Annotated in this window: 122 protein-coding genes and 3 tRNA genes (2 of these 125 only partly in view); 109 read left to right on the top strand and 16 right to left on the bottom strand. The window is 53.8% G+C overall.

Annotated features, from left to right (window positions below; translation table 11 throughout):
• The 39 genes from rpmC to TPH_RS12590 form a co-directional block, all read left to right on the top strand.
• A protein-coding gene (gene rpmC / locus TPH_RS12780) for a 50S ribosomal protein L29 (protein WP_015051612.1) crosses the window boundary here: on the top strand, positions 1–121 show its 3' portion. The gene continues 113 nt to the left of window position 1, outside the view; only the last 121 of its 234 coding nucleotides appear in the window; its start codon lies off the left edge, out of view; it ends in the stop codon at positions 119–121.
• Positions 122–132: 11 nt separating this feature from the next.
• Complete coding sequence (gene rpsQ, locus TPH_RS12775) at positions 133–459, top strand: 30S ribosomal protein S17 (protein ID WP_015051611.1); 327 nt, start codon at positions 133–135, stop codon at positions 457–459.
• Complete coding sequence (gene rplN, locus TPH_RS12770; RefSeq protein ID WP_015051610.1) at positions 422–790, top strand: 50S ribosomal protein L14; 369 nt, start codon at positions 422–424, stop codon at positions 788–790. Before rpsQ ends, rplN begins: the two co-directional genes overlap by 38 nt.
• 16 nt (positions 791–806) lie before the next feature.
• A complete protein-coding gene (gene rplX / locus TPH_RS12765) occupies positions 807–1,133 on the top strand; it encodes a 50S ribosomal protein L24 (protein ID WP_015051609.1) in 327 nt (108 codons plus the stop codon).
• Between the two features lie 27 nt (positions 1,134–1,160).
• The gene (gene rplE, locus TPH_RS12760) at positions 1,161–1,697 is read left to right on the top strand and encodes a 50S ribosomal protein L5 (RefSeq protein ID WP_015051608.1); all 537 of its coding nucleotides are present in this window, start codon (positions 1,161–1,163) and stop codon (positions 1,695–1,697) included.
• A gap of 26 nt (positions 1,698–1,723) precedes the next feature.
• Positions 1,724–1,909, top strand: coding sequence for a type Z 30S ribosomal protein S14 (locus TPH_RS12755; RefSeq protein WP_015051607.1), 186 nt, complete (start codon positions 1,724–1,726; stop codon positions 1,907–1,909).
• A gap of 25 nt (positions 1,910–1,934) precedes the next feature.
• The gene (gene rpsH / locus TPH_RS12750) at positions 1,935–2,330 is read left to right on the top strand and encodes a 30S ribosomal protein S8 (RefSeq protein ID WP_015051606.1); all 396 of its coding nucleotides are present in this window, start codon (positions 1,935–1,937) and stop codon (positions 2,328–2,330) included.
• Between the two features lie 13 nt (positions 2,331–2,343).
• Positions 2,344–2,889: a 50S ribosomal protein L6 gene (gene rplF / locus TPH_RS12745; protein ID WP_015051605.1), complete on the top strand. Its 546-nt coding sequence runs from the start codon at positions 2,344–2,346 to the stop codon at positions 2,887–2,889.
• Between the two features lie 19 nt (positions 2,890–2,908).
• A complete protein-coding gene (rplR, locus tag TPH_RS12740; RefSeq protein ID WP_015051604.1) occupies positions 2,909–3,274 on the top strand; it encodes a 50S ribosomal protein L18 in 366 nt (121 codons plus the stop codon).
• 24 nt (positions 3,275–3,298) lie between these two features.
• Positions 3,299–3,796, top strand: coding sequence for a 30S ribosomal protein S5 (gene rpsE / locus TPH_RS12735; protein ID WP_015051603.1), 498 nt, complete (start codon positions 3,299–3,301; stop codon positions 3,794–3,796).
• Between the two features lie 60 nt (positions 3,797–3,856).
• Positions 3,857–4,297 carry a 50S ribosomal protein L15 gene (gene rplO / locus TPH_RS12730; RefSeq protein WP_015051602.1) on the top strand — a complete coding sequence of 147 codons (441 nt, stop codon included), beginning with the start codon at positions 3,857–3,859 and terminating at the stop codon, positions 4,295–4,297.
• The gene (gene secY / locus TPH_RS12725) at positions 4,298–5,572 is read left to right on the top strand and encodes a preprotein translocase subunit SecY (RefSeq protein WP_015051601.1); all 1,275 of its coding nucleotides are present in this window, start codon (positions 4,298–4,300) and stop codon (positions 5,570–5,572) included.
• Between the two features lie 19 nt (positions 5,573–5,591).
• On the top strand, positions 5,592–6,242 hold the full coding sequence (locus TPH_RS12720; protein ID WP_015051600.1) for an adenylate kinase: 651 nt from the start codon (positions 5,592–5,594) through the stop codon (positions 6,240–6,242).
• Positions 6,242–6,988: a type I methionyl aminopeptidase gene (gene map, locus TPH_RS12715; RefSeq protein WP_015051599.1), complete on the top strand. Its 747-nt coding sequence runs from the start codon at positions 6,242–6,244 to the stop codon at positions 6,986–6,988. The genes TPH_RS12720 and map overlap by 1 nt, the downstream gene beginning before the upstream one ends.
• Before the next feature lie 19 nt (positions 6,989–7,007).
• Positions 7,008–7,310 carry a KOW domain-containing RNA-binding protein gene (locus TPH_RS12710; RefSeq protein WP_015051598.1) on the top strand — a complete coding sequence of 101 codons (303 nt, stop codon included), beginning with the start codon at positions 7,008–7,010 and terminating at the stop codon, positions 7,308–7,310.
• Between the two features lie 9 nt (positions 7,311–7,319).
• Positions 7,320–7,544 (top strand): translation initiation factor IF-1, encoded by a 225-nt coding sequence (gene infA, locus TPH_RS12705; RefSeq protein ID WP_015051597.1) that lies wholly within the window; start codon positions 7,320–7,322, stop codon positions 7,542–7,544.
• Positions 7,545–7,604: 60 nt separating this feature from the next.
• The gene (gene rpmJ / locus TPH_RS12700) at positions 7,605–7,718 is read left to right on the top strand and encodes a 50S ribosomal protein L36 (RefSeq protein WP_015051596.1); all 114 of its coding nucleotides are present in this window, start codon (positions 7,605–7,607) and stop codon (positions 7,716–7,718) included.
• 19 nt (positions 7,719–7,737) lie between these two features.
• Positions 7,738–8,109 (top strand): 30S ribosomal protein S13, encoded by a 372-nt coding sequence (gene rpsM, locus TPH_RS12695; protein ID WP_015051595.1) that lies wholly within the window; start codon positions 7,738–7,740, stop codon positions 8,107–8,109.
• Positions 8,110–8,127: 18 nt separating this feature from the next.
• Positions 8,128–8,517: a 30S ribosomal protein S11 gene (gene rpsK, locus TPH_RS12690; protein WP_015051594.1), complete on the top strand. Its 390-nt coding sequence runs from the start codon at positions 8,128–8,130 to the stop codon at positions 8,515–8,517.
• A 34-nt stretch (positions 8,518–8,551) separates the two neighbouring features.
• Positions 8,552–9,178, top strand: coding sequence for a 30S ribosomal protein S4 (gene rpsD / locus TPH_RS12685; protein WP_015051593.1), 627 nt, complete (start codon positions 8,552–8,554; stop codon positions 9,176–9,178).
• Between the two features lie 35 nt (positions 9,179–9,213).
• Positions 9,214–10,164: a DNA-directed RNA polymerase subunit alpha gene (locus TPH_RS12680; RefSeq protein ID WP_015051592.1), complete on the top strand. Its 951-nt coding sequence runs from the start codon at positions 9,214–9,216 to the stop codon at positions 10,162–10,164.
• Between the two features lie 17 nt (positions 10,165–10,181).
• Positions 10,182–10,517: a 50S ribosomal protein L17 gene (gene rplQ / locus TPH_RS12675; RefSeq protein ID WP_015051591.1), complete on the top strand. Its 336-nt coding sequence runs from the start codon at positions 10,182–10,184 to the stop codon at positions 10,515–10,517.
• A gap of 12 nt (positions 10,518–10,529) precedes the next feature.
• Entirely contained in the window at positions 10,530–11,318 is a 789-nt protein-coding gene (truA, locus tag TPH_RS12670) for a tRNA pseudouridine(38-40) synthase TruA (protein WP_015051590.1), read from the top strand.
• Positions 11,319–11,362: 44 nt separating this feature from the next.
• Entirely contained in the window at positions 11,363–11,797 is a 435-nt protein-coding gene (rplM, locus tag TPH_RS12665) for a 50S ribosomal protein L13 (RefSeq protein ID WP_015051589.1), read from the top strand.
• A 16-nt stretch (positions 11,798–11,813) separates the two neighbouring features.
• Positions 11,814–12,206, top strand: a complete 393-nt coding sequence (gene rpsI, locus TPH_RS12660; RefSeq protein WP_015051588.1) for a 30S ribosomal protein S9 — start codon at positions 11,814–11,816, stop codon at positions 12,204–12,206.
• 128 nt (positions 12,207–12,334) lie between these two features.
• Positions 12,335–13,096, top strand: a complete 762-nt coding sequence (locus tag TPH_RS12655; protein ID WP_015051587.1) for an N-acetylmuramoyl-L-alanine amidase — start codon at positions 12,335–12,337, stop codon at positions 13,094–13,096.
• 193 nt (positions 13,097–13,289) lie between these two features.
• Complete coding sequence (locus TPH_RS12650) at positions 13,290–14,648, top strand: phenylacetate--CoA ligase family protein (protein WP_201764456.1); 1,359 nt, start codon at positions 13,290–13,292, stop codon at positions 14,646–14,648.
• Positions 14,649–14,769: 121 nt separating this feature from the next.
• The gene (amrA, locus tag TPH_RS12645) at positions 14,770–16,164 is read left to right on the top strand and encodes an AmmeMemoRadiSam system protein A (protein WP_028991297.1); all 1,395 of its coding nucleotides are present in this window, start codon (positions 14,770–14,772) and stop codon (positions 16,162–16,164) included.
• A gap of 12 nt (positions 16,165–16,176) precedes the next feature.
• Entirely contained in the window at positions 16,177–17,178 is a 1,002-nt protein-coding gene (gene amrS, locus TPH_RS12640) for an AmmeMemoRadiSam system radical SAM enzyme (protein ID WP_015051584.1), read from the top strand.
• 534 nt (positions 17,179–17,712) lie between these two features.
• Positions 17,713–18,756 carry an N-acetyl-gamma-glutamyl-phosphate reductase gene (gene argC, locus TPH_RS12635; protein WP_015051583.1) on the top strand — a complete coding sequence of 348 codons (1,044 nt, stop codon included), beginning with the start codon at positions 17,713–17,715 and terminating at the stop codon, positions 18,754–18,756.
• Between the two features lie 201 nt (positions 18,757–18,957).
• On the top strand, positions 18,958–20,160 hold the full coding sequence (gene argJ / locus TPH_RS12630; protein WP_037999769.1) for a bifunctional glutamate N-acetyltransferase/amino-acid acetyltransferase ArgJ: 1,203 nt from the start codon (positions 18,958–18,960) through the stop codon (positions 20,158–20,160).
• Between the two features lie 15 nt (positions 20,161–20,175).
• Positions 20,176–21,060 (top strand): acetylglutamate kinase, encoded by an 885-nt coding sequence (gene argB, locus TPH_RS12625; RefSeq protein ID WP_015051581.1) that lies wholly within the window; start codon positions 20,176–20,178, stop codon positions 21,058–21,060.
• Between the two features lie 45 nt (positions 21,061–21,105).
• Positions 21,106–22,284, top strand: a complete 1,179-nt coding sequence (locus TPH_RS12620; RefSeq protein ID WP_015051580.1) for an acetylornithine transaminase — start codon at positions 21,106–21,108, stop codon at positions 22,282–22,284.
• Between the two features lie 79 nt (positions 22,285–22,363).
• Positions 22,364–23,311, top strand: coding sequence for an ornithine carbamoyltransferase (argF, locus tag TPH_RS12615; RefSeq protein WP_015051579.1), 948 nt, complete (start codon positions 22,364–22,366; stop codon positions 23,309–23,311).
• A gap of 335 nt (positions 23,312–23,646) precedes the next feature.
• The gene (locus TPH_RS12610; protein ID WP_282705259.1) at positions 23,647–24,852 is read left to right on the top strand and encodes an argininosuccinate synthase; all 1,206 of its coding nucleotides are present in this window, start codon (positions 23,647–23,649) and stop codon (positions 24,850–24,852) included.
• Between the two features lie 26 nt (positions 24,853–24,878).
• A complete protein-coding gene (argH, locus tag TPH_RS12605; RefSeq protein ID WP_015051577.1) occupies positions 24,879–26,525 on the top strand; it encodes an argininosuccinate lyase in 1,647 nt (548 codons plus the stop codon).
• Positions 26,526–27,038: 513 nt separating this feature from the next.
• On the top strand, positions 27,039–28,763 hold the full coding sequence (locus TPH_RS12600; protein WP_148275917.1) for a protein kinase domain-containing protein: 1,725 nt from the start codon (positions 27,039–27,041) through the stop codon (positions 28,761–28,763).
• Between the two features lie 187 nt (positions 28,764–28,950).
• Positions 28,951–30,093: a metallophosphoesterase family protein gene (locus TPH_RS12595; protein WP_015051575.1), complete on the top strand. Its 1,143-nt coding sequence runs from the start codon at positions 28,951–28,953 to the stop codon at positions 30,091–30,093.
• 2 nt (positions 30,094–30,095) lie between these two features.
• Positions 30,096–32,498 carry an ATP-binding protein gene (locus tag TPH_RS12590; protein WP_028991298.1) on the top strand — a complete coding sequence of 801 codons (2,403 nt, stop codon included), beginning with the start codon at positions 30,096–30,098 and terminating at the stop codon, positions 32,496–32,498.
• Positions 32,499–32,502: 4 nt separating this feature from the next.
• On the opposite strand, the gene TPH_RS12585 is transcribed toward TPH_RS12590, so the two are convergent.
• Entirely contained in the window at positions 32,503–33,048 is a 546-nt protein-coding gene (locus TPH_RS12585) for a putative signal transducing protein (RefSeq protein ID WP_148275916.1), read from the bottom strand.
• Positions 33,049–33,321: 273 nt separating this feature from the next.
• Between TPH_RS12585 and TPH_RS12580 the strand changes: the two genes are divergently transcribed.
• From TPH_RS12580 to TPH_RS12535, 9 genes are all read left to right on the top strand, one after another.
• Positions 33,322–35,238, top strand: coding sequence for an ATP-dependent DNA helicase (locus TPH_RS12580; protein WP_015051572.1), 1,917 nt, complete (start codon positions 33,322–33,324; stop codon positions 35,236–35,238).
• A complete protein-coding gene (locus TPH_RS16085) occupies positions 35,235–35,426 on the top strand; it encodes a hypothetical protein (RefSeq protein ID WP_015051571.1) in 192 nt (63 codons plus the stop codon). Before TPH_RS12580 ends, TPH_RS16085 begins: the two co-directional genes overlap by 4 nt.
• A 162-nt stretch (positions 35,427–35,588) precedes the next feature.
• Positions 35,589–35,984: a pyridoxamine 5'-phosphate oxidase family protein gene (locus tag TPH_RS12570; RefSeq protein ID WP_015051570.1), complete on the top strand. Its 396-nt coding sequence runs from the start codon at positions 35,589–35,591 to the stop codon at positions 35,982–35,984.
• A gap of 480 nt (positions 35,985–36,464) precedes the next feature.
• A complete protein-coding gene (gene nikB / locus TPH_RS12560) occupies positions 36,465–37,403 on the top strand; it encodes a nickel ABC transporter permease (protein ID WP_015051569.1) in 939 nt (312 codons plus the stop codon).
• Position 37,404: 1 nt separating this feature from the next.
• Complete coding sequence (locus tag TPH_RS12555; RefSeq protein ID WP_049886132.1) at positions 37,405–38,061, top strand: ABC transporter permease; 657 nt, start codon at positions 37,405–37,407, stop codon at positions 38,059–38,061.
• A gap of 78 nt (positions 38,062–38,139) precedes the next feature.
• On the top strand, positions 38,140–39,840 hold the full coding sequence (locus TPH_RS12550; RefSeq protein ID WP_015050280.1) for an IS1634 family transposase: 1,701 nt from the start codon (positions 38,140–38,142) through the stop codon (positions 39,838–39,840).
• A gap of 64 nt (positions 39,841–39,904) precedes the next feature.
• Positions 39,905–40,240: an ABC transporter permease gene (locus TPH_RS12545; RefSeq protein WP_015051567.1), complete on the top strand. Its 336-nt coding sequence runs from the start codon at positions 39,905–39,907 to the stop codon at positions 40,238–40,240.
• 54 nt (positions 40,241–40,294) lie between these two features.
• Positions 40,295–41,293 (top strand): ABC transporter ATP-binding protein, encoded by a 999-nt coding sequence (locus TPH_RS12540; protein ID WP_015051566.1) that lies wholly within the window; start codon positions 40,295–40,297, stop codon positions 41,291–41,293.
• Complete coding sequence (locus TPH_RS12535; protein ID WP_015051565.1) at positions 41,290–42,258, top strand: ABC transporter ATP-binding protein; 969 nt, start codon at positions 41,290–41,292, stop codon at positions 42,256–42,258. Before TPH_RS12540 ends, TPH_RS12535 begins: the two co-directional genes overlap by 4 nt.
• Before the next feature lie 97 nt (positions 42,259–42,355).
• On the opposite strand, the gene TPH_RS12530 is transcribed toward TPH_RS12535, so the two are convergent.
• Positions 42,356–42,910 carry a Uma2 family endonuclease gene (locus TPH_RS12530; RefSeq protein ID WP_015051564.1) on the bottom strand — a complete coding sequence of 185 codons (555 nt, stop codon included), beginning with the start codon at positions 42,908–42,910 and terminating at the stop codon, positions 42,356–42,358.
• Between the two features lie 912 nt (positions 42,911–43,822).
• On the opposite strand from TPH_RS12530, the gene TPH_RS12525 reads away from it, so the two are divergent.
• The 10 genes from TPH_RS12525 (at position 43,823) to TPH_RS12480 (ending at position 53,918) form a co-directional block, all read left to right on the top strand.
• Positions 43,823–45,412 carry an ABC transporter substrate-binding protein gene (locus TPH_RS12525; RefSeq protein WP_015051563.1) on the top strand — a complete coding sequence of 530 codons (1,590 nt, stop codon included), beginning with the start codon at positions 43,823–43,825 and terminating at the stop codon, positions 45,410–45,412.
• Positions 45,413–45,667: 255 nt separating this feature from the next.
• Entirely contained in the window at positions 45,668–46,690 is a 1,023-nt protein-coding gene (locus TPH_RS12520) for a radical SAM/SPASM domain-containing protein (protein ID WP_015051562.1), read from the top strand.
• Complete coding sequence (locus TPH_RS12515) at positions 46,690–46,914, top strand: PqqD family protein (RefSeq protein ID WP_028991302.1); 225 nt, start codon at positions 46,690–46,692, stop codon at positions 46,912–46,914. Before TPH_RS12520 ends, TPH_RS12515 begins: the two co-directional genes overlap by 1 nt.
• Positions 46,915–46,942: 28 nt before the next feature.
• On the top strand, positions 46,943–47,893 hold the full coding sequence (locus tag TPH_RS12510; RefSeq protein ID WP_015051560.1) for a radical SAM/SPASM domain-containing protein: 951 nt from the start codon (positions 46,943–46,945) through the stop codon (positions 47,891–47,893).
• A 90-nt stretch (positions 47,894–47,983) separates the two neighbouring features.
• Entirely contained in the window at positions 47,984–48,805 is an 822-nt protein-coding gene (locus TPH_RS12505; protein ID WP_158502685.1) for an SPASM domain-containing protein, read from the top strand.
• The gene (locus tag TPH_RS12500) at positions 48,802–49,731 is read left to right on the top strand and encodes an ABC transporter ATP-binding protein (RefSeq protein WP_015051558.1); all 930 of its coding nucleotides are present in this window, start codon (positions 48,802–48,804) and stop codon (positions 49,729–49,731) included. Before TPH_RS12505 ends, TPH_RS12500 begins: the two co-directional genes overlap by 4 nt.
• A gap of 3 nt (positions 49,732–49,734) precedes the next feature.
• On the top strand, positions 49,735–50,478 hold the full coding sequence (locus TPH_RS12495; RefSeq protein ID WP_015051557.1) for an ABC transporter permease: 744 nt from the start codon (positions 49,735–49,737) through the stop codon (positions 50,476–50,478).
• A 422-nt stretch (positions 50,479–50,900) separates the two neighbouring features.
• Positions 50,901–51,272 carry an oligopeptide/dipeptide ABC transporter ATP-binding protein gene (locus TPH_RS12490; protein ID WP_015051556.1) on the top strand — a complete coding sequence of 124 codons (372 nt, stop codon included), beginning with the start codon at positions 50,901–50,903 and terminating at the stop codon, positions 51,270–51,272.
• A gap of 117 nt (positions 51,273–51,389) precedes the next feature.
• Entirely contained in the window at positions 51,390–52,958 is a 1,569-nt protein-coding gene (locus tag TPH_RS12485; protein WP_015051555.1) for an ABC transporter substrate-binding protein, read from the top strand.
• Between the two features lie 21 nt (positions 52,959–52,979).
• Positions 52,980–53,918 (top strand): methyltransferase domain-containing protein, encoded by a 939-nt coding sequence (locus TPH_RS12480; RefSeq protein ID WP_015051554.1) that lies wholly within the window; start codon positions 52,980–52,982, stop codon positions 53,916–53,918.
• Between the two features lie 187 nt (positions 53,919–54,105).
• Here the strand turns inward: TPH_RS12480 and TPH_RS12475 are convergent, their stop codons facing one another.
• Complete coding sequence (locus TPH_RS12475) at positions 54,106–54,624, bottom strand: ribonuclease toxin HepT-like protein (RefSeq protein ID WP_015051553.1); 519 nt, start codon at positions 54,622–54,624, stop codon at positions 54,106–54,108.
• Positions 54,605–54,997 (bottom strand): nucleotidyltransferase domain-containing protein, encoded by a 393-nt coding sequence (locus TPH_RS12470; protein ID WP_015051552.1) that lies wholly within the window; start codon positions 54,995–54,997, stop codon positions 54,605–54,607. The genes TPH_RS12475 and TPH_RS12470 overlap by 20 nt, the downstream gene beginning before the upstream one ends.
• A gap of 588 nt (positions 54,998–55,585) precedes the next feature.
• Here TPH_RS12470 and TPH_RS12465 point away from each other — a divergent pair.
• The 10 genes from TPH_RS12465 to TPH_RS15485 all read left to right on the top strand — a co-directional run bounded on the left by TPH_RS12465 (position 55,586) and on the right by TPH_RS15485 (position 65,244).
• Positions 55,586–56,524: an ABC transporter ATP-binding protein gene (locus TPH_RS12465; protein WP_201764455.1), complete on the top strand. Its 939-nt coding sequence runs from the start codon at positions 55,586–55,588 to the stop codon at positions 56,522–56,524.
• Complete coding sequence (locus TPH_RS12460; RefSeq protein ID WP_015051550.1) at positions 56,514–57,233, top strand: ABC transporter ATP-binding protein; 720 nt, start codon at positions 56,514–56,516, stop codon at positions 57,231–57,233. The genes TPH_RS12465 and TPH_RS12460 overlap by 11 nt, the downstream gene beginning before the upstream one ends.
• Before the next feature lie 18 nt (positions 57,234–57,251).
• The gene (locus TPH_RS12455; RefSeq protein ID WP_015051549.1) at positions 57,252–58,664 is read left to right on the top strand and encodes a cobaltochelatase subunit CobN; all 1,413 of its coding nucleotides are present in this window, start codon (positions 57,252–57,254) and stop codon (positions 58,662–58,664) included.
• Positions 58,665–58,677: 13 nt separating this feature from the next.
• On the top strand, positions 58,678–59,352 hold the full coding sequence (locus TPH_RS12450; protein WP_015051548.1) for a MotA/TolQ/ExbB proton channel family protein: 675 nt from the start codon (positions 58,678–58,680) through the stop codon (positions 59,350–59,352).
• The gene (locus TPH_RS12445; protein ID WP_015051547.1) at positions 59,309–59,635 is read left to right on the top strand and encodes a DUF2149 domain-containing protein; all 327 of its coding nucleotides are present in this window, start codon (positions 59,309–59,311) and stop codon (positions 59,633–59,635) included. The genes TPH_RS12450 and TPH_RS12445 overlap by 44 nt, the downstream gene beginning before the upstream one ends.
• Positions 59,636–59,644: 9 nt before the next feature.
• Positions 59,645–61,621: an ABC transporter substrate-binding protein gene (locus TPH_RS12440; RefSeq protein ID WP_015051546.1), complete on the top strand. Its 1,977-nt coding sequence runs from the start codon at positions 59,645–59,647 to the stop codon at positions 61,619–61,621.
• A gap of 32 nt (positions 61,622–61,653) precedes the next feature.
• Positions 61,654–62,472: a class I SAM-dependent methyltransferase gene (locus TPH_RS12435; RefSeq protein WP_015051545.1), complete on the top strand. Its 819-nt coding sequence runs from the start codon at positions 61,654–61,656 to the stop codon at positions 62,470–62,472.
• A 249-nt stretch (positions 62,473–62,721) separates the two neighbouring features.
• Positions 62,722–63,795, top strand: coding sequence for a radical SAM/SPASM domain-containing protein (locus TPH_RS12430; protein WP_015051544.1), 1,074 nt, complete (start codon positions 62,722–62,724; stop codon positions 63,793–63,795).
• Positions 63,796–65,049: an MFS transporter gene (locus TPH_RS12425; RefSeq protein ID WP_330216596.1), complete on the top strand. Its 1,254-nt coding sequence runs from the start codon at positions 63,796–63,798 to the stop codon at positions 65,047–65,049. It abuts the gene before it with no gap.
• Between the two features lie 48 nt (positions 65,050–65,097).
• Complete coding sequence (locus TPH_RS15485) at positions 65,098–65,244, top strand: hypothetical protein (protein ID WP_015051542.1); 147 nt, start codon at positions 65,098–65,100, stop codon at positions 65,242–65,244.
• Between the two features lie 10 nt (positions 65,245–65,254).
• On the opposite strand, the gene TPH_RS12420 is transcribed toward TPH_RS15485, so the two are convergent.
• Entirely contained in the window at positions 65,255–65,671 is a 417-nt protein-coding gene (locus TPH_RS12420; protein WP_015051541.1) for a PIN domain-containing protein, read from the bottom strand.
• Complete coding sequence (locus tag TPH_RS12415) at positions 65,671–65,937, bottom strand: AbrB/MazE/SpoVT family DNA-binding domain-containing protein (protein WP_015051540.1); 267 nt, start codon at positions 65,935–65,937, stop codon at positions 65,671–65,673. The genes TPH_RS12420 and TPH_RS12415 overlap by 1 nt, the downstream gene beginning before the upstream one ends.
• Before the next feature lie 325 nt (positions 65,938–66,262).
• Between TPH_RS12415 and TPH_RS12410 the strand changes: the two genes are divergently transcribed.
• From TPH_RS12410 to TPH_RS12355, 13 genes are all read left to right on the top strand, one after another.
• Positions 66,263–67,234, top strand: coding sequence for an ABC transporter permease (locus TPH_RS12410; protein WP_201764454.1), 972 nt, complete (start codon positions 66,263–66,265; stop codon positions 67,232–67,234).
• Complete coding sequence (locus TPH_RS12405; protein WP_015051538.1) at positions 67,227–68,117, top strand: ABC transporter permease; 891 nt, start codon at positions 67,227–67,229, stop codon at positions 68,115–68,117. The genes TPH_RS12410 and TPH_RS12405 overlap by 8 nt, the downstream gene beginning before the upstream one ends.
• 54 nt (positions 68,118–68,171) lie before the next feature.
• A complete protein-coding gene (locus TPH_RS15480; protein ID WP_015051537.1) occupies positions 68,172–68,339 on the top strand; it encodes a hypothetical protein in 168 nt (55 codons plus the stop codon).
• Between the two features lie 79 nt (positions 68,340–68,418).
• Positions 68,419–69,774: an ABC transporter substrate-binding protein gene (locus tag TPH_RS12400; RefSeq protein WP_015051536.1), complete on the top strand. Its 1,356-nt coding sequence runs from the start codon at positions 68,419–68,421 to the stop codon at positions 69,772–69,774.
• Between the two features lie 21 nt (positions 69,775–69,795).
• Complete coding sequence (locus TPH_RS12395) at positions 69,796–70,776, top strand: ABC transporter permease (protein WP_015051535.1); 981 nt, start codon at positions 69,796–69,798, stop codon at positions 70,774–70,776.
• Positions 70,777–71,592 carry an ABC transporter permease gene (locus tag TPH_RS12390; protein ID WP_015051534.1) on the top strand — a complete coding sequence of 272 codons (816 nt, stop codon included), beginning with the start codon at positions 70,777–70,779 and terminating at the stop codon, positions 71,590–71,592.
• The gene (locus tag TPH_RS12385; protein WP_015051533.1) at positions 71,585–72,718 is read left to right on the top strand and encodes an MFS transporter; all 1,134 of its coding nucleotides are present in this window, start codon (positions 71,585–71,587) and stop codon (positions 72,716–72,718) included. Before TPH_RS12390 ends, TPH_RS12385 begins: the two co-directional genes overlap by 8 nt.
• A gap of 166 nt (positions 72,719–72,884) precedes the next feature.
• Entirely contained in the window at positions 72,885–73,502 is a 618-nt protein-coding gene (locus tag TPH_RS12380; RefSeq protein WP_015051532.1) for a flavin reductase family protein, read from the top strand.
• A gap of 564 nt (positions 73,503–74,066) precedes the next feature.
• Entirely contained in the window at positions 74,067–75,617 is a 1,551-nt protein-coding gene (locus tag TPH_RS12375; protein ID WP_015051531.1) for an ABC transporter substrate-binding protein, read from the top strand.
• A gap of 67 nt (positions 75,618–75,684) precedes the next feature.
• Positions 75,685–76,428 carry a DUF4198 domain-containing protein gene (locus TPH_RS12370; RefSeq protein ID WP_015051530.1) on the top strand — a complete coding sequence of 248 codons (744 nt, stop codon included), beginning with the start codon at positions 75,685–75,687 and terminating at the stop codon, positions 76,426–76,428.
• 360 nt (positions 76,429–76,788) lie between these two features.
• The gene (locus TPH_RS12365) at positions 76,789–77,745 is read left to right on the top strand and encodes a nucleoside recognition domain-containing protein (RefSeq protein ID WP_015051529.1); all 957 of its coding nucleotides are present in this window, start codon (positions 76,789–76,791) and stop codon (positions 77,743–77,745) included.
• 236 nt (positions 77,746–77,981) lie between these two features.
• A complete protein-coding gene (locus tag TPH_RS12360) occupies positions 77,982–78,353 on the top strand; it encodes an ABC transporter substrate-binding protein (protein WP_148275915.1) in 372 nt (123 codons plus the stop codon).
• A 369-nt stretch (positions 78,354–78,722) separates the two neighbouring features.
• A complete protein-coding gene (locus tag TPH_RS12355) occupies positions 78,723–79,961 on the top strand; it encodes an IS110 family RNA-guided transposase (RefSeq protein WP_015051527.1) in 1,239 nt (412 codons plus the stop codon).
• Positions 79,962–80,446: 485 nt separating this feature from the next.
• Here the strand turns inward: TPH_RS12355 and TPH_RS12350 are convergent, their stop codons facing one another.
• Positions 80,447–80,719, bottom strand: coding sequence for an HD-GYP domain-containing protein (locus TPH_RS12350; RefSeq protein ID WP_028991307.1), 273 nt, complete (start codon positions 80,717–80,719; stop codon positions 80,447–80,449).
• 162 nt (positions 80,720–80,881) lie between these two features.
• On the opposite strand from TPH_RS12350, the gene TPH_RS12345 reads away from it, so the two are divergent.
• The gene (locus tag TPH_RS12345; protein WP_148275914.1) at positions 80,882–81,157 is read left to right on the top strand and encodes a hypothetical protein; all 276 of its coding nucleotides are present in this window, start codon (positions 80,882–80,884) and stop codon (positions 81,155–81,157) included.
• Positions 81,158–81,368: 211 nt separating this feature from the next.
• On the top strand, positions 81,369–82,058 hold the full coding sequence (locus tag TPH_RS12340) for a vitamin B12-dependent methionine synthase (RefSeq protein ID WP_015051524.1): 690 nt from the start codon (positions 81,369–81,371) through the stop codon (positions 82,056–82,058).
• Positions 82,059–82,109: 51 nt separating this feature from the next.
• Here the strand turns inward: TPH_RS12340 and TPH_RS12335 are convergent, their stop codons facing one another.
• Complete coding sequence (locus tag TPH_RS12335; protein WP_015051523.1) at positions 82,110–82,307, bottom strand: cold-shock protein; 198 nt, start codon at positions 82,305–82,307, stop codon at positions 82,110–82,112.
• A gap of 152 nt (positions 82,308–82,459) precedes the next feature.
• On the opposite strand from TPH_RS12335, the gene TPH_RS12330 reads away from it, so the two are divergent.
• Positions 82,460–82,696, top strand: a complete 237-nt coding sequence (locus tag TPH_RS12330; protein WP_015051522.1) for a hypothetical protein — start codon at positions 82,460–82,462, stop codon at positions 82,694–82,696.
• A 357-nt stretch (positions 82,697–83,053) separates the two neighbouring features.
• Here TPH_RS12330 and TPH_RS12325 read toward each other — a convergent pair whose 3' ends face one another.
• On the bottom strand, positions 83,054–83,368 hold the full coding sequence (locus TPH_RS12325) for a carboxymuconolactone decarboxylase family protein (RefSeq protein ID WP_408033283.1): 315 nt from the start codon (positions 83,366–83,368) through the stop codon (positions 83,054–83,056).
• A gap of 74 nt (positions 83,369–83,442) precedes the next feature.
• Positions 83,443–84,369 (bottom strand): serine hydrolase, encoded by a 927-nt coding sequence (locus tag TPH_RS12320; protein WP_015051520.1) that lies wholly within the window; start codon positions 84,367–84,369, stop codon positions 83,443–83,445.
• 365 nt (positions 84,370–84,734) lie between these two features.
• On the opposite strand from TPH_RS12320, the gene TPH_RS12315 reads away from it, so the two are divergent.
• The 14 genes from TPH_RS12315 to TPH_RS12250 all read left to right on the top strand — a co-directional run bounded on the left by TPH_RS12315 (position 84,735) and on the right by TPH_RS12250 (position 96,158).
• Entirely contained in the window at positions 84,735–85,730 is a 996-nt protein-coding gene (locus TPH_RS12315) for an HlyD family secretion protein (protein WP_015051519.1), read from the top strand.
• Positions 85,727–86,641 (top strand): ABC transporter ATP-binding protein, encoded by a 915-nt coding sequence (locus TPH_RS12310; protein ID WP_015051518.1) that lies wholly within the window; start codon positions 85,727–85,729, stop codon positions 86,639–86,641. The genes TPH_RS12315 and TPH_RS12310 overlap by 4 nt, the downstream gene beginning before the upstream one ends.
• Positions 86,638–87,561 carry an ABC transporter ATP-binding protein gene (locus TPH_RS12305; protein ID WP_015051517.1) on the top strand — a complete coding sequence of 308 codons (924 nt, stop codon included), beginning with the start codon at positions 86,638–86,640 and terminating at the stop codon, positions 87,559–87,561. The genes TPH_RS12310 and TPH_RS12305 overlap by 4 nt, the downstream gene beginning before the upstream one ends.
• Positions 87,558–88,670 (top strand): ABC transporter permease, encoded by a 1,113-nt coding sequence (locus TPH_RS12300; protein WP_015051516.1) that lies wholly within the window; start codon positions 87,558–87,560, stop codon positions 88,668–88,670. Before TPH_RS12305 ends, TPH_RS12300 begins: the two co-directional genes overlap by 4 nt.
• 15 nt (positions 88,671–88,685) lie before the next feature.
• Positions 88,686–89,237, top strand: coding sequence for a TetR/AcrR family transcriptional regulator (locus tag TPH_RS12295; protein ID WP_015051515.1), 552 nt, complete (start codon positions 88,686–88,688; stop codon positions 89,235–89,237).
• A 317-nt stretch (positions 89,238–89,554) separates the two neighbouring features.
• Complete coding sequence (locus TPH_RS12290; RefSeq protein WP_015051514.1) at positions 89,555–91,408, top strand: ASKHA domain-containing protein; 1,854 nt, start codon at positions 89,555–89,557, stop codon at positions 91,406–91,408.
• A gap of 18 nt (positions 91,409–91,426) precedes the next feature.
• Positions 91,427–92,098: a DUF1638 domain-containing protein gene (locus tag TPH_RS12285; protein WP_015051513.1), complete on the top strand. Its 672-nt coding sequence runs from the start codon at positions 91,427–91,429 to the stop codon at positions 92,096–92,098.
• 28 nt (positions 92,099–92,126) lie between these two features.
• On the top strand, positions 92,127–93,260 hold the full coding sequence (gene pylC, locus TPH_RS12280; protein WP_015051512.1) for a 3-methylornithine--L-lysine ligase PylC: 1,134 nt from the start codon (positions 92,127–92,129) through the stop codon (positions 93,258–93,260).
• Positions 93,261–93,459: 199 nt separating this feature from the next.
• Positions 93,460–93,786, top strand: a complete 327-nt coding sequence (gene pylSn / locus TPH_RS12275) for a pyrrolysine--tRNA(Pyl) ligase small subunit (protein ID WP_015051511.1) — start codon at positions 93,460–93,462, stop codon at positions 93,784–93,786.
• Positions 93,787–93,940: 154 nt separating this feature from the next.
• Positions 93,941–94,780, top strand: a complete 840-nt coding sequence (pylSc, locus tag TPH_RS12270) for a pyrrolysine--tRNA(Pyl) ligase large subunit (RefSeq protein WP_015051510.1) — start codon at positions 93,941–93,943, stop codon at positions 94,778–94,780.
• Positions 94,781–94,901: 121 nt separating this feature from the next.
• Positions 94,902–95,747 (top strand): 3-methylornithyl-N6-L-lysine dehydrogenase PylD, encoded by an 846-nt coding sequence (gene pylD / locus TPH_RS12265; RefSeq protein WP_015051509.1) that lies wholly within the window; start codon positions 94,902–94,904, stop codon positions 95,745–95,747.
• A gap of 136 nt (positions 95,748–95,883) precedes the next feature.
• Positions 95,884–95,958: transfer RNA gene (locus TPH_RS12260), tRNA-Asn, on the top strand.
• Position 95,959: 1 nt separating this feature from the next.
• Positions 95,960–96,034 (top strand) — tRNA-Ile (locus TPH_RS12255).
• 48 nt (positions 96,035–96,082) lie between these two features.
• A tRNA-Val gene (locus tag TPH_RS12250) sits at positions 96,083–96,158 on the top strand.
• A 229-nt stretch (positions 96,159–96,387) separates the two neighbouring features.
• Here the strand turns inward: TPH_RS12250 and TPH_RS12245 are convergent.
• Complete coding sequence (locus TPH_RS12245; protein WP_015051508.1) at positions 96,388–97,806, bottom strand: NCS2 family permease; 1,419 nt, start codon at positions 97,804–97,806, stop codon at positions 96,388–96,390.
• A gap of 374 nt (positions 97,807–98,180) precedes the next feature.
• A complete protein-coding gene (locus TPH_RS12240) occupies positions 98,181–99,488 on the bottom strand; it encodes an ATP-binding protein (protein WP_037999796.1) in 1,308 nt (435 codons plus the stop codon).
• Between the two features lie 215 nt (positions 99,489–99,703).
• On the opposite strand from TPH_RS12240, the gene TPH_RS15765 reads away from it, so the two are divergent.
• The 5 genes from TPH_RS15765 (at position 99,704) to rnhA (ending at position 103,957) form a co-directional block, all read left to right on the top strand.
• Positions 99,704–100,177 (top strand): hypothetical protein, encoded by a 474-nt coding sequence (locus TPH_RS15765; protein ID WP_015051506.1) that lies wholly within the window; start codon positions 99,704–99,706, stop codon positions 100,175–100,177.
• A 400-nt stretch (positions 100,178–100,577) separates the two neighbouring features.
• Positions 100,578–101,255 carry a YetF domain-containing protein gene (locus tag TPH_RS12230; protein WP_015051505.1) on the top strand — a complete coding sequence of 226 codons (678 nt, stop codon included), beginning with the start codon at positions 100,578–100,580 and terminating at the stop codon, positions 101,253–101,255.
• A complete protein-coding gene (locus tag TPH_RS12225; protein ID WP_015051504.1) occupies positions 101,252–101,653 on the top strand; it encodes a DUF4363 family protein in 402 nt (133 codons plus the stop codon). Before TPH_RS12230 ends, TPH_RS12225 begins: the two co-directional genes overlap by 4 nt.
• Positions 101,654–101,958: 305 nt before the next feature.
• On the top strand, positions 101,959–103,329 hold the full coding sequence (locus tag TPH_RS12215; protein WP_015051503.1) for a stalk domain-containing protein: 1,371 nt from the start codon (positions 101,959–101,961) through the stop codon (positions 103,327–103,329).
• Positions 103,330–103,525: 196 nt separating this feature from the next.
• Positions 103,526–103,957, top strand: coding sequence for a ribonuclease HI (rnhA, locus tag TPH_RS12210; protein ID WP_015051502.1), 432 nt, complete (start codon positions 103,526–103,528; stop codon positions 103,955–103,957).
• A gap of 256 nt (positions 103,958–104,213) precedes the next feature.
• Here rnhA and TPH_RS12205 read toward each other — a convergent pair whose 3' ends face one another.
• The 4 genes from TPH_RS12205 to TPH_RS12190 form a co-directional block, all read right to left on the bottom strand.
• The gene (locus TPH_RS12205) at positions 104,214–104,672 is read right to left on the bottom strand and encodes a RidA family protein (RefSeq protein WP_015051501.1); all 459 of its coding nucleotides are present in this window, start codon (positions 104,670–104,672) and stop codon (positions 104,214–104,216) included.
• 95 nt (positions 104,673–104,767) lie between these two features.
• The gene (locus TPH_RS12200) at positions 104,768–106,216 is read right to left on the bottom strand and encodes a Na+/H+ antiporter NhaC family protein (RefSeq protein WP_015051500.1); all 1,449 of its coding nucleotides are present in this window, start codon (positions 106,214–106,216) and stop codon (positions 104,768–104,770) included.
• Positions 106,217–106,339: 123 nt separating this feature from the next.
• Positions 106,340–107,659 (bottom strand): L-cysteine desulfidase family protein, encoded by a 1,320-nt coding sequence (locus tag TPH_RS12195; protein WP_015051499.1) that lies wholly within the window; start codon positions 107,657–107,659, stop codon positions 106,340–106,342.
• 220 nt (positions 107,660–107,879) lie between these two features.
• Positions 107,880–108,560: a helix-turn-helix transcriptional regulator gene (locus TPH_RS12190; protein ID WP_201764453.1), complete on the bottom strand. Its 681-nt coding sequence runs from the start codon at positions 108,558–108,560 to the stop codon at positions 107,880–107,882.
• A gap of 685 nt (positions 108,561–109,245) precedes the next feature.
• Between TPH_RS12190 and TPH_RS12185 the strand changes: the two genes are divergently transcribed.
• The 6 genes in view from TPH_RS12185 to TPH_RS12160 are tightly spaced (at most 55 nt apart) and all read left to right on the top strand, a layout consistent with a single transcriptional unit that may run on beyond the window.
• Positions 109,246–110,130, top strand: coding sequence for a CRISPR-associated ring nuclease (locus TPH_RS12185; protein ID WP_236608795.1), 885 nt, complete (start codon positions 109,246–109,248; stop codon positions 110,128–110,130).
• A gap of 20 nt (positions 110,131–110,150) precedes the next feature.
• Complete coding sequence (locus TPH_RS12180; protein WP_015051496.1) at positions 110,151–111,044, top strand: PDDEXK family nuclease; 894 nt, start codon at positions 110,151–110,153, stop codon at positions 111,042–111,044.
• Positions 111,045–111,048: 4 nt separating this feature from the next.
• Positions 111,049–111,429: a CRISPR-associated protein Csx15 gene (gene csx15, locus TPH_RS12175; protein WP_015051495.1), complete on the top strand. Its 381-nt coding sequence runs from the start codon at positions 111,049–111,051 to the stop codon at positions 111,427–111,429.
• A 55-nt stretch (positions 111,430–111,484) separates the two neighbouring features.
• Positions 111,485–113,719, top strand: a complete 2,235-nt coding sequence (locus TPH_RS12170) for a Cas10/Cmr2 second palm domain-containing protein (protein ID WP_015051494.1) — start codon at positions 111,485–111,487, stop codon at positions 113,717–113,719.
• A complete protein-coding gene (locus tag TPH_RS12165; protein WP_015051493.1) occupies positions 113,716–114,297 on the top strand; it encodes an RAMP superfamily CRISPR-associated protein in 582 nt (193 codons plus the stop codon). Before TPH_RS12170 ends, TPH_RS12165 begins: the two co-directional genes overlap by 4 nt.
• A gap of 2 nt (positions 114,298–114,299) precedes the next feature.
• Positions 114,300–115,343 carry the 5' portion of a hypothetical protein gene (locus tag TPH_RS12160; protein WP_015051492.1) on the top strand. The gene runs 126 nt beyond the window's last position, so 1,044 of the gene's 1,170 nt are visible here — the first part of the coding sequence; it begins with the start codon at positions 114,300–114,302; the stop codon falls past the right edge of the window.

The following is a 115,343-nucleotide window of genomic DNA, read 5'->3' as shown; positions in this document are numbered from 1 at the left end:
GGAGAACCCTATGCGCATCCGTGAGGTTAAGCGTAATTTTGCCCGGGCGAAGACCATTATCCGGGAAAGGGAGATCATGCGTCAGCGCGGAGAGAATATCGAGTCTGGCCTGGGCAGATAGGGGGTGTCGATTTGGCTGAGCGAGCGAGGCGCAAAACGCGGATCGGAAGAGTAGTCAGCGATAAGATGGATAAAACTGTTGTTGTTGCAGTCGAAACTGCGGTACAGCATCCTCTCTACGGTCGAATTGTCCGGCGCACTAAGAAATTCAAGGCTCATGACGAAAACAATGAGTGCCGGATCGGTGACCAGGTGAAGATCATGGAGACCCGCCCTTTGAGCAAGGAGAAAAGATGGCGGGTGGTAGAGATTCTGCAGCGCGCCGATGAAGTAGGGCCGCCTGGAAAGGAGGATGAAGTAATTGATCCAGCCACAGACAATATTGAAAGCGGGAGATAATACAGGAGCCAAAAAACTCATGTGCATCAGGGTTTTAGGCGGTTCTATGCGCCGCTACGCCTCCGTCGGTGATGTTATTGTAGCCAGCGTCAAGGACGCCACACCGGGGGGTATGGTTAAGAAAGGGGATATCGTCAAAGCTGTGGTGGTCAGGACGAAGAAGGAGATCCGCAGACCGGACGGTTCCTACATCAAGTTCAGCGAAAACGCCGCAGTGATCTTGAGCGACGAGAAAAACCCCCGCGGGACGAGAATTTTTGGCCCTGTAGCGCGTGAGCTGCGCGAAAAGGATTTTATGAAGATAATTTCCCTGGCGCCAGAGGTCCTCTAGGAGCGGAGGTGAAACCATGTCTCAGGTCAAGCTGCATGTTCGCAAAGGGGATACAGTCTACATCCTGACCGGCAAAGACGCCGGCAAAAGGGGAAAGGTGCTGCAGGCCATCCCTTCCCGGAGAAAGGTTATAGTGGAAGGGGTAAATGTGGTTAAAAAACACACCAGGCCGACAAAGGCCCTCCCTCAGGGAGGTATTGTTGAGAAAGAGGCGCCCATTGACAGCTCCAACGTGATGCTTGTCTGCACCAAGTGCGACAAGCCTACCAGGGTTGCCAAGAAACTGGTCGACGACAGATACTATCGGGCGTGTAAGAGGTGCGGGGAAATTATCGATAAGTAGTGGTTATGGTAAAGGAGGGAGCAGCAGATGGGTCTAAAAGAACGCTACCGCAGCGAAGTCATCCCCCAGCTGATGAAGAAGTTCAACTACCGCAACGTGATGGAAGCTCCCCGTTTGGAGAAGATAGTTATCAATATGGGGGTAGGCGAAGCGATTCAGAACCCCAAGGCCCTGGAGGCTGCGGTGAACGATCTGGCGCAGATCACAGGTCAGCGCCCGATCGTTACGAAGGCCAGAAAATCAATTGCAGCATTCAAGCTGCGGGCGGGGATGAAGATCGGCTGCAAGGTCACCCTGCGCGGTGACCGAATGTATGATTTTATGGAAAAGCTGGTTAACGTGGTGCTGCCGCGTGTCCGGGACTTTCGCGGGGTTTCGGCGAGATCCTTTGACGGCAGGGGGAATTACACCCTTGGCTTGAGGGAGCAGGTGATCTTCCCGGAGATTGAGTACGACAAGATCGATAAAGTGCGCGGCATGGATATAACCATCGTCACAACGGCGAAAACCGATGAAGAAGCTCGGGAGCTGTTGAGGTTCATGGGGATGCCTTTCCGGGAATAAATCGGGATGAAAAAGGAGGGAAATAGGTGGCCAAAAAGTCGCTTATTGCGAAGCAGCGGAGAAAGCCTAAATTCACAGTCAGGGCTTACAACAGGTGCCCTCTTTGTGGCAGGCCACGCGCTTACCTGCGCAAATTTGGAATGTGCCGTATCTGTTTCCGGGAGCTTGCCTCTAGGGGTGAGATCCCCGGGGTTGTCAAAGCCAGCTGGTAAGACGGCACTAAGGAGGTTGAAGAAGATGATGACGGATCCCATTGCAGATTTCCTGACAAGGATTCGCAATGCAAACCAGGTTTATCGGGAACGCGTGGAAGTGCCTGCATCGAATATGAAAAAGTCCCTGGCGGAAATCATGAAGAGAGAGGGATTTATCAAGACCTACGAGGTTGTGGACGACGGCAAGCAGGGAATCTTGCGCCTCTATCTGAAGTACGGGCCGAACCGCCAGAAGGTGATTTCTGGCCTGAAGAGGATCAGCAAACCGGGTCTGCGCGTCTATGTCAAGAAAGATGAGATTCCTAAAGTGCTGGGCGGTCTCGGTGTGGCCGTGATTTCCACGTCCAAGGGCTTGATGACCGATAAGCAGGCCAGGCAGGAGGGCCTCGGTGGCGAAGTAATCTGTTATATATGGTAAGGGAGGTGGCACCATGTCCAGAGTGGGACGCCTTCCGGTGACAATACCGGCAGGAGTTGAAGTAAAGCTCGAGAAGAACCTGGTCGAGGTTAAGGGCCCGAAAGGGAAAATTACCAAGGAAATGCACCCCGATATCGAATTGTCAATCGAGGGCGATAAGCTCTTTGTCAAACGCCCTTCCGATGAGAAACAGCACCGCTCCCTCCATGGTCTGACCAGAACGCTGGTCCAGAATATGGTGGACGGGGTGACCAAAGGGTTCAGTAAGAGTCTCGACCTGGTCGGCGTCGGTTATCGTGCTGCGAAACAGGGGAAAAAGCTGGTGCTGACCATAGGATATTCCCACCAGGTGGAGATCGAGCCTGAGGAGGGCCTGGAAATAGAGGTTCCTGCGGCCAATAAGGTCGTGGTGAAGGGGATCGACAAGGAAAAGGTGGGAGCCCTGGCCGCCCGGATCAGAAGCGTACGCAAACCCGAGCCTTATAAAGGGAAGGGAATCAAGTACGAGGACGAAGTGGTCAGGCGCAAGGTCGGCAAAGCCGGAGTTAAGGGGAAGTAAGTAAGGGGTGTGAGCACGGATGTCCAAGGAATCGCGCGCTGAAGTTCGCAAGCGCAAACACCTCCGTGTGCGCAAGAAGGTTTTCGGCACACCGGAGAGGCCACGGCTTAGCGTTTACAAGAGCCTTAATCATATTTACGCTCAGGTCATCGATGATACTAAAGGCAAAACACTTGCCGCCGCTTCCACCCTCTCCCCGGAGATCAGGGGAGAGGTCAAAGGCAAGAAGAACATTGCCGCCGCTCAGATGGTGGGACGGCTGATCGCCAAAAAGGCTCTGGAAAGAGGAATCAAGAAGGTCGTTTTTGACCGGGGCGGCTATTTATATCATGGCAGGATAGCTGCTCTTGCCGATGCGGCAAGGGAACAAGGGCTGGACTTCTAAAGAGGAAGGGAGGGAGTAATAGTTTTGCGCATTGACCCCGATACGCTTGAATTAACGGAAAAAGTCGTCAGCATCAACCGCGTTGCTAAAGTTGTTAAAGGCGGACGCAGATTCAGCTTCAGCGCCCTGGTTGTTGTAGGTGATGGGCAGGGGCATGTAGGAGCAGGATTGGGCAAGGCCGGCGAGGTGCCGGAGGCGATCCGCAAAGGTGTGGAAGATGCTAAGAAGAACCTGTTGGAGGTACCGATGAGAGGCACCACCATTACTCATGAGGTGATCGGTGAGTTCGGTGCCGGCAAGGTTCTGTTGAAGCCGGCCAGGCCCGGTACCGGAGTGATCGCCGGAGGCCCTGTACGGGCGGTGCTTGAGGCAGCAGGGATCCAGGATATCCTCACGAAATCTCTGGGGTCTTCCAATGCCAACAATATGGTGCGTGCTACTCTAGAAGGTCTGAGGAGCCTGAAACGGGCGGAAGAAGTGGCTCGCCTGCGCGGCAAGACGGTAGAAGAATTGTTTGGCTAATGAAAGGGCTGTGGAACAAGGTCATTTACGCAACAGTGGCCGAGAAAGGGGGGTGAATTTGTGAAACTCCATGAGTTGAGGCCTGCGCCGGGAGCACGGGCAGTGAGGGTGCGCAAGGGGCGCGGCATCGGTTCCGGCCTCGGGAAAACGGCTGGCCGGGGGCATAAAGGCCAAAAGGCGCGTTCCGGCGGCAGCATCAGGCGCGGCTTCGAAGGCGGGCAGATGCCTCTCTACAGGCGTATCCCCAAGCGCGGATTTACCAATGTCTTTCGGGAAGAGGTGGCGGTCGTTAACGTTAAGGATCTGGACCGCTTCCCAGCCGGTGCCGTTGTCACGCCGCAGCTGCTGCGTGATCACGGGTTAGTAAAGAAGCGCGACGTGAAGGTGAAGCTGCTCGGCAAAGGTGAAATCAAGCACCCGTTGACCGTTCAGGTGCACGCAGTCAGCAAAGGCGCTGCTGAAAAGATCGCTGCAGCGGGCGGCAAAGTCGAGGTGATCTAAGTGTTTGAATCCCTGCGGAACGCCTGGAAGGTAGAGGAATTGAGAAGAAAGATCGGTTTTACGCTGCTGATGTTCCTCATCTTCCGGATTGGGGCGCACGTTCCGGTACCCGGTATCAATCCTGAAGTACTGGAAAAGCTTTTTGAAGGCCAGTTGTTCGGGATCTTTGATGTAATCTCCGGTGGTGCTTTCCGGCGCCTGTCTGTTTTCGCCATGAGCATCACCCCTTACATCAATGCCTCTATTATCATGCAACTGCTGACCATCGTTATTCCCCGCTTGGAGCAGTTGTCCAAGGAAGGGGAAGCCGGGAGAAAGGTGATCGTCCAATATACCCGGTACGGCACGGTCTTGCTCGGATTCATTCAGGCCATCGGGATGGCCATTGCCCTTGGACGCCCGATGCAGGGAATGCCTCCGGCGATCAACAATCCCGGGATCGGTACTTATCTTATGATCGCCATTATTCTGACTGCAGGCACCGCATTTTTGATGTGGCTGGGTGAGATGATAACCGAAAAGGGAATCGGGAACGGGATATCTTTGATAATTTTTGCGGGAATCGTTTCCCGCCTCCCTTCAGGAGCGGCGAGCATCCTGCAGCAGTTATCGGCAGGGGTAATACCGATTACCAGCGTCATTATCCTCGTCGTGCTGGGGCTCCTGATTATTGCCGGGGTCGTTGCCGTCAACGAGGGGCAACGCCGCATTCCGGTTCAGTATGCCAAGCGGGTGATGGGGCGTAAGGTCTACGGCGGGCAGAGCACCCATATTCCTCTGCGAGTAAATCAGGCGGGGGTTATTCCCATTATCTTCGCCATGTCGCTGATGCTCTTCCCCGTCCAGATCGCCAGGTGGATCGATCACCCGTGGGCACGGGCGGTGGAATCCGCACTGGGCTTTGGAACCGCTTTGAACTCGGTTCTCTACGCCCTGCTGATCATTTTCTTTACTTATTTTTATACGGCGATCATTTTCAACCCGATGGATGTGGCCGACAATCTCAAAAAGTACGGCGGTTTTGTACCCGGGCTAAGGCCCGGCAGACCGACGGGAGAGTACATCAACCGCGTCCTAACGAGGCTGACCCTGGCAGGTGCCGTTTTCCTGGCTCTGATTGCCATTCTGCCGAATTTTATGATCACCTTTACGAAAATCCCGACTCTCTATTTTGGGGGAACCGCCCTGCTGATCGTCGTTGGTGTCGCTCTAGAAACCATGAAGCAGTTTGAATCCTATCTTCTGATGCGGCACTACCAGGGCTTTATGAAATAAACTGTGGAGTGGAGACAAGATGAGGATTTTGATCATGGGACCGCCGGGTGCCGGTAAGGGAACCCAGGCTGTGAAGATAGCATCATTTTGCGAGATCCCTCATATTTCTACCGGTGATATTTTCCGGGCGGCAATCCGGGAAGGTACCGAGCTGGGCAGGAAACTCAAGGGATACCTGGATGAGGGGAAACTGGTTCCGGATGAGGTTACCGTGGAGGTAATCCGGGAAAGGTTGCAGAAGCCCGACTGCGCGAAGGGCTTTTTGCTCGACGGGTTCCCCCGCACCGTTCCTCAGGCAAAAGCCCTTGACGGTATGCTGAAGGAAATGAATACATCCCTGGATGTCGTTCTGAACATCGAGGTGGCTTCGCAGGTGCTGCTGGAACGGCTGACGGGGCGAAGAGTCTGCCGCCATTGCGGCGCTACCTTCCACGTGGTCTACCAGCCGCCGCGTAGGGAAGGCGTTTGTGACCGGTGCGGAGGAGAGCTCTACCAGAGGAGCGATGACACCGAGAGAGTCGTCTCCGAACGCCTCGAAGTCTACGCCAGGCAAACCGCTCCCCTTCTCGAGTATTATCAGGAGCGCGGCCTGCTCCGAAAGGTCAATGGAGAGCTTTCCATCGACGAGGTCTGGCTGGAAATCGAAAAGATCTTAAGGAGCCTTGTTTGATGATTATTTTAAAATCCAGGCAGGAAATCGCCTATATGCGGCAGGCGGGGCGAATCGTTGCTTTGACATTGCAGGAGCTGGGGAAAAGGGTGCGCCCTGGGGTAACCACAGGTGAACTGAACCAGTTTGCAGATGACTTCATCAGGCGAGCCGGTGGTGTTCCTGCTTTTCTCAATTACCAAGGGTTTCCTGCCAGCATCTGCACCTCGGTTAATAACGAGGTTGTGCACGGGATTCCTGGTTTAAGAAGGTTGGAAAACGGGGATATTATCAGTATTGATGTTGGAGCCTTTTATCAAGGGTATTGTGGGGATTCCTCCTACACCTTTCCGGTGGGAGAAATATCGGAGGAAGCGCGGCGCCTGCTGGAGGTGACCAGAGAGGCGCTGGAGCGCGGGATTGCCCAGGCCGTACCGGGGAACCGGATCGGGGACATCAGCTTTGCGATCCAGAGCTTCGTTGAAGGGCATGGTTATCAGGTTGTCCGGGATTTCGTTGGGCACGGTATCGGAAAGAAGATGCACGAAGAACCCCAGGTGCCGAACTTCGGAAAGCCCGGCCATGGACCGCGGCTGGAACCGGGGATGGCGCTGGCCATTGAACCGATGGTCAATGCCGGAACCTATGAGGTAGCAGTCATGCCCAACCACTGGACTGTGGTGACAAAGGACGGCAGCCTTTCCGCTCACTTTGAGCATACGGTGGTCGTGACCGAGGGACAGCCAGAGGTTCTGACCCGGCTTTGAAAGTGAGGTTGGCGGCGGGATGGAGAGTTCTCTGAAGATCGGCCAGCTGGTCTGCTCTAAGCGAGGCCGCGATCGCGGAAGGTTCTACCTTGTCCTGGAGATAATCAACGAGACCTTTGTTTACCTGGTTGACGGTGAAAAGCGGAGAATGGAAAATCCCAAACCGAAGAATGTCAAACACTTAAAGGCATATCCTATGGTTGCCGAAAACCTGGCTTCCCAGTGGGAGGCAGGTCAGTATTCGGGAAACAGTGAGATACGCAGGGTTATTGCCGAATTTAAGCAAACCCTGCTGAACCAGGAATCCGAAACAAGGGGGTAGAGAAATGATATGCCCAAGTCCAAGCCGAATGTAATCGAAGTGGAAGGTACTGTTATTGAAGCACTGCCTAACGCTATGTTCAAAGTTGAGCTTGCCAACGGGCACAGGCTGCTGGCGCACGTCTCCGGGAAGATGCGGATGAACTTCATCCGGATTCTGGCCGGTGATCGCGTCACCGTGGAGCTTTCACCCTATGACCTGACCCGGGGGCGGATCGTCTATCGTTATAAATAATGTAACCTTCATTTTGATTTTCATGCGTGGCGACGGCAGTCAGGGAGGGAGGTATGGTCCATGAAAGTGCGGGCCTCTGTGAAGCCCATTTGTGAGAAATGCAAAGTGATCAGACGCAAGGGGAAGGTAATGATTATCTGTGAGAACCCCAAGCACAAACAAAAGCAAGGTTAGCTGGTTAGGAGGCTGAAATATGGCAAGAATTGCCGGTGTCGATTTACCGCGTGATAAACGGGTGGATGTGGCCCTTACCTATATTTACGGGATCGGTAGAACCTCCGCGCAGGAAGTCCTACGAAAAACGGGCGTCAAACCGGAAACCAGGGTTAAAGACCTCACCGAAGAAGAGGTCGGCAAGCTGCAGGATGTCATCGATCGCGAATACAAGGTCGAAGGCGACCTGCGCCGCGAGGTGTCCATGAACATCAAGCGCCTGATTGAGATCGGCTGTTACCGCGGGCTGCGCCACCGCAGGGGGTTGCCGACGCGGGGGCAGCGCACGCGCACCAATGCCCGGACGCGCAAAGGCCCTCGCAAAACCGTTGGCGTCCACAGGAAGAAATAGTGAGAAGGGAGGAATAATGTGGCAAGGCCGAAAGCAAGGATTAAGCGGAAAGAGCGCAAGAATATCGAGCACGGGATTGCCCACATCAAGTCGACCTTTAACAATACCATCATTACTATTACAGATACTAACGGCAATGCCATAGCCTGGGCGAGCGCCGGTACTATGGGCTTTAAAGGAACCCGGAAAGGTACCCCTTTTGCCGCCCAAATGGCTGCTGAAGCGGCTGCAAAAGCCGCCATGGAACATGGTATGAAACAGGTTGAGGCTTATGTCAAAGGGCCCGGCGGTGGCAGGGAGGCTGCCATCAGGTCGCTGCAGGCTGCCGGTTTAGAAGTCAACATGATCAAGGATGTAACCCCTATTCCACATAACGGCTGCCGGCCTCCGAAGCGCCGGCGCGTCTGAGCAAATTTTTATGATCAAGGAGGGACAGTAATACATGGCAAGATACACAGGCCCCGTATGCCGTCTTTGCCGCCGGGAAGGGATCAAGCTGTACCTGAAAGGGGATCGCTGCTATTCGGAGAAGTGCGCCATTGATAGGAGAAGCTATCCTCCCGGGCAGAAGGGCTTTGCTCGTAAAAAGATTACCGAATACGGCCTGCAGCTCCGGGAAAAGCAGCGGGCGCGCAGGATCTACGGGGTTTTGGAGCGCCAGTTCCGGCGCTACTTCGAAATGGCGGAGAGGCAAAAAGGGGTCACCGGTGAAAACCTGCTGCGCTTGCTGGAGCGGCGTCTTGATAATGTGGTCTACCGCCTTGGCTTTGCCAGGTCGCGCCCTGAGGCGCGCCAGCTTGTGCGGCATGGGCATTTCACTGTCAACGGGAGAAGGGTGAACATACCGTCCTATCTCGTTCGTGTCGGGGATGAGATTGCAGTTTCTGAGAAGAGCCGGGAGATACCCCTTTTTAAGGAGATTGCAGAAACGATTGCCCAAAAAACACCTCCCCCCTGGCTGGAAGTCGATGCCGAAAGGATGCGGGGGCGGGTGGCCGGAATTCCCGCCCGGGAAGATATCGATGTCCCCATCCAGGAACACCTGATCGTTGAGCTTTATTCCCGTTAATCCGTTCGGGTGGACGGGGAAGGAGGTTGTTGTTGTTGCTCGTCGAGATTGAAAAGCCTCGTATTGAGTGTGTAGAGAAGGACGAGAAGGATACTTACGGTAAATTCGTGGTGGAGCCGCTGGAGCGCGGCTACGGGACGACGCTGGGCAACAGCCTGCGCCGGGTTCTCCTCTCTTCACTGCCAGGAGCGGCCGTAACCTCGGTGCGGATTGAAGGCGTGCTCCACGAGTTCAGTACCATACCGGGTGTGCGCGAGGATACCACCGATATCATCCTGAACTTGAAGGGTCTGGCCCTGAGGATGTACGGAGAGGGGCCTGTGACCATCCGTATTGAGGCCCAGGGGGAGGGAGTGGTTACCGCCGGAGATATCATCACCGGCCCGGATATTGAGGTGGTGAATCCTGAGCTTTATATAGCGACCCTGGAGCCGGACGGCCGCCTCTTTATGGAAATGACCGTAGAGAAGGGGCGCGGGTATGTTCCCGCGGAAAGAAACAAGAAGGCGGAGCATGTAATCGGAGACATTCCGGTTGATTCCATCTTTTCCCCTATTCGCAAGGTCAATTACACTGTGGAGAACACCCGGGTGGGGCAACAGACCGACTACGACCGGCTGATCCTGGAGGTGTGGGGTAATGGCGTCCTGACGCCGGAGGAGGCCGTCAGTCAGGCTGCCGATATTATCATCAAGTACCTCAAGCTGTTCACCGGTTTGACCGAAAATACCGCCGAACAGGATCCGGAACCGGAGGAACAGGTCGATGAGAAGAGCAAGATCCTGGAAATGCCGATTGAGGAGCTTGAGCTATCGGTGCGCTCTTACAATTGTTTGAAGCGCGCCGGAATCAATACCGTTGAGGATCTGACCCAGCGTACCGAGGAAGAGATGATGAAGGTACGCAACCTGGGTAAAAAATCGCTGGAGGAAGTTGACAGAAAACTGGCCGAACTGGGACTTTCTCTGAAGAAGAGCGAGGATTAGAAAGAGGTGAATTGGCAATGTACCGCAAGTTGGGTATGCGGAAAGACCCCCGGCGGGCGGTCCTGCGGAATATGACTACCTCCCTTTTAAGGGAAGAGCGCATCGAGACGACCGAAACCCGCGCCAAAGAAATCCAGCGGCTGGCCGAGAAGATGATTACCCTGGGTAAGCGGGGGGATCTGCACGCCAGGAGGCAGGCACTGGCTTACCTCCTTGATGAAAGCGTTGTCAAAAAACTGTTTGATGAGATAGCTCCCAAATACAAGGAGCGCTCCGGTGGTTACACGCGGATTATGAAGACGGGGTACCGCCGGGGGGATGGAGCACCCCTGGCCTTGATCGAACTGGTCTAACAATTAAAGATCATGCGTCGCGTCAGGTTATGCCTGGAATATGACGGGACGAATTTTGCCGGTTTCCAAAAGCAAACCGGCACCGGGCTGCGCACGGTACAGGGTGTTTTGGAAGAGGCCCTGGCCCGTCTCACCGGAGAAGGAATCAAGATAGTGGGAGCGGGGCGGACGGATAAGGGCGTTCACGCCTTGGGGCAGGTGGTGCATTTTGATACCTGCTCCTCCATCCCTGTGGAGCGTTTTCCGGCGGCTTTAAACGGTCTCTTACCGCCCGATCTGGTTGTGCTGAGTGCGGCCCTGGCCGATACCTCTTTTCATGCCAGGTATGGTGCCGTTGGGAAGAGGTACAGCTATCTGATTCTGAACAGCAGAAGACCCACCGCCCTCTGGCGCAGCCGCTGCTACCAGTACCCCTATTCCCTTGACCTGACTGCCATGCGCTTGGCGGTACAGTTCTTTCACGGAGAGCACGATTTTCAGGGCTTTTCGGCTACCGGCAGCAGTGCTCAAAGCACAGTACGGCGTATTTTTTCTTTTGATATAGATGAGCAAGGGGATTGGATCTGCTTTTCCGTTACCGCCGATGGTTTTCTCTATAAGATGGTGCGTCTGATGGTCGGCACCCTGCTGGAGGTCGGCCGGGGGAAAATGCGGCCGCAACAGGTTAAGGAGATTCTTGACCGGGGTGAGCGGGGAGAAGGAGGCCCTGCGCTTCCCCCGCAGGGGCTCTACCTGGTAAAGGTTTACTATCCGGGCGAGGAGAAAGGAATGTTCCTTGACAGGGTGTGGCCGATTTCCTAGAATAAAAGCTGTTGGAATGGAAATGTCGAAGGAGGTAAACTCTTATGCGTACATATATGGCTAAACCGGGGGAAGTAGAGCGCAAGTGGTATCTCATCGACGCCACTGGCAAGACTCTCGGCAGGCTGGCAAGTGAAGTGGCGCGTATCCTGCGCGGCAAGCATAAGCCGACCTTCACCCCGCATGTGGATACAGGGGATCATGTGATTGTCATCAATGCCGAAAAGGTCAAAGTTACGGGGAAGAAATTTCACAATAAGCTCTATATTCACCATTCCGGCTACCCCGGGGGTTTGAAGGTGACGAACTTCGCGACGCTCTTTCGGAACAGGCCGGAAAGAGTGATTGAGAGGGCCGTCTGGGGAATGATTCCCCACAACCGCCTTGGCAGGCAGGTTATCAAGAAGCTGCGGGTTTACCGTGGGCCGGATCACCCGCATGCTGCCCAGCGGCCGGAAGCCTGGGAAATATCGGGATAGAAAGGGGGTATGACGCTTGGCGCAGGTACTCTATCAAGGAACCGGCAGGCGCAAAACCGCGGTGGCTCGTGTGCGAATTGTGCCCGGGGAGGGAAAGATCGTCGTCAACGGACGCTCTGCCGAGGAATACTTCCCAAAGCGCACACTGCAGGTGCTGATCCGGCAGCCGCTGGAACTCACCCGGACGGAGGGCCGCTTCGATGTCATCGCTTCTGTTAGGGGCGGCGGAATCAGCGGTCAGGCCGGAGCGATCCGTCTGGGACTGGCGCGTGCCCTTTTGAAGGCCGATCCCGACCTCCGCGTTCACCTGAAAAAGGCCGGGTTCCTGACAAGGGACCCCAGGATGAAGGAAAGAAGGAAGTACGGTTTGAAGAAAGCCCGCAAGGCACCGCAATTCTCCAAGCGCTAACCGTTGTCAGTGGCGGATTTACCTTCCGTCACTTTTATTTTTCAAGCCCCTTTTTTGCCGGCTTTAAGTCCGGATAATCCTTCATCTTTCCGCATAACATTTTTAGGGAGGGAAGAGGGGGGAAGGCTTTGCGGGGTTTTATTTTTTTACGGGTGTTCCGCCTGAAGCGGCAGGTTTTTTGGGCTTTGGTGCTCGCTTTGTTGTTTGCGGGGGCGCTGTACCCCTACTATGTTTCCTACCGGGAGCGCCAGGCGATTGAAGCGCTGTCCTGGTCTGTTGCCGGCAAGGTCATCGTCGTCGATCCCGGCCACGGGGGGATCGATCCGGGATGTGTGGGGAAGAGCGGTGTGCAGGAAAAGGATATCAACCTGGAGCTGGCCCGCCGGCTGGCCGTCTTCTTCAACCAGGCCGGGGCAAGGGTGATCTTGACCCGGGAGGGTGATTACGACCTGAGTGATGAAAGATACCGGGCACAGCTCAGGTTGCGCCAAAAGGATGATCTGGAGGCCCGGGTTGAGATAGCCAGGAAATACCAGGCGGATCTTTTTATCAGCATCCACGTTAATGCCATCTCCCTCTCCGACTGCTGGGGCGCCCAGGTCTTCTACCACCCGCAATCGCGGGAGGGCAAACGGCTGGCGAGTTTGATCCAGCAGGAACTGATCAAGACGGTGGGTGAAAGCTACCGCTGGATCAAGCCGGAAGATTTTTTCGTCCTCCGCAGTGTTGGCTGCCCTGCGGTCATCGTGGAGGCGGGGTTTATCTCCCATCCCCGTGAGGAGACCCTTCTTCAAGATCCTGTTTACCAGAACAAACTGGCCTGGTGCGTTTACGCCGGGGTTGTCCGCTATTTCAGCGGGGAACCGGAACCCAGAGAGCCGGATTATTAATTATCAGGAGACGAAGTGAACCTGGAGGTCGTGCGGGGCTGACGGGAAGTAGGCGGCGGGAGGGAAAGCGGACTGTTTAACTAACCGCTTCGGATCGTTGTCAGATATATTTATCAACATTTGTAAACATTATGGATTAAAAATAACAACAATGTTGGTGGTTGAGTTCAAGAGTCACCGGGAGGTTATTGAGTTGCGGAAGTATTTTGTGAAGCGGGTTGTTTTTCCTTTGATGGAAAAGGTCAAAGGGAATAGAATCCGCCATTATCTAAGGGAACTGCAGGATAGCGAGCGGTACGACGCCGATCAGATCCGCTCCCTTCAGATGGAGAAGCTACAGAGGCTGTTGATACACTGCCTCAAGAACGTTCCGGCATATAAGGAACTGGCCGGTTTGTTGACGACTGTGGAAAGGGATCCCCACCGGGCGCTGGAAGGGTTTCCGGTGCTGACCAAGAGTCACTTCGTGCGGCACGCGGACAGGTATTTATCCGACAACAGCGACAAATCCGAGTTGATCGCCAACAGAACCGGTGGTTCAACTGGTGAACCCGTCCATTTTTACCTGGATAGGGTGACGGTGGAGTATTACGAAGCTGCTCGCTGGAGGGGGTTGTCCTGGTGGGGTATCGAGCTGAGCGATCCCTCAGTGATGATCTGGGGGGCACCGCTGGAGCTGTCGAAAAACCAGAGCCTAATCTACAGGCTTAAGGAAAGATTTCTGAAAAACAGGATCATAATCCCGGCATATGGTCTGGACCCCCGGCAGATTTCCCATTACGTTCGCCTGATCGAATCCTTTGCTCCGGAATATCTTTACGGCTATGCCTCTGCTCTCAGCGCCTTCGCATCCCTCCTCGGGGAGCATAACCTCAGGATTAAGAGGCCTTTGAAAGGTGTGGTCTCCACCGCCGAAACGCTTTTTGACGAACAGCGGGCGGTTATTGAAAGGTATCTGGGGGGGCCGGTCATCAATGAATATGGAGCCAGGGACGGGGGGATCATCGCCTTCCAGTGCCCTTCCGGGAGCATGCACATATCTGAAGAGAACCTGATCCTGGAGATAATCGACATGCAAACGGGGAAAAGGGTCGAGGATGGGAGAAGCGGGTTGGTGGCGGTAACAGATCTCAATAACTATTCCATGCCGAGAATTCGCTACTTGTTGGGAGATGTGGCCAGTCTGTCGCCAGAGCGATGCCCGTGCGGCAGATCGCTGCGCACTTTGAAGCGGATCGAGGGGAGAGTCGACGATCTGTTCCTCTCCCTTGATGGTAAAATAGTCCATGGACATTACTGGAACCATATCGCCAGAAATATGAAGGGCATCAGGCAGTTTCAACTGATCCAGCACGACCCGGAGAATGTGACCTTGAAGGTAGTCAAAAGCGAGCTCTTTGATTCATCTGAAGTTAAACAATTTTTGGAGAAGATCGAGGATGTGTTGGGGCCCGTCAGGGTAAACCTGATTTACTGCGATTCTCTCGAACCCTCTCCGTCGGGTAAAATAAGATATGCCAGAAGGGAGTTTCCACTGCCGTCCAGACGCTGAGATTTTTTCATTTCGAGCGCCTTATCCGAAATATTGAAGGCCTTTTTGGGAAAACCTGAGAAGGAATCTTCTTGCCAAAAGGGAATCAGGTAAATAAGGCTGCTCATTATTTTCCAGGAGGATGGTGAGAAAGGTGTTTGTTTTCGCCGGATTATCCCCACACCCTCCGATAATTGTGCCGGAGGTGGGAGGGAATGAACTGGAAAAGGTGAAGGAGACCGTCAATGCCATGCGCAAGTGGGCCGAGGCCGTACGGGAGGCTCGCCCAGATTCCTTTGTTTTTATCAGCCCCCACGGCTGCTTCCTGCGGGATGCGGTAGGCTATCTCGGAACAGAGAAGATAGAAGGGGGCTTCGCCGGGTTTGGCGCTCCTCAGGTCTCCTTTCAGGTTGCCGTAGATCTCTCTCTGGCTGGCGCCGTTGCCAGAGAAGCGGCCGGAGAGGGGGTAGAAGTGGTGAGTGTCGATCCCGCCGACTGGTACTCCTACGATCCCGGAAGCCTCGACCACGGGATCACCGTGCCGCTCTATTACTTGAAGAGGACCGGACTGGACCTTCCCATTACTGCGTTCGGGATCAGCCTGCTTCCCTTGAGGACGCTTTACCGGTTCGGGCAGGCCTTAGGAAGGGTGTTGGAAAAGTCTCCGCAGAGGATTGCTCTCATCGCCAGTGGGGACCTCTCCCACCGCCTCCTGCCGGGAGCGCCGGCGGGGTATAATCCAAGGGGGAGCGAGTTCGACCGCATCATCAAGGAGTCTCTGGAGAGGATGGATGTCGAGCGTATTCTCAACCTTCCTGAGGACCTCATTGAAGATGCGGGTGAGTGCGGGCTGCGCCCGATCGTCATGATGCTCGGCGCCCTCAAAGATTATCGCGTAGAGCCGGAGATCTATTCCTATGAGGGCCCCTTTGGGGTCGGTTACCTGGTGGCAGGCTTCAGGCTGCAGGGGAAGCAGGGGGAAAGCGAAGCCGGTAAAGGGGAGGAGCGCGTTGAGGGGCGGCCGGTAGAGAGGTCCCCCCATGTTCGGCTGGCCCGGGAAAGCCTGGAATACTATCTGCGCACCGGAAAGATAATGCCCGTTCCGGACCCAGTTCCCGAGGGGATGGAGGGTAAGGCCGGGGTGTTCGTCTCTCTGAAGAAGCACGGTCAGCTCCGGGGCTGCATCGGAACCGTCGAGCCCTGCAGGGAGAATATAGCCGCCGAGATCATCCATAACGCCGTGGCTGCCGGCGTGGATGATCCCCGCTTCTGGCCGGTGAAGCTGGAAGAACTCCCCGAGATCGATTTTTCGGTGGATGTCCTGACCCCCTTTGAGCCTGTGAAATCGGAGGCCGAGCTGGACCCGAAGCGCTACGGGGTTATTGTCAAGAGCCGCGGCCGGACCGGGCTCTTGCTTCCGGATCTGGAGGGAGTGGACACCGTCGCCGAGCAGCTCAGCATCGCCCGCCAAAAGGCCGGGATCCCTCCCGGTGAACCGGTGCAGATCTTCCGTTTTGAAGTGGTCCGCTATCGATGAGGAGGATGGCCGGTGCAGGAAGCAAGGTACTATGAAAAGCTGGATGAGGATAGGGTCTGGTGCCACCTCTGCCCCCAAAACTGCAAGATTGCTCCCGGGCGCCGGGGTTTTTGCCGGGGGCGCCAGAACATCGAGGGAGTGCTTTACACCCTGAACTACGGAAAGATCACCTCCTGGGGGGTTGACCCCATCGAGAAAAAGCCGCTCTATCACTATTACCCGGGTGCAAACATCTTCTCCGTGGGCACCTTCGGCTGCAACTTCCGCTGCGGCTTCTGTCAGAACTGGGAGATCGCCCACGGAGACCCCGCCTTTCGCCAGGTAACGCCGGAAGAGCTGGTTGCGATCGCCATGGAGGCGCGGGAGCGCGGCGGGTCCATCGGTATCGCCTATACCTATTCGGAGCCTCTGATCTGGTATGAGTTCGTTTATGATACGGCGGCGAGGGCCCGCGGCAAGGGGCTGAAAAACGTCCTGGTCACCAACGGGTACATCCAGAGGGAGCCGCTGGCTGAGCTTCTCCCCCTGATCGACGCCATGAACATCGATGTCAAGGGCTTTACGGAGGGCTATTACCGGGAAATCTGCTCCGGAAGGCTGGAACCGGTCCTGCGGACGGTAGAAATGGCGAAAGAGTTCTGTCACGTGGAGATCACGAACCTGCTTGTCGAAGGGAAAAATGATGGTGAGGAGGAGATCGCCTCCCTTGTGGATTGGGTTGCCTCTCTGGATACCTCCATTCCTCTTCACTTTTCCCGCTACTTCCCCAACTACAAATTCGACCAGCCCCCTACCTCCCTGGAGGTGCTGCTCAGAGCGCGCGACATCGCCCGCCGCAGGCTGAAGTATGTCTACATCGGGAACGCCTGGGAGCTGGACGCCAACGATACCTTCTGCCCTCAGTGCGGACATCTCCTGATAGAGCGCTCCGGATACGGAGTAGAGATCAAGGGACTTGCTGGCGGAAGGTGCCGGAAGTGCGGGGAAAAGCTAGAGATTATTAATGAGCGCTGACCGCCGTTGCTCCTTCTTGTTGCTGCCTTGTCTGGCCCAGCCGGGCCTTTTTTCCTTCTGGAAACCACCATGCCGCCAGCGGCGGCACCAGCAGAGTATGAAAATACCCGAGGGGTCTACCGGCGAGCGACCTATGGAAGGCCGGTTAACAGAACAGGCGAAGCGAGGATGACTGGTCATTCTTTTTCGCCGAAAGTCTCTGGCCGCTTGTTCCCCGGTAAAGGGCGGGTTAAAATGCCGGTGTCGCCGCCGTACCGGGAGCTGGAATTAAGTTTTAGTTTCCTAAAAAGTTGCTTAAGTTTAATGAGATGTGGTTGTATTTTTATGCAATGGTATGTATAATAATAAGCAATGTTTTGTAGTGGGTCTCCTGTCTTAAAATATAAACCCTCCTAGGACTTCTCTTTCTGAAAAAGCGCTGTTTGGCGTTCTATGCCGGGGCTCCGGTAAAAGGCTTATCCTGCGGTTTAGGAGTGTCGCGGACAGAAGGTCTAACCTTGATTATCAGAGCATAGATAAGGGGAGAATGGGATTATGGGTTTGAAAGCAGGAATCGTGGGAGTAACCGGCTATGTCGGGGAGGAGTTGGTGAGGATCCTCTGCCGGCATCCGGAGATAGAGGAGATCAGGGTGGCCTCGCGGGATTTTGTGGGGGAGGCCCTCGACCGTGTTTTTCCCCATCTGCGCGGACATGTCGATCGGGAGATTTGGGGTATGGAGAAGCTTCCGGATCTCGCAGCGTGGGCAGATGTGGTGTTTCTGGCCCTGCCGCACGGGGTTTCCGCCCCCGTGGCCAGGGAGGTCCTGAAGAGAGGGAAAAGGGTGATCGATCTGGCTGCCGATTTTCGCCTTCCCGATGTGAAGCTGTACGAGGAGTGGTACCGAGTGCCGCACGGCGCCCCGGAACTGTTGAAGGATGCCGTCTACGGCCTGCCGGAACTCTTCCGCTCGTCGATCAGCGCGGCGCAGCTCGTAGCCAATCCGGGCTGCTACCCCACCAGCGCTCTCCTGGCCTTAGCGCCGCTTCTCAAACACGGGCTGGTCGACCGGTCGACGGTGATTGTTGACTCCAAATCGGGGGTTTCGGGGGCGGGAAGGTCGCCGAGCCTGGGATGCCATTTCCCCGAGTGCAACGAAAATATCAGGGCCTACGGGGTGGGAGTGCACCGCCACACGCCGGAGATCTCCTATTATGCCGGCGTCTTATCGGGCGGCCAAGTCGACGTCTTCTTTACCCCTCACCTAATTCCGGTAACACGGGGGATTTTGAGCACCGTTTACGCAAGAATGGAGCGCCCGATGGATGACGCATCCTTAAGGCGGATTTACGAGGAGTTCTACGCCGGTGAGGCCTTTGTGCAGGTTGCGGTCGCCGGGGAATGGCCGGAAACCAAGTGGGTCCTGGGAACGAACAGGTGCTTCCTCGGAGTCACCTCCGGCGCAGAGAGGCAGGCCGTTGTTGTGTCCGCCATCGACAATCTGGTAAAAGGGGCGGCGGGGCAGGCGGTGCAAAACATGAATCTCATGTTCGGCCTTCCGGAGGTGACGGGGCTTACAGGACCGGGGCTGTACCCTTAAAATCAGGCGGATATCCGGCTGCTGATTACTTATGGCCGTGCCAGGCTTTGATTGAAAATCTATCAGGAAAGGGGGTAGCCCGTCTTCCCGGTAGCAGGTCCCAAGGGTCCAATCTCTTTCCCGAGTCGGGGCCGCAATGTAGTAGGATTTAGTGTTGTTGACGGGAAACGGGAGTTGGCTTTGTACGATCAGAAGTGGAAAATGGTTCCTGGTGGTATAACAGCTCCGAAGGGCTTTTTGGCCGCCGGTATGGCGGCAGAGGTGCGTAAAAGGGGAAGGCGCGACCTGGCCCTCCTTTATTCGGAGGCACCCGCTGCGGCCGCTGCGCTCTTTACTCAAAACCAGGTGCAGGCAGCACCGGTGCTGGTGACGCGCGAGCACCTGATGCAGACGGAAGGGCAGGCCCGGGCTGTCGTTGTGAACAGCGGTATTGCCAATGCCTGCACCGGTGAGCGGGGGATTGCCGACGCCCGGCGCATGGCGGAGGTGGCCGGGGAGGCTCTGAAGGTACCTCCGCAGCAGGTTATTGTTGCTTCCACGGGGGTTATCGGTGAGTATCTTCCCATGGAGAAGATTGAGGCAGGCATCAGAAAGGCCGCTCTAGCCCTCTCCGTCGACGGTGGAGGGGCTGCTGCGGAGGCCATTCTTACGACCGATACCACTACCAAGGAGTGTGCAATCCGGCTGCCCCTGGGCGATAAGGAGGTAACCGTCGGGGGGATTGCCAAGGGTTCGGGGATGATCCACCCGAATATGGCGACGATGCTCGCCTTTATTACAACGGATGCGGTGGTAGAAGTGCCTGCGCTGCAGCAGGCCCTGCGCTGGGCGACCGACCGCTCCTTCAATGTCATTACAGTCGACGGTGACACCAGCACCAACGACATGGTGGTGCTCCTGGCCAACGGCAGGGCGGGAAATTCACCCCTCACTGCCGGCGATCCGGAGTTCACCCTCTTCAGGGATGCCCTCCTGGCAGTCTGTGTGGAGCTTTCCAAGATGATTGCCAGCGACGGGGAGGGAGCCTCCAAGCTGCTGGAGGTGCGGGTTAAAGGGGCACCAGGCGAAGCGGAGGCACGCAAGATTGCGCGAGCCGTGGCCGGCTCCAACCTGGTCAAGGCCGCCATCTTCGGCGAGGATGCCAACTGGGGGCGGGTCCTCTCGGCTGCCGGTGCCTGCGGTGTTCCCTTCGACCCGAACCTGGTGGATGTTTTTCTGGGCGATCTTCAGGTGGCGGCCCGGGGGATGGGCCTTGCCTTCGACGAGGAGAAGGCCCGCTCGATCCTGTCGCAGAGAGAGGTGACCATCACCCTGGATCTGCACTCCGGGGGTGGTCGGGGAACGGCCTGGGGCTGTGACCTTTCTTTTGACTACGTGCGCATCAACGCTCACTACCGGACTTAGAGGGAGGGGAAAGGGATGGTCCTGACTCCTTTAGAAAAGGCATCGATACTCGTGGAGGCCTTGCCCTATATCAGGAAATTCTCCGGACAGACGGTGGTCATCAAGTACGGCGGCAGGGCTATGATCAGCGATGAGCTGGAACGGGGGGTGATCACCGACTGTATTCTGCTGAAGCTGGTTGGAATTCATCCGGTTATCGTCCACGGGGGCGGGAAGGCCATCGACGAGATGCTGGAGCGGCTCGGGATGAAGACGGGGTTTGTGCACGGCCAGCGGATCACCGATGAGAAGACCATGGAGGTCGTGGAGATGGTGCTCGCCGGCAAGGTGAATAAGGAGATCGTCACCCTGATCAACCAGCTGGGCGGCAAGGGGATCGGACTCTGCGGGAAGGATGCCGGGCTGATCACCGCCCGCAAAAAGACCATTCCTGCACCCCCGGGGGAAGAGCCGGTCGACCTGGGGTGTGTGGGGGAAGTGGAGAGGATCAATCCGGAGATTATCGAGACGGTCAAGGACGAAGGCTATATACCGGTGATCGCCCCCATCGGTGTGGGGGATGACGGGAGGAGCTACAATATCAATGCCGATTATGTGGCGGGTGCCGTTGCCGCTGCCTTAAAGGCCAACAAACTGGTGCTCTTAACCGATGTGGAGGGGATCTTCGCAGACAGGAATGACCCGGGGAGCCTCCTTTCGGTGATCAGGGTTGATGAGGTGCCCGATTTGATCGCCAGGGGGATTATCGCCGGGGGGATGATTCCCAAGGTGGAGTGCTGTGTCCATGCGCTCGAGAATGGGGTCGGGCGCACCCACATTATCGACGGCAGAATTTTGCACTCCATCCTCCTGGAGGTCTTCACAGATGAGGGTGTCGGTACTATGGTAGTCAAAGAGTGATCGGGAAAGGGGCTGAAGGTTGTGACGGGGGAGCAGGTTATGGAGATGGGAAAGAGGTACCTGATGCAGAATTATGCACAGCTGCCTCTGGTCGTCGCCAGGGGGGAAGGAGCCCGGGTCTGGGATGCCGAAGGTCGTTGCTATCTGGATTTCGTGGGGGGACTCGCCGTCAATTCCGTAGGCCACTGCCATCCCCGGGTTGTGGCGGCCGTCAGGGAGCAGGTGGAGCAGCTGATCCATTGCTCCAACCTTTACTGGTTTGAGTCGCCTGTTGAGCTGGCCCGGGAACTGGCGCTCTTTAGCGGCCTTGACCGCTCCTTCTTTTGTAACAGCGGGGCCGAGGCCAATGAGGCGGCGATCAAACTCGCCCGACGCTACGGGTATGAGCGCGGCAAGGAGAATCCGGAGATCATCACCTTCACGCATTCATTCCACGGCCGGACCCTGGGGACACTCGCCGCTACCGGTCAGGAAAAATTTTCACAAGGGTTCACCCCTCTGCCTGCCGGTTTTCGCCACGTTCCCTTTAATGATGTGGGAGCGCTTTGGGAGGCGGTGACGCCGGATACGGTGGCCGTCCTGGTAGAACCGGTACAGGGGGAGGGGGGAGTCTATCCCGCTACCGGTGAGTTCATGAATGCCCTGGCGGAGCTGCGGGATAAGGATGGCGTTCTGCTGATCTTTGATGAGGTGCAGTGCGGGCTGGGGCGGACGGGGAAGTTTTTTGCCTTCGAGCACTACGGGGTGCGCCCCGACATCCTCACCCTGGCCAAGTCCCTGGGCGGGGGGCTGCCGATCGGCGCTGCGGTGGCGGGGGAAGAGGTCGCCCGGGCATTCCGGCCGGGCACTCACGGCTCCACCTTTGGGGGGAACCCGGTGGCCTGTGCGGCAGCCAGGGCCGTCCTCAAGGTGCTGCAGGAGGAAGGGCTCGTTGAGAGGGCGGCGAAGACCGGGGCTTACTTCAAAAAGCGCCTGGAGTCCCTCCGGAAGAAATTCCCCTGTATCCGGGAGGTGCGCGGTGTCGGCTTGATGCTGGGAATGGAGCTGGACCGGCCCGGCCAGAGCCTCGTGTCCCTCTGCCAGGAGCGGGGACTTCTCGTCAACTGCACGGCGGAGAAAGTGATCCGCTTCCTGCCCCCCTTAGTCATCGGGAAGGAGGATGTGGATCAGGCGTTGGAGATCGTGGAGCAGGCCTTGGAGGTTTTTCTTGCCGATGCCTGCTGAGCCGGGAAGGCACCGATAGTAGAGGAGGCGGGGGCAAGAAGAGATTTTATTCGATTTTAATCAAAGGGGGAAGAGAAGGATGACCGCTGTTTATCTCGACCAAAGTTTGAAAGGGCGGGATTTTCTGACCATATCGGATTTCACGGCGGAAGAGATCAGGTTGATTCTGGATGCTGCTCACTGCCTGAAGAAGGAGCTGAAAGAAGGGGTCCCGCATCCGGTTCTGAAAGGAAAGACCCTGGGGATGATCTTTACCAAACCCTCTACCCGGACGAGGGTTTCCTTTGAGGTGGGGATGGTGCAGTTGGGTGGGTATCCCCTGTTTTTGAGCGCCCAGGACATCCAGCTGCGGCGGGGGGAATCGCTGGCGGATACGGCGCGCACTTTGGAGCGGTACCTGGATGGGATCATGATCAGGACCTTTGCCCAGGATGATGTGGTGGAGCTCGCCCGTTATGCCTCCATCCCGGTCATCAACGGGCTGACGGATCTTGTGCATCCCACCCAGGTGATCGCCGATCTGATGACGGTGGAGGAGCATAAGGGCAGGCTGGCCGGTCTGAAACTGGCCTTCATCGGAGACGGAAACAATGTCGCCCACTCCCTTCTGGAGATCTGCGCCAAAATGGGAGTGCACATGACCGTTGCCTGCCCGCCCGGCTATGAACCGGACTCCGGGATTCTCTCAGAGGCACGCTCCGATGCCGCCGCTACCGGCGTGCAGCTGGAAGTGACGGAGGATCCTGAGGATGCGGTCCGAGATGCGGATGTGATTTACACCGACCTCTGGGCGAGCATGGGCCAGGAAGCAGAGCAGGAACGGAGGTCGAAGGTCTTCCGGCGCTACCAGGTGAACAGCGCTCTTTTGAAAAAGGCGGCTCCTGATGCAATCGTGCTTCACTGCCTGCCCGCCCACCGGGGTGAGGAGATCACCGATGAGGTGATGGATGGGCCGCAGTCCGTTGTCTTCGATGAGGCGGAGAACCGCCTCCACGCTCATAAGGCGATCATGGCTCTCTTGATGTAGCGGCAGGAGAAGGCCTGTCGTTATCCCCTATTGCCTGATGTTATTCCCGGCGTTCCCGGTTACCCGCTTCTTAAAAGTCAAACCTTTCCATCCGGGAGGTGCGGGGAGGAGATTGCTTGTTGGAACCTGGGCCGCTTATTATAGGGCTGATCGTTTGAAGATTTGACTATAACTTTAAGCTGAGACTGAGACCCTAATAGAATCAAAGGAGGTGCGTGCCCGCTTGCCGCGGTGCTTTTCGGGAGTCGTTTTCCCGGGAGCTGTAGGGTGAGGAGAGGTTACTTCTCTGGAGGAAGGCTGCCGGGAGCGCCCCGATTCTGCGGAGGCCGGGCGTCATAATGCAGTTAAAAAAGGTCGTACTGGCGTATTCCGGAGGGCTGGACACCACTGTGGCCATCCCCTGGCTGAAAGAGAACTACGGCTGTGAGGTCATCTGTTTTGCGGCCGATGTGGGTCAGGATGAAGAGCTTGACGGGTTGGAGGAGAGGGCGCTCAAGTGCGGCGCCAGCAAAGTGTATATTCGGGACCTGACCAGGGAGTTTGTGGAGGATTTCATCTTTCCCACCTTGAAGGCCGGTGCCGTTTACGAAGGCTACCTTTTGGGAACCTCCTTCGCCCGCCCGTTGATCGCCAAGCACCTGGTGGAGATCGCCCACCAGGAAGGAGCAGATGCGGTTGCCCACGGCGCGACGGGGAAAGGGAACGATCAGGTGCGCTTCGAGGTGACGGTGCAGGCACTGGACCCCGATCTGAAGGTGATCGCTCCCTGGCGGTTGTGGGATCTCAAGTCCAGGGAGGATGAGATCGCTTACGCCCGCTCCCGTGGGATTGAGGTGCCTGTAGCCGAGAAGAGGCCCTACAGTACGGACCGCAACATCTGGCACCTGAGCCATGAGGGAGCGGATCTGGAGGACCCGGCCAATGCCCCGCCGGAGGACCTCTACCTGCTGCTAACCCCACCGGAGAAGGCGCCGGACAGGGCAGCCTTTGTCGAGATCGGCTTTGAACAGGGGATCCCCCGGAAGCTCGACGGTAAGGAGTACGATGCGGTTTCTCTGGTGCGCACCCTCAACAGGCTGGCCGGGGAGCACGGAGTGGGGATCCTGGACATAGTCGAAAACCGGCTGGTGGGGATGAAGTCGCGGGGCGTTTACGAGACCCCAGGAGGAACGGTGCTCTATGCAGCGCACCGCGCCCTGGAGAGCCTCACCCTGGACCGCAACACCATGCACTTCAAGGAAATCGTCGCCCAGCGCTATGCCGAACTGGTCTATGACGGGCTCTGGTACTCACCATTACGCGAGGCCCTTGCCGCCTTTGTGGATGAAACCCAAAAGACCGTCACCGGAACCGTTAAGATGAAGCTTTACAAGGGGAGCTGCGTCCCCGTGGGGATTACCTCACCCTATTCCCTCTACCACCAGGGGATCGCCTCCTTCGGGTACAGTGAGCTGTACGACCACAGGGACTCCGCAGGCTTCATCAACCTCTTTGCCCTGCCATTAAAGGTGCGGGCTCTCATGAGGAAGGAAGGGAAATGAGGTTGTCGGGCAGCGGAGGAAACCGGATGAAAGGGAGAAATCGTTTCACCAGCGAGGAAATCAACCGCATCAGGGAGCTTCTGGATTTGAGGAGCCGGGCGGGCGCGGCCGGACAGCAAAGGATTACAAAAGAACTGAGAAGATTGGGCTTTTACATCAGTGATTACGATCCTGCCCGGAGGGGGTTCGGGGTTGCCGACCTGGATGACCTTATCGAGCGGGGGGTAATCTCTATTACCGGCGATCCCGCAGAGCGGGAAGAAGGGGAGGAGAAGCCGTTCAAGCTTTGGGGAGGGCGATTTAAGAAGGGTACTGCAGATGAGGCGGCGAAATTCCTCGATTCTCTCCCCTTTGACCTCCGCCTCTACCGGGAGGACATCCGGGGCTCCATCGCCCATGCCCGGATGCTCGGGCGCCAGGGGATTATTTCCCCGTTGGAGGCCGACGCTCTGATCCGCGGCCTTGAGGAGATCTTAAAGGAGATCGAGTCCGGCAGAATCCGGCCGGAGGAGAGCGGATGTGAGGACATCCACTCCTTTATTGAGGAGCGCCTGGTGGAGAAGGTGGGGGAGGCGGGCAAAAAGCTGCACACCGCCAGGAGCCGCAACGACCAGGTGGCAACAGATTTTCGCCTCTATCTGAAAGGGGAGGGCCGGGAGTTGGAGAGCCTGCTTAAGGAGCTGATCTCCACCCTCATCGGGCGTGCCCGGGAAACGAAGGAGGTCATCATGCCCGGATATACCCACCTGCAGCGCGCTCAACCGGTGACCTTCGCCCACCACCTGCTCGCCTACTGCGAGATGCTGCGCCGGGATTGCTGGCGCCTGCAGGACTGCCGTCGCCGGATGGACCTCTGTCCCCTGGGAGCGGGAGCCCTGGCGGGGACGACCTTCCAGGTGGACAGGGAGTATGTTGCCAGGGAACTGGGATTTCAGGGGATCTGCACCAACACCCTGGATGCGGTTTCCGATCGGGATTTCGCCGTGGAGTTCCTCTTTGCGTGCTCCCTCATTATGGTACACCTGAGCCGCTTTGCGGAGGAGCTGATCCTCTGGTCCAGCGGTGAGTTCGGCTTTATCGAAATGGATGACGCCTACACCACCGGGAGCAGCATCATGCCCCAGAAGAAGAACCCCGATGTGGTGGAGCTTGTGCGGGGGAAGACGGGAAGAGTCTTCGGGCACCTGATGGCGCTGCTCACGGTTCTCAAAGGTCTCCCCCTGGCCTACAATAAGGACCTCCAGGAAGACAAAGAGGCGGTTTTCGACACGGTGGATACCCTTAAAGCCTGTGTCCGGGTGATGATACCCCTTGTGGAGACACTCGAAGTAAGGCCGGAGCGGATGCGGGAGGCCGCCGCCGGTGATTTCACCAATGCCACCGACCTGGCCGACTACCTGGTGCTCAAGGGGGTTCCTTTCCGGGAGGCCCACGGCATCGTCGGGCAGGTGGTCTTAAGGTGCATCAAGGAGGGGAAGAACCTGAATGATCTGCCCCTGGATCTTTACCGGGAGTATTCACCCGCTTTCGGCCCCGACCTTTATGAGCATATCGATATTGCAGCGTGCGTGGCGCGGCGCCGTCTCATCGGTGGCCCTGCACCTGAAAGCGTGGAAAAGGCCATTCAAGACTTCGAGCGGTGGCTCGAGGAGAACCGAAAGGAGTGCCGCTGACTAATCTTTCGCCTGCCGGAGATACGACCTGTAGCTGGAGCTGTCAGGGAACGGTCGGTGTTGCCGCATTTTATCTTTCTTGTTAAGATATAAAAAGCTGGTGGCGGCAAATACAAAGCCGGTTCCGGGAATGAATGCGGCCTGAAATGCCTTTTCCTACCTCTAACACACTTAACTCCATCCGCTTAAGGGGATTAACCTCTTCCGGTATTGGGGATCGCCGGGGAAAATGTTCGTTTGGCAGAGGGGGTTGTTATAGCCCCCGTTAGCTTGACGGAGTGGGGGGAACAGGTGCAAGGAGCAGTGCATAATTATTAGGCTAGGCAGACCCTCACGCCGCCTGGGGCGGCACCTACAGAGCATGAAAATACACGGACGGGTCTACCGGCGAGCGACCTATGGAAGGCCGGGTAACAGGACAGGCGAAGCGAGGATGACAGGTCGGGATGCGAGTACAGACACCTCACCTATTGAGCTGCGATGGAATGGATTTGCTGCGAGGCCAAACGCTGATTGGCAGAAGCAGTTCGCAACATGTTACGCAGCACCCCAGAGCTGTCCCGAAGCGAGCCGTCGTCCTGTTCAGCCTGGAATCGGGAGTCGAGCGGTAGACCGGCGGGGTATGTGATCTATTTTCATGACAAAAAAGGGAACGGTCAGGCCATGAATCATAAATTGCTCGCGAACCGTTACGAAATTGAAGAGGAGATTGGGCGCGGGGGTATCGGCACCGTTTACCGGGCGCGGTGCAACTTGCTGAACAGAACCGTAGCGATCAAGGTCCTGCATCCACACCTTTCCAAAAACGAAATCTTTCGGGAGCACTTATGGCGGGAGGCCCGGGCTGCGGCGGCGCTATCCCACCCCAATATCATATCCATTTTCGATCTGGTTCAAGAAGGGGAAGACTATTTTCTGGTAATGGAATATTTTCCGGGGGAAAGCCTGCGGGATCTGCTGCAAAGGGAAGGGCCGCTGCCCCCGGAACGGGCGGCGAACCTAATGGCTCAGGTCTGTTTGGCGCTGGCCAAAGCTCATGAGCAGGGCATTATTCACCGCGACATCAAACCCCATAATATTCTGGTGAACGCCGCCGGGCAGGTCAAGGTGGCGGATTTCGGCCTGGCGGCAAATATCCACGATTCCTCCCTGGTCGATCAAAAGGGGGTGTTGATCGGGTCGGCTCCTTATCTGGCTCCGGAGAGGATCCGGGGGGAAGAAGCCTGTTTTCAATCGGATATATACAGTGCAGGGGTCGTCCTTTACGAGCTGCTTACCGGAACCCCTCCGTTCACGGGGGGCTCCCTGAAAGAAATCACCGACAAACAGCTGTACGAGGAGCCGGTTCCGGTAGACGAGATCAACCCTCAGGTGCCCCCGCTGCTGGCGGCTGTCGTCCAAAAGGCCATTGCCAAGGATCCTGAGCGGCGTTACCCCACTGCCCTCTCCCTGGCGGGGGCACTGAGGCCGTTTTGTGAAAGCGGGGATGAGGCTGCTACCCGGATCCTGAGCCCTGCAGGAAGGGCTTCCCGGGTAAAGCCTTCTCCTTCATCGTTGTTCCTCCGGGCATTGCTGTCCAGACCTCTTTTCCTGACGGGAGCTGCCTTTGTCTGCCTGGCCTTTCTGCTTTTCCTCTGGTATTTTCGGGCGGGTACAGTCGTGCCCCAGGTTCAGGGGCTGACCCTTGCCGACGCTTCCCGGCAACTGGCTGCAGTCGGTCTGTCCGTCCGTCTTCGAGGGCAGCAGGACGGCGGCAACCCGGAGGAAGGGAGGATTGTTGACCAGTGGCCGCCGGCGGGGAGCAGGTTTTTGAAAGGTCTTCCCGTTTTTCTCACGGTCGATTCTTCACGCCTCGTCACGGTGCCCGACGTCAGGGGATGGCCGGCGGCAGAGGCGGTCGAGGAGCTGCAAAAGGCGGGTTTTCGCATTGCCGGAAATCCACCTGACGGTGTCGTCGCGGCAACCGCTCCTCCGCCTCGTACCAGCCATCCGGAGGGGACTGCCGTCGAGATCTCCGTCAGACAGGTGGGAGCCCCGGGAAGAAAAACGCTGATCACGGTGCAGCTCTTGCAGAGTTCGACCGTGCGCCTGGAGGTGCAGGACGGCGCCGGCAGGCGCACCGCCTACCAGGAGAGGATGGAGGCGGGGGAATATAAGATCCCTGTTTATACTTATGGCTCGGGTGTTGTTTTCCTCTACATTGACGGCCGACTGGTCAATTCGATTTCGGTCGGCTGAAAGGAAGGGGTCCGGAGGGCGGCAGTAACCAGGTGCAACCGCTGCGGCGGTAAGCGGTCGCCCTCCTCCCGGGACGTAAATCCCCTGCCAGCTCCGTTTTTGCCCGGTGAAGGCAGGTTAATAGAGGTGGTAGTCCTTTTAAGGTGTTGGAAAAGAGAGCCGGGTTAGAATGAGAAGGTGATTCTCTTTGAAATTGCTGCATACTGCCGATGTGCACCTGACCCCTGGGGCGCCGGAGAGGATGGAGGCCTTCCGCACCGTGTGCCGCATGGTGCAGGAGCTCGCCTGTGCGGCTCTGGTCGTTGCCGGGGACCTCTTCGACAGCCCGGAGGCCGCTCTTGATTTACGGGCGGAGGTAAGGGAGTTGCTGGAGTCGGTGGAGGGAGAGGTTTTTGTCATTCCCGGCAATCACGATGCGGAGGCATTTCGTTCCGGTGAGTATTACGGAAGGAACGTGCACGTCTGCTGTGGGCCGGAAGCCTTCCGGTGGGAGGTGGACGGCGTTCCGGTCGTCGGGGTTCCCTACCTTCCGGGGAGAGAGGGGGGGGAGGCCCTGCGGCGGCTGGCCCTGCGCCAGGAAAGCTCTCCGCTGGTAGCCCTGGTTCACGCCAATTTTTACAGCTCCTCCCTGTCTGCCTGTTACTTTCTAAAAGAGAACGGGCACTCTGGTGCGGCCTGCCTATGGGACCGTGACTTCGAGGATTTCCCCCCTTCCTATATTGCCCTTGGCCACTGGCACAACCCGACGCTTCCGGCGTTTGCCGTGAACGACGTCCGGGCCGCCTACAGCGGTACCCCCTATCCTCTGGCCCGGCGGGAAACAGGGGAGCGGCGGGTTTTTCTCGTCGAGGTTTCTCCTGAGGGGGTCTTCCCGCAAGGGGTGAAGATCCCCGGGGTGCCCCGCAGGGAAAGGGTGCCCTTTTTCTTTGTTCCCGGGGAGGAAGAAAAGACCCTGGAGGAGATGCGGCTCTTTCTGGAAAGGGGCGGCAGCGATCAGGTAATCCTCGACCTGGAGGTGGACGGCTGGGTGGCTAACGTCAGTGAAGAGGCCTGCGCAGGTGAGATCCTGAGCCTGGTGGACAGGTACCGCGACCGCTGGCGGGACGTCAATACGGGGACGCTCCGCATCACCGGGGTGTCCGCCCTGCCGGGGATTGCCCGCCGGTGTCTGCAATTTCTGCGGGAGTCGGAACCCCCTGCCGTCGACGCCCTGGAGGACTGCGGCGAACCCTGCCTGAGGGAACTGGCGCGTGAGGTGCGGGAAGACCGGGAGGGGATCTACCGTCAGGCCCTTTCCTTTATCATGAGGTATCTGGGAACGGTGAAGTAGCTTTGCGGATTCTGGAGATGAAGTGCCGGCCGGTCGGCCCCCTTTTAAAACCCGTCTGCTTCCGGTGGGGGAAGAACTGTACTGTCGTTTTCGACGACAACGAGGCGGGGAAAACGGCGTTGGTTGACATAATTGTAAACATGCTTTTCCGGAGGGGCAGCGCCCAGTCGCGCTTCTGCTCCCGGCGCTTTACGGAATACGATGGATATGTGAGGCTTGAGCACCGGGGGGAAGAGATGACCTGTGAGGGGAACGCCGATCTCGACAGGCTCCTCGGCCTGCCGGCTGAGTTTTCCAGGCTGCCCATTGTCCGGGGGAGCGACCTGGCTTTGCTCTGGTCCGGCAACAGGGAGAAGAAGGGGCCGCTGCTGGATGCCTGCATCCGCCACTTTTCCGCGGACCTCGAGGAGAATCCGGCGGGTCTGGTGGCGGAGATGCGCGCCCGGGCAGGTCTCCCCCCTAAGAGGAACTGCTGGACGAAAGGTAAAAGTGAAGAGCTCCGGAACCCTCTGGAACTCTGCCGCAAAAAAGACCTTTTTCTTTCCGCTCTGTCCGCCAGGGAAAAGGCTTCCCGGGAGAGGCAGGCCGCGGCAGGGAAGCTGCAATCGGTCAGGGAGGAACTGGCATCGCTCAGGAGAGAGCGGGAGTCCTTGAAGGAGGAGCGCCTGGCGGCGCTCTGCGCCGCCGCCGGTGAATTGGAGAGGAAACTTCAGGCCCTCAAACGGCGGTACGGGGAAGAGGGTTATGAACGCTGCTCCCGGGGGGATCTCCAGCTCTGGGCGGAACTCGCCGCCAGGGAAGAGATGCTTGTTGAGAAAGAAGCATCCTTGAAGGAAGGGGTGGAAAGGGCGGAGGCCGGCATTGCCGACCTGCGCGTGAGGATTGATAACCTGACCCAGCGCATAAGGGAAGCCGAAGGCGCCTCCGGCGCCGCCCGGGAGAGGCTGGAAGGCCTGCGCCGGGAGCTGGAGCGAAAAGGGAGGAGGCGCGCCGACACCCTGGCAGAAGCCGGGGCGCATTTGCATAATGCCAGAAGAGCCGGTGAACAGCGGAGCAGGATGAGGTGGCTTGCGGCTCTGGCTCTGATAATGGCCGCACTGGCTGCGGGATTGATCGCAGCCGGGCAGGTAATCCCCGGCGGGTGTGCCGCCGTTGCCGCCTTAGGGGTAGGTGTCGGATCGGCGGCGGTGACCGCTGCCTGCGGCAGGGCTGTGGAAGAAGCGGAGAAGAAGGTGCGGCAGCTGCTGCGGGAATGCGGGGTGCAGGCTGCCGGTTCCCTGGAGGCGGCCGTATCCGCCCTGGAGAGGCACTTTCAGGAAGAGGAGGAAAGAGGGGCGGAATTATTGAAGAGGGCGGATGAGGACTGCCGGGACCGGGAGGAAGAGCTGCGGAAACTCGCCCGGGAGCGCCTTCTGGCAGAGCGGGAGTTGGAGAACCTCACCGCCAGCCTTCGGGAGGCCCGGTCACGGTTGGCGGAGTGCCTGGGAGAACTCGACAGCGCCAGGAGCGCTCTTTCCGGACTGATGCAGAAAACCGGAATGCCCGACCGGTCCTCTCTCGAAGCCGCCCTGAAGGAGAAAGAGCGGTTGGAAGGGGAAATCGGTAAGATAGAGGCACGGCTGATGGCGCTGTTTGGTGAGGGGGAGGATTGGAGGGAGAGGCTCCTGGAGCTGGCTCCCTACCTGGAGCGGTTTCCGGCTCCCCGTCCTCTGGAGGAGCTGGAGGGCCTCATCGCCGACCTTGAGAAAAGAGGGGCAGAACTGGCAGGGGAGGAACAGGCCCTGCAGCAGCAGCACGATCACCTCCTCCAGCAGGAGGTGGAGAATGCCCGCAGCCTGTATGCCATAGGTTGCGAGGATGTGTCCTCCCTTGCCCAGAAGCTCGAAGAGGCGGCGCTGGTTTTGAAGGGTGCCATCAGGGAGGCCCTGGCGGCTCTTTGGGTGCAGCAGGCGATTGAGGCCGTCAAGGGGGAGTTTGCCGACATCCTTTTAATGCCCTTCACCCGGGCGGGGGAGATCTTCTATAGGATTACCGGCCGCTACGACACCCTCACCTTCACCAGGGAGGGCGGGGATGTGGTCTTCAGTGCCGCCGGGGAAGGCGTTGAATTCACCGAGGATTCCTTGAGCGATGGCACCAGGGCACAGCTGCTGCTTTCCCTGCGCCTCGCCCTGCTGGAAAGGGTGTTGGGGGAGGAGCAGGGGTTCCTGGTGCTGGATGACCCCCTGTTGAATTCATCAGCTGCCAGAAAGCGGAACGCAATTAAAGTGCTTCTGGACTACGCCCGTCAGGGGTGGCAGATTTTATACCTGACCGTGGACGGCTTGACGGTGGATATTTTCAGGGAGCTGGGGGGCGACCTGGTGGAGGTGAAGCGGGTTGCCGATTTCTACCAGTCGGGGTGAACACTTATTTTAATTCGCCGAAGATTTTGCTGAAGGTGCTGACGAGAGATTGAATCAGGGCGATAAGAAAGGGAACAAGCACCAGGGCGATGATGATGATTCTGCCTGTCTCCCGCCTGAAAGACGTAGTGGGAGGCTCCTCTTCATCATTTCGCCCGGCAGGAATGCTTACCTGCTTTAAACCGATCAAGGACCTGGCAGTTTCCAGGTATGATCCGGGAACGTAAAGGTCGAGGTCGTTTGCGGTTCCCAGATAGATCTCCATAAACTGCCCGGCTCCCTTGTGTTTTTTCAGGGCGGGGATTCCTTCTGACTCCAGGAGCGACACGAGTATATCCGCTTCCTGGCTGTTGCGGACATTTGTCAGGAACGACCACTTCCAGTCAATGTATTCCCGATCGGTTTTTTGGCCGAGGTGGTCTTGCGGGGGCTTATCTACAAGCGCCTCCTGGCAGTCCTTGCAAACGGTAAAACCATCCCTGTATTCGGCTCCGCAGCGGGGGCAAAAGGGCATCAGGGCTCCCTCCTCTACGCTAAATTCCTGTTTCATCTAATGAAATTATTCTCCATTTTAAGTTAATATCCTTTGTTTTCCCATCGCTGTGTGGCTCAACAAGGATGTTTAAATCAAAGGCAGGATGCCCGGTTGAATGCCATTAAACGGGAAGGGGCGGGAAGGAGATTTAGGGTGAGGAGTATAATTAAGCAGTATAATAATAAAAGCCGGTTGGAGCTCATGGTTTGATTCGTTTGGCCGAGAAAAACGGCGGCACCGCTTGAAGCATATAAACTGTAATCGGCACTTTCCGGGGGAGTTTTTGTGATGAGAAGAGTGATATCCCCTGTTGAAAAAGTCTTCCGGGAAACCCTGCCCAACGGGATCCCCGGCTACGAGGTGCGGGAGCAGCAGATCGAGATGGCTCTTGCCGTGGAGCGCGGGCTTTTGCAGGAGCACCATGTGATCGCCGAGGCCGGGACGGGAACCGGGAAGAGTTTTGCGTATCTGGTACCGCTTTCCCATGCCGTTGCGGATGATGCCCGGGGGATTGTCAGCACTGCTACCATCGCCCTGCAGGAACAGCTGCTGTGCAAAGACATTCCTTTCCTGGAAAAGGCGCTGGGGGTAGATTTCCGGGCGGAGCTGGCCAAGGGAAAGGGAAACTATCTCTGCCTGGTGCGCTATATAGAGGAGCTGCAGAACAAGGGGCTTTTCCCCGATGAAGAGGTGCTGGAGCGCCTCAGGGATTGGGTTGACACAACGGAAACAGGGGACAGGGCGGAACTCCCCTTTGAACCCGGGGAGACCTGGAGCCGGGTTTGTTGTGACGATACCTGCCCCGGGCGTAGGTGCTATCTTTATGATGACTGCTTTTTGGTAAGGGCGAGGAAAAGGCTGCAGGATGCCAGGATCATCATCTGCAACCATGCCCTTTTCTTCACCGACCTGCATCTCAGGGAGTGCAGCGGGGGGGTGGCCTCCCTTCTCCCCGCCTACCGCTATGTGGTTTTCGATGAGGCGCAGCATATCGAGCAGGCAGCACGGCGTACGATGGGGATTGAGGTTTCCGCGATGCGCCTGCCGGTACTGCTCTTCCAGCTGCGCAAGAGGGACGGATGCCATCTGGATGCCGTGCAAAGGGCTCTGGCCTTAAATGGCGAGTTCTTCGCAGCAGTGGCCTCATCCCGGAAGGGGACCGGCAGTAGCTTTTCCCTTCCTGCGGATGCGGATCTCCGCTCCCTCGGCGGGGAGCTTATAAAAGCGGTTGAGGATACGGTGCGTCTGTTTGACCCCGATCTGATCGGGGAGCGGGAGAACGCCATTTTTAACTGTCTGGAACGCTACAACCGGGATCTAGGGGAGGTTCTCAACGCGGCGGATCCCGAGAAGGTTTACTGGGTGGAAATAACCGAGTCCTCCGGGAGGCGCCAGCTGGTGACCCTCCACGCTACACCCCTGGACGTGTCAGAGACCCTGAATCGCCTTCTCTTCTCCAACGAGGAGCTTGCCAGTGCCGTGATGACTTCGGCCACATTGAGCATCGGGGGGGATTTTGCCTATTTTCGGGCTTCTACCGGGTGTTCCGGGGCACTGGAGGTTACCGTGGATTCCCCCTTCTCATATGAGGAACAGTGTCTCCTTTACCTGCCGCCGGGGCTCCCCGACCCAAGGGATCCTGATTTTTACGCCAGAGTCGCTCCCATTATTGAGGGGATTCTGCTGCAAACCGGGGGCAGCGCATTTGTGCTTTTTACCTCCTACAGAGGGATGAACGAAGTCTACGACCTCATCGCCGGGAAGATGCCTTTCAGGGTTCTCCGGCAGGGGGATCTTCCCAAGCAAAAGCTGATTCAGGTATTTAAGGATGATGTGCAGTCCGTGCTCTTGGCTACGGCATCTTACTGGGAGGGGGTGGATGTGCCCGGTGAGGCGCTCACCTGTGTGATCCTGGTGAAGCTGCCCTTTTCCGTCCCGGATGACCCCGTCATGGAGGCCAGGCTGAAGGCTATCGAGCGGACTGGGAGGAGCGCCTTCTACAGTTTATCCCTTCCGGAGGCGGTCATCCGCCTGAAGCAGGGGTTTGGGAGGCTCATCCGGACGCGGCAGGATCGCGGCGTCGTGGCCATCCTTGACCCCAGGGTGAGAACGCGCCCCTACGGGAGGATCTTCCTGGACGTCCTCCCCCCTTGCCGCACCGCCTTCACTCTCGAGGAGGTAGCGGCCTTCCTGTCATCAGGGTGAAAGCGCTCGTTTTTATGCGCCCTCTGGGTAGGGATGCGGAAGATCAAGGTAAAGTTGCCTTTAAATTTGAGAAGCCGGCTTATTATCTCGCTATGGTCAAGCGCAGGGATGGCGATGATCCCCGTGAAGGGTACTACGGCTGCAGATACTATAAGGCTACTTTATGTATAATAATGGTGACGAAGTAGATTTTTAAGATAGAGCCCAAAGAGACAAATCCGCTAACCCGATTGCCCTGCCGAGAAGTAAGTACTGCGGCGGGCGATCTCCGGTTGCGGCTTTAAAAGTATTGTGGGAAAGTTGGGAGATAGGGGTTAACAATACAATTTAGATAGAGGGAGTTGATTGAAATGCAAGAGGTTCTCAAATTCTTAACCGAAAACCCCACTTTTTACATTGCTACGGTTGAGGGGAACAAACCCAGAGTCCGTCCTTTTGGTTTTGTGATGGAATATGAGGGGAAGCTGTGGTTCTGCACCAATAATCAAAAGAATGTCTACAAACAGTTAAGGGAAAACCCGTATTTCGAGATCTGTACGGCATCACCTGACGGAAGGTGGATACGCTTAAGGGGGAAGGCCGTTTTTAATTCCACACCTGCCGCCAAAGCCAAGGCGCTGGAGGTGATGCCCTCTTTAAGAAAGATGTACTCGGTCGATGACGGTATTTTCGAGGTATTTTACGTGGAGGATGGGGAGGCCACCTTCTGCTCGCTGACAGGTGAATCCAAAACGATTAAGTTTTAAATAAAAAATTTCCCGACTATTGCCAGGGAAAATACAGGGAAAGATCTCCATAAACATCGTCAGTTAGATTTCTGGAGCAGAAGGAATTTTAAGAAAAAGGGCGAATATTGGAAAGGTGGACAGGGTCTCAAAAGGTTCGTGCTGAGCAACATTAAGACATTAAGCCCTGAATTGTTTTACATAACCGGTGCACGGAGTACCGGATTTGATGTCGACTGGAGCGAGGGGAATTCCCACTCCCCTGAGACAGGGCCGGTTTATCTCTCCTTTTTTGGGTGTTTACAGTGGCTTGGATTCGGCTTGAGGCGTCAAATCAGTTTGACCGGCGTAAGAAGCACAAAAAGGTTGTTAAATCTTGATAATGACGGAAAGCAGGCCACGAAGGTCTTTAGAGCCGCAAGGAGCGGTGAGAAGGCTGCGTGGCTTTTTCGTTTGGTTTAAGGGTATCTTCATCCCTTATCAGGGATCGGGGTGGAGAGAATGAAGCAGTATCTCCTGAAAAGATTGCTATGGCTGATTCCTGTGATGCTGGGAGTGTCCGTCATCACCTTTGCCCTCATCAATCTTGCGCCGGGGGATCCGGCGGAGTTGATGCTGAGGGCAGAGGGGATGGAGCCGACGCGGGAAGCGGTGGAAGCCCTGCGCCGCGAACTGGGGCTGAATGACCCTGTTCATGTGCGCTACGCCAGGTGGCTCTGGAATGCCCTGCACTTCGACCTGGGAAAGTCGTTTCGTACGGGCAGGCCGGTGGCGGAAGAGATTTTTTCCCGTTTCCCGGCGACTCTGGAGTTAACAGTAGCGGCGCTGGGGGTTATGGTGCTTCTTGCCGTTCCTGCGGGAATTCTGGCCGCCCTTTACCGTCATGCCTTGCTGGATCACCTCAGCCGCATCTGCGCCCTGCTGGGTGCTTCACTACCCGGATTCTGGCTGGGATTGATGCTTATATACCTCTTTTCGGTAAAGCTGGGCATATTCCCGGTCATGGGGCGGGGCGGCCTGAACCATCTGGTGCTGCCGGCGGTAACGCTCGGTTTTGGGATGGCTGCCGTCTACGCCCGGCTCTTGCGTTCCGGTATGCTGGAGGTGCTGGGGCAGGAGTACATTAGGGCGGCCCGGGCCAGGGGCCTCCGTGAAAGATGGGTGATAGGCCGTCATGCCTTGAAAAATGCCCTGCTCCCCGCGGTAACCCTTTTCGGGATGAGTTTCGGTCATCTGCTGGGAGGGTCGGTGATCGTGGAGACCATTTTTGCCTGGCCGGGGGTGGGCAAGTTCGCCGTTGATTCCATTTTTAACAGGGACTATCCGGTGATTCAGGGCTATGCCCTCTTTATGGCGGTCGTCTTCGTGGTGGCCAATTTGATGGTGGACCTTGCCTATGGGCTGCTCGATCCGCGCATCCGCCTGGAAGGGAGAAGATGAGATGAGCGGTTCGCCTCGGAGAGGGGAGGGGGCTGTGCCGGCCGGTGCCCCCGCCGGGGTGATGGCAGAGCCCCCAAAAGAGCTTGTGGAAGAGGGGCTTATGCGGTCGGCTGTAAGGAGGTTGGTCGGAGATAAGCTGGCTTTGCTGGGGCTGATTATCGTTGCCCTGGTAGTCCTGGTCGGGATCCTGACCCCTTACCTGATGCCCCACGATCCCCTCAAGGTGGCCCTGGACCAGCGGCTGTCTCCTCCTTCCCGTGCTTATCCCTTGGGTACCGACCACCTCGGCCGCTGCCTTCTTTCCCGCCTGATTTACGGCACGCGGATTTCTCTGGCGGCAGCGGCTATGGCTCTGGCAACTATTATGCTTATCAGCATCCCTTTCGGTACCTTTGCCGGCTATTGCGGCGGCCGGGTGGATAATCTGCTCATGCGGCTCGTTGATATTCTCCTCGCATTTCCCGACCTGATTTTGGCCCTTGTGATTGCGGGGATGCTGGGGCCCGGTCTCTTTAATGTGATGCTTGCCGTGGCCTCAGTGTGGTGGGTTGGTTACGCGCGCGTTATCCGGGGGATGGTTTTATCTGTGAAGGAAAAGGAGTTCGTTCTTGCGGCCCATCTTCCGCACCCTGCCATTTCATTAAGAAAAAATTTTTAAAAAAATTTTCAGAGCAAGGAGGAATTCCAGAAAATTCCGCGAATTTTCCCCTAATGACAATAATCGGGGGAATTTCGAATGAGAAGCCTCATACCCAAATTCAAGATCCTGAATGCCGGTGCTGCCCCGTTGGTTGCAGCCTTTTGCCGGGAGATTAAACTCAGAGACATCATCGATGAGATGGTTACGTGGGATCCAAAGCAGTGCCGCCTGTCTCCCGGTACACTGATTGAGGCGCTCGTCATCAACGTCCTGACGGCCAGAAAACCTCTCTACCGGGTGGAAGAGTTCTATCGTGAAATGAACCTCAGCGTGCTCTTCGGTGAGGGGATAACCGCTGATGCGTTCAATGATGATGCCCTGGGCAGAGCCCTTACCAAACTGGCCAAAGCCCATCCCAACAGGGTTTACCTGGCTCTGGCCTTATCGGCCATTAAAGTGCACCGGATTGAAACCAGAGTTGTTCATGCCGATACCACTTCCATCTCAGTTGCCGGAGAGTACGACTGGGAAGATGAAGATAACCATTTACTCGACATCACCTACGGCTACAGCAAAGACCGCCGCCCTGACCTGAAGCAGTTTCTTTACGGCCTCATCACTACCGGCGAAGGGATCCCCATCTTTGGGGAAATGCGTGACGGCAACATGAGCGATAAGAAATGGAATAAAGAGGTCCTTGACCGGCTGCAAGCCATGCTGCCTTGCGATAGCGGCAAAAGAATCTACGTTGCTGATTCAGCCCTGGTCACCAATGACAACCTTGATCTCCTGTTTGAAAAGAAGATTCCCTTCATTTCACGGCTGCCGGAAACTTTCAGCATCTCCGCCGAACTGAAAGACTGGGCATGGTCGGAGAACCGGTGGCAGCACCTGGGCAGTCTCGTACAGAAAAAGGATGCCGCAGTTTACAGGATCCAGCAGGCGGTCAGGGAACTCAACGGCCACACCTACCGGTTCATCGTAGTGCACTCCTCATCCCTGGACAAGAAGAAAGAGAAAAGCATCAAGAAGATGATCGAAACCAGGAAGTCGGAGCTGCTTTCTGCCTGTGATGAGCTTGCTAAAAGGAAATTCTTCTGCGAGGCCGATGCCAAAAAAGAACTGGAGATCTTTTTGGCAAAGCACGCTTCACCGCTCTTTGAATTGAAGACCGAAATCAAAGAGGAGCAGGTGATCAAGCGCCGGGTGGGGCGGCCTCGCAAGGGTGAGCCGGTGAACTATCAGACCTATTATCGCGTGGTTCCCTCTCTGGTCTCTGTCAATGAGGAGTTTGTCAAGGAGCTCAAGGCAAAAGCCGCTACTTTCGTGTTGATTACGAACATTCTTGATGATAAAGAGCTTTCTCCCGCTGATGTGCTGCGGGAATACAAAAACCAGACTGCAGTAGAACTGTCTTTCCGCTTCCTGAAGAATCCGGTTTATGTGGATGGGATTTACGTCAAGAACCCGGAACGGGTGGTGGCTATAGGCTATGTCTTCCTGATGGCCTTACTGATTTATGCCCTGCTGCAGCGCCGGGTGCGGCGTAATCTCGCCAAAGAAAGTAAGCCTTTGGCGATCCCCGGGAAGCGCAAGTCTTTCAGCCCAACGGGGACAATGCTGCTGGAGATGCTGAAACCCCTTACCATAGCCACTATTGAAACCGATTCCGGTTTTATCCATCAGGTTCCGGAGAACCAGTGGACCGAAGATATCCGCCGGCTTTTGCATCTTGCCGGTTTCAGTGAAGAGATTTACTGCGGTACGAATTATGGGAGGTCTCCTTATGCCAACTAGCTTTTATTAGTTGCCATTTTTAGCCATCATAAAATTAAAGGTCGTTTTCATTTCAGGGTGCGAAATGTGGGTTGCGGCAAGGGCGTGCGGAACATCTGAGTTCGGTATTGTCATCCGTCACATTCTGCCCAATGTTCTTTCACCTGTGATCGTGCTGGCCACTCTGGATATGGGTAAGCTGATCCTGGCCATCTCCGGGCTTTCCTTCCTGGGCCTCGGCGCTCAGCCGCCCACGCCGGAGTGGGGGGCGATGCTCAACGACGGCAGGCCTTATATGCAGGTGGCTCCGCAGCTGATGTTATACCCAGGCCTGGCTATCATGATCGTCGTGCTGGCCTTCAACCTGTTGGGGGACGGGCTGCGGGACGCCCTCGACCCCAGAGAAATTTTTAAAGATTGAGGGCCAGTTGCAGATTAAACCATTTCGGTTGAGCGTTGAGGGGGTACGGCCTGGATGCCTTGTGAACCTGTGCTGGAAGTTGAAGACTTGAAAACGATTTTTTTGACCCGGCACGGGGTGATTAAGGCCGTGAACGGAGTCAGCTTCGCAGTAGAGGCCGGTAAAACTCTGGGGCTGGTGGGGGAGAGCGGCTGCGGTAAGACCGTTACCTCCCTTTCACTGCTCGGCCTGATCGCCCCACCGGGGAAGATCTTGTCCGGGGAGGTCCGGCTGAACGGATATGATCTGCTCAGCCTGTCTCAAAAACAGCTGCGCCGTGTCCGGGGCAAGGAAATATCCATTGTTTTTCAGAATCCGATGACTTCCCTGAATCCGGTTTTGACCGTCGGCACTCAAATAATCGAAACAATTATCTCTCACGAAGGGGTATCCCGGGCAGAAGCGCGGCAGAGGGCGCTTGACCTGTTGGCAAGGGTAGGCCTGCCCTATCCGGAAAAACTGTTGAAACGTTACCCTTTCCAGCTGTCCGGAGGCATGCGTCAGCGTGTAATGATAGCCATAGCTTTGGCTCTCCGTCCCAAAGTTCTCATTGCCGACGAGCCTACCACAGCCCTGGATGTTACCGTTCAGGCACAAATTCTTACAGAACTGCGGCGGTTGCAGGCGGAGTTCGATACTGCCATCATCCTGATTACTCACGACCTGGGAGTTGTGGCGGAAATGGCCGATGAAGTGGCGGTGATGTATGCCGGCTCCATCGTGGAGTACGGAGGGGCGATCGAAGTCTTCGAAAGCCCCGGCCATCCCTATACCCGTGCGCTGCTGCGTTCCGTGCCGCGCCTGGATCGAAAATGTGAAACCCTTGAACACATTCAAGGCCAACCGCCCAGCCTCCTCAATCTACCCGACAGGTGTGCCTTTCTCCCGCGTTGCCCTGTAGCGGTCGATGCGTGCGACGGCCCCAGGCCTCAACTGGAGGCCGTTGCCTCAGACCACCTGGTGGCCTGCTATCAGGCACAGAGGATTCGGGCAAAGGAGCCCCAGCCGGTATGAGCCTTCTTGAGGTGCGCGACCTGTTCAAACACTACCCGGCAGGAGATGGTCTTTTCTGGGCAACGCGGGAGAGAATACGGGCAGTTGACGGCGTTTCCTTTACCCTGGAACGGGGTGAGACCCTGGGGCTGGTGGGGGAGAGCGGGTGCGGCAAGAGCACATTGGGGAAGTTAATTGTCAGGCTGGAGGAACCCACCGCAGGAAAAATTTACTATGACAACCGGGAAATCACCTCTTTGTACGGAAGAAAGCTGCGGGAACTCCGTTGCAAAATTCAGATCATTTTTCAGGATCCATATTCCTCCCTCAACCCCCGGCAGACCGTGGGGTCGATCATCGGTGAGCCTCTGGCGAACTTTAAGTTGGGAACGAGAGAGGAACAAATGCAAAGGGTAGCCGAGCTGCTGGATACGGTCGGCCTCGATCCCGAGCACATCTCCAGGTATCCCCATGAGTTCAGCGGTGGCCAGCTTCAGCGCATCAACATCGCCCGAGCGCTGGCCTTAGAGCCGGAGCTGATAGTCTGCGATGAACCAGTTTCCAGCCTGGATGTTTCCATCAGATTGCAGATCTTAAACCTGCTTCGAGATCTGAAAATACGGTTTGGACTGTCGTATATCTTTATTTCCCACGATCTGGCTGCCGTGAGTTACCTGGCGGATCGGATCGCTGTGATGTACCTCGGAAAGATTGTTGAGGTGCTGCCGACAGGGGACCTCTTGTCCGGCGCCTGCCATCCTTATACCAGGGGTTTGCTGGCGGCGGTGCCGGAACCTGACCCGCGGCAGAGATATAGCCGGCAGGTTACAGTCAAGGGCGAGCCGCCGAATCCGGCAGATCCTCCGCCGGGCTGCCGTTTTCACCCCCGCTGTCCCGAGGCCCGGCAGGTATGTCGGGAGAAGGAGCCGATGCTGCAGGATGTGAATGAAGGGCATCTGGTGAGTTGCCACTTGAGTTCGAGATGAACAAGTTACTTCTTTGCCCCTGGCCGCCGGTGCAGCCACCGACCGACAGAGTATTGGTGAGTATCCCGATTGACATGAAGGCGGGCTTATAAAGAAATCAAAAGGCAAATATCTCCTTGCCCTTAATGGTAAGGCCGGGCAAAAGGTGAGGTTGCCAGCTGTCTTCTTCGCCGTAAACTCCGGTTTTTACGTAATCAGTATCCTTCCAGAGGTATACCGTCACTTTTCGGGCGTGGGGGTCCACGATCCAATATTCTTTGACGGCATGGCGGGCATACAGCTTTTTTTTCAGGTCAAGGTCTCTTTCGGCGGTAGTAGGCGATAAAATCTCGATGATCAGGTCGGGTGCTCCTTGAATGTTATTTTCCCCTACAATTGAGAGGTTTTCGCGGCTCACGAAGAGTACATCCGGCTGCACCACATCGTGATGGCTGAAAAGCACATCGAACGGCGCCTCGTAGATTTCTCCCAGGCCGTTGGCTTTAACGTAGGACCACAAGATGGTAGTTAGGTTTCTGCTTACTTGTTGATGCACCCGCTTGGGGGAAGGGGTCATCAAAAGTTCGCCTCCGATGATTTCATACCGCCTGTCTTCAGGCAAAAGCAGATAATCTTCATAGGTAAACTTGAGGTGCTCGGGGATGGAAGGCATGAAATCACCTCCGGGGCGATAATTTTAAAAGTGAGGAGCGGCAGCGCATCACTCCTCTCAGTAAAAGTATACCATACGCCTGTAAAAAAGTTAGAGCCCATTTATCATTCATTTTTCTCTAGAGAAGTAATTTTTTTACGGCATCCTGCGCAGGAATTTTCTGTTTCGTGTCGAAGTAAACTCAGCAAAAAGAGGCGGCAGAAGCCGTCCCTTGCTTGTGGTTTTTGAACTGGCAGCATCAAGAATATTGTCGATAAGGGACCACGAAGGTCTTGTGCCCTGCCGGAAGGGGGAGATCTTCGTGGTTTTTTATTTCAGTGCCTACTCCGCAAGGGAAGGGGTAGGCGGGGGCTTTTTTTAAGCTGTCAGGTGGGGTGTTTGATAGTGGATTCCAATTTGCTTCTTATCAGGAACCTGTCGGTGGAATTTCCGGGTCCCGGGGGTTCAATCCGGGCAGTGGACAAGGTTGACCTCAAAACCACCCAGGGGCTGCTACAGTGAAAGGATGTTGTGAAAGTGGAGCTTGAACTGGGTAGCAGCATGGCAACAGAAGCATGAGGAGTGTTTTTGGACAGTGAAGCTCCTCACGAAAGATGATGCCGTGTATGTCGAAACTGCGTCAACCACATAAAACAGAATTGAAAGCGATAATAATAGAAATTACTAGAAAACAAGAAAAATATAGAGACTTATCCAGATATCACCTATAGATTGGACAACAAAAGATTTTATTGCGATAAATTTTTATGATACAATTTGGCCAAATAAGAAGACCACGAAGGTCATCTGCCATGCAGAAGGATGGGCAGGGCTTTCGTGGTTTTTGTTCTTGAAAGGGGTGAAAGATGGAGAATTTCTGTTTTTGAGATGGGATCACCCGAGAACTGATGTTATTTTCAGGGAGTGATTAGGATGCGACGATCTGGCAGGCATTTGCTGTCCATTATTCTTATTATAGCAATTGCTTTTTCGGTTGCCGGTTGTAAGGGAAAACCGGTGGCCAGGCAAGCGGAGACAAAAGATGAACTGGTTATTGCTTTGGACAGGTATACAGCTAAAAAACCGCCGGAAGGTCTTGGAGTTGCAACTTGTACACAGGTCTTTGAACCACTTCTTTTTCTTAATAAAAAACTGGAAATCCAGCCAGGGCTTGTCACTTCTTGGGAACGACTGGATGATCTAACCTGGAGATTTAACCTGCGTAAAGGGGTAAAATTTCACAACGGCAAGGAATTTGATGCTGAGTCAGCCAAGTTTGCTTTCACCGTTTATCTGGATATGATGAAAAAAGGTTATGTATACGAAAGGGTCAAGGAGGTTGTGGATCATAACTCCTTTAAAATTGTTGATAAGTATACTCTGGAAATAAAAACACTCAGACCTTATCCATTCCTGCCGTACTTGATGACACATCCATCTATTGTGGCCATGGATCCGGACGCCTTTAATAAGGGCGAAATCGTCGGTACCGGCCCCTTTAAATTTAAAGAAGAAGCAAAAGACCAGTATGTAATTGTAGAACGCAACGAAAACTACTGGGGCGAAAAACCCTTTTTTAAGAGGGTAGTGTTTAAAATCGTGCCTGATCCAAATACAAGGATATTGGCTTTGAAGACAGGAGATGTTGATGTAGCTGTATATCCTTCTCTTCCATCTCTCAAGGAATTGGAAAAGGAATATAACACCTTTTATGCTTTTAAAGGCCTTCCGTTTTTAATGTTTAACTTTAGTAAGCCATATATAAAGGATATCAACTTTAGGAAAGCACTGTGTATGGCTGTCGATAAGGAAAATATTGCAAAGGAGATCTATTACGGAACCGCAGACCCTGCTAACTCATTAATTCCCAAAGGACTGCTGTATTCAATTGAAGACGAATATCAGGGATTTCCATATAATCCAGTAGAAGCCAAGAAATTGCTTGAAGAATCCGGTTACTCCGATAGCAATAATGACGGTTACATTGATAAAAACGGTAAGAATATAGAAATAATATTTCCATATTTTGCATCTGAAGCAGAATATAAAAGTATTGCAGAAACAATTGCCTCTAGCTTTGAAGAAATCGGCATTAAAACAAAGATCGTAACTTTAGAAGCCGCAGCTTATGACGAAGTAATTTTGGAAAAAGGAAATTACGATGTATGTTTAGATGCTACAGGAATTTTTTGGGGTAGTTCAAGCACCATGCTTTACGACCATTTTTATAGTAAGAGCGGTTTGCTGGGATTTCACCGGATTAAGGACGCCGAAGTTGATAAACTCATTGAGAAAGGAATGGAACTGGAATCCAGAAAAGATTTCAAGGGAGCAGCTCAGAAATACAAGACGGCCCAAAAAAGAGCTATTGATGAACTCGTAGGCCTCTATCCTGTAGTCTTTCAAAAACATGTAGTTGTAGCCAAGAAAAACGTAAAAAACTTTTCTCCGTTCCCGTATTATGGGATGTTTTACAATGGTGACTCTGATAACTTGCTGGTCAACGTAAGATGGGAAGAGTGAATAAAAGGTTGAAGATCGCAGATAAAAGATTTGCAGTAAACAACCAACAGAAAGGGGGTGTTTAAAGTGGAATGGAGGCTAGAATTGGAAGAATTCAACTTTGCAGGGTGCATGCATAATCACAATTCAGGGGTTTCAGGAGCAATGACTCAGGTAGAAATGTCGGATCCAGAAGAAGACTGAACTCTGAAGGGGTGGGGGCAATCTCCACCCCTCCCATACTTCATTTGACGGCCCATGAAGGGGGTGTTCAATTTGTATATTCCAAAGAGTCCTTTAATGTTGTGCATTGAACTTACTTCTCAATGTAATCTTGATTGTCGACATTGTTCAGCAGATGCGAATACAGAAAAAAACGTCTTTCCGTACGAAAAACTTATTTCAATTATAAATGCCGCAAGAAACATGGGGGTTAAAAGATTAATATTCGGCGGTGGTGAGCCTCTTCTTTACGAAAGACTGTTTGATGTATGTGAGTATGCTCTAATTGGCGGGTTTAAAGTGTCTTTTGTAACCAATGGTACGCTTGTTCCTGAGATGATGGCAGCTTTTACAAGAATTTTGAATTACCGCGATTCTTTTGAGGTGGGCGTGAGCCTTGATGGTCACTCTCCGGAAATACATGGCTATTTTCGTCCGGCATATACATTTTACACCGCAGTTGAAGCAATAAAGTTGTTAAAAAATGCCGGATTCAATGTATCGGTATCCTGTGTTTTAAACAAGAAAAACATAAAAACCATTCCAGAGTTTATACAATTTCTTTTGCCTTTTAATCTCTATGGTATCAGGTTTTTACCGTTTGCCCCGTTGGGAAGGGGAAAAAATTGTACCGAGAACATGTTTTCGCCAGACGAATTTCATAATCTTATTAGAGAGCGACAAAGTTGGAGAGAAGCTTTTCGAAATAATATCAGCATCCATTTTCCCTGGGAGTTCCTTTTTCTTCCTCCAGAAAAACGACGACCTTCCCCATGCGAAGCTGGCTATCTGCGTCTCTGGATTAACTCAAGCGGAGATATTTTCCCCTGCTCGTATCTGGAGGAACTTCCAATCGGAAATGTTTACCGTGATTCTATCAGCGATGTCTGGAACAATTCCCCAGTGCTGAAGGCGCTGCGCAACCCGGCACTGCTTAAAGGAACCTGTGCTTCCTGCGAATACCGGGATGACTGCCGGGGAGGCTGCCGCGGCCTGGCTTATTTTCTGGAGGGGGATTATTTATGTTCGGATCCTTACTGCCCGATTGTTGTCCGAAGCAAAAGTGTGCAGATGTAATGGAGCGTCAGGAGGACGATAAACTGGTCCTCTATCGTGGGCACCAGCTTATTGTGCTGGGAAGCTATGCTGCTGAGATCTGGCATTTATGTGATGGTAAACATACAGTAAATGACATGGTTGAGTTGGTAATTAACAATTATGCTGTTCCGCGAGAAAAAGCCTACGAGGAGATTTCAGACTTTCTTAATCAGCTGGCAGGAAAAGGACTGGTCAAGCTTTAGAGAAATTCCCAGGGGGAAGGCGTTTGCCATGGGATTAGGCCTGCACCTCGTGACAATTGAGATTACCGGGAGATGCAATTTATCTTGCAGTCACTGCTACCGGGGTAATGATACTCCTGAGGATCTTCATGACTTTTCACTGTTATTAAAACAACTTGCAGAGATCAAGCCGCACTTCATTACAGTTTCAGGTGGGGAGCCGCTGCTGTCAAGGGATGTATTTTACCTGGCACGAGAACTCAAGGGAGTTTGTCAAAAACTTTTGCTGACCACCAACGGTACCCTGGTCAGGGAATTTCCCCGGGATTTCTTTGGCGTCTTCGATGAGGTCCAGATCAGCCTGGATGGCGATGCGGACACTCATGATGCGATTAGAGGGACAGGTGTTTTTGAAAAAGCGGTGGATGCTGCTCGCTATTTGAGAGGGAGCGTACCGGTATCCTTTCTCTGCACCGTAAATCAGTCCAATTACCGGCAATTAAGTTCTATTGTTCGGATCGCTAATGATGTAGGCGCGGTGCCTAAAATGGGGCGCATGTGCGGTTTCGGTTGTAACGGTCTTGATCCGTTGGATGATCCCCTTATTTGGAAGGATGTGCTTAGGGAGGCCATGAATTACGGTATACTCAATGACGATCCCTTGAGCTTCTGGTTTAACGAGAAAAAGAAAGAGAACCGCAGACCGAATAAAATAACTGGTGGATGCACCGCCGGAGTTGCCGGTATTGGCATTTCCCCCGAAATGGATGTTTACCCCTGTGTAAAGTTAAGAATCCCTGCCGGCAATTTAAAAGAGCAGAGTTTAAAAGAAATCTGGCTTAACTCCCGTTTGTTTGAGAGCTTGCGCAATTGGCATAACTTAAAAGGAAAATGCTCTGGCTGTGAATACATTAGCATCTGCCGTGGGTGTCGTGCCGATGCCTGGGCACGAACGGGTGATTATTTGGCTTCAGACCCCTTGTGCTGGCTGGAAAGGTGATAGTGGATGCAGGATGCAATACTTAACCGTCCTTTTATTCTTGCCCTTGCCTTGAATGAATTATCAATGTTACCCTTGAGGACCAAACCTTTGAGCAACCAGGTCTACCGCTGCGTTTGCGATTATATTGAATCAAGCAATGACAAAGGTGTTCTCGTCTTAACCGGAGGGGAGCCGTTTTTAGATTTGCGTTTTGGCGAAATCATTTCTCTGGCCAGGAACAAGGGGTGGCTCACATCGGTGGATACACTTTGTGTCTTTCAGGAACGGCCGCGGCTGGATTATGTTCAACAAGTCCGCTTGCGTCTTTTTTCATTGAATCCTGACCTGCATAACCGGATCACCGGTGAGGAGCACAGTTTCTGGAAGACAATCGAATTCGGCGAATGGCTGGCCGAAAATTATTCCGGTGAGAAAATTTTAGTTTTTCCCGTTTGTAGAGAAAACTCCGGGGAAACAACGGCTGTACTTGACTGGTGTCACAGGTTTGACTTCACACCAAACATCTTTGTTGTCCCCCGGCAGCATGAGTATGCCCTGGATGTCCAGTCTTATCATCTGGTGCTTAAAGAACTTTGCAGGCTCCCTTTAACGGATATCATTATAGATGTGCCCTTGCTAGGTTTAATGGGATGGCCCAATCTGTGTCCTGGCGGCAGGCTGGCCATGTTCATCGGAGCAAAGGGAGAAGTGAAACCGTGTCCCCATTTTCCCCATCCCTTTTGCTGGCTGGAGGAAGACATCGCAGGAGCATGGAGGACAGTTCGGGAAAAGGTAGCGGCAATGAATGAGACCTGCCGTATTTGTGAGCTCTTTTCTATCTGTGGCGGGGGCTGCCCGGCCAATAAGACTGTATCTGGGAAGGACTACTACTGCCCCTACTTTTCCTCTGGAAGGTTGTCTGAAAAATGAAGGTGCTGGAAGTTAGAGGCCTGACCAAATATTTCAACGGCCAGAAGGTGTTGGACGACCTCAATTTTGACTTGAATGAGGGAGAAGCGCTGGGTTTTCTGGGGCCCAATGGGGCCGGAAAGACTACTACCTTAAGGATTATTACCGGCCTCTACAGGCCATCCGCCGGACGAGTCTTTATTGCCGGAATCGACGCCGTGGCAGACCCCATCAAAACCAAGGGCCTTTTTGGAGTCTGCACCCAGGACTTCAGCTTCAACGCCCACTATAGCATCGAGCAAGACCTCTACTTTTACGCCCGCCTGTACGGCTTACCCCGCAGGGCAGCAATGGAGAAGGCGCGCCGTGCCCTGGAATGGGCGGATCTTCTGGAGCACCGCAGGAAAAACGGAGACCACCTCTCCGGTGGGATGAGAAAGAAGATTCTTTTTGCCAGGGCGATGATCAACGATCCTCCTTTACTTTTGCTGGACGAGCCCACCACCGGGCTGGATGTGCATGCCCGCCGGGAACTCTGGGAAATGATCAGAGATCTAAAGAGCCGCGGTAAGAGCATACTGCTGATTACCCATTACCTTGAGGAAGCGGAGCAACTCTGCGACAGGATCCTGATTATCAAGAAGGGAAGGCTGGTTGCCGAGGGTGGGCCTGGGGAACTGCGCCAAATTGTTGATGTAGCACGGCTTCTGACCGTGGACCTCTATCGTCAACTTACCCTTGAGGAAAAAGAATGGCTGTGTGCTTTCCCGGGCGTGAAGAACTGTAAGAGCCGTGGGACAACAGTAGAGGTTGCCCTTGATAGTAGCCCGCAACGGGTGGGTGATTTTGTCCAAGAGATCTGCCTAAGGCTCCAACCTTTAAGTATTTCTTTAAGGGATGCCTCACTGGAGGAGGTCTTCCTGGAAGTGACCGGGAGGGAGGATTAAGGCTTGCGCAGATCTATTCGTGCCATCGGTGTTACCTGTGAATATGTGCTCTATGATTATCTGATCCACTTTCCCTACTTTGCTGTCCGGACACTGCTTTCTCCCGCTTTATATCTTTTTGGCTTTGGCCTGGGGGTGGGGGCACTTACCCAGGCGGGTGAGAGCGCCTATTTTGAATACATCTTCCCCGGTGTACTGATGATTTCCGTAATGCAGGCCAGCTACACCCACTTCAGCACGGAGATCTGGATTTCCAGGCAGGTAGACAAGTACCTGGAGTTGTTGATGATGGTGGCCCCTATCTACCCTCTGGAAGCAGTAGCGGGCTACCTGATTGCCGGGACACTGATTTCTCTTTTTGCTGCGGGCTGCTTTGTGCTGATGGCCATGCTCGTGGTACCCGGTCTTACAATTTCCCTGGGATGGCTCCTTGGTTTTACGGTTGGACTGGGAATTTTCTTTGTATCCCTGGGAATAATCAGCGGCGTCATCCATACCGATCCCCACATTTTCAGCGCCACCAATACATTGATTATACTGCCGCTTTCCTTCCTGTGCGGGGTGTTCTTCCCGCTGGACGTTTTCCCCCAGGCCATCCGTTTTTTGCTGGAACTCATTCCTCTGACACAGGCTGTGGAGGGGATGAGGAGCAATGCCCCTTTCCTGCACTGCCTCTATGTGTGGAGCCTGGCTGTGATTACGGCGGTAATTGCAGCCGGGGTTTTTAAGCGCAAAATTGTGTCTTGATGTGATTGCTCTTTTAACTCTATCTATACCTGTGGCTTTTACTTGCCGTTGCAGATAATGGTCGGGCGCTTTATCCTTACGGGAACGGATAAGTTACCAGGGGCATTTTTATTTTGCGGCAGAGTTGTGCTCTTAGGTGTTGCGCTGCCGGCACCGACTGAAAAATATCGGGACGGAAGCGGTTTTTTTACGGCATCCTGCGCAGGAATTTTCTGTTTCGTGTCGAAGTAAACTCAGCAAAAAGAGGCGGCAGAAGCCGTCCCTTGCTTGTGGTTTTTGAACTGGCAGCATCAAGAATATTGTCGATAAGGGACCACGAAGGTCTTGTGCCCTGCCGGAAGGGGGAAGATCTTCGTGGTTTTTGTTTCATTCAGGTGTTGCTTTAAAGCGTTTCGGTTGAGCGTTGAGGGGGTGTGGTTTGGATGCCCGCTGAACCTGTGCTGGCAGATGATGATTTAAAAAAATGTTTGCTTCGAGAGCTGGAAAGGCGGTTTGGGCTGTCGTACATCTTTATATTTCACGATCTGGCCGCCGTGAGTTGCCTGGCGGATCGGATCGCTGTGATGTACCTGGGCAAGATTGTAGAAGTGCTGCCGACGGGGGACCTCTTGTCCGGCGCCTGCCATCCTTATACCAGGGGGTTGCTGGCGGCGGTGCCGGAACCCGACCCACGGCAAAGATATAGCCGGCAGGTTACAGTCAAGGGCGAGCCGCCGAATCCGGCAGATCCTCCGCCGGGTTGCCGCTTTCATCCCCGCTGTCCCGAGGCCCGGCAGATATGTCGGGAGAATTAGCCGGTGCTGCAGGAGGTGGGAGAGAGGCATTTGTTGAGGTGCCACTTGTTTTTAGAGTACTTTTCGTAACGATCCGGATGTACAAAGGGCAATAACTGGAGTAAGGGGTGCAGAAACGTGAAATATTTAAAGCAAATAGTGTCTTTCTTGGTCATTATAATGTTGGTTGCCGGGTCTGCGGGTTGTGGTGGGCAACAAAGGGAAGGTCAGGTAAGCAAAAAGGAATTAGTTGTGGGCGTTGGAGCTGATGGTTATACCCAAAGGGACAGCGAGTTAGGAATTTATTCACTAAATGCCAATATTTGCGAGCCCTTAATTCGACTTACGCCTGAGTATCAATTAGAGCCACTTTTGGCCACCAAATGGGAATATAAGGGGAGCAACACTTGGCGCTTTTACCTGCGCAAAGGCATAAAGTTTCATAACGGTGAGGACTTTAATGCTGCAGCTGTAAAGTATACCTTGGAAAAAGGTATTCCCTCCAGTGGAAAATCCATTTTGAAAATCAAAGAAGATGTAGTCAAAATAATTGACGATTATACGGTGGACATTGTAACTACAGAACCTAATATGCGCGTTCCAGAAATCCTGGCTCACCCAAGTTTTGCCATACGAATCAAAGAAAATGAAGATAGCCAGAAACCTATTGGTACCGGCCCCTTCTGTTTTGCCAGGTACGAGCAAGATAAAGAGCTGGTTGTTGAGCGTAACCCTGATTATTGGGGGGAACCTGCAAAAGTGAATAGGATTGTTTTTAAATTCATTCCAGACCACAACAGCCGGCTCCTTGCATTGCAGGCAGGTGAAGTTGATGTTATTACAGAAATTCCTCGTGAAATGATTGGACAACTTAAGACAACCCAAGGGATTCAGGTGTTGCGCGGAAAAACTGGTGCTTATGTGGCTCTTTACCTTATGGTTAACGGGAAACAGCCCTTCGACATTTTGCAGGACAAAAGGATACGGCAGGCCATTGGCTGGGCCATCGACCGCGAGGCTATTATCCAGAAGGTATGGGAAGGTAATGCTATAAGCAGCCAGACCATAATTCCTCCTGACATCTTGAGGGAGCATAAGGATTTAGTCAGCGGATTTGCCTACAACCCAGAAAGGGCCAAAAATCTCCTGGAACAGGCTGGATGGAAAGCCGGGCCTGACGGCATCAGGATCAAGAACGGGCGGCGATTGGAACTTACCCTTGTTTCCGGTTTTCCTTCGGCTAGTGTGCTTGAACCCCTACCGGAAATCTTGCAGCAGCAGCTTAAGGAAGTCGGAATTGGAGTTAAGGTGGTGGAAGTTGCAGATCGTGGGCTTTACTTCGATAAATTGAAAAAGGGAGAAGGTGATCTCTGGCTGGAGCGGGGCAGCCAGAATGACGGTGACCCTACTTTCTTGCCGCAGCTTCTCTTCCATAGCAAAGGGTATTATGAAGCCAACTATAATAAAGCGTTCTGGCCAGGCAGAAAGTTTGACAATTTGATTGATCATGCCCGTAATAATCCTGAAATAGTGGAAGCAGCACGACTGGTGGCGGAGGCCATTCATGTTCTGATAGATGAAGAAACAACTGCTGTACCAATTGCCTCGTTATACACGATCTATGCCGCAAAAGAAAAGGTTAAGGGACTTACTCCTCATCCTTCAAGCATTAACACGAGATGGGACACTGTCTATATAGAAGAATAGAAGATTCAGGGAGGGAGCCTTATGATAACAGAAAAGCTAAATCCCGAAGGGGGAGCCACGAATTGTTCACGGTATCCGTTAAAGGATCCCCATTTCTGGACAGAGACGTGGAACGAGGCGCATCGCCATTCCCTATCTGCCAGGCGACGCCCTGACCTGAACCCTATAGAATACTGGAACCGGCTGGCCGGGCAAGTTGAACGCTGGACCGATCAGGCGAACGCCAGAGGGCGTGTTGACCGTGTACTAGCCTGGCTCGAGCAACAGGGAGTACTGCACCCGCAAATGGAGGTACTGGACATCGGTGCCGGAGCGGGTACTTTCACCATACCTCTGGCCCGGCTGGTAAAAAGGGTGGTGGCCCTGGAACCGGCCCCGGCCGTGCTGGCCGCCTTGCAAAAGAGGGTGGAGGCACAAGGACTGGCAAACGTCCACTTTCTTGACCGGGAGTGGGAAAGGATTGACCCGGCGCAAGAAGGCCTGGCCAGGCGGTTCGACCTGGTCTTTGCCTCCCTCACGCCTGGCGTGCGGGATGCGGAAACCCTTCAAAAAATGATGACCTGCTCCCGCCGGTGGTGTTTTCTGTGCGACTTTGCCGGGCGGCGGCAGAGTACGGTGCGGGAGGAGCTGTGGCGGATGATCTTTGGCGAAGAAATGCCTCCGCCGGGTCACGATATTATCTACCCCCTCAACTACCTCTACACCTCGGGTTATTATCCTTCTTTTCAGGTCTGGGTGGACGATTGGGAGCAAGAGTTGCCGATAGCAGAGGCAATAGCTGATCTGGAGGAACTCTTTCAGTTCTATACAGAGGTGACTCCTGAGGTTAAAGAAAAGATGACTGATCACGTAAAGCGACGGGCAACTAATGGAGTTTTCCGGAGAAAGGATCGAGTGCGGTTGGGGATGATCCTATGGAGAGTAGATGACAAATGGGAATTGGAAACAGGTGTTGTTTGAGGAGAATGTCAGGTTTCGGCAAGCGATGCGGTGGAGAATGCTGGGTAGTCGAGCCCGGATAATGGCGAGACCTGCGGCAACATCCGGTGGGTGGTGAAGAATTCGACCGTTTATTCGAGTAAGCCTTAAAGAGCCCGGATGGTTTGAACGCTGGGCCGGCCAAGGAGCGCACCAGGGTCTTCACCTTTCAAAATTCATTTTTCTCCAGCTTGTTAATTATTTTTTGTAGGAATTGAATAATTGCCCCGATACTTTTCTTAAAAGCCATCCAGACATCCTGTATATTTAGGGCCAGATGCTCTATCTTTTTCCATCGCAGCTCTTTGGTATAGGCATGACGGTAAAGGTGCCTGAATGCCTTGTAGTCGCTCAATATCTCCTGCAGCTCAGCCGAGATTATAGCCGGCCTAACACCGGGCGTTTTCCGCGAACTAACATAGAGCAATTCCGAATGCCAGTCCCCAGAACGGGGCATGTAGCCGTCCACTGTTTTAATTATCCGCGCTAGAATGTCTTCTATTCCGGTGTAAAAATGGTGCAGGTAACCGGCCAGGGCCATTAACTTTTCCTCGGGAATCTTGCCAGAAATACGGCTTATTTCCTGGCCCAGAGAATTAATTTTGCGGGCAATGTTCTCTATGAAGGACATCTTATCTTCCAGGTCACCTATTAAACTCAGGTAAGCACTAATCTTTTCCTTGCTCATAAATAATCACACCCTGGCTGAATATTTTTCTCTTCAAGGATAACGGGGCTTCTTCCAGCCGGATTACATCTACCCGGAAGGGACGGGCGATATTTTCGGCAGCCGTTAACGTTTTTAAGTGGTCCTTCTCATCCAGGCCTTCCAGGGCAATGTCTATATCCGAGAAGGTGGAAAAGTGCCCATTGGTCAAGGAGCCAAACAGATAAATGCGGCACAGCGGGAATAGAAGCGGCAGTTCTTTTGCCAGTCGCTTTGCCTTTTTCCAGGCCTCTCTTTTACGGGCAACGAGAAATTTTTCTTCCATCCAGGCTCGCCTTTTGTGGCCTGCCAGGTATTCTTCAAACTGGGGCGTTTCATTATACCCGCCGTACATTCCGGACACCTGCCTTTTTACATCGTTTCTATCTTCTTTAGTTTACACCAGGTGGCAGGAGCTGGCAAGAATTTGCGAATTCAACAAGAACAGTCGGCAGCATACCCTCATTTAGCTGGGGAGAAGGGAGTAGCTTACCTTTTCATCAGCCACGAACCGGAACTGGCAGGGATGTTCTGCCACGGATCTGCCGGCTGAGTGAAGGGAAGCCGGGTGTTTGTCTTCCTGCTAATATTGAGTCTACAGGGAGGTTACCCCGGGAAGCTGCCCGGCCTTTAAGCAAATAGGGAGGTGCGCTGCCGGCACCGACTGAAAAATATCGGGACGGAAGCGGTTTTTTTACGGCATCCTGCGCAGGAATTTTCTGTTTCGTGTCGAAGTAAACTCAGCAAAAAGAGGCGGCAGAAGCCGTCCCTTGCTTGTGGTTTTTGAACTGGCAGCATCAAGAATATTGTCGATAAGGGACCACGAAGGTCTTGTGCCCTGCCGGAAGGGGGAGATCTTCGTGGTTTTTTATTTCAGTGCCTACTCCGCAAGGGAAGGGGTAGGCGGGGGCTTTTTTTAAGCTGTCAGGTGGGGTGTTTGATAGTGGATTCCAATTTGCTTCTTATCAGGAACCTGTCGGTGGAATTTCCGGGTCCCGGGGGTTCAATCCGGGCAGTGGACAAGGTTGACCTGGAGATTGAAAAAGGGGAGCGGGTGGCCCTGGTCGGGGAAACAGGCAGCGGCAAAAGCGTCCTGCTTCTCTCCCTTCTCCGCCTTCTGCCGGCCGGGGCCCGGATTTCCGGGGAAGTCTGGTACGAAGGAAGGAACCTTCTCCGTTTATCCGAGGATGAACTCTGCCGGATCCGGGGGCGGGAGCTGGCCTACATCCCGCAAGGGACAGGAAACGCCTTGAACCCCGTCTTAACCGTGGGAATTCAAGTGGCCGAGCCTCTGATCGTCCACCTGGGCTTCAAAAAGAGGCCCGCTCTGGCAAAGGCGGTTTCTCTGCTCGGGCAACTAGGCATCCCCGAGGCTCAAAAAAGAGCCTTCGAGTACCCGCATCAGTACAGCGGGGGGATGAAGCAGAGAGCGCTGGTGGCCATGGGGGTAGTTGCCGAGCCCGAGGTCCTGCTGGCCGATGAACCGACAAAGGGAGTGGACTGGGAGAGGCGGGAAGAGATCTTGAATCTCTTTCAGAGTTTGACTGGAAAAACCATCTTAACTGTTACCCACGATCTCTGTTTTGCCGAAAAGTTTGCCGAAAAGGTGGCAGTAATGTATGCAGCCCAAATTGTGGAGGTGGCTCCCCGGGCGGAATTCTTCAGACAGCCGCTTCACCCTTACGCCCAGGCGTTGCTGGCCGCCTTACCCCCCCGCGGCTTGCGGCCGCTGGCCGGCTACGCCCCTGAGCACGCCAGCTATGGAGAACCTGGCTGTCGTTTCAGGATGCGTTGTCCCCGTGCCTTCCGCCGCTGCCAGGAAGAGCCGCCTCTTTTAGAAGAAAACGGTCGCCGGGTGAGGTGCTGGCTCTATGTTAGTTAAAGCAGTTGCCCTGAGCAAGACCTATAAGATCGGGTGGCTCAAGAAAAGGTCCATTAAGGTGATCAAAGAGGCCGAGATCTTTATCGATAAAGGGGAGACCGTAGGCCTCGTCGGGGAGAGTGGGAGCGGCAAAACCACCCTGGGGCTCCTTTTAACGGGTCTTTTAAAACCTGATGACGGTCAGATTTTCTTTAACGGGAAGGAAATCACCAGACTGACTCCGTCAGAGAATAAGGATTTCCGGCGCCGGGTCCAGATCATCTTCCAGCACCCCGAGGCGGCCTTCAACCCCAAATGGAGATTAATCCGGAGCCTGGCCGAACCTTTTAGGCTGCACGGGATTCCATTCACGGAAAGAGCTCTTTTGGAACAACTGGAAACCATCGGCCTTTATAAAGAGCATCTGGACCGTTACCCCTCCCAGTTGAGCGGGGGAGAACTGCAGAGGGCAGCCATCGCCAGGGTCATGGTGCTCGAGCCAAAGTTTCTCGTCCTGGATGAACCTACCAGTATGCTGGATGTCATTACCCAGGCGCAGATCATCAGGCTTTTGCAGGAGATTCAGAAGGAGAAAGGATTGGCCTATCTCTTCATCACCCACGATTTAGAGCTGGCCCGGTTGTTCTGCCGGCGGATTTACTGCCTGGTGGACGGGAAACTACAGGAAATGTTGACGGTGCGTTCAGCCTCACGAGAGAGTGATTTCTGAAGAAAGGAGGCGGAGGAATTGCGGCGCTGGAAATGGATCCTGCTCTTGTTCGCAGTTTATCTCTTTGCCACCTGTTTTGCCTCTCCTGCTCTGGGGCAATCAGATCTGGGTGTCTTCCGCTTTGACGAAAAAATCAAGAAAGAAACCATCGATCCTGAAAGATATCCCAGTCGGGAGGCCTATGCTGCAGGAGAAAAGCTGGCCCGGGAGGCTGTCAAAAAGTTCAAAGCGGAAAAGGGAAGTTATCCCCCGCGGGTAGCAGCAGTGGTATGGGGCAAAGAGACGGCGGGGAGAGAAGGGCCGATGGTTTCCTTTGCCCTTGCCCTGCTTGGTGTCAGGCCCCGGTGGGATCCATCTGGAAAGGTGATTGGCCTGGAGTTGATCAGTTCCAGTGAATTGGGCCGGCCGCGCACAGATGTCATAACAATCACCACAGGATTGTTTCGTGATCTTTTCAAAGACCAGGTGATTATGCTGGACCGGGCGCATCGCTTGGCCCTGGCGGCCTCTTACCAGAGCATCACCTCGGCCTATCCCGAACTTCAAGTGGCCCTGGATGCTTCCCTTGCCCCTTTAGAAAAAGCCGGTCTGCTCGTAAAAGGGAGGGAACCGCTAGACTCCAACTATGTCGCTACATGCTGGATAATTGCTGTCCACGAGTTCCTGGCCAAAGGCCACCAACCAGAAGAGGCAGGTGAACTGGCAACGGCCAGGATCTTTGCTCCTCCTGCAGGAGAGTTTGGCTCTGGTGTTACATTGATCGGGTCTCCGCAGGACCCGGAAAAGGTGGCCGACCGGTTTGTGAACCGCCTGGGCAACATTTATTCGGAAACGGAGTGGGGCACAAACCGGCCCGAAGTTTTCAAAGAACTGCTGAAGGCGTGCAAGGTGCTCTTCCACTGTTACAGCGAAAGCCCCATCCTCGACCAGGATGACCTGCCCCTGGAATACACTTACGTGCCGGGGCTGAAGGTGGCCCTGGAAAAATGGGGAGGAGGTGAGGTGGAAAAGATTACGGGAACAATCCACGGCCTGCAGGGAGGCGGAACAGGCGAAGAGCAAGGGCAGGCTGAGGGCTCTGGAACAGGCGGAGAACAGGAGAAAGTTGAGGGTTCGCGGGTCCGGCTCGGGGAAAAGGGAGCTACTCCTGTGGCTCAGAAGGAGTCATCAGCAGAAGGAAAAAAACCGGTTCAGACGAGCTCTCAGCAGCAGGCAAGTTCAGCACCTTCGTCGCTCCGAGCGCCTGAGGCTCAGCCAGGGGCGCGGATCTTTGAAATAGAACCTGTTCCATCGCCTGCCACAAATTCTCAGGAGCAAGCCTCCTGCTGGTCTACTGTTGGGATCCTTCTGGCCCTGTTTGCGGTAGGTGGAGTAAAGGGGCTTCTCCGGCACAGGCGAGAATTTGCCCAGGTGCATCTGATTAGTTTCTGAGGAGGGGTTGAAATTGGATTTGTTGCACGGATTGAGGGAAGTAATGCACCAGGTTTCTGCCATCCTGCTAGCTCCCACCATCGCTGTTCTCCTTTTCTTCATCTGTTTTGCTGTAATCGAACTGGGTAGCCTGCTGGTGGAATGGCTCTTTTCGAGGCGCGTTGCTTTAACCGATGTTTCTGATTTGGTGAGGAGAATCAAAGCGAGCAGGGACCGGGCAGAACTGGAAAGGTTGATTAAGGAAAGCAATATGCTCCGCAGGCAGAAAGAAGCACTGGGGGCGCTGCTGGCGCAGGCAGAACTGCCCCACGCTGCCTGGGAGGCTCTGGCACGCAGAATGCTTACCCAGGAGGAGCTTTTTTACGAAAAGATAGTGACCAAAACAGACCTTGTGGCCCGGTTGGGCCCTATGCTCGGCTTGATGGCGACCCTGATTCCTCTCGGCCCAGGACTGATTGCTCTGAGCCAGGGGGACACCGAGATTCTTGCGGAAAGCTTGCTGACAGCCTTTGACGCCACCGTGCTTGGTCTGGCCTCGGCTGCTGTTGCCTTTTTTATTTCCAGGGTTCGCCGGCGCTGGTATGAGGATTACATGAGCATCCTGGAAACCGTTACTGAAGCTTTGCTGGAGGTGAGCAGGAGCCGTGAAGTCGCTGCGGAAAAAGAAGGGGCTGCTGACTGCGGCTGAGGAAGTAAATCCCTTGGAGGGAGCAATTAACATTGTGGACGCCATGCTGGTCTTCGCCTGTGGCTTGATGCTCGCTCTGGTGATCTACTGGCAAGTCCCGATCGCCCCTCAGGGGGAAAGAATCGAATTGAAAAAAGCAAGGGAAGTTTCTCATCTCCCCGATGTGCGGCGTGACCTGGTCGAGAGGCAGGAAGGGGGCAAGGTTTACGAAAAGGTAGGGACGGTCTTCAAAGACCCTGAAACAGGGAAGCTTTTTATGATAACTACAGAACAGTTGAGATAGGGGGGAACAATGGTGGTGAGAAAAGCCAAGTTTTTTATCCTGGCGTTTTTGTTCCTTTTTGCCGTAACCCTTTTAAACGGGACGGCCCTGACTTATGCGAAGGATTTCAGCGTCGAGGTCGACGGCAGGCAACTGGTATCGGGCGCATCACTGCTTAGTGAACAGGGAAGAATTATGGTTCCTGTTCGTGTCCTGGGAGAGGCGCTGGGATTAAAAGTCAGGTGGTACGGAGACGAGAGGATGGTCATCCTGCAAAAAGGGGACCTGCTGTTGAAGCTCACTGTCGGGAGCAGGGTGGCTGAGAAAAATGATGGAAAAGTTTTTATGGATGTTGCGCCGAAGATCGCAAACGGCAGGTGTTTTGTCCCCCTCCGCTTTGTCGCTCAGACCTTTGGCTGCCAGGTGAGGTGGGACCAGGAGAAGCAACTGGCTGACGTAAAGAGCGGTATGGTGAAGGAAATATCGCTGGGGACACTCAGCCCTCTGGAACCGATGAACATCTTGAATGACCTTGGTGCCTGGTACCGGATGAACCACTTCGGGTTTACCCATGTCCAGCTCGTTCAGTACGACCCGCAGTTGCACATCGTGCCCTGTCTTGCTGAAAAGTGGGAGGTCTCTCCAGACGGGAAAGCGGTCACCTTTTACCTGGTGAAAGACGCCCGGTGGCACGACGGGGAGCCGGTGACAGCCGAAGACGTGAAGTTTACCTTTGAATACAAGCTCAAGCACTTGAAAGAGCTGGCCCGGTGGACGGTGGCGGCGATTGAGAAAATTGAAGTTGCTGACGCTCACACGGTCACCTTCTACTTGAAGGAACCACTGGTCTATTCCCTCTTTAAGGACCTGGCCATCGGCATTGGGATCATCTTGCCGAAGCACATCTGGGAAGATGTCAATGATCCCAAGAATTACACTGCCAGGGAGAACCTCATTGGTTGCGGTCCCTTTATTTTCGAGTCCTACGACCCCGCTTCCCAGACCGCCACTTTCAAGGCCAACCACGACTACTTTGCCGGGCAGCCGAGCGTCGAAAAGGTCAAGGTGAAGTATTACAAAAATGTGGACGCCCTGGTGATGGCGCTCAAGAAAGGAGAGATCGCTGCGACCTACGACTACGCCATGCCGATTCCGGCTTCCTATGCTCCTGCCTTGGAGGGAACACCAGGCTTGGATCTGGGCGTGATTTCCGATCTGGGAATAATGATCTACATGGCCTTCGGGCGAGAGTACCCTGTTACAGAGAAAGCCTTCAGAGAAGCAGTATCCTACGCCATTGATTACGAGATGCTGGTCAAGGCAGTAGCGGGAGACTATGGCGAGGTTCCGGGGCGCGGGATCGTGCCACCCAGCCTCCCGGCGTACGACCCGGCACTTCCCAGGCTAACACAGGACCTGGCGAAGGCCAATGCCCTCCTCGACCAGATCGGCCTGAAAGATAAGGATGGGGACGGGATCAGGGAGCTTCCGGACGGCTCGAAGCTGCGCATCCCGGTTACACCCGCCACAAAGAAGGGGAAGGAGACGATGATGGTGCGGGCCGCGGAGGTAATCTGCAGCCACCTGAAAAAGGTTGGGATCGATGCCTATATCGACCCTGAGGTCCTCGGTAACGAAGAGAAGTGGCAGCAGCGGGTCTGGAACGACCGCGACTACTGGATCTACCTGGGCTATGCCACACCGGGTGCAGTCATTTACGATGGAGGTTTGATGTACTTTGTGGATGCCCAGGGGGCTTTCGGCACCTGCGCCGATCCGGAATACGTGCGGATCTACCAGAAAGTCAGGCAGGCGCGCAACGACTCCGAGTGGACTGCTGCCTTAAGAGAAGCCCAGCACTACCACGCCCGCGAGCTGCCGGGGCTTGCCCTGATCTGGGGGAAGGCCCTGTATCCTTACCGGACGGATGAGTTTACCGGGTGGGCGATTCGCAGCGGGTTCGGTCCTGTAAACTACCAGACCTGGTTTGCGCTGCGTTCGCGTTAACCCGGTCTAGGTGTAAGGAGGAGGTCGTAAAGGTGGAGCTTGACTGGGCGGCCGTGTGGCACCAGAAGCGCGAGAACTACTTCTGGACAAAGAGGCTGAAAGAAAAGGGGCTCACCAATGAAGACTACTGGGACAATTACCCTGATGAGCTGTATTTCGGCTACGAGTACAAAAATTACCCTGGGGCCATCTTGGAAAAGATGAAGCGTTACCTTAGCCCGAACTCTACGGTTCTAGATATTGGAGCAGGAGACGGAGCCTATACCGTTCCCCTGGCGAGGCTCGTCAGGGAAGTCACTGTTGTCGAGCCCTCGAGGGGGCAGATCCGGAGGCTGCTGAAAAGAGCGGAGGGGCTGGAGAACATCAAGATCATCAACAAGCACTGGGAGGATGTGGCGCCGGAGGAATTGCAAGAGTATGATCTGGTCAACGCCGCCTACTGCTTTGCCATGCCTGACATCAAAGATGCCCTGATGAAGATGTGGGATTGCACCAGAGGTGTTCTTTTCCTGGTCACCCAGGCCGGCAGCTCCCTGGCCGCGGTGTACCCCCTCTTCGTGAGCGACTACGAGCCCCCTCCTGACTATATTGTCCTCTATAATGTGGTCTACCAGCTGGGGATCAAGGCCAACGTGGAGATCAACACCAGGCGCTACCTTTACCCCTGGGACCTGCTGGTCAAGACCTGGCGCCACGATGAGGAAATCACCCCGGAAGATGAAAACAAAGTGCGTGCCTTCCTGGAGGCCGAAGGAAAGCTCGTCACCAAAGAAGATGGGACGCTGTGGGTCAAATGCTGGTATCGGGATGCGGTGATCTACGCCGAAAAAGAGCAATCCCGTCTGGGGTGATTAAGGGCACTATTGGGAGCTTTGAAGCTGTTTGAGTTGTAGACAGAAAATGCAGTCAAAAAACAGCAGTATTTTCCAGGAATCAAGAGATTTATCCAAATTTCGCCTGCACATTGGGGCGAGGGGAGGCTTTTTACTAGTGGTGTTTTGTGATATATTGTGATATATTTTGACAAAAAGCAATAGTGATGTAAAACCATGAAACAACAGAATATGTAAGAAGAGAAACCGCGAAGGTTTCTACCTGCCGTGAAGGCAAGGAGGATCTTCGCGGTTTTTTATTTAGGGGGTGGGCAAATTTATACACCATTGGTGGTGACCGTGGAGCTGACCAACCAGTGCAACCTCAGGTGCCGCCACTGCTATGCCAGCGCCGGGGAGAAGCTGGAGAATGAGCTGAGTCTGGATGAGGTCAAGCGGTTGCTCAGGGAACCATCTCAGGTGGGCACAGTGGAGGTGGAATTCAGCGGTGGTGAGCCTTTGCTGCGGCCCGATTTGTTTGAGATCATCGAATATGCCAAGGGCCTGGATTTTTCGGTTGTTTTGATAACCAATGGGACCCTTGTCGATCGGGAAACCGCCAAGAGGCTGGGCAGCTTGGGCCTGAAGCACGTCCAGGTCAGCCTGGATGGCTTAAAAGAAAACCATGAATATTTAAGGGGGGATGGGACATATGAGGCTGTTTTAGAGTCCGTAAGGTTGCTCGCTGAGGAAGGAGTCAGTGTGGCCGTGCGGACTACCGTGACCAGGCGAAACGTTGGAGAACTTGAGAAGATAGCAGACCTCGCGGTCAGCATGGGGGCGAGGAAGCTGGGTTTTGTCCGCTTTTTCCCGGCCGGTAGGGGGATGGGCTATAAGGAAGAACTGATGCTCAATGCAGAGGGGATGCGTTCCTTCCACCTGACCGGGAAAAAGATCAAGGAGAAATACAGAGACCAAATTGAAGTCTTAGCAGACCCCTGTGCCTCCCTAACGGATGAGGCCTACAATAAGTATTTGCAACAAGGGAACATTTTATGCCCTTGTGGCAAGACGTGGTGTCTCGTTAAATCAAACGGTGTGGTGAGTCCGTGCGAAAATATGGTTTTTTATGCCGGCAACATAAAAAAGCAGAAATTTGAGGAAATCTGGAAAGAAGCTCCTGTTATGAAGACATTCCGGGAATTTGACCCCGACTTACTCAAAGGAGCTTGTGCAACCTGTTCTCTCAAAAAAGTATGTGCAGGTTACTGTCGGGCTCTGGCGGTCCTGCACACTGCAGATTTCTACGCTGAGGATTTTACCTGCTACCATGTTTTAAAAAGACAAGAGGGGGGCCGGTGAATCAATCGTGTAGTCGCGTCTCTACGTACCACCTGCACTGATTACAAGCAAATATTCGGTACCTTACGAGGAATACCAGGGACCTTAATTCTGGCTAATATTCTGATTGCAATGGGCGCGGGTCTGGTAAACCCGCTGTTTACCCGATATCTCGAGGCGTTGGGGGCCACTCCCCAGGTTGTCGGAGGGATAATGGCGGTAGATTATGTGCTGCTTTCCTTCGGGCTGGTAGGGGGATATGTTGCCGACAAGATCGGGAGAAAACGGTTTATTGTCCTCACTCACTGTTTTTTCCCCTTGATCCTGAGTCTCTTTCTCCTCGCAAGAAACTGGGTCTGGGTCTTGGTTGGGATGTGCCTGCTGGGGATTCGGGTAGCTGCTCTGCCGGCACTCGATGCAGTGATGGCAGACCACACGGCCAATAAAGAGCGGGGGAGGATATACTCCTTAAACTGGCTCGCCGTAACTGGAGCCACCATCGTTTCCTCTTTTGTTGTGGGTGCGGTTGTGCATCAGCTGGGAGTCTACCAGGGGACGAGGCTCGGTTTCCTCATTTACATTGGTTTGGCCCTGGTGGTGGCGATCCTCTTCTGGGTGAGGCTCAAAGATAGCAACCGGTCTGAGCAAAAGTCAGTTTTCAGCCTGAGCCATCTCTTCCGTCAGCTGGCCTGTGCTGCCAGAAGCTCATCCCCTGTACTGCGGCTGTTTGTGGCTTACTATCTGCTCTACACCCCGGCTGCGGGAATGCTGACCACTTACTATGTGCTCTACCTTGTGCATGTGGCGGGAGTGAGCGACAGCGTGGTGGCAGTAGCTTACGGTATTGCCAATGGGGTCTACTTAATCACCCAATTGCTGTTGGGGCCGTTCGCAGACAGGCTTAACCGAGTGCTGGTGTTAGTCTTGGTGCTCACGGTGATACTTCTAAGCTCGCTCATCTTAGTTGCCTTTCACGAGCTGGCGGCTGTAGCGATCTTGAGCACCATTCTGGTCTTGAGCGGGATCTCCGTAGCTCTTTATCTCCACAAAGTGGTTTTGGCTGACTTGACCGACCAGCAGCACAGGGCCACCTTGTTTGGTGTGCTTTCCACGTTGGTGGCTGCTGAAGGGGCGTTGAGTTTAGTTGTGGGAGGCAGGTTATTCAAGCTGAACCCTCACTACCCTTTTGTGTTGTCGGCCTTCTGCCTCTTGCTTGCGATCTTCACGCTAAAGAGGACCCTCTTGGGTTGCTACAAAAGCGAGTATCAAGGCTAGCCGTGAGAATTTAATCCAAAAGATCAAGAAGGTTTGAAGGGGATTTTGATGAAGAAAAGTTTTTCCCTGAAGGGCATTTCCTTTTTGATGGTTTTTGTTCTGCTGATGTCTTTGTTTCCTGCTCTTGGCCATGGAGGGGCGGTTAGGGAGCAGGGAATTCAGGTTTATCTGAAGCGGGTCTTGACATGCAGCTAGATTGGGTCGGTTACCCATCTCCTGGCGGGGTAACCCATCCGACATTTAACTTCTTTTCAAAATCATTGTCAAAGGAACAGATACTTTCTTCCTGTGCTCGGGCCAGCGCGGCAAGGTAGGCATCTGCGAAGTCGACGTTTTTTTCCGCCATATCTTGCAGGGCCTGGATAAGCAAGGCGGGGTTTTCAGGGTAAATTCCGTCGGCACTGAGAAAGGAGATTAAGGTTTCGGCGATCTGGCTTTTGGCATACCTGTAAAAAGAAGACAGCACCCAGACGATTTCGGCTACTACCAGGTGAGATACCCGCAAGCCGATTTCTCCTTTTTCAGCACGGCTCATTAGCTCCAGGGCTTGAGCGGCCATTTCGGGTGGGTCGCCGGTGAGAAAGCGCAAGACAACGTTGGCATCAACCCACAAATAGACCATTACGTTTCTTTCCCCTTGTCCAGTATCTGCCGGGCGAGTCCACCAGCCACCTCTTCCCGGACTTCTGCCTTGCCGGGGTAAGGTCTCTTCGCGGGCAGGGAGGCATAGAGCTCAGTTAAGCGTTTGCGCTTCAGGACCCTTATCTTAACTTCCCCGCCCGGGTCGAGATCGAACACGAGCTCGTCTCCCGGTTGCAGGTTAAGCTTGCGGCGGACGATTACGGGTATTGTTACCTGTCCCTTACTGGTTAACCTTGCTCTTAACATTTAAATTCCTCCTTACACCTGAATATAATCCTTACGTCAGTTCCTGTCAAGGGTAGTTGCCTGAAGGTGGTTTGGGGTTTAACACATTTGCCCATAAATCGCCATTTTAATCAAAAACTTATCTTTCAGCAGGAATTGCCTTATTCTTGTCGAATAGGTTGAAAGCAGAAGGTGTCTCGTGAAGGGACGCGCGCGGGAAAATCAGGGCAGAGCATCAAAACCACGGAGGTTTTCATTCTTGCCACGAAGGCAGGAAAGGAGAATTTCTGTGGTTTTTTCTTTTGGGGGTGTCAGGGAGTAGCTGATGAGGAGATTTTACTTATCCTTGAGGTTGGTCTGGTATTTATTAGCTTTTTTCTGCGTGATCACTTTAAACTTTTTTCTGATCCGCTTCATGCCCGGAGATCCTCTGGTTCATCTCTTGGGTGAGGAAAACTACCAGTATCTCTACGTTCATGAACCTGAGACCTTGGAGGAGTTGAAAGCCAGGTACGGACTGGACAAGCCCTTGCCCGTTCAGTACGGCATTTATCTTGCCAACTGCCTGAAAGGGGACTTTGGCTGGTCCTATCAATACGGGCAGCCTGTTTTCAAGGTGATCCTCTTCCGCATCAAGTGGACGCTTGTCCTGCTCCTGCCGGCGATTATTCTGGCTGCCATTTTAGGGGCTTATCTGGGAACTCTGGCGGGATGGAGGAAGGGCCAGAAAGTTGACTTCATCTTTACTCCTGTGCTCCTGTTCTTTTACACAGTGCCTACCTACTGCTTCGGGATGCTGCTGCTCCTGATTTTCGCCTTTTACCTCGACCTCTTTCCTTTAGGTGGGATGGTCAGCGGGGGTCTTTCCGGCCCTTCCAGGCTGGTTGATATCTTGTGGCACATGTGCCTTCCCCTGACGGTTCTGGTTATCCACAACGGTGCCTACAACTACATCATCATGCGCAACTCTGTGGCCCAGGTAAGGAAAGAGGAATACGTGCTGACTGCTTTTGCAAAGGGTTTAAGAGACAGGCAGGTTCTCTTCAGGCACATTTTCCGCAATGCCCTGCCGCCGCTGGTGACCGTGGTGGCTCTTGACTTCGGATTCCTGTTGGCTGGGGCTTTACTTGTGGAAGTGGTCTTTTCCTGGCAGGGGATGGGCACGTTAATCTATGATGCGGTAGTCTCCAGGGACTACCCCATGCTCCAGGGATGTTTCCTGGTTTTGACTTTTTGCGTGATCTTGGCCAATTTCCTGGCTGACCTCGTCTACGCCTTGATTGATCCCCGGGTCAAGGAGGGGGAGAACCGTGCTTAAAAACAGGCTTGCTGTTTTGGGGCTTGTCATCCTGCTGCTTTTTTTGGTGACAGCGATTTTTGCTCCTTTTTTATCCCCTCATGATCCCTGGGCACTGGGCACTCCGTACCTGCCGCCAGGGGGAGAGCATCTTCTGGGTACCAACGACATCGGGCAGGATCTCTTGAGCGAGTTGATTTACAGCACCAGGATCTCCCTGTTTATCGGTTTCTTTGCCGCCTTTCTGGCTACTGTCATCGGTACCCTGGTAGGGCTTGCGGCAGGTTATCTGCGGGGAACCCTGGATGAGCTGCTGATGCGCTTTGCCGATCTCTTTTTCCTGATCCCCACTTTACCGCTGGTGATCGTGCTGGTGGCTTACCTCAAGCCCAGCATTTGGAACATCATCATCACCATCTCCCTTTTGGGCTGGGCGGGGACGGCCCGCGTGGTTCGCTCAAGAGTATTGCAGATCAGGGAAATGCCCTTTGTCAGGAGTGCCCGCGCCTTGGGTGCCGGCAGTTTCTACATCATGCTCCGGCACATTCTTCCAAATACCTCAGAGGTCGTTTTTGCCAAGGCTTCCCTGGCGGTAGCCGGTGCTATGCTCACGGAAGCGGGGCTCAGTTTCTTGGGGCTTGGCGACCCGACGCAAAAGAGCTGGGGGATGATGCTTCACTACGCCTTCACCCACGGGGGGATCGTCAATGGCTACTGGTGGTGGTACCTTCCTCCGGTGTTCTGCATTTCCTTTGCGGTCTTGGGGTTCGTGCTCTTAGGATACGCCGGGCAAGAAGAGGGGCCAGAGTCCCGTTGGTTCCACGGTGTTCCAGGCGAACACGTATTTCCTACCAGGCCAGCTAGGAAGGAATTGATAAGGGGGGTGAAAGACATGATTACCTGATGAAGGGAACATTGAAGAGTGTAATTTTTTGAGAAGGCAGAGAGGGAGGGCAGAATGATGAAGCCTGGGAAAAGGTTTTTCTTGCTGACGGGGATTTTGTTGCTTGTAGTCATGCTGACAAGCCTGCTTGCAGGCTGTGGGAAACAGGAGCCTGGAACAGCTCCACAGGTCAGGGAGAGCACTCTGGTAATTGCCCCCCGAAATATGAGGACGACAATTTAAACCCCATCCTAGGCTACGGCAAATATGGAGGCTCCAAGTTTTTCAATGGTCTGGTAAAGTTTGACGAAGATCTCTCAATGTGGTTCCGGACCTGGCCGAGTCCTGGAAGGTCTCTTCTGACGGAAAGATCTACACTTTCCATTTGCGCAGAGCGGTGAAGTGGCATGATGGGAAGGAATTTACTGCTGATGATGTAAAGTTCACCTACGAGAAGATCCTCGACCCCGAGGTGGCATCTCCCCTCAAGCCCTACTTTGAGTTGGTGGAGAAAATCGATGTTGTTGATGACTACACCTTAAGAATCCAGCTTTCCAAACCCTATGCTCCTTTTCTAGAGAAGCTGGTAGTAGGGATTGTTCCCAAGCACCTTCTGGATGGAAAAGACATCAAGACTGCCGAGTTCAACCACAACCCCGTGGGCACTGGTCCTTTTAAATTTGTAGAGTGGAAAAAAGGAGAGAGGCTGGTCATGGAGGCAAACCCTGATTACTTCCTGGGGAAGCCGGAGGTCGATAGGGTCGTAGTTACTTTCATTCCGGATGAAAACACCCGTCTTCTCCAGATAGTCAAAGGTGAGGTTGATGGGGCTTTCCTGCCTCCAAAGCTGGCGTCGAAGGCTGAAAGCAGTGAAGTCCAAGTATTTACTGTGCCCACAGGTGAGTGGTGCGGTATTGCTCTTCCCTATGAAAACCCGCTCTTCCGCGACCGAAACCTTCGGCAGGCCATTGCTTATGCCATCGACAAGCAGGCTATTGTTGATAATGTTCTCGAGGGCAAAGGAGAGCCCACCAGCATCCCCTTCCGGAGCAACCACTGGGCCTTCAACCCTAAAGCCAAAAGATACAGCCCTGACCTGGAAAAGGCAAAGACTCTGCTGGCTGCTTCCGGCTGGGAGGACACTGATGGTGATGGGATTCTGGATAAAAACGGAGAACCTCTCTGCTTCATCTTGATGTATCCGGCAGACGATGTCTTACGTAAAGACATCTGCACTGCCGTGAGAACAGATTTGAGAGAAGTCGGCATAGATGTGGAGCTGGCCGGGCTGAGTTGGGAGCAGATCAAGCCGCGCATGTATCAGGATGCCACCCTCTTTTTCTTTGCAACAGTGTACGACCCTGATGATCAATATCCCATCTGGCATTCGGAGTTTATAGGCCAAGGCTGGTGGAACCCTACCTGCTTCCGGAACGGAACGGTTGACGAGCTTCTCGAAAAGGGGCGGGCGACCATGGATAAACAAAAGCGCCGGGAGATCTACGGGAAGCTGCAGGAGATCTTGGCCGAGGAGCAGCCGATGGTGTTCATCGCCTTCATGGATCATACTTATCTTTGTAGCAAGAGGATTAAGGGAATCAAAATTCATCCTGAAGGCCACAGTGGTTACTTGACCGAAGGGATTTGGTGGAACCTGGAAGAGTGGAGCTTGGAGTAGTAGCCGAAAGGAGAGCCGACAATGGGTTTGCGAAGTTATCTCTTGAGGAGGGGGAGCCAAGTTCTCCCCCTCCTTTTCGGGATCAGCATCCTTGCTTTTCTGATCATTCATCTTTCACCCATTGATCCTGTTGAACTTTACCTGGGCAAAGAAGAAGCTGGATTACTCTCTCCACAAGACCGGGCGCGGCTCCGGGCTTCCTGGGGTCTGGACAAGCCTTTGCCTGTTCAATACCTTGTTTGGTTGGGGCAGCTCCTCCATGGTAATTTAGGAAGATCTCAGCTTACTGGGGAGCCAGTGGCCGAGGTTATTGGGGAGCACCTGCAGGCTACACTGGCACTCATGGGAATAAGCTACCTCCTCATTGTGGTTATCAGTATTTATTTCGGAGTGGTATCTGCAAAAAAGGCGGGATCGCTTCTTGACCACGCGTTTACAGCCCTCGGTTTCGCTCTTTACGCTACTCCAAACTTCTGGCTCGCCCTGATCCTGATCTACGCCTTTTCTCTCAAGCTAAATATTTTTCCTGTATGCGGGACCGGTTATACCCGGGAGGCTGCTTTTTCTCTCATGGGGTTCCTTCACCACCTTGCTTTACCGTCTCTCGTGCTTGCGCTAACTACTGTTCCCTGGTATTCGAGGTTCCTTAGGTCAAGTTTGCTGGAAGTGCTCACCTCCGACTTTATTCTGGTGGCAAGGGCGAAGGGCCTTACGGAGAGGGCTGTCCTCTTACGGCATGCTCTTCGCAACGCCCTCCTGCCCTTTTTGACCCTTTTAGGTATGGCTTTTCCTCATCTCGTTGGGGGGAGTGTGGTCATCGAAACAATCTTTGCCTGGCCGGGAGTAGGCCGTTTGTTGGTAGAAAGCGCTCTTCGGGCTGATTACCCTGTTCTGATGGGGCTTGTTCTCTTAATAAGCACCTTTGTTGTCCTGGGCAACCTTCTTGCCGACGTTGCTTATGCTGTTGTTGATCCCAGGGTGAGGTATGGTGGTGAGAGCTGAGTGCTGAAGAAGTTTGTCTTTGGTGCTTGCTTTCTTTTTATGGTGTTGCTCTTGGCTGTCTTTGCCCCCCTAATTTCTCCTGATGATCCTGGAAAAGTTTGCCTTACCAGGGTCAGTCAAGCTCCTTCTTGGGAGCACCCCTTTGGGACAGACGACCTCGGACGCGATGTCCTGAGCCGGTGCCTTTACGGAGCTCGGGTTTCTCTGGTGGTTGGGTTCCTCGTGGCCGCAATCACTACAATGTTGGGGGTCGCTATCGGCCTTGTCTCTGGGTATTGGGGAGGCGTTCTGGACAACATCTTGATGCGCTGTGTAGATGTTTTTAATTCATTACCAGATATCGTTGTTTACATTGTCCTCCTTGCCTTTTTAAAACCAGGCTTTCTCAGTGTGGTTCTGGTTTTAGCCCTTACTGGTTGGACGGCCACAGCGCGGGTGATCCGGAGCGAAACCCTCTCGCTGCGGGAAAGAGAGTTTGTGCTGGCCGCGCAGGCCCTTGGTGCTACAGGGTGGTACCTTGTCATCTTTCATATTTTGCCGAATGTGCTCGCTCCTGCTCTTGTGGCTGCCACCTTCAGTGTGGCCCAGGCCGTTCTTGCAGAGTCAACCTTGAGCTTCCTTGGCCTTGGTATCCCTCCACACCAACCAAGCTGGGGAAACATCATCATGGAGGAAATGGATGACTTGATGGTCGGGGTTTGGTGGACAGTTCTCTTTCCGGGGCTGGCCATCATTTTTACTGTGTTGGCAGTGAATTTTCTGGGCGAAGGCTTGAAGGAAATGCTTGAGGCGGGAAGGGGAACCAGGGATGCTTAGGGAACGCAATATCACTCTGTTCAGTATCGCGATTTTTTTGGCCCTTTCGGGACAGGGCTTTGTGGTTCCCTTTCTTTCTATTTACGCTCGCCAATTGGGAGCAAGTTATCTTGAAGCAGGGTTGCTCTTCGCTGGGCTTGAGATTTCTTGGGCCCTGGCAGTCCTCCCCCTGGGGCTGCTAGCTGACAGGTTGGGGAGGAAATGCTTTGCCTGTGCTGGGTTTGCCCTGCTTCCACTGACCCCGGTGGCCTATGCCTTCTCCAAGCACCCCTGGCAGCTTATTGGTTTCAGGTGCCTCCAGGGAGTAAGTGAAGCCTTAAGTTTTACCATTGGTACGGCGTACGTGGCTCGAATGGCTCAGAAGAAGGGGCAGGCGGTTGGTGCCTACCAGTGCCTCGCCAATCTTGGGTTTGCCATAACACCTTTGTTTGCGGGTTTACTTATCGATCCCCTGGGGATTAAAAGCGTCTTTTTAATTGGAGCAGCAGTGATGGGGATGGGTTTCCTGGCTTCGTTGCCTGTGGAACGTGATGAGCCTTCCGGTAAGCAAGGCAGGTCTGTGTGCCTCATGAAAAACTGGTTGGTCTACTTGCTCTCCTTGCTGGCTGTTTTCCCTGCTCTCACAGTAGGTTTCTGCAATGCCTTCTTGCAAGTCTTCTTTTACGAGTTGGTTCCTTCTGAGAAAATTGTCGGCTTTGTTATCACTGTCTATTTTGTCAGTTACAGCCTGGCTGTCTTATGGGTGGGGTATCTTACAGACTCCTTTGGGTGGTTGCGTCCCTTGCTTCTGGGACTGTTGGGGAGCGGGGTTGTTTTTGCTGCTCTGGCTCTGGCTCGGAACATCATCTGGGCAGGTGTGCTCGCGGGGATTCTAGGGCTCACCCAGGCCCTAGCCTCTGTTCCGCTTACGGTGAGGTTGACTGAGCTGTTTCCAAGGGACACTGCTGGCAGTTTGGGTGTTTTAACGGTTTTTCGGATGGCTGCCCTGGTCGGCGGTGCTTTTCTAGGTGGGGTGCTCTCCCAGTTAAAAGGGTTGAGACTGGCCTTTTTGTTCTGTAGCTTGGCCGTGTTTTTAGGAGGAGTAATGCTTCTTTTTTTGATCAAAAGAGGCTCCCTGCAGAGGTAGTTTTTTGTGTAGCTCTGGAAGGGATTTTCTGTCCGGTGTCGAAATAAATTTAAAGGGATCTAAAGCTGTTCCAAGAAAGCAGGCCATGAAGGTCTTGCGCCTTTCTGAAGAAAGGGAGCCTTCGTGGTCTTTTTCATTAATTTAATTGATCTAGGAGGGAGAAGAAATGGGGGTTTTGGCACCGCGCAAGCGGGAACAGGTGATGCCTTTGCCAGTGGTTTTGATTTCCACAGTGGGAAAAGATGGGGTGCGCAATGTTGCCCCCTGGTCATGTATTACTCCAATATTGAGGCCTTTTAACGACCTTCTCCTGGCTTCGTGGATTAAGCGAGACACGTTGAGCAACATCCGCGAAACAGGGGAGTTTGTTGTCAATGTTCCCCCTGTCGAGCTCGCTGAGGCAGTGATGATCTGTTCCCGGAATTATCCACCGGAAGTTGATGAGTTTGAAGAAGCTGGCTTGAAGCCGCGTCCGTCCCAGGCAGTTAAACCGCCCGGGGTTGAAGGTTGTTTGGCCTGGGCAGAGTGCACGCTTGTAGAAGAAATCAGGCGTGAACGCTACTCACTGGTCATTGGTAAAGTGGTTCATTTGGAGGCTGATGATCGCTTCTTCAATGAAGCTGGGGAGATGGACTATGAGCGGGCCAAACCATTGACCGTGATTCTCGGTGATGGCGGGATGTGGTTTACCCGGCCGGTTTTCGCCGGCAGATACGCAGATTATGCCGAAATGTTCCTGAATAAAAAGGATGAAGCCCCTGCTTTTGCTGATGAGAACGGGTAGAGGGGGAATTGCTGTGAGGCACAAGTGGGCTCCTGGCTGTGTTTCCGGTTCCTGATCCACGGCAGATGTTATTTGATAGCCTCAATGTTGGTTGGCTGACGGATCCGCACAAACCGCAGATAGAATGGGTGCGTTCAATTTCCCTTCCAGATGGATCGGTTGGAGACAGATCTTAGCGATCTTCTTTGTGTTCTATGGAGTGATGATATTTTTATCTAAGATCGAGACTGTTGTGTTTCTCAAATATAGTGAAAAGTGGCGAAGTGTCCGGAAGGTGTGCCAGTTCTTTCTCAATTGCCTTGTCATCACGCCGCCTGGGGCGGCACCAACAGAGCATGAAAATATCAGACAGGTCTGATCTCGGACACGGCCAATTTGTAAACATTCTCAAGTACCAGTGTACCAACGACTATAAATATTCTCAGGGTTGGGGCATCAACACTTGCGGGAGAAGGAGTGAGCCCCGCATCGGCAGGCATCCTTCGATGAACCAGAATCCCACGAATTCATTCGTGGGCGTATGTCAAGGCTGTGAAAAATTGATCAGATTGAAGGGGAGATTCGATGAGGGCAAAAAAAGTTCTTGTTCTCTTGACGTTGGCGGTTTTTTTAGTGATGGCGTCGGGATGCGGGAAAGGGTCATCCGCTCCTTCACAGAAGGAAACCAAACCCCTGACCGTAGGTTGGGCGCAGTGGTGTACAAACCTCGACCCAGGTGATGGGTATAACGGTTGGTATACTATGGAATTCGGCATGGGAGAAACCCTGGTCAGAGTCGGTGAGGGAATGAAGATCGAGCCCTGGCTGGCCGAGTCCTGGACAAGGGTTGATGAAAAGACATGGAAGATTAAGATCAGGGACAATGTCAAGTTTCACAACGGGAAAATTTTAGATGGGGCAGCTGTGAAGGCCTCTCTGGAGCGCACTATAGGGATTAATGAGAGGGCTCCTGGCCTTTTGGATATTGCTTCCATAGAAGCTCAAGGGAATGAGGTTATTATCAAAACCAACAACCCCAACCCGTCCTTTATGACATCGCTGGCCGATCCCTTTGCTACCATCGTTGATGCCGAGGCCGCTGAGGAAATGGGGGATAAATTCAAGGAAAATCCTGTTCTTACCGGGCCGTTCAAGTTGAAGGAATATGTGCGAGATGAGCGTGTGGTGGTGGTCCGAAATGAAGAGTACTGGGGTAAAAAGGCTGAGTTAAAAGAGGTTGTGTTTAAATACATCCCCGATGCCAACACCCGGATAATGGCACTGCAGTCAGGTGAAATCCAGGTGGCAGATAAGATTCCTGCCGAACAGGTGGAGCTGCTGGAAAGGAATAAAGAACTGAAGGTATTAAGCGAGTCTTCGGGGCGGGTGCACATGCTCGTTTTCAACCTGGAAAGGCCAGGCCTTGATGATATCAATGTCCGGAAGGCGATCAACATGGCCATCAACAGGGATGACCTTGCCCAAAAGGTCATGTCGGGGACGGGCATTCCGGCCATAGGTCCTTTTCCACCGGTGCTTCCCTTTGGGGGAAGTGAATTGAAAGGATATCATTACGACCCTGCGGGGGCGAAGAGACTTCTGGACGAAGCGGGGTGGAAAAGGGGGAGTGACGGCATCCGCCAGAAGGGTGGTAAGAAACTTGAGTACACCTTCCTTTCTTATAAGAGCAGGCCGGAATTGCCGGTGATCATGGAAGCAATTCAGAGCCAATTATTAGATATCGGGATTAAGATCGAAATCAACAATGTTGAGAACATTTCTGAGGCTATGAAGGGTGGAGATTTTGATGCTGCTATTTATAGCTTCAGCACCGCTCCTACCGGGGATCCCCAGTACATGCTGGAAACCGTCTTTTTAACAGGAGGGGATAATAACTTCGGGCATTACAGCAGTGAGAAGCTTGATGCTCTGGGTAGAAAGCTGCAGTCTACGTTTGACACTGAGGAAAGAAAGACCATAGCTAAGGAAGCGCAGCAGATCCTCATTGATGATGCAGCGTTTGCCTTTCTGGTCTACCCCAAAATCATCACAGCCGTACACAAGGATGTGGAAGGGGTGGTCATAACTCCTACAGAATGGTACTTTTTGAATTCAAATGTGGGTTATAAAGGTTAACTGGCTGTACAGAATGGAGTTTGACTTTGTTGCCCGGCAGGGCATAAAAATGAAGGAGGAATGTTACATGACAAGTTTTCGTGATACTACTCACCTTGTTGTTCAGGGGCATGAGGGGTGGCTGGAGTTCAGGTCCAGCCATGGGCATCGCTGTTCACCTGTAGAACTCCTCTTCAAATGGGGGCACAACATGAAGGTCGATGGGTTGTGCCGGAAGGAGATACTGAAATCCTACCTTATTGAACCCGACGGGAAGAAAAGCGAGCTGTCTATTGGTGGGCCGGAGGAAACAGCTTATAAGATCACATTTATACCCGAGCAAACCGGTTTTTACAGACCGGTGGTGGAAGCGGAGGGGGTGTTTACGGTAACCGTTGACGGCCAATATTTGAATGTCCCCAAAAAGGACTGTGAGTTTCCCCTGGAGTCGGTCGCCTATACCCAGTACGCCGGGGCTGTTGTTCCGGTAGGGCACGACCTGGAAGGAGCGGTGCAGGCTGTGGGAGGCAATCTGGAGCTGTTGCCTCTTTTCTGGAAGCCCTGGAAGGTCGGGGATACCATCGAGCTGCAAGTCAAGTATAAAGGGGCGCCTGCAGCCGGCACCCAGGTAGCCCTGATCAACGGTATGGCTGACGACAAGGATGAACCCCAACTAAAAGATACGAACGGTGCAGGAAAGGCTGCCTTCACCTTTGATAAACCGGGTTTTTATCTGGCGCTGGTCAGATACATAGATAATGATGATGTTCAAGAGGGGTACTACGACCGCAGGAACTATACAGCTACATTATTTATAATGGTGACAAAGTAGATTGGTTTCCGCGCCTTCAGTGCGGTGGGACGGTTCTGCTGGTCGGTTGGTGAGGTTAAGCAGCTTCATACAAAACCCTTTGGGGTGGTGGGGGTTCCATTTGAAGCTGCTTCCTTTTTATCGTTGATCGATTTCCCCCTCATACAGAAAACATACCACTTCTGCGATCTGTTAGTTTTGCAGTAAGCTCTTAAGATCTGTCCAATTGAATGAAAAATATTGCAGGATTTTTTGCTTTATCTGTTGAATAAAAAGTCCTGTGTAGAACGGGTAACTGGAGTTATCCTGTCAAGGCCACGGAGGTCTGTGACCCTGTTGAAACGGGGGGGCTTTCGTGGTTTATTTGTCTGAGGTGATCAGATGAAGACCATTATTGCTGCTCTGCCTGTTCTTCTCGATCTCTGGAAAAGCGTTCTTCCCTTGATGTTTCTGGGTTGTTTCCTGGGAAGGCTTTCTTTGAACACTGCGCTGATCCGGCAGCTGGGGAGAGTAATGCGCCCCCTGGCCCGCCTCGGCAACCTGCCTTCAGTGGTTGATGCGCCCCTTACCCTGTGTCTGGTTAATGAGGTTGCTGCCTATTCCATGCTTGCAGAACTAAGAAACAACAGTATTGTCAACATGAAAGAAGTGGTGCTCTTTTTTCTCGTTTCCAATCTCCCTAAGGGATTATATAATATGGTTTTCTACATGGCTCCTGTGGTTTTGGGAGCCCTAGGCATGCGCCTGGGGCTGATTTATCTGCTGATGTACCTCGGTGTATTTTTCAGCGCTGGGTTGGTGGGGCTATTCTTGGGGAGGTTGCTGCTTTCTCCTCAAAGTGCTCGGCATTCGTCTGAACAACTTCCCCAGCCGACCTCCGATCCCCTTCGTAAAAGGATCATTGATGCGGCAAAGGGATCCCTTCCCAGCTTTGGGCGCCTTGTCGCCATATTTGTTCCTCTTACCTTTCTTGTGATCACCCTGATGCAGACCGAGACAGTTACAACATGGCTTTCTCTTGTAGACCCTGTTCTCCGCCGGTTTGGTCTCCCTGCCCCGGTGCTGATCGTGATCACTACCGGAATGCTCAGCATGGTAGCCGGTATCGGCACTCTGGGGCCTTTTTTAAAGGCCGGTATCGTCACCCCGGTGGAGGCAATAACTGCCTTGCTCCTGGCTTCATCCATCCATTACTTTCTCAGCTTCTGGTCCAGTAATCTTCCCTTAAGTGTCTCCTTTTTCGGTCCACGCCTGGGCAGCAGAGCAGGTATTGCCAATTTGGTGGTCCTGGAAGGAGTGACCTGTTTGGTGCTGGGTGTGGTTGTGCTCTTTAAGTAAACAAGGCATCATTGAATTAGGCTTTGGAGGAAATATGCCTTTTATGGCGAATAATGCCTTACAAGTAATGTAATCCGGAAAATAAAGAATCTTCTACGCAATAGGACCACGAAGGTCTTCTGCCTTGCAGCAGGGGTAGATTCTTCGTGGTTTTTTATTGGGAGGTGAAAGATTGGGAAATTGCTTAATGTGTTTTTGGGGTTCCGTCAGGTAGATGATGGCTTGTCAGCAGTGCTCTGGCCAACCGCTGGCCTTACAAAACCATTGCTGAAATTATTCAAGCGGAGCTGAAAAATTTTGGCTTGGATGTGGAGATCGTGATGATGGAAGCTGGGGCCTGGAGCGAAGCATTGAAGAGCGGCAACTATCATATGAGCCTTTCCCCCTACACCCTTATGACCGGTGACCCTGATTTTTACTTCGGCCGCTGGATTTATTCAGACGGGCAGATGAATAGGGCTCGGGGGGTTGGTTACAGGAGTTCCGAGGCCGACAGGCTGGTGTTGAATGCTGCTCGGGAGACCGATGTTGCGAAAAGAAAAGCCCTCTATGGGGAGCTGCGGAAACTCGTTGCAGAAGATGTTCCTGTAGTCCTCCTCGTAAGATAGTTTTTGTAACACCAATTGATCCAGCCCTTAAAAGAAGCCCGGCTTGGATCAAAAATGCTCCTTGACAACTGGAAATTGGGTATTCACTTTTGGCGGTGTTCCAGGCAAAATGTAGTCGTGAGATTATGTTCTGGGTAGGTGTTGTCCTCCTTGAGGTCCGACCTCTTAGAAAGCCTGACCCCCAGCCCATAACCTGTACCCCTGACACGTAAGTTGCGCAACTTGTCAAGATCCTGTCCAATGGTAGCAGGTTGGATAGAACAAGGTCCTGACAGGAAAGCGTTGTTTCCGGCGAGGCTGTTGACCGGTTATGGTGCCTGGGACCCCGCATAATCTTGCACAATTCCTCCCTGGGAGGGGGTGAAACTGATGAAACTGTTTGTCGGTATCGATGTCAGCATGAAAGATTTCAAGGCCCGGATGTTCGACGCAGAGGGCGAGGAGATCGCCAAGCGCATTCGCTGCAAGAACGACGATCCGGGTGCAGAGTCCTTTGTTAAGTACCTGGTGGAGATCTGCGGCGCCAACGAAGTTGATTCCCTGCGGATCGGCATGGAGTCCACCTCTGTCTATGGCTGGCACCTGCAGATGCGCCTGGCCGGTGAGCCTTTGCTGGCTTCCTTTCACCCCCAGGTGTACGTCTTCAATCCCAAGGTGATCGCCAACTTCAGAAAACAGTACGTCGATATTCCAAAGGATGACTGGTTCGACTGCCTGGTGATCGCCGACCGGCTCAGGTTCGGACGGCTGCCCGAGAGCTGCCAGGTGGACTTCCGCTACCTGCCCCTCCAGCGGCTGACCAGGTTCCGTTACCACCTGATCCAGACCATCACTCGGGAGAAGAACTACTTCCTGACCAACCTGTTCCTGAAGTTCAATACCATCTGCCAGGACAAGGTGCTGAGCGACATCTTCGGGGCCACCTCGGAGGCGATCCTGACCGAGTTCCTTTCTCCGGAAGAGATTGCGGCACGACCGCTTGATGAGTTAATTGACTTCCTGATGGAGAAGGGAAAGAGTCATTTCTCCAACCCCGAAGCTACGGCCAAGGCCTTAAAGCATGCCGCAGCCTGCGCTTACAGGCTGCACGGAAGCCTCCTGGAGCCGGTGAACCTGATCCTGGCCACCAGTTTGCAGACCATCCGTACCCTGGAACAGCAGGTCAAGAGTATTGACAAGGCGATTGAGAAAGAACTGTCACACTTTCCGAACACTCTGCAGTCGATGCCGGGCATGGGGCCTGTCTGTACCGCCGGAATAATCGCCGAGATCGGCGACATCCACCGGTTCGACAACGAGAAGGCAGTCGCCAAGTTTGCCGGCCTCACCTGGCGGAAACACCAGTCAGGCGAGTTTGAAGCCGATGACACGCCGCTTACGAAAACCGGCAATGTGTACCTGCGCTATTACTTTGTAATGGCCGCCGACAGCGTGCGTAAATGGGACCCCAGGTTTGCCGAGTTCTATGCCCGTAAGTTTAAAGAGAGTTCCACTCACCACCATCGCCGTGCTTTGGTTCTGACCGCACGTAAACTCGTGCGGGTGGTTGATGCTCTGCTACGCAGCAACCAACTATACGTGCCCCAGGGGCAGAGAAAGGTGGTTTAGGTTTAGTCTGTCGGGTGGCTCTTCTGCTAATAGCAACAGCTTCATAATACCGTAGTATCGACCGTCCAGTAGGGTTTATCCCGAAAGACCACAACGGATAAGACGCTACAGTGCATGGAGCAGCATTCATATCACCCACCTGACTATTGTCTCTTAACCAATAATCCATTTATGTTGCTTTTTTCCATTTACCTCTGGAAACAAGCTTAGTTTGGTATGCGCTTTTTTAGAAAATTTTCTTAGAAATTTTGGTCCTTGGATCTTGACATATTACCGTAAGGCTTTTCAACGATGTCTCTCTTTATGCCGTACGCAAAGAGGTCAAGGGTCTAAAGTTGGATCCGTTCTTTAAACCGTCTTTGGAAAAGGTTTGGTTGAGTGAGTAAAAGAATTCTGCCGGATGTTTTGCCATCATTTTATTGATCCGAGAGAGGACAGAATTTAGATAGGGTTGGGGGGATTCAGGCGGTTTCCCAGCCCTTTTTTTAAAGAACCCTGAAACCGCGATTGTTTACATCCACCGGTTCCAGTTCAATAAGGCTCAGCTGTTCTTCCACTGATAGTGCCCCAATATCATGCACTAAAGCTGCTAAAAATATGTCTTTCGTTTGTTCGCCGGAGAATTCCAGTTGTTCACATAAGCGATAAGAAAGATAGGCTACCTGTTGGTGGTGTCTTGTGATAATAGGCGAAATAAAACTTTGGGCCCTGGAGAGACAAAGCAGGATATCTCCGATGTTAACCCGGATCTTTTCCAAGCTGAGTTGCACCCTTTCATCGGTTAATTTGGGTTGAAGTGGAGGAGCCCTGCGGGATGCTCTCTTAGCGCCTGTTTGGAAATATGTTATCATAAAATTTGCCTCAAAGTCAGTCCAGAAGAAGAGGACGCAATCTGCTTTCCGGGGCTGCTTTCCGGAATTATGGTGAACCATCCCCGAGGAGGTAGTTACCTTTATACTTCCGGCTATTGCCCCTCGCTGCAGGTCTGGATGGATGCCTGGGAGGAAGAACTTCCTGTGGAGGAGGCCGTCTCAGATTACAGGGAGTTCTTTGCCGGATATACTGCGGTGACCGCTGAGATTGAGGAGCTGATCAGGAGTTATGTGCACGATCGCGCTGTGAACGGGATTTTCCTTGAGTCCTTCCGGGTGCGTTTTGGGGCTCTGCTCTGGATGGTCGGAGAAAGGTTTGGTTGAGGTGCGGGCCTGTGCAGCCGCTGTCAATGGGTGAATAAACACGAAAAGACTTCAAATATCTTGAGATAATCACTTATAATAGAGATACCGGCAGTCCTGCCGCTAGATTATCAACTCCCGGTTGGTTTTGTCCTATCTGGCATCAGAGGTTGCTTGAAAACAGATAACCGCAGTTTGGTGCTTCTCAACTACGGCAATGAGGGGTGAGGGGATGTTCGACGACTTGCAGATCGAAGTGACGGAGGAGATGCTGGCAAAGAGGGCCGGAAGCCGCGGCGGCGTGAGTGAAAAAATCCTGGAGCAGTGCCGTAAGGCCATGGAGATCGGAGAAAAATTACTTGAGCCGCGGACCATCCACGATGTATTCACCATTGAGAAGATCGGTGAAAACCGGCTCTTCCTGGAGCAGGGGTGTTATTTTGAGAGTGAGCACCTGACCAAACTGCTCGGCGGGGCCGACAGGATCGTGGTGATGTGCTGCACGATCGGCTCCGGCGTGGAGAAAAGGGTTGGTGAGTTAAACAGCAATGGTTACCTGGCAGATGCCTACTTCCTGGATGTTTACGGTTCGGTAGCTGTGGGTGTTCTGGCGAGAAAGCTTTATCGAAAGATCAGGGAGCAGTTTGCCGGTTACGGGGCCACCGTCTATATGGAACCTGGCCAGCTGGACTGGAATGTGCGTGACCAGCAGGTGGTTTTCCGCCTCATTCACCCCGAAAAAATCGGCGTTACCCTGAATAGCGGCATGATGATGAACCCGGTCAAGTCCCTCACCGGTGTTTTCGGCATCGGGGAGCCGGGAAGGGTCAAAGCCGGTGACTTCTCCTGCGAGTTCTGCCCCAAAAGGGAGAGCTGCACATTCCGGCATGAGGCGGAAGAGATGATGGAAGCCCTAGCCTGACAAAAACCCCCAGATGAAAGGTTGACACCTGGGGTTGTCCTTTTAAAGCTGTCAGAGCGGCTGGACGTTAGCTGCCTGCTGGCCGCGGGGGCCTTCGACCACTTCGTATTTTACTCTTTGGCCTTCGTTCAGCGTTTTAAAGCCGGGCTCCTGGATGGCCGAATAGTGCACGAAAACGTCGTTGCCGTCTTCACCTGTAATAAAACCGTAGCCTTTTCGTTCGTCGAACCATTTAACTGTTCCTTCCAAAAGTTATACCTCCTTGTGGATAGTTGAGTCTGTTAATAGTATGCTACCTGCTGTGTCCGGCTATCACATGTATTTTTCCCCATCGGTGTTTTGGGATCGCAGGTGGTTTACAATAAAGGGACGGTAGTTTTTGGGCAGGAGGGGTTTATTGGATGAAAAAGGACGGTCTAGCCCTTTTGGCCGTCGTCTATCCCCCGGAGGATATTATCATTGAAGGGGTTTTGCAGACGGCAGGGATCAGGGCTTTTAAGATGAGGGAGTCCATCGCTCCGGTGGAGGGGATCACTATTGGCCCCCTGGCGGAAGTGAAAATCTATGTTTCCGGTGAGCAGCTGGAAGCGGCAAAGGATATCCTCGCCTGGACGAAGGAAAGCGCTGCCGATGTGTAGCCTCCGCCTATAAGCAAACAGGGCAGACGAGAGGATGGTTTCTGATGTCTGCCCTGAAAATAGATTGCATACCCTGCCGGTCTACCGCTCGACTCCCGATTCCAGGCCGGACAGGACGACGGCTCGCTTTGGGACAGCCCTGGGATGCTGCGTAACATGTTACGAATTGCTTCTGCCAATCGCAGCGTTTGGCCACGCAGCAAATCCATTCCGTTGAAACTCTTAAGCTCGCATTCCGGCCTGTCATCCTCGCTTCGCCTGTCCTGTTACCAGGCCTTCCGTAGGTCGCTCGCCGGTAGACATTCTCTGATGGTGCCGCCGCTGGCGGCATGGTGGTCTACTAGAAAAAGCCGCCTTTTAATCCTGCTCCGCAAAAGCATTGTTGGCGCTGATCAGCGGGCGGGAACCGGAGACGTAGTAAGGAATGCGCAGCACCTCTTTCAGCTCCTCCTCTGTAGCCCCCAGTTCCCTGGCGCGCTTGGCCAGGGCCATTACCCCGCGCTCCGATCCGATGTAGGCGTCAAGCGCCAGACAGATGAACACCTTGGTCTTCTCATCTAACGCTCCCGGCTTCATGGCCACCTCGATGACTTTTGTCACCGCTTCGTAGAGCTCCGGGTCGCGTTTCTCCAAGGCCTGCACAAAGGGTGGGAAATTAGGCAACTGGTTCACCTCCCGGGAAATTCTTCATTGTTAGCTATTCTCTAACATTGTCTTCAATTCCTGCAGATGAGTTAGAGCCGCGATCAGATCTGCGGTAACCCGGGAACCGTTGCCGCCGGTAAGCGCTGCTGGTAGTTGTAGACGATGCGGGAGATTTCGGCTATGTTGCGAAAGCCGGTATCCTCATCCGGAATCCCTTTGGAAAGCACCACCAGGATGTAGGGGCGCCTGGAAAAGACAATTCCCACATCTGTGGCCACTCCGTTGATGCTCCCCTCCTTATGGGAGACCACCAATTTCGGAGGCAGTTTTCCCGGCAGGCCTACATGGTAAACGGTATGGGCGAGGTCGTTCAGGAGACGGGCTCCCTGCTCCGGCTCCCTGGAGGCGAAGTCGATTAACTCTTCCAAAAAGGCTCCCATATCCCTGGCCGTGGTGGAGGCGCTCCCGAAGGGGCGGGTGGTGTCCGGCCCCAGCCGCCTGATGAAATTCATCACGTTGTCGTAACCCAGGTGGCGCACCAGCATGTTGTGGGCGATGTTGTCGCTGATGACCATGGAGATGGTGGCCAGGCAGCGCAGGCTGTAAGTGTCCCCGTCCCTGGCGGTAAATTGCAGGTCTCCCGCCCCGTCCTGGTAATCGGTGCTCTTGCGGTAGCGGACGCGGTCGTTCCAGTCGAGTTCACCCTTTGCCACCTGTTCGTAAAGATAGAGCACCACCGGCAGCTTGATGGCGCTGGCTGGAGGTATGGGTACTCTTTCGTTGATCCCGAACTCCTCTCCTGATGCCAGGTCCTTGAAGTAAACGCCGTAAGTTCCCGGCAGCGTTTTCAGGTGATCGGCGAGCTCTTTCCGCAGCTCCCCGTAGTCCGGCCTGGAGGCCAGCGGTTTCAAGGCCTGTGGCCCCACCATCCTGCCCACTGCAAATGCCAGCATGACCAACGCGAGCAAAGCCACGACGGCAAGAATCTTTCTCCTTCCGGGGGTTGGAGCCTTTCTATCTCCGGGCATTGCTCTTTACTCACCCCTTTTCCCATAAAATTAAATGAGATTCCGCTGCGGCCCCGCTTTTTCCCCTGGTCCGCCGCCCCAGCTGCTCCTGGCCGGGGCTATGCCGACCGGGTCCGGCATAAAGAGAGGCTTTTTGCAGCAGACCATGCCTTTATATAATATCTCCCGGTTAAGGAAATGTGATTCCTGGAGAAATCATCCCGGGCGCTGCAGGGGATCGAGAAAATTGCCGCTCAAAAGAGGGTTTGCCTTGTCTTCACCGGTTGGGACAGTTATAATTATAACAGGTAAACTATTTGAGTAAACCGGGTATACCAACCCGTCTGCTGCGTAGTTTGTTCCCCGGAGAGGAGAGCGAAATTCCCATGGGAAAGTTCAAGCCTTTTCTCGTTGCCGGGTTCCTTCTTCTGCTGGTGGGGTTTTGTGTCTGGGCCGGTTACAGGTATTTTTCGCCGTCATCCGAACCCCTGCAGGCCACGGGAACCATTGAGGCCACTTCGGTTGATCTTACCGCAAGAACGTCCGGCACCATCCAAAAGATTTATGTTGAAGAAGGGGATTCCGTTAAGAAAGGGCAGCTTGTCGCCGAGCTGTCTCGCAGCGATCTGGTTGCCCAGCGGGAGCGGGATGCCATGGCCCTGTTGAAGGCGGAAAGGCAGCTTGCCAATCTCCTTTCCGGCGCCCGAGAACAGGAGAAGGAGGAGGCGCTGGCCAACGTGGAGGTGGCCAGGCTCAATCTGAAAAAAGCCGAAGATGAGCTGACGCGGAGGGAACTGCTTTTTGAAGAGGGGGGAATCTCTGAGGAGGAGCTGGAGAGGTATAGGCTCCAGAGGGAGCTGGCGGTGCACCAGCTGCAGGCCGCCGAAGCCAGGCTGAGCCTGCTGGAGGCGGGGAGCAGGCCGGAGGTTGTCGCCGCGGCCCGGGCGGAAGTCGCCCGCTGCAAGGCGGTGCTCAGGGCCTCGGAGGCTCTGCTGGAAGACCTGAAAGTCCATTCCCCTCTCGATGGTGTTGTCCTGAGCAGAAACTATGAGGAGGGGGAGTACGTCCAGATGGGCGCCCCTCTGGCAACCGTTGCCGACCTCAAGAACCTGTGGATTAAGGTTTACCTGCCTACCGACGATCTCCCTGCGGTGAAGGTCGGGCAAAAGGTTCACTTCACGGTGAGCGGGGACAGGCGGACTTTTCAAGGGATCGTCGACCAGATTGCCACAAAAGGGGAATACACACCGCGGTCGGTGCAGACAAAGCAGGAAAGGGCCAACGTGGTTTTTGCGGTGAAGATCCGGATCGACAACGCAGATGGTGCCTTGAAGCCCGGCATGCCGGCGGACGTGACCTTCCCCAGGGATGGTTCCCGATGATCAGGGTAGAGGGGCTCACCAAAGCCTATGGCGACAAGGTGGCCGTAGCGGATGTGAGCCTGGAGGTCCAAAAGGGGGAGATCCTCGGCCTGGTGGGGCCCGACGGAGCGGGGAAGACCACCCTGTTGCGGATGGTCTGCGGTCTGCTCACACCGGACGGCGGGGAGGTGTTTCTGAAAGGGAAAAATCTCCGGGAAGTGGAGAGAGGCAGGGAGGACCTGGGCTATATGCCGCAGCGATTCAGCCTTTACGAAGACCTCACCGTCATGGAGAACATCCTCTTTTTCGGTTCCCTGTACGGTCTTCCCCGCCGGACGATTCTGGCCAGGGCGGAGGAGATCCTGTCCTTGACCGCTATGCTGGAGTTCAAGGCCCGCCTTGCTGCCCACCTCTCCGGGGGAATGAGGCAGAAGCTGGCCCTTACCTGCGCTCTCATCACGAGGCCGGCAATCCTGGTGCTCGATGAACCGACCTACGGAGTCGACCCGGAATCCCGCAAGGAATTTTGGAAGATCCTCTATTACCTCAACAAGGAAGGGATGACCCTCCTCATTTCTACCCCTTACATGGATGAGGCGGAACTCTGCCACCGGGTGGCCTTTATCAACGAGGGCCGGCTGGCGGTGACAGGGATGCCTCAGGAGTTGAAGGCTTCTTTCCCCTATCATCTGCTGGAGGTGCGGGCAGCCGGTATTGAACCGGACTTTTTTAGGGAGATCGCAGGGATCGAGGACGTTTCTTATTACGGGGATCGCTTCCGGCTGATGGCGCAGGACCCTGATGCCTGCAGGCGGGAGATTGCCGCCCGTCTGTCGTTGCCGGAGCAGGAGGCCGAACTGGCGATCCGGGAGGTACCGCCCGGTATGGAGGACGTTTTCGTCTGGCTGGCAGAGCGGGGTGGGAAGGTGTGAAACCGGTTGTGGTCACCCGGGGCCTGACCCGGGTTTTCGGCGATTTTACTGCAGTAGACGGCCTGACTATGGAGATCCGTCCCGGGGAGGTCTTCGGACTTTTGGGCCCCAATGGAGCCGGCAAGTCCACGGTGATCCGGATGCTCTGCGGGATCCTGACGCCCACCTCGGGGAGCGGGGAGGTGCTCGGTTATGACCTTTTCCGGGAGAGCGAAAAGATCAAGAAAAGGATCGGTTATATGTCCCAGAAGTTCAGCCTCTACGAGGACCTGACCGTACGTGAGAACCTGGAATTTTACGCCGGGGTCTACGGCATCCCCCGACGGGAGAGGGAGGAGCGGATCTGCCGGTTGGTTACCCTGGCGGGCCTTGCCGGTAGGGAAAGGGAGCTGGTGGGCCATTTGAGCGGCGGCTGGAGGCAGCGGCTTGCCCTTTCCTGCGCCCTGATCGGAGAGCCGGCGATGGTGTTCCTGGATGAGCCCACAAGCGGGGTCAGCCCCACCGCCCGCAGGGAGTTTTTCGCTATCATCAGGGGACTGGCGGCAGCCGGGACCACCGTTCTGGTCACCACCCACTTCATGGACGAAGCGGAGCGCTGCACCAGGATCGCCTTTCTCTCCGAAGGGAAACTGCTGGCCCTGGATGCACCCGGCCGGCTGAAGGAGAACGTCCTCGACGGCTGCCTGGTGGAGCTGGAGGTGCCGGACCCGGTGGAGAGGATGCGGGATGTGGAAGCTCTGGAATATGTGAAGGAGTGCAGCCTGCACGGTCGCCTCCTGCATGTGCTGCTCGCCGGTGAGGAGTATCTGGGCATGCTCTCCCGGTTCACCGGGGGCAGAGTGAACCGGATTACCCCCTCGCTGGACGATGTCTTCGTCGCCCTTGCCAGGCGCCGGCGCAGAAAGGAGGGGGGTTTGTGAACAGGATCCTGGCCGTACTGAAAAAGGAATTTATCCAGCTGCGGCGCGACCGCCTGACCGTGGCGATGGTTTTCCTGATCCCCCTGGTGCAGTTGCTGCTCTTTGGCTATGCCATCCAGACCGAGGTGCGGCACATCCCAACGGTCGTCTTCGACCAGTCCCTCTCCCCGGAGAGCAGGGAGATGCTGGAGGCCTTCACCGCCTCCGGCTACTTCGATGTTACCTGGATAGCCGGGAGTTATGCCGAGGTCAACAGAATGATCGACAGCGGTAAGGCTCAGGCAGGAATTATCTTCCCCCCGCAATTCGCCAGAGACCTGAAGCGGGGTACGCCCGCCCAGGTGCAGGTGATTGTGGATGCCAGCGACAACATGGTGGCCAACCAGGCCATCGCCATCGCCAACGCCATCGGCCTCGTCAAGTCGCAGGAGATCATCTTCGAGAAGATCCACTTAAGCGGTGGTATACCTTACGATGTCCGGGTGCGGCCGTGGTACAACCCCGACGGGATCACCGCCTATTATATGGTGCCGGCCCTCCTGGGGATTATCGTCACCATGACCATGGTGCTCATGACCTCCATCGGGATCGTCAGGGAGAGGGAGCGGGGAACTCTGGAGCAGCTGCTGGTTACCCCTATCAGGCCTTATGAGCTGATGATCGGGAAGATCGTGCCCTATATTCTCCTGGGATACGTACAGATCACCGTAGCCCTGTTGGTGGGGAGCCTGGTCTTTCACGTGCCGATCCGCGGCAGCATCCTCGACCTCTACCTGCTCACCCTCTTTTTCATAACCGCCTCCCTGGGGCTGGGGATCCTCATCTCCAACATCGCCAGGACGCAGATGCAGGCCATGCAGATGTCCTTTTTCGTCCTTCTCCCTTCCATTATGCTGTCCGGTTTCCTCTTCCCGAGGGCGGCCATGCCCAAGGTGATCTATTACCTGAGCTGCCTCATCCCTCTTACCTATTATCTGGATATTATCCGGGGGATCGTCCTTAAAGGGATCGGCTTCTCCTATCTGGTGGGGCAGGTGGTAACCCTGCTGGTTTTCTCTGTGGTCTTCCTGACGATCAGCAGCCTCAAGTTTAAGAAAAAAATAGGCTAAAGGTGGTCGGTTATTTTGAACGTCCGGGACAGGGTTATTGCTGCGGTAAAGGAGCTTGCCTGTGAACGTGGGCTTCATGATATCACCGTGGATGAGATGGCAGCCGGGGCGGGCATCAGCAAGAGGACGCTCTATCGTTACTTCGGCAGCAAGGAGGGGGTCATCGAGGCTGTTCTTGATTCAGTCATTGAAGAGCTCACCCAAGAGATCAGAAGCCTGGTGGATCGAGAAAAGGATATCGCCGGTGTTTTGACCGGGGCTATCAGGTGCTTTTTGGAGGACGGCAGATTCCTGTTCAATGCCGGATCGATAAGCGATCTGAAGCGGTGCTATCCTCAACTCTGGTCCAAAATCGAACGCATCAGAGCGGAGAACATCCGGTGGATTATTCAGACTATGGCCAGAAGAGGGGATCCGGTAATCCGGGATCTGGACCCCAGGATCCTTACCGCCTGTGTAACCGCCTCCGTCCAGGCGGTGCTCAACCCCGATTTCCTACTGACCAACAACCTGACTGTCGAAGAAGCGGCCGTACAGCTGCAAAGGTTTCTGCTGCGTTCTTTTTGACTGGCGTCATCCCCGATCTGTTTTGCTTATTCCCGGTGAGTTGGCCACCTCTACGGGCACAGCGGCCATTGACGAAAGCGGAGAATGATTGCGGCAGGAGGAAAAATGTCAACCGCTGTCGAACCTTACAAGGTATTCTAACGGCATGCGGGGCAAGTCCCGTGTTTGTGAAGATTACTGAACAGGGATCATACCGCACTGCCTTTCGTCGCCGCCATCACCGTCCGGTCTGGAATCGGGAGTCGAGCGGCAGACCGGCGGGTGAACTTGATGTATTTTCAGGGCAGTAATTATCTGAAAGAGGGGAGTGCGTAGCGTTGAAGTGCAAGGTAACCTTTTATCCCGCAATGAAGGAAGTCGAGGTGCCTGCGGGAACACTATTGAAGGAGGCCATCGACCTGGCCGGGCTGGACTTTGACTTTCCCTGCGGGGGAAGGGGGAAGTGCGGGAAGTGCCGGGTAAGGGTTGTGAAGGGTCGGATGGAGCCTTCCGAGGCCGATAAGACTCATCTGGATGAAAAAGAGATCGCAGATGGACTCCGGCTTGCCTGTGCCGCAGCGGTTGAAGAGGATGTAGGGGTAGAGCTCCTTGAGGTGCGAGGTCATAAAATTCTCATTGCCACGACGGAGCGCAGAATTGACCTGGACCCCCACGTTCAGAAGCATTGCCTGAAAGCACCGCCGCCGACGCTCGAGGATCAGCGCCCTGACTGGAACCGGCTGCAGGCGGTCCTGGAGGAGGCAGGTGGCAGTAAGGACCTGCGAATTTCCCTAAGGGCCTTGCGCGCACTGCCGGAGGCGCTGCGGGCGGGAGGCTTTACCTGCACCGCCGTTACCGCCGGTGAGGAGGTCATGGGGATTGAGAAGGGGGATACGACGTCCACACTCCTGGGGATCGCCTTTGATATCGGCACGACCACTGTTGTGGGATACCTCCTCGATCTCTTGACGGGAAAGGTGCTGGCGGTCGCCTCTGCCTTGAATCCCCAGACGAAGTACGGTGCTGACGTCATTTCCCGGATCACCTACGCAACCCAGGAGAAGGACGGCCTGGAGAGATTGCATCGAGCCGTCATCGAGGTGCTCAACGAGCTGATTGAAAAGGCAGCGTCGGAGGCTAAGTGCCGGAAGGAGGACGTTTATGCGGCCTCCGTTGTGGGGAACTCCTGCATGCACCACCTCTTCCTGGGGCTCAACCCCAAGCACATCGCCCTTTCCCCCTACGTTCCGGTGACGGGGATGGAGCAGGTTGTGGCTGCCTCCGAATTAGGCATAGAGATCAACGAGGCTGGTGTCATCTACGTGCTCCCCAATATCGCCGGTTTTGTCGGAGCCGACACCGTTGGGGTCATTCTGGCTACGGAGATGGATAAAAGCGAGGAGATCAAACTCGCCATCGACATCGGCACCAACGGGGAAATCGTGTTGGGAACGAAGGACCGCCTTCTGGCGTGTTCTGCCGCAGCCGGGCCGGCCTTTGAAGGCGCTCAGATCAGCTGCGGGATGCGGGGGACTAAAGGGGCCATTGACCACGTTGAATTCGGTGAAGAGTTCAGTTACACCACCATTGACGGTGAGAGGCCAAAGGGGATCTGCGGGTCCGGGCTTATCGACGCTGTGGCCGGAATGCTGAAGGTCGGTATCATCGATTATCGGGGCAGGATTCTCCCCCCAGAGGCTCTCGTCGGCACACCTGCCGAGAGTTTTGCCTCCCGCGTGGTTGAACAGGACGGTGGGAGGGCGTTTTTGCTGGCAGCGGAGGATGAGGCTGCCGACGGCAGGCCTCTCTACATTACCCAGCAGGATGTGCGCGAGCTCCAGCTGGCCAAAGGGGCGATAGCAACGGGTGTTGCGGTGCTGCTGGACAGATACGGAATCGCTCCGGAAGACGTTTCCGAGGTGCTGCTGGCTGGCGCCTTCGGCAACTATCTGGACAGGCACAGCGCCTGCGCTATCGGCCTGATTCCCTCTGTTCTCGAGGACAGGGTAAGACCAGTCGGGAACGCCGCCGGAACCGGGGCGATCACAGCCCTGCTTTCCAAAGGTGAATACAGGCGCGCCGCCCGGATCGCAGCTTCAGTTGAATATGTAGAGCTGGGGTCTTACCCCAGGTTTATGGAGCTCTTCGGGGCCTCGATGTCCTTTCCCACCGCTGCGCCAGCAAAAGCATGACGGGAAAGGGGCGAAGGTATGGAAGAAAAAGCAGTTTTAGTAGTTTGCGAATCCATTGCTCCAGAGATCGAGAAACTGGCCCCTGAACACCTGGACGTTAGGGTTTTGGAGTTCGGCCTGCATAACCATCCCGACAAGCTAAATGAAAGGCTGCGGGGATGTCTGGCCGAAATTGAAGAGGACGGGAGCTATGAGGTGGCCCTACTCGGCTACGGTCTCTGTTCCGAGGGGATAGTGGGCTTGAAGCCGCAGCGGGTTAAGCTGGTGATTCCCAGGACGGACGACTGTATTGCCCTCTTTCTCGGCTCCCGCGAGAGATACCTCGAGGAATCCCGCAGGGAACCGGGGACCTTTTATCTGACCAAGGGGTGGATCGAGCACGGGGAAACCCCTCTGGCAGTTTATAATCGGGAGGTTCCCTGGGTCAAGAAGTATCCCCCGGAAAAGGCCCACTGGCTGGCGCGAGAGGTGATGAGGAATTATAGGCGGGTGGCGCTCATCGACACCGGCGCCTATGACCTGACCGCTTATGAGGAATACGCCCGCAAGACGGCGGAAACTTTCAATATGAAGTACGAGGTCATCCCCGGCTCCTTGAACCTGCTGGAAAAACTGCTTGCCGGGCACTGGGACGGAAACTTTTTGGTGATCGAACCGGGGCAAGAGGTCAAAAGGGAGATGTTCTATTAGCCGTAATTCTCGTCACAGGAGGAGAGAAGTGAGGGCAGTTGTATTAGGAGGCAAACTCCAAGGGGTGGAAGCCGTTTACCTCGCCCACCAGGCGGGCTGGGAAGTCACCCTGGTGGACAGAAATCCCCAGGCCCCGGCGGTGGGGCTCTGCGATTCCTACCGTCGGCTGGACATTCTTCGGGATGCAGAGGCTTTGACGGAGGTGCTGCGAGGGGCCGATCTGATCATTCCCGCTTTAGAGGACGAAAGGGCGCTGACCTTCCTGGCGGAGCTCGCCGCAGCTCAAGAGTATCCTCTGGCATTTGACCCGGCCGCTTACGATGTATCTTCGTCCAAAAGGAAATCAGACCTCCTGTTTCGGCAGAACGGCATTCCCGCTCCCAGCTACTGGCCGGGCTGTGGTTTCCCCCTCATAGCCAAGCCCTCCGCTTTGAGCGGGAGCCGGGGGGTTCGGCTGATCGCCGATCAGCGGGAGCTGGATGAGTTCTTCAAGGAAACATGCCCCGGAGGGGGTGACTACATTCTGCAGGAATTTCTGGAGGGGGACTCCTATTCGCTGGAGGTCATCGGCCTTAAGGGGAGGTTTCTCCCTCTCCTGGTAACGGAACTGGAGATGGATGATGATTTTGACTGCAAGCGGGTCTCAGCCCCTGTGAAGCTGGATCCGGCGCTGGTGCGGCAGTTTGCGAAAATGGCGGAGAAGGTGGCCGGCTTGCTGGACCTCACCGGGGTGATGGACCTGGAGGTGATCCTTCATCAGGGTGTGCTCAAACTGCTGGAGATCGATGCCCGGCTGCCCAGCCAGACGCCGACTGCGGTGTACAAGGCGACCGGGGTCAACATCGTTGAGCTTCTCTACCGGGTGTTCTCGCTAGGGGAGCTACCCCGGGAGGTGGACCTTTCAGTAAAGAGTGGGGTCGTTTACGAGCATATCAGGGTTTCTCCGGAAGGGGTGGAAACCCTGGGGGAGCACATCATCTCCGATGCGGGCCCTTTGAGGCTGGTTCGTGACTTTTACGGGGCGGATGAGGCTCTGACGAACTTTGAGCCGGGGCGTGTGGAATGGGTGGCCACCCTGATCGTCACCGGTGCCGATCGGGACAAAGCCTGGGAGAGGCGCTGTGAAGTGCTTGCCGCCATCGGGAAGCGGTTTTCTCGCTGAGAATTAAAGGATAGCGCAGCCCCTGCCTCACTTCGTTACGCTACCCATCGAAGCTGCTGCCGCTTCGCGGGATGGAACAGCCGGCGCCTGCCGGCAGGGTCGGGCATTTTTCCGGGAGCAGCCGGCTGGCCGGAAGCGGGCGGTTGGCGGCGACCTTGAGAGGTTGTTCCAGGAATCGGAAACTGAAAGGAGCTTTTGGATGAGTAAGGCGAAGGAAAGGTATTATCGAAAGCGGGTGGACTTCTACCTTCTTATCAACAAGATCAAGCTGTGGCCGTCGCGCACCGGCGTCCTTCACGGCATCAGGAAGATCGTCAAAAAGGGGAAGTATGCCGAGGTTACCACCCACTGCGGCCACACCTTCCAGGTGCGCCTGTCCAAAAACAGCCGCGCCGCCCGGTGGCTGCGCAACAAGTGGGTCTTTGAGAAGTGCAGGGCCTGCCGGATACCGGCCTGGAAGATCGAAAAGTTTGCCGCCACCCGCTTCACAGAGCACTATGGCACCGATCTCCGGGATCCTCAGTAGAAGCCTTCTACGGGGGGAATCGCAGGGAGGACGAAAAGGGGTTTATCCTTGCGGGGGTTTTTGCTAACGGCGGTGTAAAATCGAGAAGGCGTCTGGGGAAGTTTTCTGCGGATTTGCCCCGGCAGCCGAACAATAAAGCGGGGGATGATCTGAGTTGAGTATCACCTGGACGGAAACGCAGAAGCAGCGGCTCAGCGAACTGGATGCAGGAGAAGACAACATTAAGGGCAGGTTTTTCGATTCCCTTCAGGAGCGCGACAGGGCCTTTCAGGTGCTGGAGAGGGAGCTGGCGGCCAGAAACAGGGAAGCGCTGCAGGTGCTGAGAAACACCACCCGCCGCCCTCTGCTTTCCCTGGTTGAAAGCAGGCTGGTGGAGCGGCTCACGAAAGAAGGTTTTGTGCAGGTGGTGACACCGATTCTGCTGTCCCGAGGCATGCTCGGCAAGATGACCATTACTCCGGATCACCCGCTGTTCAGGCAGGTTTTTTGGGTGGACGGGGATAAGTGCCTGCGGCCGATGCTGGCCCCGAACCTTTACCACCTGTTGCGCGACCTGCTGCGTTTGTGGGGCAAGCCAGTGCGGATCTTCGAAGTGGGCCCCTGTTTTCGCAAGGAATCGGAGGGTATGCGGCACCTCAACGAGTTTACCATGCTCAACCTGGTAGAGCTGGACGACCTCGAAGGACGGCAGGAGGAGAGGCTGCGGCAGCTGGCGGCAATTGCCATGGAAGCGGCGGGGATTAGGGATTATCGGCTGGAGAGGAACAACTGCCACGTTTACGGGGATACCGTCGACATAGTGGCCGGCGACCTGGAACTCGGGTCCGGCTCCTGGGGGCCCCATAAGCTTGATGAGCAATGGGGGATTACGGATCCCTGGGTGGGGATCGGTATCGGGCTGGAGCGCCTGGTGGTAGCCCTCAGGGGACATGGCAACATCCGCAGAGCGGGGCGGAGCCTTTCCTATCTCGACGGTGCCCGTCTGAACATCTGAGATCCCTCGTTGAGGACGGACGGCCGGTAGTTGGGGCAACCGGCCTCCGGGACGCAGGCGGGATGGAACGTGCTCTTTCACTAAATGGTGATTTGTTGGCTAAAGTGAGGATGAAAGGAAGATGACCCGACTTTTGCAGAGCGATGTGGAGAGGATTGCAGAAGAGATCGGCGGTTATGACGAGGAATTGCTTGGAAAAACGGGGCTGACCTTGCGGCAAATAGCCTGCAGGGCTGCCGGTATTTCCGAAAAACTCCTGGAGCAGGCAGCCGGCAGGCTACCGGTTGCCGTTATTCCTGTTACCGCCGGGCAGGGGGTGATCCCCTTTTTTACCCAGGCGGTTCAGGCTGTTGTCCGGCACCTGGGATTTGCCGCAGCGATCCCCGGCGGCTCTGATGTCGTCGGGCTGGCGGAGGCGGTTGCCGAAGGGGCAAGAATTATCTTCCTGGCGGATGACCGGAAGTTCATTGCTCTCAATATCCTCTCCGGGGTTATGGCGGACAACAACGAGGCTACCGGCCGCGGCTTTGTAACCGCCTTAAACGCCCTGGCCGGCGGATTAAGAGGGAAGGAAGTCCTTGTTCTGGGAGCCGGCCCTGTGGGAATGGCGGCCATTTCCCATCTGGTGGTGTTGGGAGCCCGCCCGGCGGTTCTGGACACCGATCCCCTCAAGGCCCGGTTTTTGGAGCTGAACGGCAATCTCATTGTGGAGCACCGGCTGCGCCCGGCCCTGGCGAAATACCGCTATCTTGTCGACGCCACCCCCCGGGGGAATTTCATCGGGGTTGGCGATCTGCACCCCGAAGCCTTTCTGGCCATACCGGGGATGCCTCCGGGGCTCACCCCAGAGGCCTTTGCCGCCTTCCGGGACAGGGTGATTCACGATCCCCTGCAGATCGGTGTGGCTACTATGTTGGCCATGGCTGTGGGGAAACCGGAATCCGGCGGAGGCGATGCCGGGGTATAGGAGGTGTGCCGCCGGATTCAATAATCCGGCAGAACGGGAGAGGGATGGCTCCAACATCAGGAGATGGCGGCTTTTTGTTCGCACCACGGCGTTGACGATGAAGGGTTCTTACTGTATAATGTAAGTGCTGCGAAATTCCTCGGTAGCTCAATGGTAGAGCATCCGGCTGTTAACCGGAGGGTTGCAGGTTCGAATCCTGCCCGGGGAGCCAGGGGCCCATAGCTCAACGGTAGAGCACTCGGCTCATAACCGATTGGTTCCAGGTTCGAATCCTGGTGGGCCCACCATTTTAGAGGTCAGAGGCCGGATGTTGGAGGCCGAAAATGAATATCGTTGGGCGCGTAGCTCAGCGGTAAGAGCGCATGACTCACATTCATGAGGTCGTAGGTTCGATTCCTACCGCGCCCACCAGAAAAGTCCCCCGCTGACCGTGTGGTTGGCGGGGGATTTTCTTGCGCCGCAAGCCTCTCCAGGTCGCCTAAAAATTGGGGTGGCAACCGGCGCTCCTTACCTTAGACCGCTGCAGAGTTGAGCGATGAAAGCGGAGCCTATAGGTTTTTGCCTGGCTGAAGGGATGAGCAGGAAAGGTTAATAAAAAAAGAGCCCGGTAGAGAGATTGCCGGGCTCTTTTTGAGCTTTATCAGATAACCGCCTGGACGATGAAATTGAGGATAAAGAAAAGCGTTGAAACCGTTACCACAGGGTGCACCTTTGCCAGCTGTCCTTTGCAGAGCTTTACGAGGCAGTAGAAGATAAACCCTGCCGCGATGCCGTAGGAAATGCTGTAGCAGAAGGCCATGAAGATTCCGGCGAAGAAAGCAGGGATTGCGTCGTCCATTGAATCCCATTTAATGTCTTTGAACGCCGCCATCATCATGATACCGACGACGATTAATGCCGGTGCGGTTGCAGCCGACGGCACGATGCCCGCAACGGGAGCCAGGAATATTGCCAGTAAGAAAAGAAGGGCGGTCACCAAGCTGGTCAGGCCGGTGCGGCCTCCGGCTCCAATGCCGGCCGCGCTTTCGACGTAAGTGGTCGTGTTGGAAGTGCCGAATAAAGCACCGATTGAGGTGGCGATTGCATCGGCGAAGAGCGCCTTGTCCATTTTGGATTTGAAACCGCTGCTACTCAGCATTGCTTGTTCATCCTCTTCGCTGAAGATGCCGGTTTTGCGGCCGGTACCTATAAAGGTGCCGATTGTGTCGAAGATGTCCGTCAGGCTGAAGGCAAAAATTGTAATCAGAACGATGAGAATTTTTTCGCTGTCGGCAAACAGGGAAGGAAGACCGCTGCTGGTGAAAACCGTTCCGAATACCGATCCCAGTTCGGCAAAGGATGCTGCAATACCGGTGGAAACGCCGATTTCTGAGACATCGACGATCCCCATGGGAATGCCGATGATTGTGGTGCCGATGATGCCCAGCAAAATCGCTCCCTTCACCCTGAGCACGAGCAGGATAACGGTGAGGGCAAGGCCGATCAGGGAAAGCAGAACGGTTGGATTGTTGAAGTCTACCAGTGCGGGGACTGCGCTGGAATTAATAATGGCGGTGCCGCCTTCCAGAACAGTATACGTCCCCGGGTCCGCAGTGAAGTTGATAAGCCCCGCGCTTTTGATCCCTATATAAGCGATGAAGATACCGATGCCTCCGCCGATAGCGCTTTGGAGCCCCCTAGGAATTGCAGTAATGATGACCTTGCGGACTTTGGTTACCGTCAAAACGATATTGATGAGACCGCAGATGAAGACCATCGTCAGCGCCTGCTGCCAGGTGAAGCCTAAGCCGAAGCAGACGGTATAGGTGAAAAAGGCATTTAAGCCCATACCGGGAGCCAGGGCGTAGGGCACATTGGCAAACAGGCCCATGACCAGTGTGCCGACTGCTGAAGCAATGATCGTCGCAAGAAAGACGGCACCCCACGGAATGCCGGTCTGTGATAATATTGCGGGATTGACGAAAATGATGTAAGACATGGTAAAGAATGTTGTCAGTCCGGCGATGATTTCCGTTGACACTGTGGTGCCGTTTTGCTTCAGCTTGAAAAACCTTTCCATCACAAATCCTCCTTTCGAATGTGCTTTTTAAGTTTTTGCCCTTCGTTTATTGAAGAGGGGGGATGAATTCACCGTCACAAAAAAGCAGCGACACAGTCATGCCTGCCATTGAGGCGAAAGAACTGCCGGGCAGGCTTATGCTACTGCGCTTTTTTGTCGAATAACGTATGAATTCACCATTTATACATAGTATCAAATATTTACTCGCTTGTCTTGCTCGAAATTAAATTTTTTTTGCCGGTATGTTTGGCTTCTTTTGGCTGAATTGACACCGAAAGCCGGTGGTTCTCTTATGTGCAAAAAGAACAATCCATGACTCCGAACTCAGCGTGTAGTTGTTTTCAGCAAGCATTTTGCAAACGGCTTCAAAGAGTTCAGGATGATGCCTGTTTTTGCAGCGCCAGGTGACCCTCAAACCAGTCGATAAACTGGTGGGCGGTTCTGGGGGAGCGGCCGTTGTGGCGCTCGGCCCACCTTAAGGCTTCCCTGTGCAAGAGATCCTGCGGCACCAGTATACCCCTCTGCTGTGCCAGTGCTGAAATGATCTTTAAGTACTTCTCCTGATCCGGTGCAGTAAAGATCACCGTGATTCCAAAGCGGTCGGCCAGGGAGAGCTTTTCCTGAACGGTGTCATTTTTACGGATTTCCTCTCCCTCTAAATCGGGGCGGTCGGAGAATTCCTCTTTGACCAGGTGACGGCGATTGGAGGTGGCATAGATCAGCGCGTTATCAGGCCTGCTCTCCAGGCCGCCTTCCAGCACCGCCTTCAGAGCGGTGTAGTTTTCCGTGCTGTCGGCGAAGGTCAGGTCGTCCACGAAGATGATGAACTTCTGCCTGCGCCCCCTGAGAATGCGGATGATTTCCGGGAAGTCTCCCAGATATTCCTTAGGCACTTCGATGATGCGCAGGCCTTGAGAGTGGTACTCGTTCACCAGAGCCTTGACGGTGGATGATTTTCCCGTTCCCCTGTCGCCGTAGAGGAGCACATTGTTGGCAGGATAGCCCTTTAAGAACTGCAAGGTGTTCTCCAACACCTGGGCGCGCTCCTCTTCGTAGCCGTAGAGATCGGAAAGCCTGACCGGATCGGGGAAAGCGATCCCTTTCAGGCGTCCGGATTCTCCTCTTCGCTCCCAGATAAACGCCCTGTAGTGGGCGAAGATCCCCGCACCGACTTCCCTGTAAAATCTTGCGAGTTCGTCCAGGCATTCCTCCCAGCTGCTGCCGGAGAGGAGTGCCTGCTTCAGTTTTTCCTGAGGGCCAGACGTAGTCCCCTCCGGCAGATTGTTGTTCGAGTAGGTCAATTCGGGCAGCTCGTCAAGCAGCGCCTTGTCTAATTTGCAGAGAGCCGCGGCCCGTTCCTTGATTGCGGATGAGGGAACCTGTGCTACAAGCTGCAGCGCCCGCAGGTCATTTCTTACCGCGCCCTCCAGGGCCTTCCAATCCTGGCCGGTGGCGCAGCGTCGGGAAAAGGGGTTGTCGTCGTAGATGATCAGATCGATGACGCGACCGGCAAGGGTCGTGTTGGATGATGCCAGGGAAAAGAAGAGTTCGTTGTAGAGGTTGAGGAATGTAATGGGGTCCGGCCTGCTGCAGAGGGATTCCGCAAGGGCAGTGAAAGTCTTGATCGCATTATCGTCTAAAAGATTCCTGTAAATGGAGAGGGAGGAGAGTGCGAGCCGCATCCGGTAAAATATATCTCCTGTGTTGTTGAAGTCCAAGTCTTTTCACTCCCGGGCGAGTTTTTTTGCTCCTGTAAGGTTAATACCGGCGTCGAGTGATGTCAAGCGTTTTCGCGTGGATTTTTCCGCACCGGAGGGCGATTATACAGTCTGCCTGTGTATAAAGAAAGGGGTGAGAGGGATAATATAGATAAAAATTTTGGGAGGTGTTCTTCGGAGTGAATATTCAAGGAATCCAGCAAAGTCTCAACCAGATCGCCCAGATTTGCAACCAGTTGAATCAGAACGAGCAGGCCAACGTTTCCCGGCTGAACCAGATGGCCGAATACGAGCGTTCGGCCGCCCAGCAGATGCAGCGCTGCATTCAGATGATCAATCAGATTTCCCAACAGCTACAGCAGATCTCCACGGTTCCCAGCGCCCAGTTCACTACACAACCCGGGCAGTTTACTTACACCGTACAGCCCCCGATGGGCGGGACAGGTCAGTTCGGACAGACTGGTCAGCAGACCTTGACCGGAGGCCAGTTCGGAACTTCTGCAACTTTTGAGACGGCGAGGGAGATCGGAGGCCGGGGTGAGAATGAGGGGGATGGCGGTGCCGCCAGGGCCAGTGGACCTGTCAGCAATGTCGGCAGCAGGCCCGGTGGAGGCTTCCCCACATTCAATACCAATAAGGACATCGGACAATAGCCTCTGGTGTGCCTGTATCCTGACAGCGAAATAAGGCTGCCGGTAAGAAACGGCAGCCTTGCTAATTGTAATGTGCTTGTTGCCGTTTCTATTTGTGCCCACCGACGTGGCGTAGGGGCGGACATGGGCATTACCGGCTTTAATGGCGCCGGTAAAGCATCTTTTTCGTTCTCCTTTCTCCGGAGCGGGTCGATGATACGTTCATTCTGTTCCTTGTAGTTGCCCTCAAAGCGCTGCCGACCCGACTATTGTTCAAAAACCTTCACCTTAAGCTTTCGTCCGGCTTCGGAAGCGCCGGGTGGGTTTGTCTTTGCCTCCTTTTAGTTTTGCGAACCTCTTGACAGCATTTTATTTCTGCCCGGTGGTTAAAATATGGTTGATGTGCGCTGGGGGTGGTCAGATGCTCTTAATCGCCGTGCGGGCGTTAATCCTTTATTTGCTGCTCGTTGTAGTAATGCGCCTGATGGGGAAGCGCCAGATCGGGCAGCTGCAGCCTTTTGAGCTGGCGATCACCATTGTCATCGCCGAGCTGGCCGTTATACCCATGAGCGATACGAGGATTCCGCTGACCAACGGGATCATCGGCATCCTGGTTCTGATGTCGGTTGAGATCGCCTTTTCTCTGCTCATCCTCCATAGTGAAAAAGCGCGGAGCATCATCTGTGGAACTCCGACCATTCTGATTAGAAACGGAAAGCCGGATCGGGAGGCCATGCGGCGCGTCCGCGTCAACATCAACGACCTCCTGGAACAGCTCAGGAGCAAGGAATACCCCAACATGTCCGATATTGCCTATGCCGTTCTGGAGACCAACGGTTCCATTTCCGTGATCCCCAGGGCGGATGTTAAACCGCCTACAGCCAGAGATTTAAAAGTGCCGGTTACTCAGCCGGGATTTCCTGTTTCCCTGATCATGGACGGCAAGGTAAACTTGAGAAACCTGCAGATCGCGGGATTGACGGTGGATGTTCTTCTCCAGGAGGCTAACAAGCAGGGCATTCAGGACCTGCGCCAGGTGTTTTTCGCCCAATACACCACTGAAGGGAAGGTCGATTTCATCCTGGATGAAAGGGGATGATGGATGTGAAACGGGTTTTCGGTGCCTACATGATAGTTCTGACCGTTGTCGTCCTGATTATTGCGGGAGGGGTGATTTCCCAGAGGTACTTGCAGCGGAGTGCAGACAGCCTGGCAGCGGAACTGAAGGATGCCAAAGCTCTCATGGAGCAGGATAACTGGGATGAGACGGAGGAATCCTTTGACAGGTTTGTGGGGCACTGGAGAGAGGTGCGCCGGTATTGGGCAATGTTTACCGATCACTTTGAACTGGACAACATCGATATGAAACTGGTGCGTGCCAGGGAGTTCATCCGTACCCGGGATGCGGTCAACGCCTCCGCCGAATTCGGAGAGGCCGTTCAGCTTCTCGAACACATTCCGGAACGGGAGCGCCTTACCCTGAATAATATCTTTTAGCAGCGGTAGATCTTTATGCAGCGCGAACTCCCCTACCGCTGCTGCCGCCATTTGGAGTGATACCCCCCATAAGACGCCCTGTTTTTTAGCGGTTGGAGCTCACCTTGATGGTCATCCAGTTCGGCGTCCGTGTCTGCCACTTTGTGAGCCTCGCTGACTCGTAACTTCCACCCTTTTAAATCCATTCCTGTATTTTTCTTGCCCGGCAGCAAACAGGAAAAAATTATAATTAATAGCAAGCAGGGGATTGCCCGTTGGGGAGAGAAATCATCCTCCAGTTTCCGACTAAAGGAGGTAAATGGGGGATGAGTTGGAGGAAGTTGATTGCTGCCGTTGTCGCTTTGACAGGCTTCCTGGCCTGCTGGTGCCTGACAGCTTCGGCGGCTCAGGCGGTGGAACCGGTGCAGGTCTTTGTTAACGGGAAGAGCGTCTCTTTTCCCGATGTCCGGCCCTTTATCCGGAACGGCAGAACCCTGGTGCCGGTCAGGTTTGTTGTGGAAAATCCTGCTTTCGGAGCAGTTGTTTTTTACGAACCGCAAACGAAAAAGGTGACCATCAAACGGGGCGGCATCACTGTGGATTGTTGGCCTGACAGCCGGACGGTTCTTGTTAATGGTGGGAGCCGCACCATGGATGTTGCCCCTGTTCTCAAAGAGGGCAGAACAATGGTGCCGCTGCGTTTCTTGAGTGAGACTTTCGGAGCCGATGTTGGCTGGGACGGGGTGACGCGGATTGTACGGATCACCATGCCCTTAAGGAGAAAGATCGTCCTGGGCTATTACTACGGGGGTTCTTACAGCGAATTCCTGGAGCGGCACGCCAACCTTACCGATGTTGCCTTTCAATGGTACTCGGCGGATGAAAAGGGGAACCTGGTGGATGAAAAGCCTCAAGGCTACCAGCTGGCATTGGATTACGCCCGTGCCCAGGGGGTACGCACCCAGGTTTCGGTTATTCTTACGGATCCGGTGAAACTCCATGCTCTGCTCGGCAGCCGGGAGGCGCGGCAGAATTTTGTCAACGGCGCCCTCGACCTTGTGGCAAGGGAGGGCTACCAGATCTTCAATCTGGACTTCGAAGGGGTCAAACCGGAGGACCGCAGCGGTTATTATGCGCTCCTCTCAGAGCTTTCGCAGGCTCTCAAGAAGGAGGGGATCGGGTTTTATGCGACGGCACCCGCCATGGAGAAGCCGGTCTCCTGGCATGCTGCCTACGACTACGGGGAGATGGGGAAATACGTCGATAAGGTTGTGATCATGGCCTACGACCTGCACTACCGGACGGGGCCTCCGGGACCCATCGCCCCCTATGACTGGGTCAAGCGCGTCGTCACTTACGCTAGGCAGTTTCTGCCCGCCGACCAGATCATTCTCGGGTTGGGGGTTTACGGCCGTGACTGGCCGGAGGGAAAGCCGGCCACCTCCCTGACCTACCAGGCTGCGGAGGCTCTCGCCGCAGAGCGCCAGGTGCAGCCTGCCTGGCACCCCGTTTACTGCTTACCGCACTTTGAGTACTATGATGAGGCAGGGGTAAGGCATGAGGTCTGGTATGAGAACAGGGCAAGCCTCAAGCTAAAGCTCGACCTGGCCGAGAGTCAGGGGCTCGCCGGGGTGTCTATCTGGCGCCTGGGATACGGATTCCCCGATTTTTGGGCGGATGTGGCCGCCTTTAAATAGGTTGTCTCCGCTGTCTTCTGGTGATGTTTTGACGGGTTGGGCCAGCATGGTTAACATAATAATACTGCTATCAAAATCTCTTGCTCACGATTAACAAAGGGCGCGGCTGCGGCCGGAGAATCGACTCAAGGCAAAGCGGCATCGTCCCAGAATGGCGGCGGCAGCCGGCTGCCGGCAGGGAATGGGGGGTTTCTTGATGAAGGAGGTAACCATTTACACCGACGGTGCCTGCTCCGGGAATCCGGGGCCCGGCGGCTGGGCGGCAGTGCTCGTCTGCAACGGCCATCAGAAGGAGATCAGCGGCCGGGAGGAGCTGACGACGAACAACAGGATGGAGCTTACCGCCTCCATTGAGGCACTGAAGCAATTGAAAGAACCCTGTCATGTCCACATCTATTCCGATAGCGCCTACCTGGTCAACGCCTTTCAGAAGAAATGGGTTAAAAACTGGAAGAAAAACGGCTGGCGGACGGCTTCAGGAAGACCGGTGGAAAACAGAGACCTGTGGGAGGAACTGCTTGCGGTCATGCGGCCTCACAGTGTTTGCTGGCATAAGGTAGAGGGGCACCGGGGGAACCCCTACAACGAGCGCTGCGACAGGTTGGCTAAGAAGAGGATCAGGGGATAGGGGGTGGTGATTTCCTAATTGTCTTATGCAATAATGCCATTAAAGGAGAACCGGCGAATTAAATTGTGGAAAATGTTAAGAGGGGTATAAAAAGTTTCCCGCAACCTGCAGGGGGGGCACTACGGCCTACTGATCATGTATGATATAGAATGCGAGGGAGCGGAGAATAACCGTTCCCTCGCATGTTCTTAATTGTTTTAAATATTAGTTAACAGCAAGTCCCTGCCGAAAGGAAATAAGTATTTTGCGCATCGTACTATTCAATCTCCACAACCAACTCTACTTCTACCGAAGCATCAAATGGTAGGGCAGTTACTCCTACAGCTGAGCGGGCATGATGTCCTTTGTCTCCAAAAATTTTAACGAGTAAATCAGATGCTCCGTTAATAACTTTGTGCTGTTCAGTAAAATTAGGATCACTGTTGACAAAACCGACAACTTTGACAATCCTTTTTACCCTGTCTAAAGAACCCAGTACTTTTTTAATCACAGCTAGTGAATTAATGGTAGAAGCCTTTGCTGCCTCATATGCATCTTCCAATGAGACGTTCCTGCCTACTTTACCTTTATACTTCAATTCGCCACTAACTGTGCAAAGCTGTCCTGATACAAACAACAGTTTTCCGCCACATACAGCAGGCACATAAGATGCCACAGGCTTTGATACATTGGGTAATGTTATACCTAATTCAGCTAAATATTGTTCTACTTCCATTTATCAACGCTCCTTACTACCTTTAGAAGATGGCCTTGTTTGGTTAGTGTCAAGGTACATGAACATTTTTGGACAAACTATACTTGTATTTCTAATTACTTACTTATAGTAGGCAATTCTGCTACCTCTTGGCCGCCTTTCCCCTCAAATTTCCTTCCCCATCCAGAGACACAAGCAAAGAGCATAACAAACCAGAGTGCCCAGCTGTAGAACACAGAGAAAAACAAGGATGACGGATCTAATGGAGTTACGAAAGTATATGTGGAAGAAACTGTTTTCATCGTACCTAACAACAATAAAATACATCCACCATAGGGAACAAAGAAAGGAAAGGAACAAACAGCAGCACTTAAAATATCTGCCCTTCTTACTGGATGCAAATCATTTTCTTTGCCGATAGCATTAACAAAAGGAGCTACACAAATATTTGCAATTGTATTAATGGCGGCAATTAAAATTCCGAAAACTGTTACCAAGCTGAAAATTGATAGCTCTGCACCTCGCGGGCTTTTGATTACTTTTTCGCTGAGCCAGTCAACGGTAGTTTGCATACAACCGCTTTTTACAAGGATATTACCCATTGATACAACGATAATCAGGAGAATGCAGACTGTTGTCATTCCTGAAACCCCTTCGGGAATTGCGCCTACCACAGCACCATCTTTGATGGCGATTAAGTCACTGAACGAGAAGAGACCTGCTGCCATACCGATCAAAATAGCCAGGAGTATACCTGTGGTCAAGGAAACATAAATACCCCGCCCTTTAATTGCCATAATAATAACAACTGCAGTTGGTATCAATAGTAGGAGTCCCATTGGGTTCTGGTACTGCTCCAAGATGCTGCTTGCACTGCTAACGTCAGCAGCAGAAGTAGAACCGCCAAAAATTGCAAATAAAATTACAGCAATCAGCCCCGCAAGAAGAGCATACTTTGATCGTGACTTAACAGTTGCGCCTATTTCGGCCGAACCTTCTTTGTTTTTATATTCTTGGCTTGTTGCCGCTATAATTGTTGTATCGGAGACCGGGGCGAGGCTGTCTCCAAAAGCTGCTCCACTTAAAATTGCACCGCCTAAAACAACTGGGTCGCAGCCTAAAAGAACGCCTGCAGGGTAAATAATAAAGCCCATTGTAGCTATTGTTCCGAAACCTGTACCTGTAGATATGGCAAATATGGCGGAGAAAATAAATGCTGCTACAGTAAAAACAGCGCCTGTTACACCGATTTTACAGCTTACCCAAACCAATCCTTCAACAATTTGGCCGCTCTTCAGCACTCCTCCGTAAATACCAACTATCAACCATATCAAAACGGCGATCATACCGACTTTAGAACCCAAACCCTCTACTATTACATCCCAGTATTTGCTCTTATCTTTTGCAAAAAACATCCCAACCATCAAACCTATTAATCCCGCAGCTATCATCATATTTAAATCTGCTGCTTTCAGAAAAGATAATGTAATTGTAATAACTATAAAGATAGCAAAAGGGATTAACCCAAAAAACTGATTAAATCTGAACTCAAGTCTATCATCCATATTTTTCACTCCTTATTTTATAATGTTTATACTCTTTTTGCCTTGCTGGGTATTTATTTTTATACTACAATGTATGCTATAGTTAGTCATAGTAGTCATAATCCCTTGATATGCCATTGGGGATTATGACTTCTTTTTTGTATTGGCTTTATCTCTGCGCCTGCTTACCATAATGTCTATGATTACGTCATTGGTCTTCAACATCCCTGGGCAGGCTATTTTACCGATGTTTTGCATAGTTTCTTCAGCACTATTTCCTACAATCCCACTGTCATCGGGAATGCGTACATTCTTTATTGCAAACAAGGCTGACAAAATGGCTGCTTCTGCTGCGGTGACGGCCTTGAAGGAACACCCGAAGTTTCCACCATCGCAAATAATACCTGTAATATTGCATGCCATATTCTTAATTGCATATCCTATTTGCTCTATATTGCCACCGAAAAGGTATGTTGCTCCACTGCTTACGCCAGTTCCTGCCGCAACTGCACATCCACAAAATGCAGACAACCTTCCAGCAAACGCTTTAATATAAGCTGTTACTAAATAACTTAATGCTATTGCTCTGGCTAATTTTTCTTCATCAATTTTTTTCTTTTCAGCAATGGCAATCAGGGGCAAGGTTGAGATCAGGCCATGATCTCCACTTCCACAAATTGACATAGCAGGTTTAGGAACACCGCCCATCCTTGCATCAATTGCGTATGCTGTTAGCATTTGGGAGCATACAATAATGTTGTCATCTAAAACATTTTCCTCAACTAGTTCACGCAACGCTTTTCCGATACCCATACCAGGGCCATTAAGTCCTTCTTGTGCCAACTCCTTGTTGATCTTGACTGCTTCCATTACAAACTCGATATCTTCATAGGGCACATTTTCTACAAAATCGACTATATCTTTTAATGTCAATTCTTTGATATTTAATGACCTGCTGTGTTCATGGGAATCGTCTTTTTGCTCTGCTTGATAAACTGCTTTTCCATTAGACTCAACTAAAACTATATTATCGTGCTTATCCCGAATTACTGCTTTGCCAACGCCACAATTCGTTTTTACTACAGCCTCAATAACTAAATCAGTTACCCCTCTTTTAACGTTGACCTCAGCAACTCCCTCCTCTCTCATTTTTTTGGCCTTCTCAATGTCTTCTTTGCTAATGGTGCTCAGGACTTTTAATCCTAGGCTAGGGTCTCCAGCAATAGCACCCAAAATTGCTGCCAACTCATTTCCCATGTCATCGGTTCCTGGTATTGCACAAGAAAAGCCATTTTTAAAAACGCCCTCATCAGTACTTACAGTTATCTTTTCAATATCACCTCCTATAGCTTCATATGCCTTAGCCGAAGCCAATGCAATTGCACCTGGTTCTGTTACCCCCAGAGCAGGTGCCATTTCACCCTTCAAAAAAGCGGCCAAGTCCCTCATGCCCTGTAGGTCCATATCTCTTCCTCCTCGCAAATTTGATTTGTAATTTATCATAGAACCTTTGCTTAAAAATGATTCAAAGGTTCTTGATAATCTGATGTGCTTCTGCGAAGCTCAACGTACGATGGCCCGAGGTCGCCCTTAAAAACTTCGAAAATTTCTTGTTGGATGCATTTATGGATTAACTTCTTAAAGAGTATTTGCTAACATCTATGAGGTTAATTCTGTTGTGGCTTTAAGTTGTTTCATCTGCTGTTATTTCATCTAAATAGTTGTAAATTGTGTATCTAGATACTTTTAGGGTCTTTGCAACAAAATCTACAGCTCCCTTAATTTTAAATACCCTGCATTTATTCAAGTAAGCCACGATTTTGAGCTTGTCTTCTTTTGTTTGAAATTCTACGGGCTTATTAACTATGGAGAGACTTTTATCTATCATCATTTGTAAAAATTCAGTAGTATTATTGGGGAAATTCTCCATCGCATTATTCTCTGTTTCGTCTATACAAAGCAAGTCATCAACAAAATCTTTAACACCCAGCAATTGAGATATATCAATGTTAATACAAAGAGCCCCAATAACCTCCCCCTTTTCGTCCCTTAATAAAAATGTTGATGATTTCAACTGCTTACCATTACTTGCTTTTGTAAAATAGTTAATAACCATATCGTTTTCATTTGGGGCTGCTGCCAAATCAAGCAAAAAGTCTGTTGCTGGTGAGCCAATATTTCTCCCAGTTACATGACCATTTGCTATAGCGATAATAGATGAATCAGGGTTGGAAATATCATGGAGGACTATTTCGCAGTTTCTTCCTAACGTCTTACCTAACCCCTCGACAATTTTTTTTAATGTACCTAATGTGTGATGCATTTGCTTTTCAGCCCTTCCATAACCCAAAAATATCTTTATCAAAATTATTTGTATGTTCTTTGATAAGATACTTCAACAATTTTAATAAATATCCTTCTTTTATACTAAAATTTTTTGTATTTTTGTCAAGCTATAATTTTCCGCATTAGACCTTAATCCAGCCGCTTACGATTGACGTTGGGTTCGGCCTCTTCGCATATAAAGAAGCTCGTTCTTCTTGGAACCAGAAGCTGTATGTGGTTCACAGCCAACAGCTTACCCACAAGAATTCAGAAGAAACAGGATTAAGAGGCGCAGATTTAAAATTTAATCGGCAGGAAAAAGGCGACAGGTGTCGAATAGTTTGCTCCAGAAACTGCTAATCCGGTATGATGGGCACCGAGCCTTAGCATGGGGTTCTGCTCAATAATTCCGTAAACAGCCCGGGTCGTGAGGCGGCCGTTTCCAGCAAGAGGATAAATGTAATCAACATGATAAAGTAATAATAAGATGGTTGTATAAAAGCAGTATTCCCAAAAGTGAGAATCGTAGAAAGGCAGGAAGCAACAACCTGCCTTTTTGTATTCTAAATGCTCTCTTGCACCTAAGCTTGAAGATTTTAATAGTGGTTTTTGTTTTAAATAAGATGCCTTGTCATTAGCGCTTTCATTATTGAATAGTAGTTTCTTACTAAGAAAAAGAGTAGCCAGGTGTCTGGTTTCTACAACAGCTTTCGAGGATGATGAGGATGAATATGGATGGCGATGCAGGGGGAAACGGGGAAGTATTGATTGCAACCCTCGGCATGGAGCCTCAAGTGGTAACTATAACCCTTGACCGGCTTTTATATCTCGGTTACCAGATTAAGGAGGTTGCTGTAGTCTACACTTTTAGCCCGGGAATTGAAGAGTCGCTGGCGACGATCGAGGCCGAGTACGCAAAAGGCTTATATCCCGGCGTGCGGTTGCGGAAGGCTCCGGTTGTTTCCTCCGCAGGTCCGGTGGTCGACTTCTGTGGCGAAGAGGAACTGCGGGCCCTGCTCCGCACCCTTTATGGAGAAGTTCGCCGCGCCCGTCGCAGTGGGGCCACTGTGCACCTCTGCGTATCGGGGGGGCGCAAGGTGATGGGAATAATCGGAATGGTTGTCGCCCAGCTGCTTTTCGGCCCCCGAGACTGCGTCTGGCACCTGATAACCGAAGGGTGGCATCCCGGAGCGGAACGCCGCCTGCACCTTAAGCCTACCGACAGGGCCTGGCTGGTTTCCGTGCCTGTGTTGCGCTGGAACGAGGCCGGCACCCTTCTGCGGACGGTGGCGGAACTGGAAGATCCGGCGGAGGTGGTTGCCTGGTACGAACGGTTGAGCAGAGAGAACAGGATGAAGCGGGAGGAGGAGTTCATCCACCGCTGGCTGACCAAGGCTGAGCGGGATGTGACACGCCTGGTGTGCAAAGGGCTGAATAACGCCGCTGTCGCCAGAGCCCTCTGCAAGAGCGAGCAAACGGTGGCGAATCAGCTCTGCAGTATTTACGAAAAGCTCAGGGAATGGCTCGGCCACCCTGACTGTACTGTAGACCGCAGCGTTCTGATCGCCGAATTTGCGCCTTATTTCGCAAAGATGGAGGAGAAAGGATAAAAAAGGGGGGAAAGGGTGCTGTGAAAGATACGATAATAATCTCCCTTGTCGGTGAGCAGCCGATACCTAACCTTCTGGCTCTATTGTATGCGCGGCCTAAGATGGCGGCATTTGTCTTAACAGAGCGCACGAAGGAGGTTTATGAGCGCCTGTGTTCGGTTCTAAAACTGCGCGGTGTCGAGTGGGGTATGATGATTGAAGATGAGCCAATTGAAGTTGACCCGTATAATCTGCCTGTTTGTGAGAGAAAAATTAAGCGGTTTCTTGAGGAAAAGGGTTGGTCTCCGGACGGTATTGTGTTCAACCTTACGGGTGGTACTAAACCGATGGCGCTGGCAGCTTACCGTTTGGCGGAGCAGCTTTCCTGCCCTTTTCTATACATTGAGAGCGAGGGAAAGAAAAGTGTTGTTTATCATTATCGGTTTTCGGATGGTCTGAAACTTGAAAAACGGGATGAGGTTCCTCTGCTGATCGATATAGATTTTTATCTTAGAGCTCATCTTGCTGATTATCATGTCGCGGATTTCCATAATGAGTTTGAAAAGATGATATACGGAGTGCTGAGTCAGGAACTTGATGAAGTTAAACACTCAGTAAAACCGCTGGGAGGGCTGGAAATCGATCTCGTACTAAGATGCGGTAATCGGGTAGGAATTGCTGAAACGAAAACGAGGAAGAAGGCTCAAAGTAAGGAAGGTATCGAACAGATAATCACCGCAGCTGAGCAGCGTTTCTTGGGCACTTATACAAAAAAATTTCTCATTATAGACCGGGAATATGAGCCTAATAACTTTGCTTTAGCAAGAGCACATGGGATTACAGTTGTCGAACTTCCTTCAGCGCAAAGCGGAGAGTTGTCTCGGGAAGACACAGAAAAGCTGATCCAAACGGTAAAAAAAGAACTAGGGGGTTAATCTCTTGGTCATTATCAACTATTCTCATCCTTTGACTCCTGAACAGCTGCAGCAACTGGAGAAGATTGCCGGTGAGAAGGTAGAAAGGGTAATAGAAGTCGACGCTCAAATCGATCCTCAGAAACCTCTTGCCCCCCAGGTTGTGGCCATGGCCGAGCGGACCGGGCTCGCTGCAAAGGAATGGCAAACAGTGCCGATTCTCGTCAACCCGCCGTCTTTAAACATCAGCGCAGCGGTGCTTATGGCAGAGCTGCACGGGAGGATGGGATACTTTCCGCCGGTACTGCGGCTGCGGCTCGTTCGCGGGTCCCTCCCACCCCGCTTCGAGGTGGCCGAAATCATCAATTTGCAGGCGGTGCGGGAGGGGGCGCGGGCAAAGAGGTAAAGCAGAGGAACAGGCAGTCTTTGCTGCATGAGAATATATAGGAGGTGGTAATAACTTGGCGTTTGTAAACTGGTTGGAGGATGTTTGCAACCCTTTAGGTTGCCCTGAGAAGGTGGACCGTCCGCCATCTGATGCTTTTTGTTGGGTTCATCCGGTCACCGGTAGCTGCTATTACCTCGAAAGAGAAAAGGCTGCTGAGATTACCAACGCGGGGCTGGCCTGGTCAGAGGTTTTAATTAAAGAAAAGGGGCATAAAAGCGCCGCCGAACAACTGTCCTGTTTGTTTGCCCAGCGGGATGTATTCAGCCGCAAGCAGTATCTCAAGGAATCCGGCTTCGATTGTGAAAGCGCTCAAAGCGATGCCTCCGGTATCCCTCCGGTGGCTCTGTGGCCGGAGCTGCCTTACCCCGGGTGCAGTCGTTCTTTCTCCGGCTGGATTAGAGGGGAAAAGAAAGATTGCGTTCGGCTGGCAGATTTCCTGCTCCTGCGTACAGGCTTATTCTACGCCCTGGCAGCCGAACAGGTACAGCGGGAGGATTGGTCGGCGCTTTCTCTCACTTCCCTCCTCGACGGGTGCGAGATCTACGCTGGGGGAAAAGGCTTATCCTTCTTAGCGCCGATCCCGGAGCGGCTCCAGGATGCCTATACAGCGGCCTCCCTCCTGGCAGGCTATCCAGAAGAGCTCGTTCCGGGGATAACAGCTACCTCTTGGGATCATTTGCCTCCTTTGGAGTTGGTTGTAGGAGGAGCCTTCAAAGTAAAGGAGTATTACCTGGAAACAAACCGCATCGGCGAGATTCGAGGCGCCAGCGTCTTGCTGGACGACATCAACCGCAAGCGTTTTTTCCGAATGTTTCGCGAACTGCCGGGTTTGACTGGAGCGTCTTTGATATACGCCGGGGGCGGTCACCTGCTGGCCGTGGTGCCTGCCGGCAAGGGGGAAATGGTGGCCGGGGAGATCGAGCGATTGTACCGTGAGGTCTGTCTCACTGCCCGGGCCGTGGGTGTGAGCTGCCGGGTACATGCTGCCGAGCTGAGCGATTTTTCAAGCTTGAACCGCAGGCTGAACGATGAAATTGTTGATAGGCGCAGTGTGCTGATCCCTGCTTGGGACGCGGAAAAAGGGGATATAGAGCTTTACGCCGACGGGTCTTTAAATGTTTCGAGCTTTCCTCTGCCGGACGCCGGTGGAAGGTGGTGCGATTCATGTGGCATCCGTCCGGCCGTAAAGCAGTGGAAATATGAGGATGAAGAGCGGCCTCTCTGTGCGTCCTGCCTGCGGAAGCAGATTGTAGGTCAAAGTGCCAGGAAGACGGTTTTTGCTGCCGATTACCGGGAGTTTTGGGAGGCGCGGGGAGTGCAGGCGGATCTTCCTGCCGCTCAGGAGATCAGCGAAATCGCCGACTCCAATGAGGAGATCGCAGTAATCTATGCCGACGGCAATAACTTCGGTTCTCTCTTCGGGCAGTGTAATTCCCTCGCTCATCTGCGCATGCTGAGTCAGTTCACCGAGAATGCTGCCTATACGGCTGCTTTTACTGCTATTAAAGAGCACCAGGCGCTATTAGATAACGGGGCGGTTGAGATAATCGCTTTGGGCGGTGATGATGCCTTTATCATTGTCCCGGCGCAGGCCGCCTTGCCGCTGGCTGTTGCTATAGGGAAGTGTTTCGACAGATTGTTTAAGAACCTCTCCGAGGGTAAAGCCGGCCCAACCCTTTCGGTCGGTGTGATTATTGCCGGGGCGAAGACGCCGGTGCGCTACCTCTTCGAGGTGGCACAGGCCCTTCTTAAGGAAGCCAAAAAGCGTGCTTACAGGGATTTGGCAAAGGGGGAGTTGAAGGAAGGGACGCTGGACATCGCCGTTTTGGCCTCCTATGGTGCTTACGAGGACAATATAACTGTTTACCGTTCGGAAACTTTTTGTAAAAACGGCGTCAAGCTCACCCTGCGGCCGTATACCTTTACTCAGGCCGAAAACCTCATGAAGGCGCTGTGCCGGCTTCAGACGAGCCGAGAGATTCCCGGAAGAAGCTGGTTTTACGGGCTGCGTCAGGCAGCGGTGAGTTACGGCATGCAGGTGGCCAACCTCTTTTTCAATTACCAGTTCTCTCGTCTACCGGAGGCGCAACAGAAGGCACTGCGGAATTGCTGGCATATCTTAACAGGACAGCATGGGGATCCGGCCATGTTTTGTGAGATAGAAGAGATAGAAGGCAGCAGTTGCTGCCCCTGGATCGATGTGGTGGAGCTCTGGAACTATGTCGGGTCAGGAGGTGAAAGCAGTTGAAGAGGGCAAAGCTCTGCATTGAATACCGGTTGAAGCTTAAAACTCCTGTACATATTGGCACCGGTACCGGGGGAGCGGGTTTTTTGGACAGCTACACTTACCGGGAAAACGGAATTCCCATCATTCCCGGGTCGACAATTAAAGGAAGGCTGCGGGCTGCCGTGAGGGCGCTGGCAGGGGCGGGAATGTACGGAGAAGCGGGGATCTGCCGGGGCTCCGATGACTGCAGCTGCCTGGAGTGCCTGATCTTCGGCCGTGCGGAATACAGGAAGGGTTGTCTCTGCTTTGACGACGCCCGACCGGTGCAAGAGGAAAATGAGCACTGGCTCGGCGTCCGCTCCGGCATCGGGATCGACCGCTACCGGAGGGTAGCTCGAGACGGCGCACTGTATACAGTGGAAACGACCGGTGGGGAGAATCTGGTCTATCGCGGCCGGATCAGCGGGACAGTGCCGGAGGTTTATCGGGATCAGGTAATAGCAGTCCTGAAGGATGCCTTTGCCTACAATTACTCCCTTGGCTTTGGAAAGAGCCGCGGCCTGGGGTGGTTTCAATCAGAAATAATGGAGGAGAAGTAGGAATGCAGTACACTGTAAAAATAACGCTGCAGAGCCCGACCCTGGTTGGTGACAGGCGTGAACCGTCGGCCTATTTTCTTCCTTCCCGTGATTACATACCGGGAGGAGTTCTGCGGGCGGCTTTGGCGCGGGTTATAAAGGATGACTGTCCCTATGAGGCGGACGAAGGGCTGATAAACTGGGTCGAGTTTGTGGGCGGCTCTGAATGCACCCGCTGCTCCTGGTGCTTCCTGTGTTCCTCCTTCGCTGAACTGCGCTTCCACAACCTCTATTTGGATGGGGCAAGGGTGGCCCCATTGAGCGCTTATCGTTGCAAATTTAATGACGATCACCCGGTTTTCGATACCCTCCTTTTTTCAGAGAGACTTTCCTGTCCTGAGTGTAAGAAGCCGGCCGAAAGGGCAGGAGGGTACCTGAAAGACGGCTGCAAGGTGGAAGCCAAACGGCGCTTGATTATGCGCCTGGAGGTGGACCCCTATCGTGGGGTGGCCCAGGACAGACAGCTTTATTCTCTGCGGGTGCTGAGAGAGGGCCAGGTGTTCAGCGGCCTGTTGACAGTTCCCGATCCTGCCGGAGCCTTCCCTGCGGAGCTGGAGCTCCGGATTGGGGCGAAGACAACCGCAGGTTTGGGCAAGGCCAGGGTTCATTTTGAAAAGGCTGTGGGCTGTGGTGTGGAGAAGCTAAAGGAGCGCATCGTTCGCTTCCAGGAAAAAGCCAGAGAGCTGTTGGATATTCCGGCCGGCACTAAGGAGGGAGAGTTTCTATATCTGTCTTTCACCATGCTGGCCGATGCACTGCCTGAAAAGCGCTTGACGCCTAAAAGTGAGCGAGTATCCAATGACACCCTGCAGCGGGAACTGATAGAAGCTCTGCTCCCCGCCGGTTCCCCTGTGAGCGAGCGCCTGGACGGGTTGGTGAAGGTGCTTGCGGATTTTAAGGTTTACGGGGGTTACCGGACGGCAGAGCGCGGCGACGGGCGCCGTCAAGCATCCCTGCACATTTCTGCAGGCAGCGTTTTCCTTTGCCGGGTGCGGGGGCCCCTTGAT

Origin of the sequence: Thermacetogenium phaeum DSM 12270, assembly GCF_000305935.1 — a bacterium.
GTDB classification, from domain to species: domain Bacteria; phylum Bacillota; class DSM-12270; order Thermacetogeniales; family Thermacetogeniaceae; genus Thermacetogenium; species Thermacetogenium phaeum.
This window is presented reverse-complemented; position numbering and strand designations above follow the sequence as displayed.

Bases quoted from the DNA above. Each gene is read 5' to 3' on its own strand.
- rplX (WP_015051609.1), top strand. From the start codon at position 807: ATGTCTCAGGTCAAGCTGCATGTTCGCAAAGGGGATACAGTCTACATC.
- rplE (WP_015051608.1), top strand. From the start codon at position 1,161: ATGGGTCTAAAAGAACGCTACCGCAGCGAAGTCATCCCCCAGCTGATG.
- rpsH (WP_015051606.1), top strand. From the start codon at position 1,935: ATGATGACGGATCCCATTGCAGATTTCCTGACAAGGATTCGCAATGCA.
- rplF (WP_015051605.1), top strand. From the start codon at position 2,344: ATGTCCAGAGTGGGACGCCTTCCGGTGACAATACCGGCAGGAGTTGAA.
- rplR (WP_015051604.1), top strand. From the start codon at position 2,909: ATGTCCAAGGAATCGCGCGCTGAAGTTCGCAAGCGCAAACACCTCCGT.
- TPH_RS12720 (WP_015051600.1), top strand. From the start codon at position 5,592: ATGAGGATTTTGATCATGGGACCGCCGGGTGCCGGTAAGGGAACCCAG.
- map (WP_015051599.1), top strand. From the start codon at position 6,242: ATGATTATTTTAAAATCCAGGCAGGAAATCGCCTATATGCGGCAGGCG.
- TPH_RS12710 (WP_015051598.1), top strand. From the start codon at position 7,008: ATGGAGAGTTCTCTGAAGATCGGCCAGCTGGTCTGCTCTAAGCGAGGC.
- infA (WP_015051597.1), top strand. From the start codon at position 7,320: ATGCCCAAGTCCAAGCCGAATGTAATCGAAGTGGAAGGTACTGTTATT.
- rpmJ (WP_015051596.1), top strand. From the start codon at position 7,605: ATGAAAGTGCGGGCCTCTGTGAAGCCCATTTGTGAGAAATGCAAAGTG.
- rpsM (WP_015051595.1), top strand. From the start codon at position 7,738: ATGGCAAGAATTGCCGGTGTCGATTTACCGCGTGATAAACGGGTGGAT.
- rpsD (WP_015051593.1), top strand. From the start codon at position 8,552: ATGGCAAGATACACAGGCCCCGTATGCCGTCTTTGCCGCCGGGAAGGG.
- rplQ (WP_015051591.1), top strand. From the start codon at position 10,182: ATGTACCGCAAGTTGGGTATGCGGAAAGACCCCCGGCGGGCGGTCCTG.
- truA (WP_015051590.1), top strand. From the start codon at position 10,530: ATGCGTCGCGTCAGGTTATGCCTGGAATATGACGGGACGAATTTTGCC.
- rplM (WP_015051589.1), top strand. From the start codon at position 11,363: ATGCGTACATATATGGCTAAACCGGGGGAAGTAGAGCGCAAGTGGTAT.
- amrA (WP_028991297.1), top strand. From the start codon at position 14,770: ATGGTGAGAAAGGTGTTTGTTTTCGCCGGATTATCCCCACACCCTCCG.
- argC (WP_015051583.1), top strand. From the start codon at position 17,713: ATGGGTTTGAAAGCAGGAATCGTGGGAGTAACCGGCTATGTCGGGGAG.
- argJ (WP_037999769.1), top strand. From the start codon at position 18,958: ATGGTTCCTGGTGGTATAACAGCTCCGAAGGGCTTTTTGGCCGCCGGT.
- argB (WP_015051581.1), top strand. From the start codon at position 20,176: ATGGTCCTGACTCCTTTAGAAAAGGCATCGATACTCGTGGAGGCCTTG.
- TPH_RS12620 (WP_015051580.1), top strand. From the start codon at position 21,106: ATGGGAAAGAGGTACCTGATGCAGAATTATGCACAGCTGCCTCTGGTC.
- argF (WP_015051579.1), top strand. From the start codon at position 22,364: ATGACCGCTGTTTATCTCGACCAAAGTTTGAAAGGGCGGGATTTTCTG.
- argH (WP_015051577.1), top strand. From the start codon at position 24,879: ATGAAAGGGAGAAATCGTTTCACCAGCGAGGAAATCAACCGCATCAGG.
- TPH_RS12585 (WP_148275916.1), bottom strand. From the start codon at position 33,048: ATGAAACAGGAATTTAGCGTAGAGGAGGGAGCCCTGATGCCCTTTTGC.
- TPH_RS12580 (WP_015051572.1), top strand. From the start codon at position 33,322: ATGAGAAGAGTGATATCCCCTGTTGAAAAAGTCTTCCGGGAAACCCTG.
- TPH_RS12570 (WP_015051570.1), top strand. From the start codon at position 35,589: ATGCAAGAGGTTCTCAAATTCTTAACCGAAAACCCCACTTTTTACATT.
- nikB (WP_015051569.1), top strand. From the start codon at position 36,465: ATGAAGCAGTATCTCCTGAAAAGATTGCTATGGCTGATTCCTGTGATG.
- TPH_RS12555 (WP_049886132.1), top strand. From the start codon at position 37,405: ATGAGCGGTTCGCCTCGGAGAGGGGAGGGGGCTGTGCCGGCCGGTGCC.
- TPH_RS12550 (WP_015050280.1), top strand. From the start codon at position 38,140: ATGAGAAGCCTCATACCCAAATTCAAGATCCTGAATGCCGGTGCTGCC.
- TPH_RS12545 (WP_015051567.1), top strand. From the start codon at position 39,905: ATGTGGGTTGCGGCAAGGGCGTGCGGAACATCTGAGTTCGGTATTGTC.
- TPH_RS12540 (WP_015051566.1), top strand. From the start codon at position 40,295: ATGCCTTGTGAACCTGTGCTGGAAGTTGAAGACTTGAAAACGATTTTT.
- TPH_RS12535 (WP_015051565.1), top strand. From the start codon at position 41,290: ATGAGCCTTCTTGAGGTGCGCGACCTGTTCAAACACTACCCGGCAGGA.
- TPH_RS12530 (WP_015051564.1), bottom strand. From the start codon at position 42,910: ATGCCTTCCATCCCCGAGCACCTCAAGTTTACCTATGAAGATTATCTG.
- TPH_RS12525 (WP_015051563.1), top strand. From the start codon at position 43,823: ATGCGACGATCTGGCAGGCATTTGCTGTCCATTATTCTTATTATAGCA.
- TPH_RS12515 (WP_028991302.1), top strand. From the start codon at position 46,690: ATGGAGCGTCAGGAGGACGATAAACTGGTCCTCTATCGTGGGCACCAG.
- TPH_RS12510 (WP_015051560.1), top strand. From the start codon at position 46,943: ATGGGATTAGGCCTGCACCTCGTGACAATTGAGATTACCGGGAGATGC.
- TPH_RS12500 (WP_015051558.1), top strand. From the start codon at position 48,802: ATGAAGGTGCTGGAAGTTAGAGGCCTGACCAAATATTTCAACGGCCAG.
- TPH_RS12490 (WP_015051556.1), top strand. From the start codon at position 50,901: ATGCCCGCTGAACCTGTGCTGGCAGATGATGATTTAAAAAAATGTTTG.
- TPH_RS12480 (WP_015051554.1), top strand. From the start codon at position 52,980: ATGATAACAGAAAAGCTAAATCCCGAAGGGGGAGCCACGAATTGTTCA.
- TPH_RS12475 (WP_015051553.1), bottom strand. From the start codon at position 54,624: ATGAGCAAGGAAAAGATTAGTGCTTACCTGAGTTTAATAGGTGACCTG.
- TPH_RS12470 (WP_015051552.1), bottom strand. From the start codon at position 54,997: ATGTACGGCGGGTATAATGAAACGCCCCAGTTTGAAGAATACCTGGCA.
- TPH_RS12460 (WP_015051550.1), top strand. From the start codon at position 56,514: ATGTTAGTTAAAGCAGTTGCCCTGAGCAAGACCTATAAGATCGGGTGG.
- TPH_RS12440 (WP_015051546.1), top strand. From the start codon at position 59,645: ATGGTGGTGAGAAAAGCCAAGTTTTTTATCCTGGCGTTTTTGTTCCTT.
- TPH_RS15485 (WP_015051542.1), top strand. From the start codon at position 65,098: ATGAAGAAAAGTTTTTCCCTGAAGGGCATTTCCTTTTTGATGGTTTTT.
- TPH_RS12420 (WP_015051541.1), bottom strand. From the start codon at position 65,671: ATGGTCTATTTGTGGGTTGATGCCAACGTTGTCTTGCGCTTTCTCACC.
- TPH_RS12415 (WP_015051540.1), bottom strand. From the start codon at position 65,937: ATGTTAAGAGCAAGGTTAACCAGTAAGGGACAGGTAACAATACCCGTA.
- TPH_RS15480 (WP_015051537.1), top strand. From the start codon at position 68,172: ATGATGAAGCCTGGGAAAAGGTTTTTCTTGCTGACGGGGATTTTGTTG.
- TPH_RS12395 (WP_015051535.1), top strand. From the start codon at position 69,796: ATGGGTTTGCGAAGTTATCTCTTGAGGAGGGGGAGCCAAGTTCTCCCC.
- TPH_RS12385 (WP_015051533.1), top strand. From the start codon at position 71,585: ATGCTTAGGGAACGCAATATCACTCTGTTCAGTATCGCGATTTTTTTG.
- TPH_RS12380 (WP_015051532.1), top strand. From the start codon at position 72,885: ATGGGGGTTTTGGCACCGCGCAAGCGGGAACAGGTGATGCCTTTGCCA.
- TPH_RS12375 (WP_015051531.1), top strand. From the start codon at position 74,067: ATGAGGGCAAAAAAAGTTCTTGTTCTCTTGACGTTGGCGGTTTTTTTA.
- TPH_RS12370 (WP_015051530.1), top strand. From the start codon at position 75,685: ATGACAAGTTTTCGTGATACTACTCACCTTGTTGTTCAGGGGCATGAG.
- TPH_RS12365 (WP_015051529.1), top strand. From the start codon at position 76,789: ATGAAGACCATTATTGCTGCTCTGCCTGTTCTTCTCGATCTCTGGAAA.
- TPH_RS12355 (WP_015051527.1), top strand. From the start codon at position 78,723: ATGAAACTGTTTGTCGGTATCGATGTCAGCATGAAAGATTTCAAGGCC.
- TPH_RS12345 (WP_148275914.1), top strand. From the start codon at position 80,882: ATGGTGAACCATCCCCGAGGAGGTAGTTACCTTTATACTTCCGGCTAT.
- TPH_RS12340 (WP_015051524.1), top strand. From the start codon at position 81,369: ATGTTCGACGACTTGCAGATCGAAGTGACGGAGGAGATGCTGGCAAAG.
- TPH_RS12330 (WP_015051522.1), top strand. From the start codon at position 82,460: ATGAAAAAGGACGGTCTAGCCCTTTTGGCCGTCGTCTATCCCCCGGAG.
- TPH_RS12320 (WP_015051520.1), bottom strand. From the start codon at position 84,369: ATGCCCGGAGATAGAAAGGCTCCAACCCCCGGAAGGAGAAAGATTCTT.
- TPH_RS12315 (WP_015051519.1), top strand. From the start codon at position 84,735: ATGGGAAAGTTCAAGCCTTTTCTCGTTGCCGGGTTCCTTCTTCTGCTG.
- TPH_RS12310 (WP_015051518.1), top strand. From the start codon at position 85,727: ATGATCAGGGTAGAGGGGCTCACCAAAGCCTATGGCGACAAGGTGGCC.
- TPH_RS12285 (WP_015051513.1), top strand. From the start codon at position 91,427: ATGGAAGAAAAAGCAGTTTTAGTAGTTTGCGAATCCATTGCTCCAGAG.
- pylSn (WP_015051511.1), top strand. From the start codon at position 93,460: ATGAGTAAGGCGAAGGAAAGGTATTATCGAAAGCGGGTGGACTTCTAC.
- pylD (WP_015051509.1), top strand. From the start codon at position 94,902: ATGACCCGACTTTTGCAGAGCGATGTGGAGAGGATTGCAGAAGAGATC.
- TPH_RS12245 (WP_015051508.1), bottom strand. From the start codon at position 97,806: ATGGAAAGGTTTTTCAAGCTGAAGCAAAACGGCACCACAGTGTCAACG.
- TPH_RS12240 (WP_037999796.1), bottom strand. From the start codon at position 99,488: ATGCGGCTCGCACTCTCCTCCCTCTCCATTTACAGGAATCTTTTAGAC.
- TPH_RS12230 (WP_015051505.1), top strand. From the start codon at position 100,578: ATGCTCTTAATCGCCGTGCGGGCGTTAATCCTTTATTTGCTGCTCGTT.
- TPH_RS12225 (WP_015051504.1), top strand. From the start codon at position 101,252: ATGATGGATGTGAAACGGGTTTTCGGTGCCTACATGATAGTTCTGACC.
- TPH_RS12215 (WP_015051503.1), top strand. From the start codon at position 101,959: ATGAGTTGGAGGAAGTTGATTGCTGCCGTTGTCGCTTTGACAGGCTTC.
- rnhA (WP_015051502.1), top strand. From the start codon at position 103,526: ATGAAGGAGGTAACCATTTACACCGACGGTGCCTGCTCCGGGAATCCG.
- TPH_RS12205 (WP_015051501.1), bottom strand. From the start codon at position 104,672: ATGGAAGTAGAACAATATTTAGCTGAATTAGGTATAACATTACCCAAT.
- TPH_RS12200 (WP_015051500.1), bottom strand. From the start codon at position 106,216: ATGGATGATAGACTTGAGTTCAGATTTAATCAGTTTTTTGGGTTAATC.
- TPH_RS12195 (WP_015051499.1), bottom strand. From the start codon at position 107,659: ATGGACCTACAGGGCATGAGGGACTTGGCCGCTTTTTTGAAGGGTGAA.
- TPH_RS12185 (WP_236608795.1), top strand. From the start codon at position 109,246: ATGAATATGGATGGCGATGCAGGGGGAAACGGGGAAGTATTGATTGCA.